General features: G+C 72.1%; 103 protein-coding genes, 1 tRNA gene and 1 pseudogene. 43 read left to right on the top strand and 62 right to left on the bottom strand.

Annotation, left to right across the window (positions count from 1 at the left end):
• Window positions 1-173 precede the first annotated feature (173 nt).
• From AC1DP1_RS16740 to AC1DP1_RS16700, 9 genes are all read right to left on the bottom strand, one after another.
• Window positions 174-1064 carry a PAS domain-containing protein gene (locus tag AC1DP1_RS16740; RefSeq protein WP_477507778.1) on the bottom strand — a complete coding sequence of 297 codons (891 nt, stop codon included), beginning with the start codon at window positions 1062-1064 and terminating at the stop codon, window positions 174-176.
• A gap of 208 nt (window positions 1065-1272) precedes the next feature.
• Window positions 1273-2691: an HNH endonuclease signature motif containing protein gene (locus AC1DP1_RS16735; RefSeq protein ID WP_477507777.1), complete on the bottom strand. Its 1419-nt coding sequence runs from the start codon at window positions 2689-2691 to the stop codon at window positions 1273-1275.
• A 161-nt stretch (window positions 2692-2852) separates the two neighbouring features.
• Window positions 2853-4010, bottom strand: a complete 1158-nt coding sequence (locus tag AC1DP1_RS16730; protein WP_477507776.1) for a MalY/PatB family protein — start codon at window positions 4008-4010, stop codon at window positions 2853-2855.
• A 74-nt stretch (window positions 4011-4084) separates the two neighbouring features.
• Window positions 4085-6076, bottom strand: coding sequence for a threonine--tRNA ligase (thrS, locus tag AC1DP1_RS16725; RefSeq protein WP_477507775.1), 1992 nt, complete (start codon window positions 6074-6076; stop codon window positions 4085-4087).
• 123 nt (window positions 6077-6199) lie between these two features.
• Window positions 6200-8401 carry a catalase gene (locus tag AC1DP1_RS16720; RefSeq protein ID WP_477507774.1) on the bottom strand — a complete coding sequence of 734 codons (2202 nt, stop codon included), beginning with the start codon at window positions 8399-8401 and terminating at the stop codon, window positions 6200-6202.
• A gap of 84 nt (window positions 8402-8485) precedes the next feature.
• Window positions 8486-9439 (bottom strand): SDR family NAD(P)-dependent oxidoreductase, encoded by a 954-nt coding sequence (locus AC1DP1_RS16715; protein WP_477507773.1) that lies wholly within the window; start codon window positions 9437-9439, stop codon window positions 8486-8488.
• A 27-nt stretch (window positions 9440-9466) separates the two neighbouring features.
• On the bottom strand, window positions 9467-10078 hold the full coding sequence (locus AC1DP1_RS16710) for an HAD-IA family hydrolase (RefSeq protein ID WP_477507772.1): 612 nt from the start codon (window positions 10076-10078) through the stop codon (window positions 9467-9469).
• Between the two features lie 35 nt (window positions 10079-10113).
• The gene (locus tag AC1DP1_RS16705) at window positions 10114-11922 is read right to left on the bottom strand and encodes an ABC transporter ATP-binding protein (RefSeq protein ID WP_477507771.1); all 1809 of its coding nucleotides are present in this window, start codon (window positions 11920-11922) and stop codon (window positions 10114-10116) included.
• Between the two features lie 34 nt (window positions 11923-11956).
• Window positions 11957-12832, bottom strand: coding sequence for a DICT sensory domain-containing protein (locus tag AC1DP1_RS16700; RefSeq protein WP_477507770.1), 876 nt, complete (start codon window positions 12830-12832; stop codon window positions 11957-11959).
• Window positions 12833-12904: 72 nt separating this feature from the next.
• Here AC1DP1_RS16700 and AC1DP1_RS16695 point away from each other — a divergent pair, with 72 nt between their 5' ends.
• From AC1DP1_RS16695 to AC1DP1_RS16605, 19 genes are all read left to right on the top strand, one after another.
• Window positions 12905-13948 (top strand): polyprenyl synthetase family protein, encoded by a 1044-nt coding sequence (locus AC1DP1_RS16695; RefSeq protein ID WP_477507769.1) that lies wholly within the window; start codon window positions 12905-12907, stop codon window positions 13946-13948.
• Entirely contained in the window at window positions 13945-14829 is an 885-nt protein-coding gene (locus AC1DP1_RS16690; RefSeq protein WP_477507768.1) for a phytoene/squalene synthase family protein, read from the top strand. Before AC1DP1_RS16695 ends, AC1DP1_RS16690 begins: the two co-directional genes overlap by 4 nt.
• A complete protein-coding gene (gene crtI / locus AC1DP1_RS16685) occupies window positions 14826-16448 on the top strand; it encodes a phytoene desaturase family protein (protein ID WP_477507767.1) in 1623 nt (540 codons plus the stop codon). The genes AC1DP1_RS16690 and crtI overlap by 4 nt, the downstream gene beginning before the upstream one ends.
• Before the next feature lie 7 nt (window positions 16449-16455).
• Window positions 16456-16809 (top strand): lycopene cyclase domain-containing protein, encoded by a 354-nt coding sequence (locus AC1DP1_RS16680; RefSeq protein WP_477507766.1) that lies wholly within the window; start codon window positions 16456-16458, stop codon window positions 16807-16809.
• A 7-nt stretch (window positions 16810-16816) separates the two neighbouring features.
• Window positions 16817-17176 (top strand): lycopene cyclase domain-containing protein, encoded by a 360-nt coding sequence (locus AC1DP1_RS16675; protein WP_477507765.1) that lies wholly within the window; start codon window positions 16817-16819, stop codon window positions 17174-17176.
• Window positions 17173-18576, top strand: a complete 1404-nt coding sequence (locus AC1DP1_RS16670; protein WP_477507764.1) for a cytochrome P450 — start codon at window positions 17173-17175, stop codon at window positions 18574-18576. The genes AC1DP1_RS16675 and AC1DP1_RS16670 overlap by 4 nt, the downstream gene beginning before the upstream one ends.
• A complete protein-coding gene (locus AC1DP1_RS16665) occupies window positions 18573-19766 on the top strand; it encodes a glycosyltransferase family 2 protein (RefSeq protein WP_477507763.1) in 1194 nt (397 codons plus the stop codon). Before AC1DP1_RS16670 ends, AC1DP1_RS16665 begins: the two co-directional genes overlap by 4 nt.
• Window positions 19766-20266, top strand: coding sequence for a glycosyl-4,4'-diaponeurosporenoate acyltransferase CrtO family protein (locus AC1DP1_RS16660; RefSeq protein ID WP_477507762.1), 501 nt, complete (start codon window positions 19766-19768; stop codon window positions 20264-20266). Before AC1DP1_RS16665 ends, AC1DP1_RS16660 begins: the two co-directional genes overlap by 1 nt.
• Window positions 20263-21132 carry a phosphatase PAP2 family protein gene (locus AC1DP1_RS16655; protein WP_477507761.1) on the top strand — a complete coding sequence of 290 codons (870 nt, stop codon included), beginning with the start codon at window positions 20263-20265 and terminating at the stop codon, window positions 21130-21132. The genes AC1DP1_RS16660 and AC1DP1_RS16655 overlap by 4 nt, the downstream gene beginning before the upstream one ends.
• Window positions 21129-21971, top strand: coding sequence for a UbiA family prenyltransferase (locus AC1DP1_RS16650; RefSeq protein ID WP_477507760.1), 843 nt, complete (start codon window positions 21129-21131; stop codon window positions 21969-21971). Before AC1DP1_RS16655 ends, AC1DP1_RS16650 begins: the two co-directional genes overlap by 4 nt.
• Entirely contained in the window at window positions 21968-23221 is a 1254-nt protein-coding gene (locus tag AC1DP1_RS16645) for an NAD(P)/FAD-dependent oxidoreductase (protein ID WP_477507759.1), read from the top strand. The genes AC1DP1_RS16650 and AC1DP1_RS16645 overlap by 4 nt, the downstream gene beginning before the upstream one ends.
• A 1-nt stretch (window position 23222) precedes the next feature.
• Window positions 23223-24287 (top strand): type III polyketide synthase, encoded by a 1065-nt coding sequence (locus AC1DP1_RS16640; protein ID WP_477507758.1) that lies wholly within the window; start codon window positions 23223-23225, stop codon window positions 24285-24287.
• On the top strand, window positions 24284-24847 hold the full coding sequence (locus AC1DP1_RS16635) for an isoprenylcysteine carboxyl methyltransferase family protein (RefSeq protein WP_457185610.1): 564 nt from the start codon (window positions 24284-24286) through the stop codon (window positions 24845-24847). Before AC1DP1_RS16640 ends, AC1DP1_RS16635 begins: the two co-directional genes overlap by 4 nt.
• Window positions 24840-25880, top strand: coding sequence for an NAD(P)/FAD-dependent oxidoreductase (locus AC1DP1_RS16630; protein WP_477507757.1), 1041 nt, complete (start codon window positions 24840-24842; stop codon window positions 25878-25880). Before AC1DP1_RS16635 ends, AC1DP1_RS16630 begins: the two co-directional genes overlap by 8 nt.
• The gene (gene idi / locus AC1DP1_RS16625) at window positions 25877-26509 is read left to right on the top strand and encodes an isopentenyl-diphosphate Delta-isomerase (protein WP_477507756.1); all 633 of its coding nucleotides are present in this window, start codon (window positions 25877-25879) and stop codon (window positions 26507-26509) included. Before AC1DP1_RS16630 ends, idi begins: the two co-directional genes overlap by 4 nt.
• A gap of 103 nt (window positions 26510-26612) precedes the next feature.
• Window positions 26613-28712 carry a SpoIIE family protein phosphatase gene (locus tag AC1DP1_RS16620; RefSeq protein WP_477507755.1) on the top strand — a complete coding sequence of 700 codons (2100 nt, stop codon included), beginning with the start codon at window positions 26613-26615 and terminating at the stop codon, window positions 28710-28712.
• A gap of 84 nt (window positions 28713-28796) precedes the next feature.
• Window positions 28797-29366, top strand: a complete 570-nt coding sequence (locus AC1DP1_RS16615; RefSeq protein WP_477507754.1) for an ion channel — start codon at window positions 28797-28799, stop codon at window positions 29364-29366.
• 123 nt (window positions 29367-29489) lie between these two features.
• A complete protein-coding gene (locus AC1DP1_RS16610; RefSeq protein WP_457185601.1) occupies window positions 29490-30995 on the top strand; it encodes an MFS transporter in 1506 nt (501 codons plus the stop codon).
• Window positions 30992-32110, top strand: coding sequence for an aminopeptidase P family protein (locus AC1DP1_RS16605; RefSeq protein ID WP_477507753.1), 1119 nt, complete (start codon window positions 30992-30994; stop codon window positions 32108-32110). The genes AC1DP1_RS16610 and AC1DP1_RS16605 overlap by 4 nt, the downstream gene beginning before the upstream one ends.
• A gap of 27 nt (window positions 32111-32137) precedes the next feature.
• On the opposite strand, the gene AC1DP1_RS16600 is transcribed toward AC1DP1_RS16605, so the two are convergent.
• Window positions 32138-32641: a hypothetical protein gene (locus AC1DP1_RS16600; RefSeq protein ID WP_477507752.1), complete on the bottom strand. Its 504-nt coding sequence runs from the start codon at window positions 32639-32641 to the stop codon at window positions 32138-32140.
• Between the two features lie 212 nt (window positions 32642-32853).
• Here AC1DP1_RS16600 and AC1DP1_RS16595 point away from each other — a divergent pair, with 212 nt between their 5' ends.
• From AC1DP1_RS16595 to AC1DP1_RS16585, 3 genes are all read left to right on the top strand, one after another.
• Window positions 32854-33684 carry a class II glutamine amidotransferase gene (locus AC1DP1_RS16595; protein ID WP_477507751.1) on the top strand — a complete coding sequence of 277 codons (831 nt, stop codon included), beginning with the start codon at window positions 32854-32856 and terminating at the stop codon, window positions 33682-33684.
• 10 nt (window positions 33685-33694) lie between these two features.
• Window positions 33695-34222, top strand: coding sequence for a DUF1269 domain-containing protein (locus AC1DP1_RS16590; protein ID WP_457185593.1), 528 nt, complete (start codon window positions 33695-33697; stop codon window positions 34220-34222).
• Between the two features lie 93 nt (window positions 34223-34315).
• Entirely contained in the window at window positions 34316-34750 is a 435-nt protein-coding gene (locus AC1DP1_RS16585) for a DUF7144 family membrane protein (RefSeq protein WP_477507750.1), read from the top strand.
• A 48-nt stretch (window positions 34751-34798) separates the two neighbouring features.
• Here AC1DP1_RS16585 and AC1DP1_RS16580 read toward each other — a convergent pair whose 3' ends face one another.
• The 7 genes from AC1DP1_RS16580 to AC1DP1_RS16550 form a co-directional block, all read right to left on the bottom strand.
• Window positions 34799-35161, bottom strand: a complete 363-nt coding sequence (locus AC1DP1_RS16580) for a hypothetical protein (RefSeq protein WP_477507749.1) — start codon at window positions 35159-35161, stop codon at window positions 34799-34801.
• Window positions 35162-35292: 131 nt separating this feature from the next.
• On the bottom strand, window positions 35293-35583 hold the full coding sequence (locus tag AC1DP1_RS16575; protein ID WP_477507748.1) for an SHOCT domain-containing protein: 291 nt from the start codon (window positions 35581-35583) through the stop codon (window positions 35293-35295).
• A 25-nt stretch (window positions 35584-35608) separates the two neighbouring features.
• Window positions 35609-36085 (bottom strand): DUF6325 family protein, encoded by a 477-nt coding sequence (locus AC1DP1_RS16570; RefSeq protein ID WP_477507747.1) that lies wholly within the window; start codon window positions 36083-36085, stop codon window positions 35609-35611.
• A gap of 129 nt (window positions 36086-36214) precedes the next feature.
• Entirely contained in the window at window positions 36215-36982 is a 768-nt protein-coding gene (locus AC1DP1_RS16565; RefSeq protein ID WP_477507746.1) for an MBL fold metallo-hydrolase, read from the bottom strand.
• 54 nt (window positions 36983-37036) lie between these two features.
• Window positions 37037-37483 carry a hypothetical protein gene (locus AC1DP1_RS16560; protein ID WP_477507745.1) on the bottom strand — a complete coding sequence of 149 codons (447 nt, stop codon included), beginning with the start codon at window positions 37481-37483 and terminating at the stop codon, window positions 37037-37039.
• A 12-nt stretch (window positions 37484-37495) separates the two neighbouring features.
• Window positions 37496-38947 carry a cardiolipin synthase gene (gene cls, locus AC1DP1_RS16555; RefSeq protein WP_477507744.1) on the bottom strand — a complete coding sequence of 484 codons (1452 nt, stop codon included), beginning with the start codon at window positions 38945-38947 and terminating at the stop codon, window positions 37496-37498.
• A 140-nt stretch (window positions 38948-39087) separates the two neighbouring features.
• Window positions 39088-40335 carry a cation:proton antiporter gene (locus tag AC1DP1_RS16550; RefSeq protein ID WP_477507743.1) on the bottom strand — a complete coding sequence of 416 codons (1248 nt, stop codon included), beginning with the start codon at window positions 40333-40335 and terminating at the stop codon, window positions 39088-39090.
• Window positions 40336-40556: 221 nt separating this feature from the next.
• Between AC1DP1_RS16550 and AC1DP1_RS16545 the strand changes: the two genes are divergently transcribed.
• The 4 genes from AC1DP1_RS16545 to AC1DP1_RS16530 all read left to right on the top strand — a co-directional run bounded on the left by AC1DP1_RS16545 (window position 40557) and on the right by AC1DP1_RS16530 (window position 46141).
• Window positions 40557-41861, top strand: a complete 1305-nt coding sequence (locus tag AC1DP1_RS16545) for a phage holin family protein (protein WP_477507742.1) — start codon at window positions 40557-40559, stop codon at window positions 41859-41861.
• A 141-nt stretch (window positions 41862-42002) separates the two neighbouring features.
• Entirely contained in the window at window positions 42003-42212 is a 210-nt protein-coding gene (locus AC1DP1_RS16540; RefSeq protein ID WP_300045228.1) for a hypothetical protein, read from the top strand.
• 141 nt (window positions 42213-42353) lie between these two features.
• Window positions 42354-44615 (top strand): helix-turn-helix transcriptional regulator, encoded by a 2262-nt coding sequence (locus tag AC1DP1_RS16535; RefSeq protein ID WP_477507741.1) that lies wholly within the window; start codon window positions 42354-42356, stop codon window positions 44613-44615.
• Window positions 44616-44857: 242 nt separating this feature from the next.
• Window positions 44858-46141, top strand: coding sequence for a helix-turn-helix domain-containing protein (locus AC1DP1_RS16530; RefSeq protein WP_477507740.1), 1284 nt, complete (start codon window positions 44858-44860; stop codon window positions 46139-46141).
• Here the strand turns inward: AC1DP1_RS16530 and AC1DP1_RS16525 are convergent.
• On the bottom strand, window positions 46138-46635 hold the full coding sequence (locus tag AC1DP1_RS16525; protein WP_477507739.1) for a hypothetical protein: 498 nt from the start codon (window positions 46633-46635) through the stop codon (window positions 46138-46140). The two genes, AC1DP1_RS16530 and AC1DP1_RS16525, sit on opposite strands and share 4 nt — an antisense overlap.
• Window positions 46636-46826: 191 nt before the next feature.
• Between AC1DP1_RS16525 and AC1DP1_RS16520 the strand changes: the two genes are divergently transcribed.
• From AC1DP1_RS16520 to AC1DP1_RS16495, 6 genes are all read left to right on the top strand, one after another.
• Window positions 46827-47192, top strand: a complete 366-nt coding sequence (locus AC1DP1_RS16520) for a DUF7144 family membrane protein (RefSeq protein ID WP_477507738.1) — start codon at window positions 46827-46829, stop codon at window positions 47190-47192.
• A gap of 76 nt (window positions 47193-47268) precedes the next feature.
• Entirely contained in the window at window positions 47269-47649 is a 381-nt protein-coding gene (locus AC1DP1_RS16515; protein WP_457185563.1) for an SHOCT domain-containing protein, read from the top strand.
• Between the two features lie 85 nt (window positions 47650-47734).
• Entirely contained in the window at window positions 47735-48235 is a 501-nt protein-coding gene (locus AC1DP1_RS16510; protein WP_477507737.1) for an LURP-one-related/scramblase family protein, read from the top strand.
• Between the two features lie 148 nt (window positions 48236-48383).
• Window positions 48384-49820 (top strand): glutamate/gamma-aminobutyrate antiporter GadC, encoded by a 1437-nt coding sequence (gene gadC, locus AC1DP1_RS16505; RefSeq protein ID WP_477507736.1) that lies wholly within the window; start codon window positions 48384-48386, stop codon window positions 49818-49820.
• Window positions 49817-50263, top strand: coding sequence for a hypothetical protein (locus tag AC1DP1_RS16500; RefSeq protein WP_477507735.1), 447 nt, complete (start codon window positions 49817-49819; stop codon window positions 50261-50263). The genes gadC and AC1DP1_RS16500 overlap by 4 nt, the downstream gene beginning before the upstream one ends.
• On the top strand, window positions 50260-51612 hold the full coding sequence (locus AC1DP1_RS16495; protein WP_477507734.1) for a M20/M25/M40 family metallo-hydrolase: 1353 nt from the start codon (window positions 50260-50262) through the stop codon (window positions 51610-51612). The genes AC1DP1_RS16500 and AC1DP1_RS16495 overlap by 4 nt, the downstream gene beginning before the upstream one ends.
• Before the next feature lie 29 nt (window positions 51613-51641).
• Here the strand turns inward: AC1DP1_RS16495 and AC1DP1_RS16490 are convergent, their stop codons facing one another.
• The gene (locus AC1DP1_RS16490) at window positions 51642-52466 is read right to left on the bottom strand and encodes an alpha/beta fold hydrolase (protein WP_477507733.1); all 825 of its coding nucleotides are present in this window, start codon (window positions 52464-52466) and stop codon (window positions 51642-51644) included.
• Window positions 52467-52495: 29 nt separating this feature from the next.
• Here AC1DP1_RS16490 and AC1DP1_RS16485 point away from each other — a divergent pair, with 29 nt between their 5' ends.
• Complete coding sequence (locus AC1DP1_RS16485) at window positions 52496-53836, top strand: LssY C-terminal domain-containing protein (RefSeq protein ID WP_477507732.1); 1341 nt, start codon at window positions 52496-52498, stop codon at window positions 53834-53836.
• A 183-nt stretch (window positions 53837-54019) separates the two neighbouring features.
• On the opposite strand, the gene AC1DP1_RS16480 is transcribed toward AC1DP1_RS16485, so the two are convergent.
• Both AC1DP1_RS16480 and AC1DP1_RS16475 read right to left on the bottom strand, forming a co-directional pair.
• Window positions 54020-54094, bottom strand: a tRNA-Val gene (locus AC1DP1_RS16480).
• Between the two features lie 49 nt (window positions 54095-54143).
• Window positions 54144-54647 (bottom strand): PGPGW domain-containing protein, encoded by a 504-nt coding sequence (locus AC1DP1_RS16475; RefSeq protein WP_457185549.1) that lies wholly within the window; start codon window positions 54645-54647, stop codon window positions 54144-54146.
• Window positions 54648-54856: 209 nt separating this feature from the next.
• Between AC1DP1_RS16475 and AC1DP1_RS16470 the strand changes: the two genes are divergently transcribed.
• On the top strand, window positions 54857-55291 hold the full coding sequence (locus AC1DP1_RS16470; RefSeq protein WP_477507731.1) for an SsgA family sporulation/cell division regulator: 435 nt from the start codon (window positions 54857-54859) through the stop codon (window positions 55289-55291).
• A 21-nt stretch (window positions 55292-55312) separates the two neighbouring features.
• Here AC1DP1_RS16470 and AC1DP1_RS16465 read toward each other — a convergent pair whose 3' ends face one another.
• The 8 genes from AC1DP1_RS16465 to priA all read right to left on the bottom strand — a co-directional run bounded on the left by AC1DP1_RS16465 (window position 55313) and on the right by priA (window position 63733).
• On the bottom strand, window positions 55313-57121 hold the full coding sequence (locus AC1DP1_RS16465) for an ABC transporter ATP-binding protein (RefSeq protein WP_477507730.1): 1809 nt from the start codon (window positions 57119-57121) through the stop codon (window positions 55313-55315).
• Between the two features lie 70 nt (window positions 57122-57191).
• Window positions 57192-59030: an ABC transporter ATP-binding protein gene (locus tag AC1DP1_RS16460; RefSeq protein ID WP_477507729.1), complete on the bottom strand. Its 1839-nt coding sequence runs from the start codon at window positions 59028-59030 to the stop codon at window positions 57192-57194.
• A 119-nt stretch (window positions 59031-59149) separates the two neighbouring features.
• On the bottom strand, window positions 59150-59887 hold the full coding sequence (locus AC1DP1_RS16455; protein ID WP_477507728.1) for an amino acid ABC transporter ATP-binding protein: 738 nt from the start codon (window positions 59885-59887) through the stop codon (window positions 59150-59152).
• A gap of 64 nt (window positions 59888-59951) precedes the next feature.
• Entirely contained in the window at window positions 59952-60815 is an 864-nt protein-coding gene (locus AC1DP1_RS16450; RefSeq protein WP_477507727.1) for an amino acid ABC transporter permease, read from the bottom strand.
• 10 nt (window positions 60816-60825) lie between these two features.
• Entirely contained in the window at window positions 60826-61743 is a 918-nt protein-coding gene (locus tag AC1DP1_RS16445; RefSeq protein WP_477507726.1) for an ABC transporter substrate-binding protein, read from the bottom strand.
• Between the two features lie 27 nt (window positions 61744-61770).
• Window positions 61771-62532: an imidazole glycerol phosphate synthase subunit HisF gene (gene hisF, locus AC1DP1_RS16440; RefSeq protein ID WP_191196935.1), complete on the bottom strand. Its 762-nt coding sequence runs from the start codon at window positions 62530-62532 to the stop codon at window positions 61771-61773.
• The gene (locus tag AC1DP1_RS16435; RefSeq protein ID WP_477507781.1) at window positions 62529-62981 is read right to left on the bottom strand and encodes an NUDIX domain-containing protein; all 453 of its coding nucleotides are present in this window, start codon (window positions 62979-62981) and stop codon (window positions 62529-62531) included. Before AC1DP1_RS16435 ends, hisF begins: the two co-directional genes overlap by 4 nt.
• A gap of 2 nt (window positions 62982-62983) precedes the next feature.
• Window positions 62984-63733: a bifunctional 1-(5-phosphoribosyl)-5-((5-phosphoribosylamino)methylideneamino)imidazole-4-carboxamide isomerase/phosphoribosylanthranilate isomerase PriA gene (gene priA / locus AC1DP1_RS16430; RefSeq protein WP_457185534.1), complete on the bottom strand. Its 750-nt coding sequence runs from the start codon at window positions 63731-63733 to the stop codon at window positions 62984-62986.
• Between the two features lie 97 nt (window positions 63734-63830).
• Here priA and AC1DP1_RS16425 point away from each other — a divergent pair, with 97 nt between their 5' ends.
• Entirely contained in the window at window positions 63831-64319 is a 489-nt protein-coding gene (locus AC1DP1_RS16425; protein WP_477507725.1) for a hypothetical protein, read from the top strand.
• Here the strand turns inward: AC1DP1_RS16425 and AC1DP1_RS16420 are convergent.
• Window positions 64316-66031: an alkaline phosphatase family protein gene (locus AC1DP1_RS16420; protein WP_477507724.1), complete on the bottom strand. Its 1716-nt coding sequence runs from the start codon at window positions 66029-66031 to the stop codon at window positions 64316-64318. The two genes, AC1DP1_RS16425 and AC1DP1_RS16420, sit on opposite strands and share 4 nt — an antisense overlap.
• Before the next feature lie 120 nt (window positions 66032-66151).
• A complete protein-coding gene (locus AC1DP1_RS16415) occupies window positions 66152-66784 on the bottom strand; it encodes a hemerythrin domain-containing protein (protein WP_457185528.1) in 633 nt (210 codons plus the stop codon).
• Between the two features lie 157 nt (window positions 66785-66941).
• Between AC1DP1_RS16415 and AC1DP1_RS16410 the strand changes: the two genes are divergently transcribed.
• Window positions 66942-67598 carry a hypothetical protein gene (locus AC1DP1_RS16410; RefSeq protein ID WP_477507723.1) on the top strand — a complete coding sequence of 219 codons (657 nt, stop codon included), beginning with the start codon at window positions 66942-66944 and terminating at the stop codon, window positions 67596-67598.
• A gap of 16 nt (window positions 67599-67614) precedes the next feature.
• Here the strand turns inward: AC1DP1_RS16410 and hisH are convergent, their stop codons facing one another.
• Genes hisH through hisD form a run of 4 tightly spaced genes read right to left on the bottom strand, consistent with a single transcriptional unit; the run spans window position 67615 to window position 71304 of the window.
• Entirely contained in the window at window positions 67615-68262 is a 648-nt protein-coding gene (hisH, locus tag AC1DP1_RS16405; RefSeq protein ID WP_477507722.1) for an imidazole glycerol phosphate synthase subunit HisH, read from the bottom strand.
• Entirely contained in the window at window positions 68259-68867 is a 609-nt protein-coding gene (gene hisB / locus AC1DP1_RS16400; RefSeq protein ID WP_300045284.1) for an imidazoleglycerol-phosphate dehydratase HisB, read from the bottom strand. The genes hisH and hisB overlap by 4 nt, the downstream gene beginning before the upstream one ends.
• Entirely contained in the window at window positions 68864-69982 is a 1119-nt protein-coding gene (locus AC1DP1_RS16395) for a histidinol-phosphate transaminase (protein ID WP_477507780.1), read from the bottom strand. The genes hisB and AC1DP1_RS16395 overlap by 4 nt, the downstream gene beginning before the upstream one ends.
• A gap of 5 nt (window positions 69983-69987) precedes the next feature.
• Complete coding sequence (gene hisD / locus AC1DP1_RS16390) at window positions 69988-71304, bottom strand: histidinol dehydrogenase (RefSeq protein WP_477507779.1); 1317 nt, start codon at window positions 71302-71304, stop codon at window positions 69988-69990.
• A gap of 83 nt (window positions 71305-71387) precedes the next feature.
• Between hisD and AC1DP1_RS16385 the strand changes: the two genes are divergently transcribed.
• Together AC1DP1_RS16385 and ybaK are read left to right on the top strand one after the other, a co-directional pair.
• Window positions 71388-72053, top strand: coding sequence for an LON peptidase substrate-binding domain-containing protein (locus tag AC1DP1_RS16385; RefSeq protein WP_477507721.1), 666 nt, complete (start codon window positions 71388-71390; stop codon window positions 72051-72053).
• Between the two features lie 16 nt (window positions 72054-72069).
• Window positions 72070-72561 (top strand): Cys-tRNA(Pro) deacylase, encoded by a 492-nt coding sequence (gene ybaK / locus AC1DP1_RS16380; RefSeq protein WP_477507720.1) that lies wholly within the window; start codon window positions 72070-72072, stop codon window positions 72559-72561.
• Window positions 72562-72567: 6 nt separating this feature from the next.
• Here the strand turns inward: ybaK and AC1DP1_RS16375 are convergent, their stop codons facing one another.
• The 4 genes from AC1DP1_RS16375 to AC1DP1_RS16360 form a co-directional block, all read right to left on the bottom strand.
• Window positions 72568-74211 (bottom strand): DUF3352 domain-containing protein, encoded by a 1644-nt coding sequence (locus AC1DP1_RS16375; RefSeq protein ID WP_477507719.1) that lies wholly within the window; start codon window positions 74209-74211, stop codon window positions 72568-72570.
• A gap of 68 nt (window positions 74212-74279) precedes the next feature.
• The gene (locus AC1DP1_RS16370; protein ID WP_477507718.1) at window positions 74280-74867 is read right to left on the bottom strand and encodes a hypothetical protein; all 588 of its coding nucleotides are present in this window, start codon (window positions 74865-74867) and stop codon (window positions 74280-74282) included.
• Window positions 74864-78427, bottom strand: coding sequence for a DNA polymerase III subunit alpha (gene dnaE, locus AC1DP1_RS16365; protein WP_477507717.1), 3564 nt, complete (start codon window positions 78425-78427; stop codon window positions 74864-74866). The genes AC1DP1_RS16370 and dnaE overlap by 4 nt, the downstream gene beginning before the upstream one ends.
• 170 nt (window positions 78428-78597) lie before the next feature.
• Complete coding sequence (locus tag AC1DP1_RS16360) at window positions 78598-79638, bottom strand: DUF2332 domain-containing protein (RefSeq protein WP_477507716.1); 1041 nt, start codon at window positions 79636-79638, stop codon at window positions 78598-78600.
• A 75-nt stretch (window positions 79639-79713) separates the two neighbouring features.
• On the opposite strand from AC1DP1_RS16360, the gene AC1DP1_RS16355 reads away from it, so the two are divergent.
• Window positions 79714-80853 carry a ThuA domain-containing protein gene (locus AC1DP1_RS16355; RefSeq protein WP_477507715.1) on the top strand — a complete coding sequence of 380 codons (1140 nt, stop codon included), beginning with the start codon at window positions 79714-79716 and terminating at the stop codon, window positions 80851-80853.
• A gap of 110 nt (window positions 80854-80963) precedes the next feature.
• Here AC1DP1_RS16355 and AC1DP1_RS16350 read toward each other — a convergent pair whose 3' ends face one another.
• From AC1DP1_RS16350 to mraZ, 23 genes are all read right to left on the bottom strand, one after another.
• Window positions 80964-81662, bottom strand: a complete 699-nt coding sequence (locus tag AC1DP1_RS16350) for a GNAT family N-acetyltransferase (protein ID WP_477507714.1) — start codon at window positions 81660-81662, stop codon at window positions 80964-80966.
• A complete protein-coding gene (locus AC1DP1_RS16345) occupies window positions 81652-82590 on the bottom strand; it encodes an RluA family pseudouridine synthase (protein ID WP_300045306.1) in 939 nt (312 codons plus the stop codon). The genes AC1DP1_RS16350 and AC1DP1_RS16345 overlap by 11 nt, the downstream gene beginning before the upstream one ends.
• Window positions 82587-83090 carry a signal peptidase II gene (gene lspA, locus AC1DP1_RS16340; protein WP_477507713.1) on the bottom strand — a complete coding sequence of 168 codons (504 nt, stop codon included), beginning with the start codon at window positions 83088-83090 and terminating at the stop codon, window positions 82587-82589. Before lspA ends, AC1DP1_RS16345 begins: the two co-directional genes overlap by 4 nt.
• A gap of 41 nt (window positions 83091-83131) precedes the next feature.
• Window positions 83132-84169 (bottom strand): TraR/DksA family transcriptional regulator, encoded by a 1038-nt coding sequence (locus AC1DP1_RS16335; RefSeq protein ID WP_477507712.1) that lies wholly within the window; start codon window positions 84167-84169, stop codon window positions 83132-83134.
• Between the two features lie 154 nt (window positions 84170-84323).
• A complete protein-coding gene (locus AC1DP1_RS16330; RefSeq protein ID WP_477507711.1) occupies window positions 84324-85082 on the bottom strand; it encodes a DivIVA domain-containing protein in 759 nt (252 codons plus the stop codon).
• A 105-nt stretch (window positions 85083-85187) separates the two neighbouring features.
• Window positions 85188-85481 carry a YggT family protein gene (locus AC1DP1_RS16325; RefSeq protein WP_191196913.1) on the bottom strand — a complete coding sequence of 98 codons (294 nt, stop codon included), beginning with the start codon at window positions 85479-85481 and terminating at the stop codon, window positions 85188-85190.
• Window positions 85482-85495: 14 nt separating this feature from the next.
• Window positions 85496-85981, bottom strand: a complete 486-nt coding sequence (locus AC1DP1_RS16320; RefSeq protein WP_477507710.1) for a cell division protein SepF — start codon at window positions 85979-85981, stop codon at window positions 85496-85498.
• Between the two features lie 61 nt (window positions 85982-86042).
• Entirely contained in the window at window positions 86043-86744 is a 702-nt protein-coding gene (locus AC1DP1_RS16315; RefSeq protein WP_477507709.1) for a YggS family pyridoxal phosphate-dependent enzyme, read from the bottom strand.
• Window positions 86741-87406, bottom strand: coding sequence for a purine nucleoside phosphorylase YfiH/LACC1 family protein (locus AC1DP1_RS16310; protein ID WP_477507708.1), 666 nt, complete (start codon window positions 87404-87406; stop codon window positions 86741-86743). Before AC1DP1_RS16310 ends, AC1DP1_RS16315 begins: the two co-directional genes overlap by 4 nt.
• Window positions 87407-87462: 56 nt before the next feature.
• Window positions 87463-88716: a cell division protein FtsZ gene (gene ftsZ / locus AC1DP1_RS16305; RefSeq protein ID WP_477507707.1), complete on the bottom strand. Its 1254-nt coding sequence runs from the start codon at window positions 88714-88716 to the stop codon at window positions 87463-87465.
• Window positions 88717-88950: 234 nt separating this feature from the next.
• Window positions 88951-89799 (bottom strand): cell division protein FtsQ/DivIB, encoded by an 849-nt coding sequence (locus AC1DP1_RS16300; RefSeq protein WP_477507706.1) that lies wholly within the window; start codon window positions 89797-89799, stop codon window positions 88951-88953.
• Window positions 89800-91212: a UDP-N-acetylmuramate--L-alanine ligase gene (gene murC, locus AC1DP1_RS16295; protein ID WP_477507705.1), complete on the bottom strand. Its 1413-nt coding sequence runs from the start codon at window positions 91210-91212 to the stop codon at window positions 89800-89802.
• Window positions 91209-92288, bottom strand: a complete 1080-nt coding sequence (murG, locus tag AC1DP1_RS16290) for an undecaprenyldiphospho-muramoylpentapeptide beta-N-acetylglucosaminyltransferase (RefSeq protein WP_477507704.1) — start codon at window positions 92286-92288, stop codon at window positions 91209-91211. The genes murC and murG overlap by 4 nt, the downstream gene beginning before the upstream one ends.
• Before the next feature lie 11 nt (window positions 92289-92299).
• A complete protein-coding gene (gene ftsW / locus AC1DP1_RS16285) occupies window positions 92300-93592 on the bottom strand; it encodes a putative lipid II flippase FtsW (protein WP_477507703.1) in 1293 nt (430 codons plus the stop codon).
• Between the two features lie 32 nt (window positions 93593-93624).
• A complete protein-coding gene (murD, locus tag AC1DP1_RS16280) occupies window positions 93625-95136 on the bottom strand; it encodes a UDP-N-acetylmuramoyl-L-alanine--D-glutamate ligase (protein WP_477507702.1) in 1512 nt (503 codons plus the stop codon).
• Entirely contained in the window at window positions 95129-96241 is a 1113-nt protein-coding gene (mraY, locus tag AC1DP1_RS16275) for a phospho-N-acetylmuramoyl-pentapeptide-transferase (RefSeq protein WP_477507701.1), read from the bottom strand. The genes murD and mraY overlap by 8 nt, the downstream gene beginning before the upstream one ends.
• Window positions 96238-97641 carry a UDP-N-acetylmuramoyl-tripeptide--D-alanyl-D-alanine ligase gene (locus AC1DP1_RS16270; RefSeq protein WP_477507700.1) on the bottom strand — a complete coding sequence of 468 codons (1404 nt, stop codon included), beginning with the start codon at window positions 97639-97641 and terminating at the stop codon, window positions 96238-96240. Before AC1DP1_RS16270 ends, mraY begins: the two co-directional genes overlap by 4 nt.
• Window positions 97638-99191, bottom strand: coding sequence for a UDP-N-acetylmuramoyl-L-alanyl-D-glutamate--2,6-diaminopimelate ligase (locus tag AC1DP1_RS16265; protein ID WP_477507699.1), 1554 nt, complete (start codon window positions 99189-99191; stop codon window positions 97638-97640). The genes AC1DP1_RS16270 and AC1DP1_RS16265 overlap by 4 nt, the downstream gene beginning before the upstream one ends.
• 17 nt (window positions 99192-99208) lie before the next feature.
• Entirely contained in the window at window positions 99209-100981 is a 1773-nt protein-coding gene (locus tag AC1DP1_RS16260; RefSeq protein WP_477507698.1) for a peptidoglycan D,D-transpeptidase FtsI family protein, read from the bottom strand.
• A gap of 90 nt (window positions 100982-101071) precedes the next feature.
• Window positions 101072-101632 (bottom strand): cell division protein FtsL, encoded by a 561-nt coding sequence (gene ftsL / locus AC1DP1_RS16255; protein WP_477507697.1) that lies wholly within the window; start codon window positions 101630-101632, stop codon window positions 101072-101074.
• A complete protein-coding gene (rsmH, locus tag AC1DP1_RS16250; protein WP_477507696.1) occupies window positions 101629-102606 on the bottom strand; it encodes a 16S rRNA (cytosine(1402)-N(4))-methyltransferase RsmH in 978 nt (325 codons plus the stop codon). Before rsmH ends, ftsL begins: the two co-directional genes overlap by 4 nt.
• A gap of 4 nt (window positions 102607-102610) precedes the next feature.
• A complete protein-coding gene (locus AC1DP1_RS16245) occupies window positions 102611-102772 on the bottom strand; it encodes a hypothetical protein (protein ID WP_268112445.1) in 162 nt (53 codons plus the stop codon).
• 248 nt (window positions 102773-103020) lie between these two features.
• A complete protein-coding gene (gene mraZ, locus AC1DP1_RS16240; protein ID WP_457185622.1) occupies window positions 103021-103449 on the bottom strand; it encodes a division/cell wall cluster transcriptional repressor MraZ in 429 nt (142 codons plus the stop codon).
• A gap of 386 nt (window positions 103450-103835) precedes the next feature.
• On the opposite strand from mraZ, the gene AC1DP1_RS16235 reads away from it, so the two are divergent.
• The 4 genes and pseudogenes from AC1DP1_RS16235 to AC1DP1_RS16220 all read left to right on the top strand — a co-directional run.
• Window positions 103836-104843 (top strand): AAA family ATPase, encoded by a 1008-nt coding sequence (locus AC1DP1_RS16235; protein ID WP_477507695.1) that lies wholly within the window; start codon window positions 103836-103838, stop codon window positions 104841-104843.
• Window positions 104836-106107, top strand: a complete 1272-nt coding sequence (locus AC1DP1_RS16230; protein WP_477507694.1) for a DUF58 domain-containing protein — start codon at window positions 104836-104838, stop codon at window positions 106105-106107. Before AC1DP1_RS16235 ends, AC1DP1_RS16230 begins: the two co-directional genes overlap by 8 nt.
• The gene (locus AC1DP1_RS16225) at window positions 106104-108470 is read left to right on the top strand and encodes a transglutaminase TgpA family protein (protein ID WP_477507693.1); all 2367 of its coding nucleotides are present in this window, start codon (window positions 106104-106106) and stop codon (window positions 108468-108470) included. Before AC1DP1_RS16230 ends, AC1DP1_RS16225 begins: the two co-directional genes overlap by 4 nt.
• 228 nt (window positions 108471-108698) lie before the next feature.
• A pseudogene (locus tag AC1DP1_RS16220) lies at window positions 108699-108915 on the top strand (IS30 family transposase); the annotation flags it as partial.

Genomic DNA, 108915 nt, shown 5'->3' with positions numbered 1-108915 from the left:
GTTGGAAGGTGCGCGCCAGAGAGGTCGCTCCGGCGAGGGCAGTTCCGGTTGACGCGCTGGGCAGGCAAGCCGGCAACGTCATGGTGTGCGGCTGCTGAGACGACCAGAACCCATGACGTTCCGGCCCGACGTCATGGGGGCCGGTCGCGGAGGTGACCACCGAGCACCGGCCACTACGACTTGACGACCTCGCGAAGAGTTTGGATGGCTCGCCCCACGACGTCGCGAGCGGCATCGATCGGCGCCGCGCCCGAGGGTGCTGCGTGCGCGCGCRCACGGTCGATCGCGAGCGCGGCCGCGAACAGGTCCTGGAGCACCTCGGAGTGGACCGCCTCGAGGATGCGCTCGCGTTCCTCGAGGCGGGCAAGGCGCTCGCTGCGCCGGATGTTGCAGACCTGGCCATGTGACCCGGGCTGGCTGTAGAGGTCGGTGACCGCCACCTCCACCCAGGACCAGGCGCCGTGGACGCGGACCCGGAGCTCACCGACCCGCTCCGCCAGGGACGGGTCGGCGGCCAGCAGCTTCTCGAAAGCACGGTGGTCCTCGGGGTGGATGCGGTCTGTGATGGGTGTGCCCACGACCTCGTCAACCGGCCAGCCGAAGAGGTTCGCGACCGCTGGGCTGGCGTAGCTGACGACATGGTGCTCGTCGACCAGGACTGCGGCGTCGCTGGAGCGTTCCATCAGGTGCCGGACGGCCTCGCCGAGGTTGAGGGAGGCACCGACGATGCCGATCAGCTCTCCGTCGCGGTACACGCCGCTGTCGGTGACCAGCGCGTGCAGCACCTCGCCGCCGCGGCGCCGAACCGGAAAGCCGCCCGACCATGGACGACCTTCCCGCAGAGCAGCCATGATCTCCGCCGCCGCCGCCTGGGAGACCTCCGGCACCGTCACGTCCGAGATGTCACGGCCCACGGCCTCCTCGGCGGGCCAGCCGTACAGCTGCTCGGCGGCACCGTTCCAGAACAGCACCGTGCCCTGCGTGTCCGTGGCGATCACGGCGTGCCCGAGGGCGTGCAGCAGCTCGTCGGCAGAGGGACGTGCAGGGAGTGCCTCGGTGCCCATGGATCCAGCCTGCGCCGCATGTCTCGCGTGGTCACGGGGCGAAAGACCCGGGACCGGACGTCCTGCCCTGCAGCCTCCGCTCCGGTGACGTCAGCACCAGACCCGACGCGCTCCTGGTCGGGCATCGGGTGCCCGGCGAGGTCGTGGACGACGGATCCGGACATGCCTGTGCCCCCGCTACCGGAGGGTGGCGGGGTGTGGGGCGAGGTCATCGTCGGCGTGGTCGCGGAATGCCGGGCGCATCGGGTGGCTGGGCTTGGTCGATCGCGGTGGTGCCGGTGCGGTCGCGGCGGTAGTGGTGGCCGTGCGGTGAGGTCCACTCGAACACCCCGGCCGCCGTCATCTGGTAGCGCCAGGCGGTGTGGGTCTTGAGGCGGTGGTGGAACCGGCACAGGGCCGCGAGGTTGGCGGTCTGCGTGGGACCGGGTTGTGGTCGGGCCTCCGCCTCGGCGTCCGGGTCATGAGGGACGACGTGGTCGATGTCGCAGCCGCGGGCCGGTCGGGTGCACCAGGGGAACACGCACGTCTTGTCGCGGAGGATCACCTGCTCCCGGATCCGGTCGGGCACCTCGTACGCGGGTGTCGACAACTGGGCGTTGAGGTCGATGACCGGCTTGACGGTGACCTTCGTGCGGGAGTCGGCGCACCAGTCCCTGACCTGGTCGAGGAGCACCAAACGCTGGCCCTCCTCCATCCGCCCGGTCGGACCGAACACCGTGGCCAGGTCGTCGAGGGTGGCGTCGAAGTGCGCGTGCAGGACGACCTCACGTGCTGCCGGCAGGCGCTGGCGTTCGGCTCCCGCTCCGGCGAGGTCGAGCGCCGTCTGAGTGCGGGCGAGGTCACCGAGGGCAGCGGAGCGGCGGGCGTCCAGCGAGGCATCAGAGCCGAGGGCCTTCAGCGACGCGGCGCCGTGGGCCAGGGCCCGATCGAGGTCGAGGGCGTCGGCGATGTCGAGCTCGGCCTCGAGCCGCATCGTGCCGGCGAAGTGCACGTCGTCGTCGTGGATCGTGACGTGGCGCGGGTCGACGTGGAGGTAGCCGTCCTCCGGATCCGCAGCCGGGTCGACCTCGGCGAGGTCGTAGCGCCTGATCGCCTCGGCGACGAGCCGGTCCAGCTGCGCCGCACCCAAACGACCAGCCACCGCAGCAACCTGGGCATCCACGAACGCCGCAGCCTCCCGGGTCAGCGAAGGAGCGGCGTGGATGGTGGTCTCCGCAACCGAACGCGCCCGCCATGCCGGGACCCGGCCGGTATGGACCTGCGCCCACAACCGCGGCAGCCGGTGGCGCAGCTCGAGCGCGTGACCGACGAGCTTCTTCGCCGCGGTCGTCGAGACACCGAGGACGGCGCCGAGCTCGGCGAGGCAGAACTCCGCCACCAGCGGCGCACCCTCACCGGCGATCGGCTCCTCGTGCTCGCAACCCGGGACGGTGAAGGGGACGGTGAAGGTCGCGGCCGAGTGGATCGACTCCGGCGGGTGCAGGTCGGCCCACCGAGCAGACACGACCAGAAGATCGGCTGCTGCGCGGTCCTCGGCTGCCTTCCGGTCCCGCGCGAGCGCGAGCAGGTCGCGGGCGGTGAGGTCCTCGACCTCACCTGCTCCGGACCCCGCCAGCATCTCGATCATGTGTTCGATTCTACCGGCGGCCACCGACAGTAGCCATAGCTGTGGACGATTGCTGGCCACCCTTTCCCGACCGGTTTCGCGACGGGACTTCGTCCCTCCTCAACCAGCGCGGGCGGCCCTCCTCGACCACCCGGGGCGAGGGTCTCACCCAGCGCAGAGTGCTACGTCCAGGCCTTCGCGAGCCGCTCGACGATCTCGACGAGCCGGTCGGGTGAGGTGGCGATGTTGAGCCGTACCTGGCCGGTGGTGCCGGGGGCGTAGGACTCCCCCGGGCTGACCTTGACGCGCCCGCGCTCGAGGGCGACGGCCGCGGCGTCGTCGTGGCCGTAGGCGGAGGCGTCGAGCCAGGCCAGGTAGGTCGCCTCGAGCGGGCGCATCCGCACCTCGGGGAGGTGGGCGGCGAGGAGCTCGCCGAGCAGCGCGCGCTGCTGGTCGAGCCGCTCGACGAGGGAGGCGAGCCACGGGTCGCCTTGGTCGTACGCCGCCCGCGCCGCGACGGCACCGACCGGCGAGTGCGAGTCGTTGCGCGACATCGGCTGGTCGGCGAGCAGCCGGCGGTCGGCTGCCGAGGGGACGACGACCTGCGCGCACCGCAGGCCCGCGGTGTTGAACGCCTTGGACGCGGCGACGACCGCGACCGCGTGGTCGTGGGTGCCGTCGATCGAGAGGTAGGAGACGTGCTCGGCGCCCGGCAGGACGAGCGGCGCGTGGATCTCGTCGCTCACGACGCGCGCGCCGTGGCGTACGACGACGTCGCGGATCCCCTCGAGCTCGGCGCGGGTGAACACGCGGCCCCACGGGTTGTGCGGCTGGGTGAGGATCAGCGTCTGCGCCCCGTCGGCGAAGAGGCGGTCGAGCCGGTCGAGGTCGACCTCGGCCCGGGCGGCGGAGGCTGTCACGTCGAGGCGCACCTCCTCGCGACCGGTGATCGTCGCGAGGCCGAACTGGGCGTTGTAGCCCGGGGTCGGGAAGACCACGCCCCCGGGACCGCTGAACACGTCGATCGCGAGCCGCACCCCGGCCGTCACGTCGACCACCGGGTGCACCGCCTCGGGGACCGGCGCCCAGCCGAAGTGCCGCGCCGACCAGGCGGCGTAGGACTGCGCCAGCTCCGGGTCCCAGCCGAAGAGCGGGTAGCCGGTGATCCCGTCGGCGAGCATCCGCTGGACCGCCTCGAGCACCACCGGGTCGACCGCGTAGTCCATCTCCGCGACCCAGGCCGGGATCACGTCGTCCGGGACGCCCCACTTCAGCGGCAGCTTGAGCCGCGCCTCCTCGTCGGTCAGGTCGACGACGGGTCGGCGGTCGGGATCGGTCACGACTTCTCCTCGCTGCGGTTCCACGTGGCGGCGAAGCGCAGGTCGAGGACGTCCCCCGCCCGATCCACGCGACGTCAGACCTGCTCGCGCGAGGCGACCGCGGCGGCCACCCGCTCGATCGCCTCGGCCAGCGGCACCCCGTTGTCCTGGCGACCGTCTCGGTAGCGGAACGACACGGCCCCCGCCTCCACGTCGGCATCGCCGGCGATCATCATGAAGGGCACCTTGGCGAGCTGCGCGTTGCGGATCTTCTTCTGCATCCGGTCGTCGGACTCGTCGACCTCGACCCGCAGCCCCTGCGCCTTCATCTGCTTCGCGATGTCGAAGAGGTAGTCGTTGTGGCGCTCGGCGATCGGGATGCCCTGGACCTGCACGGGGGCGAGCCAGGGCGGGAAGGCGCCGGCGTAGTGCTCCACGAGCACGCCGATGAACCGCTCGATCGAGCCGAACTTGGCGGAGTGGATCATCACGGGCTGCTGGCGGGTGCCGTCGGCTGCGACGTACTCCAGGTTGAAGCGGTCGACCGCCGGCTGGTTGAAGTCGTACTGGATGGTCGACATCTGCCAGGTGCGACCGATCGCGTCCTTGGCCTGCACCGAGATCTTCGGCCCGTAGAACGCCGCGCCGCCCGGGTCGGGCACGAGGTCGACGCCGAACTTGCGCGCCGCGGTCTCGAGCACCGAGGTCGCGGTCTCCCACTGGTCGTTGGACCCGATGAACTTGTCGGGCTTGGAGTCGTCACGGGTGGACAGCTCGAAGTAGTAGTCGTCGAGGCCGAAGTCGCGCAGCAGCCCGGTGACGAAGGTGAGCAGGTGCTCGACCTCGGCGGGGGCCTGCTCCGGGGTGACGTAGGAGTGCGAGTCGTCCTGGGTCATCGCGCGCACGCGGGTCAGGCCGTGCACGACGCCGGACTTCTCGTAGCGGTAGACCGACCCGAACTCGAAGAACCGCAGCGGGAGCTCGCGGTAGGAGCGCTGCCGCGAGCGGTAGATGAGGTTGTGCATCGGGCAGTTCATCGCCTTGAGGCGGTACTCGGCGTGCTCCATCTCCATCGGCGGGAACATGGTGTCCGCGTAGTAGGGCAGGTGCCCGGAGGTGTGGAACAGCCCGTCCTTGCTGATGTGGGGGGTGCCGACGTAGTCGAAGCCCTCCTCGAGGTGCCGACGGCGGACGTAGTCCTCCATCTCCCGCTTGATCACGCCGCCCTTGGGGTGGAAGACCGCCATGCCGGACCCGATCTCGTCGGGGAACGAGTAGAGGTCGAGCTCGCGACCGAGCTTGCGGTGGTCGCGCCGCTCGGCCTCCTCGATGCGGTGGAGGTGCTCCTCGAGCGCCTCCTTGGTCTCCCAGGCGGTGCCGTAGATGCGCTGGAGCTGCTTGTTCTTCTCGTCACCGCGCCAGTACGCCGCCGCGCTGCGCATCAGCTTGAAGGCGGGGATCCTTTTGGTGGTCGGCAGGTGCGGCCCGCGGCACAGGTCGGACCACTTCGCCTCGCCGTTGCGACCGATGTTGTCGTAGATCGTCAGCTCGCCGGCCCCGACCTCGACGGAGGCGCCCTCGGTGTCCGAGGCGCCGGCGCCGCCCTTGAGGCCGATCAGCTCGATCTTGTAGGGCTCGTCCTGGAGCTCCGTCAGCGCGTCGGCGTCGGTGGTGACCCGCCGCTCGAAGCGCTGGTTCTCCTTGATGATCTTGCGCATCGCTGACTCGATCTTGACCAGGTCCTCGGGCACGAACGGGGTCTCGACGTCGAAGTCGTAGTAGAAGCCGTTCTCCACCGGCGGCCCGATGCCGAGCCTCGCCTCCGGCCAGATCTGCTGCACCGCCTGAGCCATCACGTGCGCGGTGGAGTGGCGCAGGATGTCCCGGCCGTCGGGGCTGTCGATCGCCACGCCCTCGACCTCGTCGCCGTCGGCCAGCTCGTAGGCGAGGTCCTTGAGCTGACCCGCCACGCGAGCGGCGACGACGTCGGCGTCGTCACGGAACAGCTCCCAGGCCTTGGTGCCCGTCGTGACCGTGGTCTCCGCACGCTGATCGGCGTGGATGCGGACGACCTGGATGTCGGACACGAGTGCTCCTGATGACGTGGGTGGAGGTGGGACGGGATGTCGGTGCGAGCCTATCGGCCGGTCTGCGGCCGGCTCACCCCGGTTTCCCGTCCCACCCCTTGCCCGGCCAGGCCGGGCGGTCGGTCACATGCTGGTCGCGAAACGCTCCCACGACCGGTGCGCCGACAGCAGGGCCAGGAGGTCGTCACGGACCTCGGCCGGATCGTCGGCCGTGAGGACTCCGACCCCGGAGAGGCCGAGCTCGTCGACCACCGCGCGTCCGTCGCCGACGGCCACCACGGCCTTGCAGTGACGGAAGCACTCCTGCAGGAGCAGACCGACGCGCGGATCGGTCACGACCGTCGAGTCGTCACCGGCCTTGCTGTCTCGGGAGGAGAGCGCGTCGGGTGCGGGCGGTGCGGCGCCCGCCACGACGACGGCGTCGAACTCGATGGAGCGGACGGTCGCGAACGTGCGCTGGGCCATGAGGCCCTCCCCCAGCTCGCCGCCTCGCGGGGCGATGAGGAGCGGCAGGACACCGGCTCCCAGCAGCTCCTCGCGCAGCGCGGCGACCCCGGCCAGATCGGCATCCGGGTCCACGACGATCCCGACGAGGCGGCCGTCGGCCGGCCAGGTGTCACCGAGCTGGGACAGCACCGGGCTGGGCTCCGGCTCGTCGTACTGCACGGTGCGCTCCGGCGCGGGAAGGCCGAGGCCCTGCGCGACACGGGCACACAGCTCCGGGTCGATGTTGGCCAGGGCGATGAGCTGCCGCTCCTTGACGGCCTGCTCGTAGCACTTGCCCAGCTCGAACGAGTAGGCGTTGACGATGTGCTCCTGCTCGACCGGGCTCATGCTCCGCCAGAACAGGCGCGCCTGGCTGAAGTGGTCGTCGTACGACGCGGGGTTCTCCCGGACCTTGGTGGCCTCCGGCACCGTGACCGGGACGTCGACGAACGCCCCCTCGTCGGCACCCGCGAAGAACGGGCAGCCGGCGTCGAGCGAGTTCGGCTTGTAGGGCGCGACCCCGCCGTGCACCGCCTGCTGGTGGAAGCCGTCGCGGTGGTTGTCGTTCACCGGTGCGTGCGGGCGGTTGATCGGGATCTGGTTGAAGTTCGGCCCGGCCAGACGGGTGAGCTGGGTGTCGAGGTAGGAGAAGTTGCGGGCCATCAGCAGCGGGTCGTCGGTGCCGTCGATGCCCGGGACGAGGTGGCCGGTGTGGAAGGCGACCTGCTCGGTCTCGGCGAAGAAGTTCGTCGGGTTCCCGTCGAGCGTCAGCGTTCCGACGACCTGCACCGGCGCCAGCTCCTCCGGCACCAGCTTGGTCGAGTCGAGGAGGTCGATCCCCTCGAACATCTGGTCCGGGGTGTCCGGGAAGGTCTGGATGCCGAGGTCCCATGCGGGGAAGGCACCCGACTCGATGGCGTCGTAGAGGTCGCGGCGGTGGAAGTCCGGGTCGACCCCGCCGGCCAGCTGGGCCTCCTCCCACGTGAGGGAGTGCACGCCGAGCCGCGGCTTCCAGTGGAACTTGACGAGGGTCGTCCCACCGTCCGCGTCGACCAGCCGGAAGGTGTGGACGCCGAACCCCTCCATCATCCGATAGCTGCGCGGGATGCCGCGGTCCGACATGTTCCAGATGGCGTGGTGCTGCGCCTCGGTGTGCAGCGACACGAAGTCCCAGAAGGTGTCGTGGGCGCTCTGCGCCTGTGGGATCTCCCGGTCCGGGTGCGGCTTGCCGGCGTGGATGACGTCAGGGAACTTGATGCCGTCCTGGATGAAGAAGACCGGGATGTTGTTGCCGACGAGGTCCCAGTTGCCCTCGCTCGTGTAGAACTTCGTCGCAAAGCCGCGGGTGTCGCGCACCGTGTCGGCCGACCCGCGGGACCCGAGCACGGTCGAGAAGCGCACGAACGTGCGGGTCTCCTCACCCTTGCCGAAGACGGCTGCACGGCTGATCCCGGAGGCCGCGCCGTTCGAGACGAAGACGCCGTGGGCGCCGGCACCGCGTGCGTGGACGACTCGCTCCGGGATGCGCTCGTGGTCGAAGTGCATGATCTTCTCGCGGAGGTGGTGGTCCGAGAGGAGGGTCGGGCCACGCGGCCCCGCCTTGAGGGAGTGGTCGCTGTCGCCCATCCGCACGCCGGTCGCCGTGGTGAGGTACGCACCCTGCTGGGCGCTCGCGGTCGATGGATCCGCACTCGGGGCACCCGTCGGCGAGACGGGCGTGGGCTGCTGCTGGTCGGGCTTCGGCGGCGGGACGTCGCGCGGCTCGGTGGGCTCCTCGAGCGACGGCGGCTCGCTGCCCGGCGTGCCGGGTACGGGCTTGTCGGGCTTGCTGGGGGTCATGCGGTCTCCCTGGGAATTGATGGGCAGTTGTGTCCGGTCCCCCGTGGTGGCGTCGCCCATGCGCCCGGTGGGGCCCGATCGCGGTCAGCCGCCCTGCACCCGCCGGCGGGCGAGCTCGACGACGTTGGCACCGATGGCGAGCAGGGCGTTGCCGTGCCCACCCCGCAGGCCGTTGAGCTCGTCGCGTGACTCCAGCACGTTGCCCGGGCTGGGTCCGACCTCCACCGTCTGGTCCTGGGCGGCGACAGCGAAGAGCGGACCGACGAGGCGGTCGTAGGCCCACGGGAAGGCGGTGAAGCCGAACCGGATCACCTCGTTGGCGAGGCCGACCTGCCCGCCGCTGCGGCGCCCGTCGGCCACCGCGAGGGCGCGGTCGGCGATGCGCTCGGGGCTGGTGACCGGGAACGGTGGGCGCCCGGCCGCGTCGCCGTACGTCGCTGCCTGCCGGTAGATGGGCGTGTCGACGCCGCCGGGAGCGACGTACTCGATCCGGATGCCGGGGCGGTCGCGGTTGTCGACCTGCAGCTGCCGCACCAGGGCGCGGACGCCCCACTTGCTGATGACGTACGCCGCCATGTCGGGGACAGCGACGTGCCCGATCACCGAGCCGACGACCACGATGCTGCCGGACCCCTGCGTGCGCATGACGGGCACGACGTGGCGCGCGAGGTTGACCGACCCGAGCAGGTTGGTCGCGACGACCTGGTCGAACACCTCGGTGGGCACGTCCTCGACGCGGCCGTAGGCGACCACGCCGGCGCTGCCGACGACGGTGTCGATCCAGCCGTGCCGTGCCATGACGGTGGAGACGGCGGCCCCGACCTCGTCGTCGTTGCTGATGTCGGCTGCCACCACCGTGGTCGAGGCGGCACCCAGGCCGTCGCAGTCAGCGGCCACCCGCGCGAGGGCGTCGCGGCCGCGGGCGAGGAGGACGAGGTGGTCACCGCGTTGCGCGACGCGGTGGGCAGCGGCCTCGCCGATGCCGCTGGAGGCACCGGTGACGAGGACGACGCGGGGCAGTCGATCGTGGGTCGGCATGCCCGCCGGTACCCCGAGCGGCCGGCGTCAGACGTCCGCGGCCTCGATGACGCGCTCCATCTCGGCGATCGACGACGAGGTGTCGCGGTGGAGGACGGCGTGCCAGCCCAGGGCTCGCGCGGCGACGACGTTGGCCTCGACGTCGTCGAGGAAGAGGACCTCCCCGGCCTCGATGTCGAGCCGCCGCGTCACGATCTCGTACGCCGCCGGGTCGGGCTTGGCGAGCCCCACCTCGTGGCTGTAGACGATGTCGTCGGTGACGTCCTCGAAGCCGTGGAACCGCTCGCGCTCCCGCGCGCCGGGACCGGAGTTCGACAGGATCGCGGTGAGCCGCGCGGGACGCTGGCCGGCGAACCAGTCGAACAGCTCGCGGTCCAGCGTGCCGACGTACCAGCGCCAGAAGTCGTCCAGGAGCGCGTCGACCTGCCGGTCGTCCAGGGCGAGCGCGCGCTGCCACTCCGCACGGACCTGCTGCTCGGTCACCTCGCCGACCACTGCGTCGCCCGGCAGCCCGGCGAGACCGCCGGCGATCGAGCCCGGCGCGAGGCCGAGGCGGCGCTCGGCGGGTGCGGGGAAGGCGTCGTCGTCGACGACCTCCAGCACTCCCCCGATGTCGAGGACCACCGCGCGGATCGCCATGCGCCCACCCTAGGGACGCGTGAGACCCGGTCGCCTCACCCGGCGACCGGGTCCTGCTCCTGTGCCTGGCCGGTCTGGACCCTCCAGAGGGCGGCGTAGGACCCGCCCCGGTCGATCAGCTCGTCGTGCGTCCCGGACTCGACGACCCGGCCCGCGTCGAGGACCCAGATGCGGTGGGCGTGCCGCACGGTCGACAGGCGGTGGGCCACGACGATCGCCGTCCGCTGGGCGGTGGCCCGGCGCAGCGAGCGCTGGATCGCAGCCTCGGTCTCGTTGTCGACGGCGCTGGTCGCCTCGTCGAGGACCAGCACCGCAGGGTCGCGCAGGAGCGCGCGGGCCAGGGCCAGCCGCTGCCGCTGGCCACCGGACAGGGTCACGCCCCGCTCGCCCACCCAGGTGTCCAGGCCGTCGGGCATCGCCTCGATGAAGTCGAGCGCGGCGGCCGCCTCGGCGGCGTCCCGCACCTGCTCGCGGGTGGCGTCGGGGCGGCCGTAGGCGATGTTGTCGGCCACGGAGCCGGCGAACATGAAGACGTCCTGGGCGACGTAGCCGAGCGAGCCGCGCAGCGAGTCCCAGTCGAGGCCGCGCACGTCCTGCCCGTCGAAGAGGACCGATCCCTCGCGGGGGTCGTCGAAGCGCAGCACCAGCCGCAGCAGCGACGACTTCCCCGAGCCGGTGGAGCCCACGATCGCGTGGGTCTCGCCCGCGGGGACGAGCAGGTCGATGCCGTGCAGGACGTCGGGCCCGTCGGCGTACCCGGCACGTACGCCGCGCAGCTCGACGYGGCCGGCGACCGGGCGCTCGAGGGCCGTGGCGCCGGCCGGCACCGTGACCGGCACCTGGAGCAGGGCCAGGATGCGGGCGGCCGACGCGCGGCCGCGCTGATAGAGGTCGAGGACCTCGGCGACCTCGGTCAGCGGCCAGAGCAGGCGCTGCGTCATGAAGACCAGCACGGAGTAGAGGCCGACCTCGAGGTCGCCGCGCAGCGTCGCCCAGCCACCGAGCAGCAGCGTGCAGGTGAAGCCGGCCAGGATCGCCATCCGGACCAGCGGCACGAACGCGGCGGAGGACCGGATCGCGTCGGTGTTGGCCCGGCGGTAGGCCAGGGAGACGGCCGCCACGCGGTCGCGCTCGCGGTCCTCGGCGGTGAACGCCTTGATGGTCGCGATGCCCGAGATGTTGGAGGAGAGCGTGCTGGACAGGTCGGCGACGGCGGCGCGGACCCGGTCGTAGAGCGGCTCGAGGCGACGCTGGAAGACGAGCGACCCGATGACGATCAGCGGGATCGGCAGGAAGGCGAAGACCAGGAGCTGGCCCGACGCGGCCGCGAAGACGGCCCCCACGAGCAGCACGTTGAGCGCGGTCTGCAGGATCGCCGGCGCGCCGACGTCGAGGAAGCGCTCGAGCTGGTTGACGTCGTCGTTGAGGGTGGCGAGGGTCGAGCCGGCCGGGCGGCTCTCGTGCCACCCGAGGTCGAGGTGCTGGACGTGGTCGTACGCCTCCACGCGCAGGTCGTGCTCGACGCCCTGGGCGAGGCCGCGCCACAGGACGCTGGCGACGTACTCGCTCACCGACTCGACGAGCCACACCATGGCGTTGATCACGGCCAGCCAGCCGAGCTGGGCGAAGCGCGACTCGACGCCGAGCACCTCGCCGACGAAGGACGCGTCGCCGCGCACGACGACGTCGACGGCCGCACCGATGAGGAGCTCGGGGACGACGTCGGCCACCTTGTTGACCGTCGAGGCCGCGACGGCGCCGACGAACCTGGTGCGGTAGGCCCCGTATCGGCGCCAGAGGTCTCTCAGCGGCTGGACGGCATCGGGGCTGACGGGCTCGGGCACCCGCACAGGTTAGGTGAGCCTAACTACTGGCTGCTCAGCGGCCCGCGTCGATGTAGGCGACCATCCGGTCGAAGAGCAGCGTGGCGCGGTAGAGGTCCTCCGACGCACCCGGCGGGTCCGGCTGGGCAGGGAGGTCGGCGTCGCGCCAGCCCGGCCTCAGGTCGTCGGCCAGCGCACCGGTGATCCGGCTGGCGTCGCGGACGACCTGCGGGTCGACCGACCAGACGGCCTCGAAGGTGCGCTCGCGCGGCCCCTCGGCGCCCTGGCCGGGGAGCTCGACCGCCACCAGGCACGCCGGCAGGTCGGCTGCGTCGCACACGACCAGCCACTCGCGGTTGAGCGGCGACTCGGGCGGTACGGCGACCTCCACCGGCACCCCGCGCGTCGGAGGGGAGGCGTCCGCCCCATGGGGGAAGTCGGCGAGGACGACAGCGGACCGAGCCGTGCGGGCGAGCTCGCGCCACCGGTCGTACGACGCGCGCAGGAACCGCTCGCGCTGGAACCCCCCGAAGAGGACCGGGTCGGCGGCGCGCGCCGCGCACTCGTCCTCGATCGCGTGGCTCATCGACACCAGCGTGCGTCGCGACAGCACCTGCGGCCGGAGGAGCGGGTACTGGCGCCGCAGGTCGGCGAAGACGGACCCCGTCCGGACCTGCGGGACCTCCGCGCGGTGGACCGCGGCGGCCAGCGAGAGACCTCCGCGGCGGCGCGCCAGCACGTCCAGGACGGCCTCGACGTCGGCCTCGCCGTAGCGGCGGTGACCCCCCGGCTGACGGCTCGGCTCCGGAAACCCGTAGCGCCTCTCCCAGCTGCGGAGCGTCGAAATGGGTACCCCGGTCCTGTGGGCCAGATCGCCGATGGTGAGAGATGCGCGACCATGGTTGTCCAAACCTTGTCCACTCCTTCGCATCGTGCCTAGATTTAGTTGGAAGTGTTGCATAGGTTTGGCAACCAAGGAACGATCGAACTGCGGGAGGCACAGATGATCGGCACCGAGACGGATGCGGCCCTGGCACGGGTCCTCGACGGTGGGCGCCGGCGCGCTGCCGCGATCGATGCCCACCACGCGCTGCTCTGGGAGGCGCTCTGCGGCGCCACCGAGGGCGGCAAACGGTTCCGACCGGCACTGGTGGTCGCCACCCACGACGCGCTGGGCGGCGGCGCGTCCGACGCAGCGGCCGAGGTGGGTGCGGCGGTCGAGCTGCTCCACACCGCGTTCGTGATCCACGACGACGTCATCGACGACGACCACGTGCGTCGCGGCCGGCCCAACGTCAGCGGGACGTTCCGCGCCCTCGCCGGCATCGACGGGGCCGACCCCGAAGTGGCCGCCGGCTACGGGCTCACCGCCGCGATCCTGGCCGGCGACCTGGCCCTCGCGGCCGCGGTCCGCACCGTCGCGCTGAGCGGTGCCCCGGCGCCGGTCGTCGAGCGGTTGCTCGACCTCTTCGACACGGCGCTGCACCGGACGGCCTCCGGCGAGCTCGCCGACGTCCGCCACTCGCTCGACCTCGCCCCCGCCACCCTCGTCCAGAGCCTGGAGATGGAGGCGCAGAAGACCAGCGCCTACTCCTTCGCCCTCCCCCTGCAGGCGGGTGCGGTGCTGGCCGGTGCCGACGAGGAGACGACCAGCCGGCTCGGTGAGGCCGGCCGGGCGATGGGGATCGCCTTCCAGCTCGCCGACGACCTCATCGGCGTCTTCGGCGACCCGGCCCGCTCCGGCAAGAGTGCCACCTGCGACCTGCGCACCCGCAAGCAGACGCCGCTCCTGGTCCACGCCCGGACGACGTCGGCGTGGGCGCAGATCAGCGGCTACGTCGGCCGCGAGCTCAGCGACGCCGAGCTCGACGAGGCCCGGGCGCTCCTCGTGGCCTCCGGCTCGCGACGCTTCGTGGAGGACCTCGCCGAGCAGCACCTCGGCCAGGCGCGCACCGTGCTCGACGGCCTGGGCGTCCCGGCCGACCTGATCGACGACGTGGCCGTCCGACCAGCCGTGCTGGCCGACGGGAGCGAGGTCGCGGCATGACGCTCTTCGTGGGCCGCAGCGCCCCCCGCAGCCTCTACGACTCCGTGTCCGAGGCGAGCTCGGCCGTGGTCATCCGGGAGTACTCCAGCTCGTTCGGCCTGGCCTCGCGCCTGCTGGGCGAGCCCGTGCGCACCCAGGTCCGCAACATCTACGCGCTCGTGCGCGTCGCCGACGAGATCGTCGACAACCCCGACCCGACCCTCGACCGGTCCGCGCGCGCCACCATGCTCGACTGGCTCGAGGGCGACGTCGCGCACGCGATGCGCACCGGCTACAGCGGCAACCTGGTGGTGCACGCCTTCGCGCGCACCGCCATCGCCGTCGGGATCGAGCCCGAGATCGTCTCGCCGTTCTTCACCTCGATGCGCACCGACCTCGACACCCGCTCCCACACCCAGGAGAGCTTCGAGCGCTACGTCTACGGCTCGGCCGAGGTCGTCGGGCTGATGTGCCTGCGCGCCTTCCTGGCCGCGCCCGACGCGCCGCCCGACCGGGACGCGCACCACGAGCGGCTCGCCCCGGGCGCACGCAGCCTGGGAGCGGCCTTCCAGAAGCTCAACTTCGTGCGCGACCTGTCCGACGACCACCACCTGCTGCGCCGCGACTACTTCCCCGGACTGGACGTCGAACGCTTCTGCGAGGCCGACCGCGACCGCATCCTCGACGACGTCGACGAGGACCTGCGGGCGGCCGCGGCAGTCGTGCCCTACCTGCCCCCGAGCAGCCGCCGCGCGGTCCGGGCGGCCCACGCGACCTTCGCCGAGCTGGCCCAGCGGCTGCGCGCCGCGTCGGCGGAGGAGATCCGCCACACCCGCGTCCGCGTGCCGACGCCGGTCAAGCTGCGCCTCGCCGCGAGCTCGCTGCGCGGAGGACGCTCGTGACGCTGCGCCTGCCCGAACGCCTCAGCCGGTTCACCCCGACGCCCCGCCGCGCCGGTGACGGGTCGCCGCGGCGCGTGGTCGTCGTCGGTGGCGGCATCGCCGGCCTGGCCACCGCGGCGCTCCTCGCCTCGCGTGGCCACTCGGTCGACCTGCTGGAGAAGAACGACGACCTCGGCGGTCGCGTCGGCAGCGTCGAGCGCGACGGCTACCGCTTCGACACCGGCGCCTCGTGGTACCTCATGCCCGAGGTCTTCGAGCACTTCTTCTCCCTGCTCGGCACCACCGCCGAGGCCGAGCTCGACCTGACCGTGCTCGACCCGAGCTACCGCGTCTTCTTCGAGGGCCACGCCGAGCCGGTCGACCTGCGACCCGACCGCGCCCACAACCGGGCGCTGTTCGAGCGCCTCGAGCCGGGGGCGGGCGACCGCTTCGACGCCTACCTCCGCTCCGCGGAGGACACCTACGACATGGCCCTGCGCCGCTTCCTCTACACGAGCTTCGACTCACCGACGGCCTTCGTGCACCCCGACGTCGTACGCCGCACGCCTGCGCTCGGCCGACTGCTCACGCGGTCGCTGGAAAGCCACGTCGCCGGCTCGTTCACCGACAACCGGTTGCGCCAGGTGCTCGGCTACCCCGCCGTCTTCCTGGGCTCCTCCCCCAGCCGCACGCCGAGCATGTACCACCTGATGAGCCGGCTCGACCTCGGCGACCGCGTGCTCTACCCCCAGGGCGGGTTCAGCCAGCTGATCCGCGTCATCGCCGACCTCGCCGAGAAGCACGGCGCGCGCCTGCACACCGGCGCGGCCGTCACCCGGATCCTCACCTCCGACACGACAGGTGGACGACCCGTCGTCACCGGAGTCGAGCACGAGACGGCGGACGGCCCGCGCACCGTCGACGCCGACGTCGTCGTCGGGGCGGCCGACCTGCACCACCTCGAGACGGCACTGCTGCCCACCGGGCTCCAGACACACCCCGAGCCGGCATGGCGCGACCGCTCCCCCGGCCCCGGTGCGGTGCTCGCGATGCTGGGCGTCGAGGGCCGGCTTCCGCAGCTGCCGCACCACTCACTGTTCTTCACCCGCGACTGGGGGCAGAACTTCGGGGACATCTTCGGCAAGGATGCACGGGTGCCCGACCCCGCCTCGATCTACGTCTGCAAGCCCTCCGAGACCGACCCCACCGTCGCCCCGGAGGGCTGCGAGAACCTGTTCGTGCTCGTCCCCGTGCCCGCCGACACGACCATCGGCGGCGGCGGCGACGACGGCGCCGGGTCCGAGACCGTCGAGCGCACGGCCGACGCGGCCATCGACCAGATCGCGTCGTGGGCGGGCGTGCCCGACCTGCGCGAGCGGATCCGGGTGCGCCACACGGTCGGCCCGGAGGACTTCGCCACCCGCTACCACTCGTGGCGTGGCGGGGCCCTCGGACTGGAGCACACCCTGCGCCAGAGCGCCTTCCTGCGCCCGGGCAACGCGTCCGCCAAGGTCGACGGCCTGCTCTATGCCGGCGCGAGCACCGTGCCCGGCGTCGGCCTGCCGATGTGCCTGATCAGCGCCGAGCTCGTGCTGAAGCGCCTCAGCGGCGACCGCTCCAGCCTGCCGGTGCAGGCATGAGCGCCCCATGAGCCTTCCCCACTGGGCCTACGTCGCCATGCTGGCGTTCTGCCTCGCCGGGACGCTGCCGCTGGTGCCCGCCTTCCGGCTGCAGGTGCTCAAGCAGCCCGGACGCCTGCTCCTCACCATCGGCCTCGCCGGGACGCCGTTCCTGCTGTGGGACCTCTGGGCGACGCACGTCGGGCACTGGTGGTTCGACGCGGACCAGACGCTGCCGTGGCGCATCGCGAGCCTGCCGCTCGAGGAGATCGGCTTCTTCGTGGTGATCCCGGTCGTGTCGGTGCTGACGCTCGAGGGCGTCCGCGCGGCCCGGCGCGGCGTACGACCCGGGGCTCCGCGGTCCCGCGAGGACGCGAGGTGAGCCGCACGTGACCTACACCGCCATCGCCCTCCTGTGCGTGCCGGTCGCCGTCGTGCTGGACCGCTGGGTCCTCCGCACACGACTGACCTCGACCCGCGACTGGTGGTCCGCCTACGCGATCATCGTGTTCTTCCAGCTCCTCACCAACGGCTGGCTGACGGGCCGCGGCATCGTGCGCTACTCCGATGACGCCATCATCGGCAGTGGGCAGGTCACGATCCTCGGCGACGGCCGCCTGTTCTACGCACCGGTCGAGGACCTGATGTTCGGCTTCGGGCTCGTGCTGTGGAGCTGCACCGTGTGGACGTGGCTGGGTCGCCGGCGCGACCGGTCCGACGACCGGTCCAGCGAGCAGGCGCTCGGATGAGCGTCGCGACGCGCCTGCAGGCGATGCAGCCGACCGACGTCGGCGTGCCGGGACCGACGTCGTGGGACATGGCCCGGGCCTTCCGCTCGATCCGCGCCGACCCCCTGACGTTCCTCGGCGAGGTGTCGGAGCACTACGGCGACACCGTCTCCTTCCCGGTGCCCGGGGCGCCGGCGCTGCTGCTCAACGACCCGGCCGACGTCAAGCACGTGCTCCAGACCTCGGCGCGCAGCTGGGGCAAGGACACCGTCCAGTACGCCGCCCTGGCGCGCGTCACCGGTCCCGGCCTGCTCGCGTCTGCCGAGCCGAGCTGGATCGAGCACCGACGGCTCGCCGCCCCTGCCTTCCACCACCAGCGGCTGGAGGCGGTGGGCGACGAGGTAGCGGCGACCGCCCGCACCGCCATCGGTGCGCGTCTGGGCGGACCGCACGCCGACGCGGTGGCGGACGGAGCGGTCGTCGACGTCGCCGCCCTGACCCACACCATCGGACTCGACGCGGTCGGCCGCGCGCTCTTCAGCACCGACCTGTCCGACCACGCCCACGACCTGCTGGCGGCCACGAGCGAGGCCGCCGAACTGGTGGTGCGGCTCGGCCGCTCGATCCTCCCCCGCGCCGAGTGGACCCCGACCCGGACCAACCTCCGGCTGCGCGCCGCGCGCCGCCGCCTCGACGCCGGCGCCGCCGCGATCATCGCCGAGCGGCGGGCCCGCAACTCCCGCGCCGGCGGGACGCCCCACCACGGCGACGACCTCCTCGGGCTGCTGCTCGACAGCGGCCTGGACGACGGCGAGATCCGCGACGAGCTCGTCACCATGGTGATCGCCGGCCACGAGACCGTGGCGGCCGCGCTCGCCTGGACCCTCATGCTGCTCGCGGAGCACCCGGAGGCGCAGGAGCGCGTGCGCTCCGAGCTCGACGCCCATCCCGGTCCGGTCCCGCTCGTGGGGCACCGCGAGCGCCTGCCGTGGACGCGCGCGGTCGTCGACGAGGCGCTGCGCCTCTACCCCCCGGCCTGGGCCATCTCTCGCCGCTCGCACCGCGACGACGAGGTCGGCGGACGGCAGGTCCCGGCCGGCACGCTCGCCATCATCAGCCCCTGGCTGGTCCACCGGCGGCCCGACCTCTGGCCCGAGCCCGAGGCCTTCCGTCCCGAGCGCTTCCTCGACGGCACCGCCCGCACCGGCTACCTGCCGTTCGGGCAGGGGCCGCGGTTGTGCATCGGGCGGGAGTTCGCGCTCGGCGAGATGGTCGTCGTCCTCGCGGAGCTGCTGCGTGAGCACCGCATCGACGTGCCCGGCGGTCCGGGCGGCTGGACGCGCCCGATCGCGGAGGCCCAGGTCGCCGTCCACCCCCGCGGCGGCATGCCGCTCGTCGTACGACGGACGGGCACGCCGTGACGGCTGCCCTCGTCGTCGACCTCGCGCTCGCGCTGCTGCTCGTCGGAGCGGCGGTGTGGGCGCAGCGGCTGCTGGCCGACCTCCGCACCCTCCCGCCGGCCGACTCCCCGACTGGCGGCACGGTCCCGGTGTCGGTGTCGGTATCGGTGGTGGTCCCGGCGCGTGACGAGGAGCGGACCCTGCCGGCGCTCCTGAGGTCGGTGGCCGAGCAGCTCCCGGAGGTCCACGAGGTCGTCGTGGTGGACGACGCGTCGCGCGACGCGACCTCCGCCGTGGCACGCGCGGGCGGCGCCCGCGTCGTGCCGGCCGGCACCCCACCCCCCGGGTGGACCGGCAAGGCCTGGGCCTGCCACACCGGCGCCGCGGCGACGACGGGCGACCTGCTGCTCTTCCTCGACGCCGACACCGTCCTCCGACCGGGTGCGCTCGCGGGTCTGCTCGCCGCGCACACCCGGCACGGCGGGCTCGTGTCCGTGCAGCCGCACCACGACGTCGTACGCCCGTATGAGCAGCTGTCGGCCTACTTCAACGTGGTCGCGCTGATGGCGAGCGGGGCCTTCACCGGTCGCGGCCGGGTCCACCCGAGCCGGGCGCCGATGGCGTTCGGGCCGTGCCTGCTGACCTCGCGCGAGGACTACGGGCGCGCGGGCGGGCACGAGGCGGTCCGCGCCGACATCCTCGACGACGCCGCGCTCGCCGCCGCCTACCACCGGGCGGGACTGCCGGTCTGGTGCGCGGTCGGGGGCGACGCGGTGCGGATGCGCAGCTATCCGGGCGGCCCCGGCCAGCTCGTGGCCGGGTGGACCAAGAACATCGCCTCGGGTGCGGCCGACGCTGCGCCGTCGGCGACCGCCGCCACGGTGGCGTGGATCAGCGCCCACCACGCCGTCGCCGTCGGGGCCGTCCTCTCCCTCCTCGTCGCGCTGTCCGGACGCGGCGGGTCGCTGGTGGCCGGCAGCCCCCTGCTGTGGGCGGTGGCGTACGTCGCCCTGGCCCTGCAGCTGCGCTGGGTGCTGCGTCGCGCCGGCTCGTTCCGGTGGTGGGCGTGGACACTGTTCCCCGTGCCCCTGTTGGCCTTCGACCTCGTCTTCGCCCGTTCGCTCGCCCTCACCGTCGTGCGCCGCTCGGTGCCGTGGCGCGGCCGCGACGTCTCCCTCGCCGGCGGCCGTTCCGGGGAGGAGGTGGCCTGATGCTCCGACTCGTCATGCCGCAGACCGTCACGATCGTGGTCGACGTCGTCGCGTGGGGCGTCTTCCACGCCGCCACGGGCTACGCCGCCCACCGGCTGGGCGACGAGCGGCTGTCGCGCGACGGCTGGGGGCTGCGGGAGCGGACCTTCGAGGACCGCGGCCGCTGGTACCGCCGACGGCTGCGCATCCACCGCTGGAAGGACCGGCTGCCCGAGGCGGGCGCCGTCTTCGAGGGCGGCGTCAGCAAGCGAGAGCTGCCCGCGCGCGACGCCGAGGGCCTCGAGCTCTTCGTTCTCGAGACCCGCCGAGCCGAGCTGGGGCACTGGTGGGCGCTGTGGTGCAGCCCGCTCTTCGTCCTCTGGAACCCGCCCCTGGCCGCGGTCCTGCTCGGCGCCTACGGCGTCCTGGTGAACCTGCCGTTCATCGCCATCCAGCGCTACAACCGCTTCCGGACCCAGGCGCTGCTCGAGCGCGTCTCACGCCGATGGAGCACGACATGACCAGCCCCGCGACCTCACGGTCCCGCGACGACGCCGCGCAGGCGGCGCGGGAGGGCGAGGCCGCGACCGCCGAGGACTCCCGCCACGGCCCGATCGCCCAGCTGCTGATCGCGTGGTCGCCGCTCAGCGCGATCCTGGTGGCCTACTGGCTGGCGCAGTGGATCACCGCCCCGCTCGGGATCGGCGACGGCGCCGACACCAACCGGCTCGGCGCGAGCCTGCACGTGCTCGGCCCCGCCCGCGCCGACGAGACGCTGTTCGGGGCGGTGCCCAGCGTCTGGCTGCAGGCCCGCCTCGTCGACGGCTCCCCCCACTGGTACGACGTCGTGGCGGCGCTCGTCTACGTCACCCACTTCGTCACCATCCCGCTCATCACCGCGGTCGTGTGGTTCCGGCTGCGCGACCGGTTCGGGCAGTGGCTGACCGCCGTGCTCGCGATGTCGCTGGTCGGCATCGCCGGCTACCTCGCCTACCCGGCGGCGCCACCTTGGCTCGCGGCCCAGCGCGATGACATCGGCACGCTCGACCGCATCTCCCACCTCGGCTGGGAGGGCCTCGGGCTCGACGCGGTCGGCCGGCTGGTGCAGGTGGGCCAGTCGGGCAGCAACCCGGTGGCCGCGATGCCCTCGCTGCACGCCGGAGCCGCGCTCCTGGCAGCGCTGTTCCTGTGGCCGTCGGTCTCGCGGGTCTCGCGCGTCCTGCTGGCGGCGTACGCCCTGGCAATGGCGCTGACCCTCGTCTACACCGGCGAGCACTACGTGGTCGACGTCCTCGCGGGCTGGCTCGTCGCGATCGTCGGTGTCGGGATCTCGCTCGTGGTCGCACGACTCGTCCGGGGGCCAGAGGCATCGGGAGGACAGACATGAGCACCAGGCCCGTGACCGGCGGCGTGGGCACCGGCGGCTCGGCCGCCCCCTCGGGTGTGAGGGTGCTCGTCGGTGCCGCGCACGCGGGGCCCGCCCTGGCGGTCACCGTCCTGGCCGGGCTGCTGTGCGTCGCGCAGGGTCTGGACCCCACGACGACGACCGTGCTGGTCGCGGCCGTCCTCGCCGGCCAGCTCTCGATCGGGTGGAGCAACGACCTCGTCGACCGCTCCCGCGACCGCGCGGCGGGGCGGGGTGACAAGCCGCTCGCCACAGGAGACGGCTCGGTCGCCCTCGTCCGGGCCGCGTGCGGGGTGGCCGTCGTGGCCTGCCTGGTCCTGTCGTTCGCGCTGGGACCCACTGCCGGGCTCGTGCACGTGGTCTGCGTCGCCTCCGCGTGGGCCTACAACCTCGGGCTCAAGGCCACGGTGTGGTCGTGGGTGCCCTACGCCGTGTCGTTCGGGGGGCTCACCGCGGTGGTCACCCTCGCCGACGGCGAGGCACCGCCCTGGTGGTGGCCGGTGGGTGCCGCGCTCCTCGGGGTGGGCGCCCACCTCCTCAACGTGCTGCCCGACCTCGCGGACGACGCCGCCACGGGCGTGCGCGGGCTCCCCCACCGGCTCGGCCCGCGGCGCATCGCCCCCGTCGCCGCCGTCGTCCTCGTCACGGCCTCCGCCGTGGCCCTCCTCGGGGCCGCGCCGCCGCTCGCCGCCACCGTCGCGGTGGCGGTCGTCGTGCTGGCCCTGGCCGTCGTGGTCGTCTCGGGCACCGGACGGCTCCCCTTCGTCGCAGCGGTCGGCATCGCCTTGGTCGACGCCCTGCTCCTGGTGGTGGCGCGATGAGCCGCGGGACCGCCACCGAGCACTGGGACCTCGTCGTCGTCGGCGCCGGCCCCGCCGGCTCCGCGACCGCGCTGGGGGCCCTGGCCGAGGACCCCGGCCTGCGGGTCCTGCTCCTCGACCGCAGCGAGTTCCCGCGCGACAAGTCGTGCGGCGACGGCATCGCCCCCCACGTGCTCGACGCCCTCGCGCCGGTCGGCGCGGCCGACGTGGTCGACGGCTGGGCGCCGCTGCGCGACCTCGAGCTGGCCCACGGCGACGTGTCCGTCTCGGGCCCGATGCGTCGCGAGGTGCACGTCGTGCCGCGCCGGGTGCTCGACGCCCGGCTCGTCGAGCGGGCGGTGTCCGCCGGGGCCGTCCTGCGCACGCACCGCGCCACCTCGCTGACGCGCACCGGCACGCCCGTGGTGTCGGGAGAGGTGTCCGCCGACGTCGTCGTGGGCGCCGACGGTGCGCACTCGTTCGTCCGGACGGCGCTGCTGGGCAAGCGTCGCGAGCCGCGCGCCATCGCGATCCGCGGCTACGCGCCGACCACGCCCGAGATGGCCGGACGGCAGGTCATCCGCTACGGCGACCGCCGCCAGCCGTCCTACGCCTGGGCCTTCGACCGCGGCGACGGGCTGGCCAACGTCGGCTACGGCGAGCTGCTGCCCGGTGAGCGTCACGGCGGGGCGCCGAGCCGTCGACTGCTCCTCGAGCAGCTCGAGCTCCTCGTGCCCGGCGCCGCCAGCACCGGCGACGACTGGCGCGGCCACCACCTGCCGCTGAGCAGCTGGCGGTGGGACCAGCCCGACGGCCCGGTCCTGCTCGTCGGCGACGCCGCCGGGCTGGTCAACCCGATGACCGGCGAGGGGATCTACTACGCGGTCGCCACCGGCATCGCGGCCGGTCGCACCGCGGCGAGGGCGGTGCGTGCCGGCCGGCCCGCGGGGGCCGGCGCCGAGCACCGCCGCGTCGTACGCGCCCTGCTGGGCTCCCACCTGCGGCACACCTGGGCGGCGTCGCGGCTGGCGCAGTCGCCCCGCATCGTCGACGCCGGGATCCACGCCGCCGGCCGTGACCGCCACGCCTTCGACGCGCTCGTCGAGCTCGGCCTCGGCGACGGCCGTATCGACGCCCGGCTGGCGGGCGGGCTGCTGCGCAGCCTGGCCCGACCAGGCCGACCAGGCCGACCAGGCCGACCAGACCGACCAGACCGACCAGACCGGCCCGCACCTGACCTGCCAACGACTCCCACACCCCGAGGTGGCTGACATGAGGATCCTCTCCGTACGAGGCGCACTGCCGCCCCACTCGCACCCGCAGGCCGAGATCACCGAGGCTTTCGGACAGTTCATCTCCGAGCGCAGCCTCGACCGGTCGCTGCTGCGCCGCTTCCACGCCAACGCCGGGGTCGAGCGACGGCACACGGTCCTCCCCCTCGACGAGTACGCCGGGCTCGGCGACTTCGGGCACGCCAACGACCTCTTCATCGAGCACGCCGTCGAGCTGGGCTCCCGCGCACTCGTCGACGCGCTCAAGGCCGCCGACCTCACCCCGTCCGACGTCGACCTCGTGGTCACCGCGACGGTGACCGGGCTCGCGGTGCCCTCGCTCGACGCCCGCATCGCCGCCCAGGTCGGGCTGCGGGAGGACGTGCGCCGGATGCCGCTGGTCGGGCTCGGCTGCGTGGCCGGGGCCGCCGGCATCGCCCGCGTCCACGACTACCTCCTGGGCCACCCCGACCACACGGCGGTGCTGATCGCCGTGGAACTGTGCTCGCTGACCGTGCAGCGCGACGACGCCTCGGTGCCCAACCTCGTGGCGAGCGGCCTCTTCGGTGACGGGGCGGCGGCCGTCGTCGCGGTCGGGGCGTCCGGCCGGTCCGGTCGGCCGGGACCGGTCGAGGTCCTCGACTCGCGCAGCCGGCTCTACCCCGACAGCGAGCGCACCATGGGCTTCGACGTCACGGGCAACGGCCTGCGCATCGTGCTCGACGCGGAGGTGCCCACCCTCGTGGGCCGCTTCGTGCGCGGCGACGTCGACGCCTTCCTCGCCGACCACGGGCTCACCCGCGCCGACATCGGCTGGTGGGTCTGCCACCCCGGCGGCCCCAAGGTGATCGAGGCGCTCGAGGAGGCGCTCGAGGTGCCCCGTGACGCCGTCCGGCTGACCTGGGAGTCGCTGGCCCGGGTGGGAAACCTGTCGTCGGTGTCCGTGCTCCAGGTCCTGGAGGACACCCTGCGCGAACGCCCACCCGCCCCCGGCAGTCACGGCGTCCTGATGGCGATGGGACCGGGCTTCTGCTCCGAGCTCGTCCTGCTGAGGGCCGTGTCGTGACCGGGCTCGTCGCGTTCACCGTCCTGGTGGCGCTCGTCGGACTGGAGCGGGTCGCCGAGCTCGTCGTGTCGACCCGCAACGCCCGGTGGAGCCGCGAGCGCGGCGGCGTCGAGCACGGCCTCGGGCACTTCCCGTTCATGGTCGTGCTGCACACCGCGCTGCTGGTCGGCGCGCTGGCGGAGGCGTGGATCCGGCAGCCGCAGGTGCCGTCCCTGCTGGCGTGGTCGATGCTCGCGCTCGTCATCGCGTCCCAGGCCCTGCGCTGGTGGTGCATCGCCACCCTCGGGCCGCGCTGGAACACCCGCGTGATCGTCGTGCCGGGGATGGCGCCGGTGACGTCGGGGCCCTACCGGTTCCTCCGCCACCCCAACTACGTCGCCGTCGTGGTGGAGGGGATCGCGCTGCCGATGGTGCACGCCGCCTGGATCACCGCGCTCGTCTTCACCGTCCTCAACGCCGCGTTGCTCGTCGTACGCATCCGGGTGGAGGACGCGGCGCTCGCCACCCTGCCGCGTGCCGACGCGCCCACCGAGCCCCGGACGGAGGCCGCCGGTGCATGACCTCGTGGTGGCCGGCGGCGGTCCGGTCGGCCTCGCCGCGGCGCTGCACGCCCACCGCGCCGGGCTCTCCGTCGTCGTGCGCGAGCCCCGCACCGGCCCGATCGACAAGGCGTGCGGTGAGGGTCTGATGCCCGGTGCCGTCGCCGAGCTGGATGCCCTCGACGTCCACCCGCACGGTCGCGAGCTGACCGGGATCCGCTACCTCGACGGCTCGACCGACGGTCCCGGGGCGACGGCGAGGTTCGCCCGCGGGCCCGGACGCGGCGTGCGCCGCACCGTGCTCCACGACGCGCTGGCCGAGCGGGTCTCCGCCGCCGGCATCGCCATCGACCCCCGCCCCGTGGCCCGTGTCGACGATGCCGGCGACCACTTGCTCGTGGACGGAGAGCCGGCCCGGCACCTCGTCGCCGCCGACGGCCTGCACTCGCCGGTGCGCCGCCTCGTCGGGCTCGACGTGCCCGTCGCCGGCAGGCGCCGCTTCGGGCTGCGCTGCCACGTGCAGCAGGCGCCGTGGTCGTCGTACGTCGAGGTGCACTGGTCGCCGCGCGCTGAGGCCTACGTGACCCCGGTCGACGACGACCTCGTCGGGGTGGCCGTCCTCGGCGCGGCCGGGTCGCGCTTCGAGGAGCTGATCGACGACTTCCCGCTGCTCCAGCAGCGGCTCACCGGTCCGCGCACGCGGGTGATGGGCGCGGGACCGTTGCGCCAGCGCGCACGCTCGCGGTCGGCGGGGCGGGTCCTCCTCGTCGGCGACGCCGCGGGCTACGTCGACGCCCTCACCGGCGAGGGCCTCGCCCTCGGCCTGGCCCAGGCGCGCGTCGCCGTCGCGTGCATCGCCGACGGTCGCACCGAGCGCTACGACCGGCTGGCCGGCCGGCTGGGGCTGCGCCACGAGCTCCTCACGCACGCCCTCCTGCGGGCCACCGCCCACTCCGCCGTCCGCCGGCACCTCGTCCCGGCAGCGTCGCGGCTGCCGTGGCTCTTCGACACCGCCGTCAACCAGCTCGCCCGACCCGTGGGGAGGCCCGCATGACCACGCCCGACACGAAGACCGACGCCACCAGCACGACCGACACCGTCACGCCCGAGCTGGTGGTGCTGCTCGACGAGGACGGGCAGGCCGTCGGCACCGCCGACAAGGCCGGCGTCCACCACGCCGACACCCCGCTGCACCTGGCCTTCTCGTGCTACCTCTTCGACGACGCGGGCAACGTGCTGGTGACCCAGCGGGCGCTGCACAAGCGCACGTTCCCCGGCGTGTGGACCAACAGCTGCTGTGGCCACCCGGCGCCCGGCGAGCCGCTCGACGACGCCGTACGCCGCCGCGTCGAGCAGGAGCTCGGCACCACCGTCACCGACCTGCGGCTGGTGCTGCCCCGCTTCCGCTACCGCGCCGAGCAGGACGGCGTCGTGGAGAACGAGATGTGCCCGGTGTTCGTCGGGTCCGCCTCCGGGACGGTCTCAACCGACCCCGACGAGGTCGCCGACGCCCGGTGGGAGCCGTGGGCGGCGTTCCGCGCCGCCGTCCTCGACGGCAGCCGCACGGTGTCGGTGTGGTGCCGCGAGCAGGTCGCCCAGCTGCCCGCCGACCCGTTGTCGGCGGCGGCCGCGGACGTCGAGGACCTCCCGCCCGCCGCGCAGGTCGTCCGCAGGCGGCCCTGAGGTTCCTCGTTCGGCGGCGCCGCGCCCGCGCGTGTGACACCCTGAGCGGTGCCTCGATGACCGTGGGCCGCCGACCTGGCATGAGCTGGCATGAGAAGGACCTGTGACCGACGACGACGCCCCGCCGCCGACCTCTCGGTCCGTCCTCGACGCGGAGAGCGACCGCCTCGCGTGGCGCCTCGCCGTCGACGCCGCCGGCGTCGGTGCCTTCGTCTGGGACCTGGTGACGGGCGACCTCCGCTTCGACGAGCGGCTCCACGAGCTCTTCGGCCTCGACGAGGAGAGCTTCGGCGGGACCATCGAGGCCTTCAGCCGCTCCGTGCACCCCGACGACATCGGACGCGTCTCCGACGCCCTCCAGAGCGCCATCGCCACCTGCGGTGACTACGCCGCGGAGTACCGCGTGGTGCTGCCCGACGGGACCCTGCGCTGGATCGAGGCGCGCGGCCACGCCTTCGCCGACCGGCCCGACGGTCCGCCCGTCCGCCTGGTCGGGGCGGCGTACGACACCACCCAGGTGCGCGAGGGCGAGGCCCGCATGGGTCGCGTGCTCGAGTCGATGTCGTCGGCGTTCTTCCAGCTCGACCGCGAGTGGCGCTTCGCCTACGTGAACTCCGAGGCCGAGCGGCTGCTCGGCGCGACGCGGGTCCACCTGATCGGCGCCAGCATCTGGGACGCGTTCCCCGCCGCTGTGGGCAGCGCCTTCGAGGAGAACTACCGGGGTGCCGTCACGTCGGGCGAACCGGTGACCTTCGAGGCCTGGTACCCACCGCCGCTGAACGCCTGGTACGAGGTGCGCGCCTGGCCCTCCCCCGAGGGCCTGGCCGTCTACTTCGTCGACATCACCGCCCGCCGCGACGCCCAGGAGGCGCTGGACCGCTCCGCGCACCGCCTCGCACTGCTGGCGTCGGTGTCGGAGGCCCTCACCTCGACGCTCGATCCCACCGAGGGCGTCAGCCGGCTGGCCACCCAGCTGGTGCCCGAGCTCGCCGACTGGTGCCTGGTGACCCTCGTCGAGGACCCGAACGCCCCCGACTGGCGACGCGGGCTGCGCGACGTCGGCTGGTCGCACCGCGACCCCGCCATGGAGGACGTCCTGCGCGAGTACGCCGCCCGACGGCTGCGCGCGATGACCGACAGCTCCTACCTCGCCCAGGCGATCCGGGAGATGCAGCCGGTGCTGATGGAGTCCTCCGCGTCCGAGGCAGTGGCGGCGGTGCTGGAGCCCGGCACGGCGCGCGACCTGCTGCGCCGCCTGGCACCCTTCTCTGCGACGGTCGTCCCGCTGCGGGCCCGCGGCCGCACGGTCGGGGTGGTCAGCGCCTTCCGCGGCATCCACCGCACCCCGTTCACCGCCGACGACGTGTCCCTCCTCGAGGACATCGGCGCACGCGCTGCGCTCGCGCTCGACAACGCCCGCCTCTACGAGTCGCAGCGCGACGTCTCCGAGGCCCTGCAGCGCAGCATGCTCACCGCACCGCCGCAGCGCCGCGGCCTCCAGGTCGCGACCCGCTACACCCCCGCCGGCGAGGCGGCCCGCATCGGCGGTGACTGGTACGACGCCTTCCTGCAGGGCAACGCCGCGGGCCCGACACCGGACATCGTGGTCGTCGTCGGCGACGTCGTCGGGCACGACGTGGAGGCGGCGGCCGCCATGGGGCAGGTGCGCGGCCTGCTGCGCGGCATCGCCGTGCACAGCGGCGACGCGCCCGCCGCGATCCTGTCCGGCCTCGACACGGTCATGCAGTCGCTGCAGCTCGAGACCACCGCCACCGCGGTCGTGGCCCGCTTCGAGCAGGTGGGCCCGGCCAGCAACGGCTCGGCCCAGGTCCTGCTGCGCTGGTCACATGCCGGGCACCCGCCGGCTCTGCTCGTCGACCACGACGGGACCGTCACCCGGCTCGCCGACGCCGACGCCAACGACCTGCTGCTCGGCTTCGACCCCGCAGCCGCCCGCCATGAAGGCGTGGTCGCGCTCCAGGCCGGGGCGACCCTCGTGCTCTACACCGACGGGCTCGTCGAGCGCCGTGACCGCGACATCGAGGAAGGCATCGAGGCACTGGAGCGGCTGCTCGCCGAGATGGCTCCCGGGACGACCGACCTCGACCTCCTCTGCGACCGGCTGCTGGGTGCCATGGCGAGCGAGGAGCAGGAGGACGACGTCGCCCTGCTCGTCGTCCGGTGGACTCCCGACGCGGCCTGAGCCACGTTCCTCCCGGGCGGCGCGCCCCCGATCACCCACGTGGGGGGAGGCGGGTCGGGCGATGTATGCCGGAAGGTGCGCAGCATGAGCCAGCCCTGGGTCGCGGCTCCCCGACGAGAGGTCTGGGCGCACGGACTCTTCATGGTGGGCAGGGTCGTGCTGACGGTGTCGCTGCTCTGCGCGACGTACTTCCTGGTCCCGACGAGGCACCCGGGCAGCGGCTTCGGAGTGGGGTGGCTGGTCCTGCAGCTCTTGGTCTTCGCCGCGATCGTCGGCGCCCAGGTGCCGGCCATCATCCGGTCGAGGTACCCCGTGTTGCGGGCGATCGAGGCCCTGGCCTTGCTGGTCACCGTCTACCTGCTGATCTTCGCCCGGATCTACGTGGCGAACTCCCAGAACGACCCGGCGGGCTTCTCCAGCCCCCTCGGCCACGTCAACGCGCTGTACTTCACCGTGACCGTCTTCGCGACCGTCGGGTTCGGTGACATCGTGGCGCTGACCGAGAGCATGAAGCTGCTGGTGACCGCGCAGATGCTGCTCAACCTGGTGGTGCTCGGGCTGGGGATCAGGCTGCTCACCTCGGCGGCGCGGCGTGGCATCGCCCGTCGCGGGGGCCAGACGGACGTCGGGGAACCGGACCGGTCCGGTTTCTGAGGCGGCGCGTCCGGCCCGCTCCGTCCTGCCCATCGCCCACCGCGGGTGAGGGCAGTGCGTCGGGGCCGCCCGTACCGTCGGCCCGGAACGGTGTGGGCCCGGTCCGTGACGGGAAGGATCTCGATGAGCGACGTGGCCACAGGCAGGACCAGCAGGACGAAGGCGGCGGGCGGGGTCCTCGCGGCCACCTGCATCTCCACCCTGGTGGTGAACGCGAACACCTCGGCGGTGAGCATCCTGCTCCCGGCGATCTCCGAGGACACCGGCATGAGTCTCGACACGCTGCAGTGGGCCGTGACCGGATACTCGCTCGTCGGTGCTGCCGTGATCATCACGTCCGGCTCGCTGGGTGACGTGCTCGGGCGCAAGAAGGTCTTCCAGCTCGGCCTGGCGCTCTTCGTGATCTCGTGCGTGCTGATCGCGCTGGCCGAGTCCGGCGGCATGGTGATCGCCGGACGGCTGATCCAGGGTGCGGCCGGCGCCACGATCCTGGCCTGCGGCCTGAGCCTCCTGACGGTCGCGACGTCAGGAGACCAACGGCTGAAGTTCGTGTCGCTGTGGGGCGCCGCCGCCGCGGTCGGCGCAGCCGCCGGGCCGCTGCTCGGCGGCGTCCTCGTGGAGATCACCGGCTGGCAGGGTCTCTTCTGGATCGACGCGGGGGTGGCCGTCGGCTGCATGGCGCTGACCTACGCGACGGTCCAGGAGTCACGCGACGAGGCGCGGCCACGCTCCATCGACTACCTCGGCACCGTGCTGATCGCGCTCACGCTCGCACCGCTGATCTACGGCTTCACCAAGAGCGGCGACTGGGGGTGGATCTCCGCCGCGACGCTGGGTTGCTTCGCCGCCTCGGTCGTCGCCGGCTTCCTCTTCGTCAAGACCGAGCAGCGGGTCTCGGTGCCGCTGCTCGACCTCGCGCTGCTGCGCAACCGGATCCTGGTCGGCTCGACCCTGGCGATCCTCATCGGCGCCGGCACGATCAACGGGCTGATGTACCTGCTGAGCCTCTACTTCCAGAACCCCGCGGCGCTCGGCTTCAGTCCGCTCGAAGCGGGCGTGGCGACACTGCCGGCCACGGTCGGCCTGGTCGTGGTCGCCCCGCTCGTGCCGAGGCTGGCCAACCGGCTCGGCGGCCGCCAGGTGATCGGCGTCGGCTTCATCGCGATGGCCGCCGGGTTCGCGGTGATCGGGCTGGTCGACTCGGCATGGGCGTACACCGCGTTCCTGCTGCCGATCCTGGCGATCGCCGTCGGCATGGGCCTCAGCAACGGTCCCGCGTCGTCGGCCGCGACCGCGTCCGTCCCGCAGGAGCAGGTCGGCGGGGCCTCCGGGGTCTCGAACATGGCGCGGTACGTCGGCGCGGCGGTCGCGACCGCCTTGTGCGCCACGATCTACGCCAGCGTCCAGAGCAACCAGCTCGACGACGGCGCCAGCGCCGGCGACGCCCTGGCCTCGGGCCTGGCCGCCGCCTCGTGGTTGCTGGCCGCGATCAGCGCCCTCGGCATCCTCCTCGCCCTGGTCGCGATCCGTCGGCACAAGGCGGCCGAGGGCACCGCTGGGGACGCCGCCGCCTCGGCCGCGGCGCACCTGTACACGATCCCGACCACTGCCTCGGGCAGCGGGTCATGAGCGCGGTCCCCTTCACACGGGACGACTACGCCGCGCGGATGGCGAGGGTCGTGGCCGACGGCGAGGCCGCCGGCGTCGACGGCGTGCTGGTGACGCCCGGCCCGGACCTGGTGTGGCTGACCGGCTACCAGCCGACCGCGATCACCGAACGGTTGACGGTGCTCGTGCTCACCACCGACCGCGAGCCGACCCTGCTGGTGCCGACCCTGGAGCGGCCGGACACCGAGCGCGCCGCCGGCACCGCCGCCACCACCCTCGTCGACTGGCTCGACGGCGCCGACCCGTACGCCGCGGCGAGCGCGCTGCTGCGTCCCGACGGTCGCTACGCGATCTCCGACGGCGCGTGGGCCATGCACCTGCTGGCTCTCCAGACCGTGCTGCCGCACACGGCGTACGACTCGATGACGACGCGGCTGCCGATGCTGCGCGCGGTGAAGGACGCCAACGAGCTCGCCCGGCTCGAGGCGGCGGGCGCGGCCGCGGACGCGACGTACGAGCAGATCCTGGGCGTGCGGTTCTCGGGGCGGAAGGAGACCGACGTGGCCGCCGACCTCGCCGGGCTGCTGCGCGAGCACGGTCACGAGCAGGTCGACTTCACGGTCGTCGGGTCGGGACCCAACGGCGCCAACCCGCACCACGAGGCCGGCGACCGGACCATCGAGGTCGGCGACTGCGTGGTGCTCGACTTCGGTGGGCTCATGTTCGGCTACGGGTCGGACACCAGCCGCACCGTCTGCGTCGGCGAGCCGTCCGACGACATCCGCGAGGTGCACGAGGTGGTGCGACTCGCGCAGCAGGCCGGCGTCGACGCCGTACGCCCCGGCGTCGCGTGCCAGGAGGTCGACCGGGCGGCGCGCGCCGTGATCACGGACGCCGGCTACGGCGAGCAGTTCATCCACCGCACGGGCCACGGCATCGGCACCACGACGCACGAGCCGCCGTACATGATCGAGGGCGAGGAGCAACCGCTGGTCCCGGGCATGTGCTTCTCGGTGGAGCCCGGCGTCTACCTCGCCGGCCGGTTCGGCGTTCGCATCGAGGACATCGTCACCGTCACCGACACCGCCGGGCGGCGGCTCAACAACACGGACCACGCGCTGCAGCTCGTCGAGTGACGGGCCCTCCCGTCGCCGCACCGGCGCTCAGTGCAGGAACACCTTGCCCAGCACGGCGAGGACGCCCAGCGAGGCTGCCCCCGCCGACTCGAGCACGAGCCGCCAGCCCCGGATGTCTGCCCGGTGGGCGCCGAGGTAGCCGATCACGGCGAGGAACGCCACCGAGAACCACAGCGCCCAGTAGGCCGCAACGCTGGCGGACAGCCCCAGCAGGTCGAGCAGGAGGTAGACGACGACGGCGGGCACGGCACCGACGAGGATGAACACCTCCTTGGCCGCCGCGTGGGGGGTACGGCGGTAGAGGGGCCGGCGGTCACCCTCGAACAGCATCTCCTGCGTCTCGGTGTACACGTGGGCCAGCCAGTAGACGACCGAGACGGCACCGACGCTGAGTGCGACCCGCTGGACGTGCGAGACGTTCGCGCTCACCGCGGCCAGGGAAGAGGCCGTGATCACGGCCCCGTAGAGGATGGCGCCGGGGTCACGGCGTGCCAGCGTGTCCGCGGCCCTGCGGCGGTGACTGTCGCTCACGCGTCGATCCTCACTCACGCGTCGACCTCTCTCGCACGACTGGGTTGGGCGTCCGCAGGTGCCCGGCCAGACGCTACGGCCCGTGCCCCGGGCCAGACCTCACCTATCACGGGTGAGCCGCCCACGCCGCCCCGCGCGTGGAATGGACGGGCCGACCCGTTGACGAAAGGAACACCGCCATGTGTCGATGGCTCGCCTACTCGGGTTCGCCAGTGCTCCTCTCAGACCTGCTCTTCGCACCGGAGAACTCGCTCGTGGTGCAGAGCATGCACTCGCGGCTCGGGGTCGAGGCCGTGAACGGCGACGGCTTCGGGGTGGGCTGGTACGGCACCAAGGAGGAGCCGGGGATCTACCACAGCACCGAGCCCGCCTGGAGCGACCGCAACCTGCGCGAGATCTCGGGCCACGCGTCCGCGGGTCGGGTGTTCGCGCACATCCGGGCGACGACCGGCACGCCCGTCCAGCAGACCAACTGCCACCCCTTCCGGCACGGGCGCTGGCTCTGGATGCACAACGGGGCGATCTCGGACTTCGCCTCGGTCAAGCGCGACCTGACGCTGGAGGTGGAGCCGTCGCTGTTCCCCCACATCGAGGGCTCGACGGACTCGGAGCTCTTCTTCTTCCTCGCCCTCACCTTCGGGCTCGAGCAGGACCCGCCCGCCGCGGTGGCCCGGGCGGTCGGGTTCATCGAGGAGACGGGACGACGGCACGGCGTCGAGCACCCGATCCAGATGACGGTCGCCACCACCGACGGCGCGACCACCTGGGCCTTCCGCTACTCCAGCGAGGGCAGGTCCCGGTCGCTGTTCCACAACACCGACGTCAGCGCCCTCCGGCTCCAGCACCCCGACAACCTCACCCTCCAGCACGTGTCCGACGACGCGCGCCTCGTGGTGTCCGAGCCGCTGGGGAGCCTGAAGGGCGCGTGGCGGGAGGTGCCGGAGGCGACCTGCCTCGTCATCCAGGACGGACGGGAGCAGCTGCACCCGTTCACGCCGACCGCCGCCACGTCATCGGCGGGCTCCGCCACCGCGGCCGTGTGAGGCGACCACGATGACGGCCCTCACGGTCTGGCGCTACGACACCCCCTTCGGGGCCGAGGCCGCGGCAGTGCGCCTGAAGCGCCTCGAGGAGCTCAAGGTCCTCACCGTCCACGACGCCATCACGATCGCGTGGATGCCGCAGGCACGGGAGCCGGTGATCGGGCACCTGAAGCACCCGACGGCCGCGAGCGCCGGCAAGGGGTCGGTGCTGGGCGGCCTGGTGGGCATGCTCGTGCTGGCGCCGGTGGCCGGAGCCGCGCTGGGAGCCGGGGTCGCATCCGTGTCGGCGCGACTGCGCAAGTCCGGCATCGACGAGGAGTTCGTCCGGGAGCTCGGCGAGCAGCTGACCCCGGGCTCGTCGGCGCTCCTCGTGCTGTCGAGCGACGGGGACCTCGACGAGGTCCGACCCGCGATGGAGCGCGAGCTCGAGCGGGGGGACGTCGTGCTGCTGCACGCCGAGCTCTCCGCGGACGCCCCGGCGGCCATGGTCGAGGCGATGGACGAGCTCCGGCGCGACGGTGGCACGTCGGGGTCCTGACCCGGCGCACGAGCGTCACCCGTGCCGGGTGAGTCCGCCGCACCGATGTGGTGCGAGCCTGTGCCCGACAGCATCGGGACGAGGAGGAGCACCATGACGAGTGACACCACCCGGTCGCACCGCCAGGAGGCGGACGATGCACCATCCTCGCCCCTGTGGACCGGCATGCTGGGCTTCGCGTCCATCATGCTGCTGCTGCTGGGCGGCTTCCACGTCCTGGGCGGGTTCATCGCCCTCCTGGAGAACCGGGTGTACGACGTCGACGCCTCCGAGCTGCTCCTGTTCCGCAGCTATGCCGGGTGGGGCGTCGCCCACATGGCGATCGGCACCGCGGCGTTCCTCACCGGGATCGCCCTGTTCTACCGCCGGCCCTGGAGCCGGATCGCGACCATCGTGATCGCGTCCGTCAGCGCCGTGACGAACCTGGCGTTCCTCTCGGCTGCCCCCGTCTGGTACGGGCTCCAGATCCTCATCGACGTCCTCGTCATCTACGCCGTCACGGTCCACTTCGAGGACGAGCGCGACTAGCGCTCCGGGCCCTGCGACTGATCGTCCGGGCCAGGCGGCCGGGGACGGTCAGCGGGGGTCGAGGTTCCTGAAGTAGTGGTCGTGCTCGGCGCGCACGGAGTCGTCCGGGGTGTCGTCCTCGTAGTCCGGGGCGGCCGCGAGCTGGGCCCGGGTGAGGGCGACCCGGACGCTGCGACCGTCGTGGTGCACCGACGTCACCGCGCCGGCAGGCACGAGGCGCGGCCCGGCGATCGGAGGACCGGCGTCGACGACCAGGTAGGCCGCGGGCGACGAGCTGGAAGCACGGGCGACGACACCGAGGTGGCCGTCGGGGGCCTCGACCTCGTAGCCGACGAGGTCGCGGTCGAGGGTCCACGTGGACTCGCGGTAGTCCCAGACGGAGTCTCGGTAGTCCCACAACCCGCCAGTCATCGTGTCACCTCGCTCAGGAGCCGCGGGCCGGCCCCGCGTACATCTCCAACGTCCGGAGGCTCGCACCGTTACGCCCGGGGGTGCTGAGATCCGGCACCCACCGGGCTGCGGTTCACACGGCGGACGTGGCGTCAGCCGGCGAGGATGCGGGCCTTCTGCTGCTCGAACTCGGGCTCGCTCAACACGCCGGCAGCCTTCAGCTCACCGAGCTCCTTGAGCTGAGCGAGCTTGTCGTCCATGCCCGTCTGGGGAGGGGGCGGTGGCGGCGCGTACTGCTGCTGCGGCGGCGGCTCCTGGGCGTACTGCTGCTGCTCCTGGGACGCCCACCTGCCCGCCTGCCGGCGCGAGACCCGGTTGGACACGGCCGTAGCGGTACCGGCGATGGCGGCGGTGCGTGCGACACCGCGGATGAGACCTGGCATGACGTGTGTTCCTGTTCTCTCGAGGTCAGACCGAGGAGGCGGCGGCGTCGGCCGCGTCGACAGCGGCCAGCATGGCCTGGACGGGGATGCGGCCGCTGGCGACCAGCTGCCCGCCGCCCTGGCGAACCGCCCGGGCGAAGGGCGCGGCCCAGACGTTCTCGTAGACGAGGATGCCCGCAGAGCTGCCCGCTTCGAGCGCGGTGCCCGCCTCGTCCAGGTCGTCCTCGTCGAGCAGTCCCGACGAGGCCCCTTCGAAGACCGTCAGGTCCAGCTCGCCGTCGCCGTCGACGTCGCTGATGTCGATCGCGTGGATGGACCCGTCCGGGTCCTTGGTGACAAAGGCAAGGTCCAGGATGCGGATGAGGCCGCGCTCGACGAGGTCGAGCAGGATCGGGAAGCCCTCCCCCGTCATCCTGCTGCCCGGGAACTCGACCACGATGTAGTCGATCGGACCCATCAGATCGAGGTCGTCGCCGGTCTCCTGGTCGAGGTCGTTGGACATGCTCTCCTCCTGCGGCTCGTGGGGACGCGACCCGGTGTGGTCACCCGGCCAGTCGTCCTCTCGGAGCCTAGGGAGCGCGCGTGCCGCGCCGCTTCACCCGCAGCGGATGAGCCCCGGGGCCCGGTCCCGTCAGGGCAGGGTGGCCGACGATCCGACGTCCAGCACGAGCGGCCGGCACGACGGCGCCTCGTGGGCCAGGGCCTCCTCGAACCGCGGGCCGGCGAGGTCCATCCAGCCGCGCGGGAACCGTCCGGCGACCGGGACGTGCAGGGTCTGCCAGTGCACCGGCACCGCAGCGCGCGCAGCCACGAGCCGGCACGCCGTCGCGGCCTGCTTCGGCCCCATGTGCCCCGGGGACAGGCGCGGCCCCCACCCGCCGACCGGGACGACGGCCACGTCGACCGCGGAGCCGGCCAGCTCCGGGTGGCCCTCCATCCCCGGGTAGAGGTCGGTGTCACCCGCGAGCCAGACGACGCCCGACGGGCCACGGACGAGGTGCCCGTTCGCCGCGTTGGGTCGGTGCGGCATCGGCCGGGAGTGGTGCACGGCGGGGACGAGCCGTACCGCCACGTCGCCGGCGGCGCCGACGGGCACCCACTCCCCCTCGCCCAGCCCACGCCCGACCAGGCCCTTCTTCGCCACCCAGACGGCGTTCTCCGGTGCCGTGAGCACCGGCACCCCGCCGAGCATCCTCAAGGACCCGACCTCGGCGTGGTCGTGGTGGAGGTGGGAGAGCAGGACGGCGTCCGCGCCGGACCAGGCCTCGCCCTCCGGAGTGGCGCCGCGGCGCCGCAGGATGCCGTTGTGCCGCCGCAGCAGGGGGTCGGACACGATCCGGACACCGTCCATGTCGACCACCACGGTGGCGTGCCCGAGCCAGGTGACGGTGATGGTCACGTCGGCCTCGAGGGAGGCGCGAGGCCGGTCACGGCAAGAGCCCAGGACGCGGCGTCACCAGGGCGACCCCCCCGTGCGCTTGCGTGCCGCACGTGCCAGGACGAGCGACAGCCGCATCGCCGTCCGCGCGTCCCGCAGCGAGCGACGTACGGCGGGGGACGTGAGGGTCAGCGCCAGCACGATGGACAGCCCGGCGGGGGCCCAGGCGGCTACGAGGCCCGCCGCGCCGACGGTCGCGAGGGTCGTCAGCGCGGACACGTCCACCACGACCCGCACCCGCGCGAGGTCGACCTTGCCGAGGCACGCGACGAAGAGCAGCACGGAGATCGCCACGCCGGCGAGCACGACCGCGCTCGGGACGACCCATCCCCACTGCACGACCGCCAGCAGCAGACCGACCGAGCTGCACCAGTGCAGGCACCGCCACCACGCCCTGTCCCGGCCCCGGTCGATGACGCCTTGCCGGTCCTCGAGCCACAGCTCGTGCGTCGTCCGGGCCATCGTCCTCTCCTCTCACTGCAGCGCGGCCGTGAGCCGCATCGTGTTGTCGAGGTACCGCTGCCAGGCCGAGCGCTGCTGCCACTCCTCGAGGGTCAGCTCGCGCGACAGCGTGCGGTAGTCGTCCTCGACCTTGCGGAACCGAGCGACGATGTCCGCGCCGGTGAGCATCATCGACACCTCGTGGTTGAGCGCGAACGAGCGCAGGTCCATGTTGCTGGAGCCGATGACCGCGACGTCGTCGTCGATGGAGAAGTGCTTGGAGTGGAGCACGGCCGGGGCGGGGTAGAGGTGGATGCGCACACCCGCCTCGAGCAGCGCCTGGTAGTAGGAGCACTGGGCGTGGTACACCATGAACTGGTCGCCCTCCTCGCTCACGAAGAGCTCCACCTCCACGCCTCGGCGAGCCGCCGTCGTCACGGCGTACAGCAGCGGCTCGTCCGGGACGAAGTAGGGACTCGTCAACGAGACGCGCGACTGCGCGGAGTAGATCAGGGCCGTGAAGAGCCGCAGGTTGTTCTCCGTGACGTAGCCCGGACCGCTGGGCAGCACCTGTGCCGTCACCCCGCCCGCGTGGGTCTGCGGCTTCGACGCCGAGACCTGCTCGGCCAGGCGCTCGTGGGTCTCGGTGAACCAGTCCTTGGCGAACACCGCGCGCAGGGCACTGACCGTCGGCCCGTCGATGCGGGCGACGAGCTCGACCCACTCGCGTCCCGCGGCGTGGTTCTTCGGTTTGTTGTAGCCCGGCTCGATGAGGTTCTGCGACCCCATGAAGGCCACTGTGCCGTCGACCACCAGGATCTTGCGGTGGTTGCGCAGGTCGGGGCGCCGGAACTCGCCCTTGAGCAGGCGCAGCGGGAGCATCGGACGCCACTCGATGTCCGAGGCGTCCAGGCGCTTCGCGAACTCGGCGTAGCCCGGGATGCCCCTGGACCCCAGGTGGTCGACGAGCAGTCGCACCTGGACGCCGCGGGCGGTGGCCGCGACCAGCGCCTCGAAGAAGGGTCCGGTCACGTCGTCCCAGGCCGTGATGTAGAACTCGACCTCCACCGTCGACCGGGCCGCGGCGACCTCGGCCGTCATCGCCGCGATGGAGTCGTGGTAGCCGGGGATCAGGTCGATCTTGTTGCCGCCTTGGAGGGGCAGCGCGCCGAGGTTGTAGTTGAGGGTGGCCATCGACGGGAGGTACGCCGGCTCGGAGACCGTCGTCGAGGGCAGGACCTCCGTCGCGGCACGGATGGCCGCGTCGGCCTCGCGCTGCCGCGCCAGCCTGCCCCTTCCCAGGTTCGTGCGACCCAGCACCAGGAAGACGACGAAGCCCGCCAGGGGCACGATCAGGATCAGGATCAGCCACGCCATGGCCGACGAGGGCTTCCTGTTGCTCGGCAGCACCCCGAGAGCCAGGAACTTGATCACGTAGTCGAGGACCACGAGTCCGGCTCCCAGGACCACCATGACGTCGGCCATCACCGCGCTCGCCCGTTCCGGTGGTGTCGGATCATCTGCACCCACCTCGCCATCGGGCCCGTCGGAACGACCGACGCGCGGTGTGGCACACCGTCCGCACGGCCTCCGGTCGAGTCTCGGACTCGACGGGCCCGGGCGTATCACCCCCCGCGAGTGAGCCGCTGCCGTCGCGCGTACCAGCGCCCGAGCGGGGCAGCGGACACGCCGTGGAGCACCACGCTGAGGAGGACGGTGAGCGTGACGACGGCGCAGGCCTCGACTGCGACCGGCGATGCGGTCCCGAGCTCCTCGACGGCGAGCAGGGCGAACACCACCGACGCGAGCCCCCGGGGCCCGAACCATCCCACGAACAGGACGGTCGACCTGTCGGTCGCGCTGCCCAGGAGGGCCAGTGCCACCGGCACCATCCGGAACACCGTGAGGCTGAGGACGGCGTAGAGGACGGTCGGCGCGGAGAGGTGATCCAGCGCCAGGGGGAGCATGGCCGCGCCGAAGAGGAACCAGACCGCGAGTGCCAGCAGCCGACCGACGAGCTCGGGCAGCTCCACGAGGTCCTCGCCCTCGGGGTCACCCGCGCGCGCTGCGTGGGTGCCAGGCCGCCAGGCCGCGAACGCGATCCCCGCGACGAACGCCGCGATGAAACCGTTGCCGTCCAGTGCGATGGCGCAGGAGAAGCTCGCGAGGGCCGCGGCCATCGTCGCCACGCGGCCCCCTCCCCCGGCGATCCATCCGCGTCGGGAGCACGCCGTGATCAGCCCGACGCCGAGCACCCCGACCACGGCGCCGACGAGGACCCCCAGCGCCAGCTCCGCCACTGCCCGGGCCTCGGGACTCGCGTCATGGCCGCCGATCCCGAGCCCGGCGGCGGCCACGGTCAGGGTGAACGCGACGACCGGGGTGGCGATGCCGTCGTTGAGGCCGCTCTCCACGTTGATGACGCGCCGGATCCGTTGCGGGACCCGACGGTCGTTGATCACCGGAGCGCTGAGCGCCGCGTCCGTCGGCGCGAGGGCAGCCCCGACGAAGCCGGCCAGTGCCCACGTGAGGTCGTCGAGGAGCACCGCCGCACCCACGGCCCCCAGCACGATCGAGAGCGGGAGCCCGATCCCGAGCAGCCGGGCCGGGAAGGCGAGGTCCTGCCGCAGCCGCGCGACGTTGACCTGCGCCGCGTCGGAGAACAGGAGCAGGGCGAGCGTCGTCTCCACCAGGAGGTGCATCCGGGGGACCTCGACGTCGACGGCGAGCACGCCCCACCCCGGGTTGGCGAGGACGTACCCGCAGGCCAGGAACACCAGCGCCGTCGGGACGTTGACGCGCTCCAGGAGGTGCGAGACCACCGCCCACGCGAGCACGAGGAGCATCAGGACGGCGAAGCCGACTTCCTCCATGTCCGTCCTCCATGCCGTCCTCCGCGGCGGGTCGTACCCCTTGCACCTTGGTTCTCCAGACGCCCGTTGACCTCACCCATGCCGGATGACGACAGCCGCATCGACGCGACCGAGCATGACGTGGTCAGGACCCGCGCGGACGCGGGTCGAGGAGGCGACGAGGGCGGGCAGGTGATCGCTCGTGCCGGCACGGAAGGTCGCAGTCCTCCAGGAGTGAGCTGATGCGCCTGCTCCCGGAGGAGCGCTCGGACGAGGTCAGCGCCCTGTCGCGCCGGGTCGCCGCGTCGTTCCTCGGCCAGTCCGTGCGGCGCTTCGCCCTCATGGAGGGCTTCGACCGCTGCATCGTGCTCTCGTCCCAGGCCCTGACCGCGCTGATCCCGCTCTTCATCGTCGTGGCCAGTGCCGCTCCGGCCGGGCAGGAGGACGTGATCGCTCGGTCGATCATCCGGAGGTTCAACCTGTCGGGCGCCTCGGCCGACGCCGTGGAGCAGCTGTTCCTCACCCCCGCCGGGGCGTCCAGCAGCGTGTCGGTGTTCAGCGCGCTGCTGTTGATCTACTCAGCGATGGCGTTCAGTCGCCGGCTCCAGTCGATGTACCGCGCCGCGTGGGGACGGACCAAGGCCGGCCTGCGCAGCACGATGTACGCGGGACTCGGGCTGGTCGCCTTCACCGTGATGATCGGCCTGTCCTACCTGGTCCGTGAGCTGGCCAGTCGGTTCCCGCTCGAGTGGCTCTGGACGATACCGCTCCAGGCCGGTGTCGGCCTCGTGCTGTGGACGTGCATCCCCTACCTCCTGCTCGAGCGGCAGGTGCACTGGCGTCGCCTGCTCGCCACAGGGGGCGCCTCCGCGGTCTGCATGACGATCCTCGCCATCGGCACGCCCATCTACATGCCGGGGATGATGGATCGTGCGACCGCCGACTTCGGCCTGTTCGGGGTCACGATCACGCTGCTCGGGTGGCTGCTGGCGGCAGCCGGCATCGTCATCGGCTGCGCCGTCATGGGAGCCCAGTTCGACTCCTCCGACGCGCGATGGCTCGTCCGGCTGAAGAACCGGTTCGCTCTCACCGACCCGGCGACGGCTGGCGAGTTCGTGGAGGCGGAGCAGCACGCCGACAGGGTCGTGGACGGCGGCCTCACCAGCGGCGACCTGCTGACCATCGTCCACGTGCTCGTGAACTGGTCGATCATGGCCGCGGCGGTGTGGGTCGCGACGGCACTCGTCCCGGGCATCACGGTCAACGGCGGGCTCGGGACCTATCTCGCCGTGTCCGTGCTCTTCGGACTGGTCAACGCGATGGTGGGGCCGGTGCTGCAGTGGCTGGCCGGCTCCCAGTCGTGGCTCCGGATGGGCGCCTCCGCACTCCTCGTCAACGGCGCCCTCTTCGCCGTCACGGCGGGCCTGAGCCCGAACCTGGACGTCGCGGGCGCGGGCAGCGCCCTGCTGGGTGCTGTGGTGGTCGCGGTGACGGGGACCCTGCTGGAGCTCGTGATCAGGCCGTCCGCGCCGAGCGGCAGCCCGTGATCGAGGCGCTCGCGCCGGTGGTCCGGGGTGCACCGCGGGCGGGCGTCACCCGCAAAGGGTGACGCGATCCGGCACCCCCGTGGCGCACGGTTAGACCCCCCGGCAACCCCCGGCAACCCCCGTCGACGAATCGAGGACCTCATGTCGAGATCGGCCTACGAGATCCGCGCCGTGGGCGACGTGCCCTCCGAGCTGCTGGACGACTTCGAGGGCGCGACCGTCTCGATCGACCCCGGCGGGTTCACGATCCACGTCGTGCTCGGCGACGACGCCGAGCTCCACGGGCTGCTGGCGGCGCTCAGTCGCGAGGGCTTCGCGCTCGTCGACGTGCGCCGCGAGCCGGACGTCTAGCCCCTGGCACGGCCCTTGGGGGGGCCCGGGACGGTCCCGGGACGGTCCCGGGTGCAGACGCCGCCCCGCCGAGGGCCGTATGGTCAAGATCGGGTCAAGAGCAGCTCGGGGGAGACGGGCAGCGGGAGGGGAGGCTGACCGATGAGCGCTTTCGGGCCGGAGCCGCCTGTTCGTGGTGCCGTCCTCGTCCCGCCCATGGACCACCTGTCGGACGTGAAGCTCCACCCGCCGTCCCGACGCGCGAGCTGGGTCGACCGACCGCGCCTGATGGAGGCCATGGCCCGGGCGGTCCGCCGTCCGGTCACCCTCGTGGCTGCTCCGGCCGGCTATGGCAAGACCACCATGGTGGCGCAAGCGCTGCAGGACGAGGAGTGTCCCGACGCCGCGTGGATCTCCCTCGACGCCGGCGACAACGACCCGGTGCGGCTGTGGAGCCACGTGGCCGCGGCCATCGAACGGGCGGGGTGCGTGCTGCCCCTCGTCGAACCCTCGCGGGTGTTCGGCCGGCGCCTGCAGGCGCCGCCGACCCTGCTGGCGACGATCATGGCAGCGCTGGCGGCCATGCCGGACGACCTGGTGCTCGTCCTCGACGACTTCCACTTCGTCCAGCTGACCGCACGCCACGAGGAGGTCGAGCTCCTCGTGCAGAGCCTGCCGGAGAAGGCCCACGTCGTGATCATCACCCGGTCCGACCCCGGACTCCGGCTGGGGCGGCTGCGCGTGTCCCACGACCTGGCCGAGCTCCGGGCCGAGGACCTGGCCTTCACGCCGGAGGAGGCGGGCCAGATGGTCACCCGCACGGGCGTCGCCCTCTCGGACGACACCCTCGCCGAGCTGGTCGAACGGACCGAGGGCTGGCCCGCGGCCCTCTACCTCGCCGCGCTCTCCCTCGCCGACCGACCGGACCCCGACGACTTCGTGCACCGCTTCAGCGGGAGCAACCGGTTCATCGGGGACTACCTCACCGAGGAGGTCCTCAGCCGGCATCCGGAGAGGCTGCGGGACTTCATCCTCGACGTCTCGGTGCTGGACCGGTTCTCGGCTGCTCTCTGCGACCACCTGCTGGGACGCAGTGACAGCGCGACGATCCTCAACGACCTCGAACGCGCCAACCTGTTCCTGGTGCCGCTCGACGGTGATAGGACGTGGTTCCGTTTCCACCAGCTCTTCGCCGCCGTCGCCCGCAGCGAGCTGGAGCTGTCGCGCCCCCAGCGCATCGAGGAGCTCCACGCCCGGGCCGCCGAGTGGTACTCCGCCCACGGTCTCGTCCCGGAAGCGATCTCGCACTGGCTCGCGGCCGGAAGGACACCGGACGCATCCGAGCTCGTCCAGGCCAACTGGCTGCGGTTCGTGGACGCCGGTCAGGCCGCCACCGTCGAGGGGTGGCTCCACGTCCTGGGTCCCGGCGACGGCGCTCCCCCGGCCCACGTGACGGCCGCCTGGATGGCCGGCCTGGCCGGTGACGAGCAGGCGATGGGGAGCCACCTCCGCGCGCTCGAGGGCCTGGACGACTACGGTCCGCTGCCGGACGGCTCCCGGTCGGTCGAGTCCGCCACGTCCCAGATGCGCGCCATCTTCGGCTTCGGCGGCCCCGTCGACATGATGGCCGCGGCGCGACGCGCCGCCGAGCTCGAGACGGACGGCCGGTCTGCCCAGTTCGGCATCGCCCAGGCAGCGCTCGGTCATGCCCACTACCTCCAGGGCGAGCTCGACCAGGCCATCCCCCACCTGCGAGCGGCCACCCGGACCGACGGCGCGCCCGGGATGATCCGCATCCTGGCCCTGACCCTCGAGTGCTTCGTGGAGAGCGAGCGGGGCAACGCCACGCATGCACGCGAGTGCGCGGAGCTGGCCATGGACGTGCTCGACGGCCGAGGACTGGGAGCGGCACCGCAGGCCGCGTGGGCCTACGTCGCCCTGGCGCAGGCGCAGGCCGACGCGGGCAAGTCCGACGACGCCATGCGCACCCTGGAGCTCGGCCTCTCGACGCGCCGGCTCGACAACGCGCAGGCGGAGTGGGGACCCATCCACCACCTCCTGGTGAGCGCGAGGATCGCAGCCCGCCTGGGCCACGCCGCTCTCGCCAGGGACCTGCTGGCGGAGCTCACCCAGCGCATGAGCCGCTTCACCGACGGGATGACGGCGATGCGCGCGCGGGTGGACGCAGTCAGGAAGCTCCTCAACGACCTCGACGCCCTCGAGGTGCTCGGCGAGCCCCTCACCGAGCGCGAGATCGACGTCCTCCGCATGATGCAGGGCTCACTGAGCCTGCACGAGATCTCGGTCGAGCTGTACCTGTCGCCCAACACCGTCAAGTCACATGCCAGGGCGGCCTATCTCAAGCTCGGCGCCCACTCGCGAGCCGATGCGGTGCGGATCGCGCGCGGGCAGTCCCTCATCTAGTCCACCCGGCCTCACCCGGGTGAGATCACGCTGCGGGTGTTCCCGCCTCACCCCGATGTGTGGCTAATTGAGCGGTGCCCGCTCGTCGCCGACCTGGGAGCCACGACATGTCACTGCACCCCCCTGCCCGGCAAGCCCCCTCACGCCAGACCCACCCGCCCGCCTGTGTCGCCAGCCCCAGCCTGCCACGGCCCCGCGCCACCGGTCATGAGCTGGCCCCGCCCACCTGGGGATGGGCACTGGTGGAGATCCGGGCCGACGGCTCCTGGGGAGAGCCACGCGTGATCCCGGCGCCCGGGGCCGTCGAGCAGCCGCTCGCGGACGTGCGGCCGACCGACCAGGCAATGGTCCCCTCCAGCATCACCGAGCTCAGCGAGCTGCTCAAGACCCACCTCGCGGCCGCGCGGGTCGAGGACGCGGGCCGCGGCGAGGTCGCCGCGGTGCTCTCCCGGGGAGCGGACGCCGCGACCCCGGAGACGCGCAGCCGGTTCCTGGGCCCCCTGGCCCACGTCGAGGCGCTCCAGGGCGACCTGCGGCGGGCCGAGCGCCACGTCGAGCAGGCGCAGTCCGGCCCCGTCGACCCCCACGGCGCCCCCGGTCGTGCCCACGCCCTCCTCGCCCAGGCCTGGATCGCCCTCGAGCGCGCCGACTTCCCCGGTGCCCGGCGCCACCTCGACACGTTGGACGACGTCGTGCGTGGGCACGACACCTGGCTGGCGACGAGCCACGTGCTGCTCGACGCGAAGCTGTCGATCGCGGTGGGGGAACCCGAGGCCGCGACGCGGCTCCTCGCGGCCCGGGAACGAGCGGTCCCGGCTGCTGGCTCGAACTGGCTCTCCGAGCTGGTGACGGTCGTGCGGGCCGAGGCGCTGATCGCGTCGGGCGAGCCACACCGGGCGATGGCGTTGCTCACCCCCGTGCCCCAGCACGCCGTGGTCGAGGCCATGGTCATGGCGGCGCTCGCACGGCGGATGATCGGTGACGTACGCGGCGCGCTGGCCGTCCTCAGCCGTGCGGTCACCGACCTCGACCACGCTCCGCTGGGCCTGCAGATCGAGGCGTGGCTGCTCGAGGCACGGATGGCCGAGGAGCAGCGGCGACCCGAGCGGGCACGACTCCTGACCGACCGCGCCCTCCGCTCGGCCACGGGCGAGGGGATGCGCCGCGCGTTGATGCGGGACGGGGCATGGCTGCGCAGGACCGTGGAGCGTGACCCCGCCCTGCTGCGGAAGCACCGCGAGTTCCTTGCCACCTGCCCGGGGGACGACAGCGGGACCGGGCGTCCGACGCCCGTCGCACCGACCCTCGGCGTGGACGCCGACCAGCTCCGTTCCTCGCTGCTCACCGAACGCGAGAGCCAGGTCCTCGAGCTGCTGGCGCAGATGAACTCGACGGAGGAGATCGCCGCAGCCCTCTTCGTGTCCACCAACACCGTCAAGACCCACCTCAAGGGCATCTTCGGCAAGCTCGGGGTCAACCGTCGGGTGGACGCCGTGCGCCACGGCCGGACCCTCGGCCTCTGCTAGCCCGAGCCCACCAGGGCGGGAGTGCCCACGCGGTGCACCCGTGCCAGGCCTGCCCCGCAGTCGGTGCAGGCCTGGAGGAACCGGTGGAGCTCACCCGCGACCAGAGTGAGCCGCACGAGCGTCTGCTTCTGCACGGGGTAGTGCGTGCACTTCAGGTATCGCAGGGAGGTCCCTCCCAGCTCGCCGACGACCCGGACCTCGTACAGACCCGCGCCGGCGAGGCTCGTGCTGGTGGCGCGGTGCTGGTCCCGGGCCGCACCGGGATCGTCGTCCTCGACGCTCATCACCCGGTGCACGTCCGTCAGGGTCAGGCCGAGGCTGCCGATCTCGACGAGCAGCGCGCTGAGCTCCTCGGGTCCCTCGACCCGGCGCCGGAGGGCGGTCTGGGCCTGGGTGCTGCGCACCGTCATGCCGGGGTAGAGGGCGCGGAGCGCGTCGTCGGGACGCCGCGTCAGCTGGACGTCGTACTCGAACTCTTGCTCCTCGTCGACCATCACGCCACGGTGCTCCGTCGGCGGGGTCCTCGCGTCACCCTCGGGGGGTGAGGCCGTCCCAGTGCGCTGTCTTCATGCTGAGGGAACGAGCACGACGAGAGGGAGGCAGGCCGATGGCGACACCGAGCCCGGTGGCATCGCAGGACCGCCACGAGAACCGTTCCACGGGCGGTGCATGGTCGGGCTGGATCATGTTCGCCAGCACCATGATGTTCATCCTCGGGTGCTTCCACGCGATCGCCGGCTTCGTCGGCATCTTCGACGAGGACTACTACCAGGTCGGCGAGAACGGCCTCGTCGTGAGCGTCGACTACACGACGTGGGGGTGGATCCACCTGATCCTGGGCATCCTCGTGGCCTGCGCGGGCGGGGCGCTCCTCCGGGGTGCGATGTGGGCCCGGATCGTGGCCATCGTGCTCGCGGTGGCGAGCTCCATCGCCAACCTCGTCTTCATGCCGGCCTATCCCCTCTGGTCGCTCATCATGATCACCGTCAACTTCGTGGTGATCTATGCCGTCACGGCTCACGGTGACCGTCGATCCCTCGACGGCTACTGAGCGGCAGGCGTCGCGTGACTCGGCGCCCGTCCCTGTCCCGTCCCGTCCCGTCACACCAGCGTAGGAGTACGTAGACATGTCAGATGACTTCGGTTTTTGGGACGTGATGGTCTCGATCTTCTGGTTCACGATCCTGCTGGCCTGGATCTCGCTCCTCATCCACATCCTGGCCGACATCTTCCGGGACGACAGCATGAGCGGTGGCAAGAAGGCCCTCTGGACGATCTTCATCGTCCTCGTCCCCTGGCTGGGAGCCCTCGTCTACATCATCTCGAACGGCGACTCCATGAACCGGCGCAACCGTGAGGCGGCGATGGCGCGCATGGCGGTCTACGACTCGCAGCGACCGCCCTCGACCCAGGTGTCGGAGGAGCTCCGGGGCCTCGCCGAGCTGCGCGACAGCGGCGTCCTGTCCCCCGCCGAGTACGAGCAGGCCAAGGCCAAGGTCCTGGCCTGACCGGACCGGACCGGACCGGACCGGACCGCGAAGGTCACGGCTGCCCCGCCGCGGCATGCTCGAGCGGCCCGACACAGGAGGAACGATGGGATTTCGCGACCGGGGCCTCGACGGCCCCACGTTCCGGATGCGCGAGAAGCTGGTCGCGATCGGGGACGACTTCTGGATCGAGGACGACAGCGGTCGCCGGCTCTTCAAGGTCAACGGCAAGGCTGCCCGGCTGCGGGACACCTTCATCCTGGAGGACGCGAGCGGCAACGAGCTGTGCAAGATCCAGGAGAAGAAGCTCTCCGTGCGCGACAAGATGACCATCGAGCACGGCGCCATGACCGCGACGGTGCACAAGCGACTCCTCGGCATCCGCGACCACTACATCATCGAGGTGGACGACGGCGAGGACCTCAAGGCGCACGGCAACATCGTCGATCACGAGTACGAGATCGAACGAGACGGTGACACGGTGGCCAAGGTCTCGAAGAAGTGGTTCCGCGTCCGTGACACGTACGGCGTCCAGCTGGCCGAGGGCCAGGACGTGGCCCTCGTCCTCGCCATCACGGTGTGCGTCGATGCGATGGCTCGGGGCTGACCGCGCGCTCCGGAGGGGTCACCCGCCGCGGATGATCCGCGGCTCGCAGCGGCCTCACTAGCGTCGAGACACCGGGCACTGGCTCGCTCGCTGAAGGGGTGATGGGGATGACGCGTGGTGCGAAGCTCGACACGAGGCGGCGGTCGACGTGACGGCGGGGGACGTGGCGGCGCGTGCCAAGGTGCCGACGACCACCTACATCTCGTGGGTGGCCCTCGCCATGATGACCACCAGCTCGGTCGCCAGCCTGCGCGCGGCGCCGACCATGGCCGTCTACGGCCTCGCCTGCGTGTTCCTGTACCTCCTCCCCGCCGTCGTCTTCCTGCTGCCGACGTCACTGGTGTCGGCCGAGCTGGCGTCCGGCTGGGAGGGCGGCATCTACAAGTGGGTGTCGGAGGGCATCTCGAAGYCGATGGGCTTCCTGGCCGTGTGGTGCCAGTTCGCGATGACGATCTTCTACTATCCGAGCCTGCTCGGGTTCGTGGCCAGCACGCTCGCGTACGTCTTCAATCCTGAGCTGGCCAGCAGTGGCGTGTGGACAGCAGCCGTCATCATCGTCGTCTACTGGTCCGGCGTGTGGATCTCCTCGCGCGGCACCAAGGGCGTGGCCGGCCTGGCCAGCGGTGGCCTCATCATCGGGACCCTGATCCCCGGCGTCGTGCTGGTCCTGCTCGGCATGGTCTTCCTCGGACAGGGCAACGAGTCCGCGGCGCCGATGACCGCCGACAACATCTTCCCCGTGTGGGCAGGTCTCTCGAGCCTCGTGCTCATCGTCAACAACTTCCTCTCCTACTCCGGCATGGAGATGAACGCGGTCCACGTGGGGTCGTTGAAGAACCCGGGCAAGGAGTTCCCGAAGTCGATGTTCCTGGCCATGGGCCTGGTGCTCACGATCTTCATCCTGCCCGCGCTGGCGATCAGCTGGATCGTTCCTGCCGAGGAGCTGTCCCTGACCGCTGGCGTCATGCAGGCCTTCGACGCGGTCTTCGCGAACTTCGGCTGGCAGTGGCTGACCCCGATCGTCGGCATCATGCTGGTGGCCGCCTCGCTGGGCGGCATGCTGACCTGGCTCGCGGGCCCCTCGAAGGGCCTGCTGCTGATCTCCCGCCAGGAGGGCTACCTGCCGCCGTACCTGCAGAAGCTCAACAAGAACGGCGTGCAGCAGAACATCCTGGTCGTCCAGGGTCTCGTCACCACGGTGATCGGCCTCGCCTACGCCCTGATCCCCGACGTCTCCAGCGCCTACTGGGTCTTCTCGGTGATCACCACGCAGGTCTACCTCATCATGTACCTGCTGATGTTCGTCGCGGCGATCCAGCTCCGACGGAAGGAACCCGACCACCCGCGCGGCTACCGCGCGCCCATGCTGATCGGGATGTGCGGGATCGGCTTCGCCGCCTCCCTGGCCGCCCTGCTCGTCGGCTTCGTCCCGCCGTCGCAGTTCGCGGACGGCAACGCCGGACTGTACTTCGCGATCGTGGGCGGCGGCGCGCTCGGGCTCGGGCTCCTGGTGCCGTTCATCTTCTACAAGATGCGCAAGCCCAGCTGGAAGCAGCCCGAACCGGAGGAGGTGATCGCGTCATGAGCACTCCTGCCGAGACCCAGAGCCCGCGCGAGCGCAGCTGGATCTTCATCGCCGTCCTGGTCCTCCTCGCGGTGATCACCCTCGCCGGCGTCCTCGCCTTCAGCCGCGGGGTCAATGACGCGCAGGCCCAGAACAAGGCCAACGAGCTCATCAACGCGCTCACGGAGGTCGGAGCCCGCACTCCCGACGTGGACCAGGTCGCACGTGTCCTGGGCGACGACGGCGGCGCCACCTGCGAGAACCCGAACGAGGCACTGAGCCGGGCCGTCCTGCTGTCGCAGCTCACCAACGGGGCGACCGGTCCCGGGCAGAGGCCGGTGATCGCGGACAGTCGGGTCGTGCAGGGCCAGCTGCTCATCATCCAGATCTACTGCCCCGACGAGCTGGACGACTTCAAGGACTTCGTCGGTGACCTCAAGACCGACGACGTGGCGGGCTCGTGACCACGGACCTGCGCGCCCGTGTCGCCGAGCTGATGCCGCAGGCGAAGGAGGAGCTGGCCGAGCTGGTCGCCGTCCGGTCGGTCGCCGACCCACGCCAGTTCCCACCGGAGGAGTGCGACCGGGCGGCCACCTGGGTCCTCGATCACTTCGCGGCCCTCGGCTTCACCGACGCGCGGCTGGAAAGGACAGCGGACGGCAGCAACGCAGTGGTCGGCTCCCGACCGTGCGCGCGCGCCGACGCACCCACGGTCCTGCTGTACGCCCACTACGACGTGCAGCCGCCCCTCGACGACACCGCTTGGGAGACGCCGCCCTTCGAGCTCACCGAGAGGGGCGGGCGGTGGTACGGGCGCGGGACAGCGGACTGCAAGGGCAACATCCTCATGCACCTCCTGGCACTACGTGCCCTGGGTGAGGACGTACCGGTGAACCTCAAGCTGGTGGTGGAGGGCTCCGAGGAGCAGGGCACCGGCGGGCTCGAGGCCTTCGTCGTCGAGAACCCCGACCTGCTCCGCGCGGACACGATCCTCGTCTGCGACACCGGCAACGCAGCCGTGGGCAAGCCGGCGGCGACCGTCAGCCTGCGCGGGATGGTCAACGTGGTCGTCACGGTGGAGGCACTCGCCTCCGAGGTGCACTCCGGGATGTTCGGCGGCGCGGCCCCGGACGCCCTGGCGGCGCTGGTCGCCATGCTGGCCACCCTGCGGGACGCGGACGGCAACACCACGATCGAGGGCCTGGACAACACCAGTCGGTGGGAGGGCGAGCCCTACCCGCCGGAACAGTTCCGGGGTGACGCCGGGCTGCTGGAGGGCGTGCGGCTCCTCGGTGACGGCACGGTGTCGGACATGCTGTGGGCTCGTCCGTGCGTCACCGTGCTCGGCATCGACTGCCCGCCCGTGGTGGGCTCGGCGGCCGCGATCGTGCCGAGGACGGCGGCGCGGCTGAACCTCCGCATCCCGCCCGGGCTGTCGCCGGACGTGGCTGAGAAGGCGCTCACGGCGCACCTCCACCACGCCGCACCGTGGGGGGTCCACGTCACCGTCGAGGTCGAGGCGACCGGCTCGCCGTTCCGGGCCACGATCGACGGACCGGCGTACCAGGCGATGGGCGCGGCGATGTCGGAGGCCTACGGGACGCCGATGGTCACGCTGGGGCAGGGCGGCTCCATCCCGCTGTGCAACGTCTTCACCGACACCTACCCGGACGCCGAGATCATCCTCATGGGCGTGGAGGAGCCGCAGGCGTTGATCCACGCCCCCAACGAGAGCGTCGACCCGACGGARATCTCCGCCATGGCGCTGACCGAGGCGCTGTTCCTGCAGCGCTACGCCGCCGCCTCGAGCTGACGGGCACGTGCTTGCTTCCCTCGGCCGGGCTACGTGGCCGCAACCACCCGCACGCCGGGCGGGAGGCGCGAGCCGTCGCCGACCGCGTCGTCGAGCCACAACCCGATCACGCCAGCCAGCTCCGTGGGGTGACTGAAGTTCACCGCGTGTGCCGCTCGGTCGATGACGGCGATCGTCAGGTGCTCCGGAGCGAGCCGGGCCACCTCGCGGATGCGGTCGGGAGACGGCAGGAGGGGATCGCGGGTCCCCAGGACGGCAAGGGTCGGGACGGGCGTGTTCAGCAGTCGCTCGAGCGACGGGAAGCGGGTCAGCTCGCCGAAGAGACGCAGTCCGTTGAGGGGCCCGAACCTCACGTAGTCGGGCACGGCGACGGGAAACATCCTCGTGCTCTCACGGAAGACGTCCTTCGCCAGCTGCCCGACGGCGCGGCCCATGGGTTGGTTGTGCACGCCCCCGGCCGGCGAGACCAGCACGAGCCGGTGCACCCGCTCGGGCGCCTTGTGGGCGACCTCCAGGCTGACGGCGCAGCCCATCGAGTTCCCGACCAGGACGGCCTTGTCGATGCCCAGACCGTCGAGGATCGCGATCGTGCTGTCGGCCAGGCCCGGGATGTCGAGGACGCGATCCCGTCGCTCACTGCGCCCGTAGCCGGGCAGGTCCGGGACCACGTTGACCCCACGCGCGGCCAGGGCTCGGGCGGTCGGCATCAGGTAGGCGCCGGAGATCGCGAACCCGTGCAGGTGGACGAGGGCGACCCCGTCCTCGGTGGTGCTGCGCCGGTAGTGGACCGACGTCCCGCCCACCTGGATCTGCTCGTCCACCCAGCCGTCGCCTGGTCCCCGGTGGGCCTTCATGGGCCGAGGCTAAGCGAGGATGGTCACGCATGGGGATAGAACCCGCCGAGGACTGGCGCCGCGGCGATGCCGTGGACACACCGCCCCCGACCTCGCCTCCCACGTTCGAGCTCGCACCGGACGACGTCTCCGGCACACCGCTGTGGCCCGTCCAGCAGATCGTCGACGGCGCGTTCTTCGTGATCGGCACGGTGCTCGTCATGTGGCTGGGGTGGATCGTGGTCACCGTCGGTGTCGACGACGGCTGGTACGTCATCGGCTCGGTGTTCCTGTTCTGGGTGCTGCTGGCCTACGTGGGGCTCCCCCGCCTCCAGGAGGTGCTCTCGAAGGTCTACGTCCCCGACTACTTCATCGGGCGGTCCCTCACCGACATCGGTGTGCTCGGTGACCCGATCAACCTGGCTCTCGACGGCACCGAGGCGGACATCCACGCCGCCATGCTCCGCGCCGGCTGGACCCGTGCCGACGAGCTCACGATCCGCTCCTCCTGGCGGATCGTGGTCTCGTCGGTGCTGCGCCGCCCGTATCCGGAAGCCCCCGTCTCGTCGCTGTTCCTCTTCGGGCAACGGCAGGCGTTCGCCTACCAGCAGGAGGTCGACGGCAATCCGTCACAACGCCACCACGTGCGTTTCTGGCCGGTCCCCGACGGCTGGAAGCTGCCCGGTGGGTTCGAGGTGCAGTGGCTGGCCGCAGCGACGTACGACAGGGCGGTCGGCATCTCCCTCTTCACCCTCCAGGTGACGCACCGGGTGGACGCCGACATCGACATCGAGCGCGACTACGTCATCGACACGGTCCGCTACGCGGCCCCGGACGTCTCCCTGCGCGTCATCAAGGACTACTCCAGCGCCTTCACCACCCGCAACGGTGGAGGCGACGTCGTACGCACCGACGGCAGCCTGCCGATCCTGGACCTGACCACCCTCCAGGCGCCGGTGCCGGACCGGCTGGAGCCGGCAGACGACGCGTTGTCGCGCGCGGTGTCCCACCGCGTACCGCCACCGACCCTCCTGGCCGCGGCCGCGTTGAGCGTGGGCAAGTCCGCGGTGACCCTGACGGCCGTGTTCGCCGCCGTCGTCCGTGGCGACAGCGCCCCAGCCGCCGCCTCGACCTTCGAGATCGCCGTGATGGGGATCAGCGCGCTGTGCCTCGTCGGGCTGTGGGCGTTCATGCTCGCTCACCATGCCTGGGCCCGGTTCGCCCTCATGGTCGTGTGCACCGTGGAGGCCGTCACCCAGCTGGTCGACCTCGGCGCGGCCGACGAGGTCCACTTCTCCGTCCTGATGAGCACCGCGATCACGGTCCTGATCCTCATCGCCGTGAGCTCGGACGGAGCCCGCCGCTGGGTGAGGCTCGATCGGCGGCCCTGAGCCGACCGAAGGCGGTTCGGTCGTGGTGCGTCACCTCGGGTGACCGTCCGTCGTTGTACCGACCATGAGACGTCCGTCGGTGGGCCGTGCCGCTGGTGTCCCATGGAGCCACGGCGGCCGCGCGACCGAATGCCGACAGCCCCCGCACCTGCTCTTCTCGCAGGTCAGGGGCTGTTGCGGACTTGGTGGGCGATACTGGGTTCGAACCAGTGACCTCTTCGGTGTGAACGAAGCGCGCTACCACTGCGCCAATCGCCCAAGCTCGGCAGAACCGTATCCCATCGTGCGGCCCGGGCCGGAATCCGGGTCAGCTGTCGGCGCCGACGGTGCGGTCCTCAGCCTTGCGACCGCGGGCCTTGATGTCGCTGCGCAGCTCGTCGGCCTTCTCGGGGTGGCCGTGGAAGCGCCGGTAGCTGTAGATGATCAGGCCGACCGCGATGAGGGCGGACGCCACCTGGGTGACGCCGGTCCAGACCCCACCGGGCAGCCACCACGTGTCGGCCAGCGGCCACCAGTCCGGGGACGGCGGCTTCATGATCCAGAGCACACCGCACGCCGCCAGGACGATCGCCCCGAGGCAGGAGGCGACGATGCGGGGCCAGGTCTCGACGCTCTCCGCGGCGCCGAGCATCGCCCGCAGCCGGACCGGCTCGACCCGCCGCTCCGCCCAGTCGTACTGCTGGGAGAGGAGTGCGAGGCCGGCGAAGATGCCGAGCAGTCCCGGGCCCGGCAGGAAGATCGCCGCCACACCCAGCACCAGCAGGGTCCACCCCAGGACCTCGAGCACGATGCGCTTGGCTGCCCCCGTCATGGGAAGAACCTACCCGGGGGGACCAGAGGTTTCGCAGCAGCCGAAAGGCCGGGTTACCGTCAAGTTCGCCATGAGCCAACATCAAGATCCGGTCTGGACCAGCCCGGGTCATCTTTTGCCGTTTTGCATCACGAGGGTCGGGGCATGCCGTCTCATGAGCACGCAACCTCGGAGAAACCCTCACTTCGGGCGATCACAAGGAGCTCTCGATGAACCTGTCCGGTAGCGGGCACACCCTGTCCGACGTCGCGTTGGACATCACCGTCGAGTGCATGGACGACCGCGGCATCCGCCACGAGATCGACACCGTGCTCAGCTACGCCGCCTCCGACCCGTTCGCGGTCGCGATGACGTTCGTCACCTCTGACGGCAACCTCGTGTGGACCTTCGGTCGCGACCTGCTGATCCGTGGTACGGAGGCTCCGGCCGGCGACGGCGACGTGCACGTCTCACCCGCGATCGGCCTCAGCGGCCGCGCCATGGTCTCCATCGAGCTCAGCTCCCCCGACGGCCACCTGGTGCTGCTGGCTCGCGCCGCGGACGTCGTCGACTTCATCGCGCGCACCGTCGCGGTGGTCTCCCCCGGCACCGAGTCCGACGTCTTCGACGCGGACATGCTCATCAGCCAGCTGCTCGCTTCCTGAGCCAGCCTCGGCCTCGCGGGGCTACACCCGCGAGTGCTGCGCGACCCAGCTCGCGTGGAGGCCTGCGTAGACGCTGCCGGCCTGCGCGACGAGCTCACGGTGCGGCCCACGCTGCACCACGCGGCCCTTGTCGACCACGATCACCTCGTCGGCGCTCTCGGCCGTGGACAGCCGGTGCGCGATGGTGACCGACGTCCGTGACTGCATCAGCCGCTCGAGGGCGCGGCCGATCTGCATCTCCAGCGCCGGGTCGACGGCGCTGGTGGCCTCGTCGAGGACCAGGAGGTCGGGGTCGGCGAGGTGCGCGCGCAGGAGCGCGACGAGCTGCCGCTCGCCGGCCGACAGCGACTCGCCGCGCTGGCCCACCTGGGTGTGGAGCCCGCGCGGGAGGCCGCGCAGCCAGTCGTCGATGCCGAGCTCGACCGCCGAGGCGCGGATGTCGTCCTCGGTCGCGTCGAGCCTGCCGTAGCGCACGTTGGCCGCGATCGAGTCGTCGAAGAGGAAGCCCTCCTGCGGCACGAGCACGACGCTGCGCCGCAGGGACCGCGCCTCGATGCGGCGTACGTCGACACCGTCGAGCAGCACGGCGCCGTCGGTCGGGTCCATCAGGCGGGTGAGCAGCTTGGCGAAGGTGGACTTGCCCGAGCCGGTCTCCCCCACGATCGCCACCCGGGTGCCCGCGTCGATGGCCAGGTCGACCTCGCGGAGGACCGGCGGCCCGCCGGGGTAGGCGAAGCTGACGTCGGCGAAGCGGACGTCGATCGGACCCCGCGGGAGGACCTCGCCGTCGGCCCCCGGGTCGATGAGGTCGGCAGGCGTCTCGAGGATGCCGAGGACGCGGCGCCAGCTGGCGATGGCGTTCTGCGCGTCGGTGAGGATCTGGGTGCCCATCTGCACCGGCCCGACGAACAGGGTGACCAGGAACGCGAAGGCGAGGACCCGGCCGGGCGTCATGTCACCGGTGAAGCCGAGGAGCACGCCGATCACGATCACGCCGGCGTTGGCCAGGCCGGCCGAGAGGCCGCCGAGGGAGAACGACGTGACGGTGTAGGTCTGCGCGTGGGTGTAGGCGTCCTGCCAGTCCTGGATGGCGGTGTCGATGCGCGCCTGGGTGCGGTCCTCGACGCCGTAGGAGCGGACCACGGCGGCACCGACCACCGGCTCGGAGATGGCGCCGAGCAGCACGCCGACCTGGTGGCGTACGACGGTGTAGGCGGCCGACAGCTTCTTCTGGAACCAGCGGATCGAGAGGAACAGCGGCGCGAACGACAGCCAGACCACCAGCGCGAGCTGCCAGCTGTAGACGACCATCAGCACGGTCGCGACCAGCATCTGCCCGATGCTGACGACGAAGATCAGGCCGCCGAAGACGAGGAACTGGCTGACCTGGTCGACGTCGCTGGTCACGCGGGAGACCAGTGCGCCGCGGCGCTCGGTGTTCTGGGTGAGCAGCGGGAGGTCGTGCACGTGGCGGAACGCCTTCGTGCGCAGCGTCGCGAGCCCGCGCTCGGAGGTGGTGAAGAGCCGGCTGGTCATCAGGTAGGACGCCCAGCTCGTCACGGCGATCGCGAAGGCGGCGAGCACCCCCATCCAGACGACGTAGTCGAGGCGGGGACCGCCGGGGCCGTTGAGCCCGCGGTCGAGCGTCTGCTGGACCGTGATCGGTACGACGATCTGGCCGCACGAGGCGATCACGGCGAAGAACAGCGTGAGCCCGAGGCCCTCGCGCAGCTCGGGTGAGTACTTCATGCCGAGGCGGAGGGTCGCCATGGCGCCGATGTCCTCGCCGGTGTCCATCCGGGTCCCGGAGGTGGGTGCGACAGCGCTCATTCCGGGGTCCCCACGGCGTTGTCGGACGAAGGAGCGAGGCGGAGGAGGGCGAGAAGGTCGTGGGGTGGGTTCATGATCGGCTCCCTCCGTCGGTGGCGGATCCCGCGTCGGCATCGAGCGCGGCGTCGGTCTCGTAGGCGTTGACCAGCTGGGAGTAGGCCGGGCTGGTGGCGAGCAGCTCGGCGTGGGTGCCCCGGCCGACGATCCGGCCGTCCTCGAGGTGCAGGACCTCGTCGGCCAGCGAGATCGTCGCCTTGCGGTAGGCCACCACGACGAGCGAGGCGGCCGAGTCTCCCCCGTCCTCGTCCCGGTCGTCGCGCAGCGAGGCGAGGATGCGCGCCTCGACCTCCGGGTCGACCGCGGAGGTGGCGTCGTCGAGGATCAGCAGCCGCGGACGGCGTACGAGGGCACGAGCGAGCGAGAGCCGCTGGCGCTGGCCACCGGAGAGCGAGGTGCCGCGCTCGCCCAGCTTGGTGTCGATGCCGTCGGGCAGGGCGGCGACGAAGCCGTCGGCCTGGGCGGTGCGCAGCGCGGCCCACACGTCGGCGTCGGGGACGTCGGCGCCGAGCGTGACGTTGCCCCGGACGGTGTCGTCGAACATGAAGGCCGTCTGGGGCACGAGCGCCACGTCGCGGGGCAGCGCGCCCTTGCGGAGGCCCTTGAGGTCGTGACCGTCGATGCGGATCCGGCCCGCGTCGGGGTCGACCAACCGGGTCATCAGGCTGGTCAGCGTGCTCTTGCCGGAGGCAGTCGCGCCGACCAGCGCGACGGTGCGCCCGGGGCGTACGTCGAAGTCGACGCCGCGCAGCAGCGGCGCGTCGGCGTCGTAGGAGTAGTGGAGGTCCTGGACCTCGAGGAGGGCGCCCGACGTGAGCACCGGCAGCTCGTCGTCGCCGTAGGACATGTTGCCGGTCGCGTCGAGGACCGCCTTGGCACGGCGGTAGCCCACGACCGAGCGCGGGAACTCGCCGAGCAGCCACCCGATCGCCCGGATCGGGAAGGAGACGATGGTCAGCAGGTAGGCGACGGTCACCACGTCGCCGGCCTCGGTCGCGCCACTGGCGACGCGGGCGACGCCGACCGCCAGGACGACGAGGACGCCGAGGCTGGGCAGGCTGGCCAGGGTCGGGTCGAACACCGCCCGGATCCGGCCGGCGCGCACGTTGACGTCGCGCAGCTCGTGGGCCTTGGCGCGGAACCGGTCGGTCTCCTCGACCTCGCGCCCCAGCGTCTTGACCACCATCGCGCCGTCGAAGGACTCGTGGGCGATCTCGCTCACCTCGGCCCGGAGGCCCTGGGCGCGGGTCATCAGCGGCGAGGAGTAGTGCTGGTAGAGCAGGTTGGCCGCGACGACGGCGGGGAAGACGAGCAGGCCCACGACGGCCAGCACGACGTCGGCGATGAACATCTGCACGACCGCGATGACCATCATCACGACGGTGCCGAGCGCCATCGGCAGGGGCATGATCGGTGACCACGCCGCCTCGACGTCGGAGTAGGCGTTGGAGAGCAGCTGGCCGGTCGGGTGGCGCTGGTGCCACTCCATCGGCAGGGACAGGTACTGACGAGTCACGCCGCGGCGCGTGTGGGACTGCATCCGGTAGTACATGATGCCGCCGCCGAGGCGCCGGGCGACGATGCCGACAGCGCGCAGGATCGCGACGCCCATGAAGAGGGCGACCACCATGACCAGCATGTCGGTGCCGATCTCGCCGGTGTCGAACGCCGGGATCAGGACGTGCTGGGTGGCCCAGCCGAGCACCCACGCGTCGGCCACGGTGAGCACACCGAAGAGCACGGCACCCAGCGTCGCGACCGTGAAGACGATCGGCTCGCGCTTGATGCCGACCCACAGGACCCGGAAGCCGTCGAGAGTGGTGGTGCCCCGCAGCTCCGCGTCGTCGCCCACAGGTGTCGCCCGCCTCCTCGTCGTCCGGTGTCTCCGCTGGTCAGTTGCCGAGCGCAACCAACCAACCGGGCAAGGCTATTCCTCGGCACCGACACTCCGCGAATCGAAAAGCGTCTCGATCAGGAGGCGCGGATCCGCGAGAGGAAGGCGCGCGTGCGGTCCTCCTGCGGGTCGCCGATCACCTGCTCGGGCCTCCCCCGCTCGTGGATGCGCCCGTCGTGCAGGAAGCAGACCTCGTCGGCCACGTCGCGGGCGAAGCCCATCTCGTGGGTGTTGAGCAGCATGGTCACGCCCTCGGCCTTGAGCTCGGTCAGCAGGTCGAGCACCTCACCGACGAGCTCCGGGTCGAGCGCGCTCGTCACCTCGTCAAGCAGCATCAGCCGCGGGTTGGCCACCAGCGCCCGCGCGATCGCCACCCGCTGCTGCTGCCCGCCGGACAGGTCGTCGGGGCGCGCCTCTGCCTTGGCGGCGAGGCCTACCCGCTCCAGCATCGCCATCCCGCGGGACCGCGCCTCCTCGGCGCCGACCCCGTGCACGAGGCGCAGGGCCAGGGTGACGTTGCCCATCACGTCGAGGTGCGGGAAGAGGTTGTAGGCCTGGAAGACCATCCCCATGCGCGAGCGCACCTCGTCGCCGTCCACGCGCGGGTCGGTGATGTCGCGGCCCTCGAAGGAGATCACCCCGTCGTCGACGACCTCGAGGAGGTTCACGCACCGCAGCAGCGTCGACTTGCCGGATCCCGACGCGCCGATCAGCACGACGCACTCGCCGGGCTCGATGGTCAGGTCGACCTCGCGGAGCACGACGTGGTCGCCGAAGGACTTGCGGACGCCGTCGAGGCGCAGCAGCTCGGTCATCACGGGGTCCCCGCGGCGTTGTTCGGAGGAGCGAAGCGGAGGAGAAGAACGTCGTGGGGTGTTCTCACAGGTGGCCTCCTGCGCCGTGGTAGCCCTTCTTGCGGGCGTAGCGGTCGGTGAGCCTCGCCATCGGGATGGTGAGGCAACAGAACAGCACGCCGGCGACGACGTAGGGCGTGTAGTTGAAGTCGATGGCCGTCTCGATCTGGGCCGCGCGGATCGCATCCACCACGCCGAGCACGGCGATCAGGCCGGAGTCCTTCTGGAGCGAGACCAGGTCGTTCATCAGCGGCGGGATGACCCGGCGCCAGGCCTGGGGCAGCACGACGCGGCGCAGCGTCTGCCCGTAGGTCAGGCCGAGGGACCGCCCGGCGAGGCGCTGGCTCGGGTGGACCGACTCGATGCCGGCCCGGAACACCTCGGCGACGTAGGCCGAGTAGGACAGCACCAGGGCCGTACATCCCCAGAAGAGGGCCGAGGTGGGCAGCCCGGACAGGCTGAGCGCGGGGCCGCCGAAGCCGAGCAGGAAGATCACCAGCAGCAGCGGCAGGCCGCGGAAGACGTCGACGTACGCCGTCCCGACCAGGCGCAGCGGGAAGGCGACGGGACCGCGGATGGTGCGCATCACCGCGATCGTCAGGCTCAACGCGACGATGAGGACGGCGCAGAGCGCCATCACCCGGATGTTGAGCCAGAGGCCCTCGAGCACTGCCGGGAACGACGAGACGGCCTTGTCCCAGTCGAAGTAGGTCTCCTGGACGCGCTCCCAGCCCGGCGAGCTGACCACCAGGCCGCCGGCGACCCCGAGCAGCAGCACCGTGCTGCCCGACGCGATGACAGCGCTGCGGATCGTGCGCCGGCGCCGCCACTCGTCGCGCTCGCGCTGGACCTCGGAGGGCTCCCAGGCGGTGTCCACCTGGTCAGTCATGGGGTCGCCTTCAGGACAGCTCGGGAGCGCCCTGCTGGGCCAGCCACTCCTGGCCGATCTGGTCGAGGACGCCGTCCTCGCGCAGCGTGTCGACGGCCGACGAGACGCAGTCGGTCAGCGGGCTGTCCTTGGCCAGGACCGCGCCGAACTGCTCCGGCTCGCCGTCCGGGAGCGGGAGCTGGCCGACGATGACGCCGTCGTCGAGCTGCACGGCGGTCATGAAGTAGGCGGTGGGGAGATCGACGACGATGCCGTCGATCTGGCCGTTCTTGAGCGCCTGGACCGCCTGGTCGTTGGTGTCGAAGACGGCGGGGTCCTGCGAGGGCTGGATCTGGTCGGTGATCGCGGTGTAGCTGGTCGTGCCGACCTGGGCGCCGAGCTTGGCGTCGGCGAGGTCGGCGAGGCTGGTGATGCCGTCGATAGCGCTGCCCTTGTTGGTGATGACCGTCTGCACGACGTCGTAGTAGCCGGAGGAGAAGTCGACGGCCTTGCGGCGGGCCTCGGTGATGGACACCTGGTTGACGTCGAGGTCGAAGTCCTTGGGGCCGGGCTGGACCACCTTGTTGAACGGGACCTTCACCCAGGCGACCTGGTCCTGGGTGTAGCCGAGCTGTTCGGCGATGGCGTAGGCCACCGCGGACTCGTAGCCCTCACCGTTGGTCGGGTCGTTGTCGACGAACCACGGCTCGTAGGCGGGGGTGTCGGTGGCGATGGTCAGGGTGCCGTCGGCGACGGTCTCCATCGCGTCGGGCGTGCACTCGTCGGCGGCAGCCGTCTCGGACGCCGAGCTCTCCGAGCTGTCCGAGCCGGCGTCGCTGCCGCTGTCGGCCTCGTCGGTCGGGGCGCACGCGGAGAGCGCGATCGCAGCGGACGCGAGCGTGACGACGGCGAGGTGGCGCCTGGCTGCGCGCCGGGAGGTCTTCAGCATGGCCGAATCCTACGACTGCGCCCGCCGTCAGCGGACCGGATGGCCCGCTGTGGACAGACCGGTCTTGACCTCTGCGATGGTCAGCGTCCCGAAGTGGAAGACCGTGGCTGCCAGCACCGCGTCGGCGCCGGCCTCGACGGCGGGCGGGAAGTGCTCGACCGCACCCGCTCCCCCGCTGGCGATGACCGGGATGCCCACCTCGCGTCGTACGGCGCGGATGAGCTCGAGGTCGAAGCCGTCGGTCGTGCCGTCGGCGTCCATCGCGTTGAGCAGGATCTCGCCCGCACCGAGCTCGGCGGCACGCACGGCCCACTCGATCGCGTCGAGCCCGGCACTCTTCCGACCGCCGTGCGTGGTGACCTCGAACCCGCTCTGCGTGCCCGCTGCGCGTCGCGCGTCCACGCTCAGCACGAGCACCTGGTTGCCGAAACGGTCGGCGATCTCCGCGACCAGCTCGGGCCGGTGGATCGCGGCGGTGTTGACCGCCACCTTGTCGGCACCTGCGCGCAGGAGCCGGTCGACGTCCTGGACGCTGCCGACGCCGCCGCCCACGGTGAGCGGGATGAAGACCTCCTCGGCGCAGCGGCTGACCACCTCCATCGTGGTGGCACGGCCCTGGTGGGAGGCGGAGATGTCGAGGAAGGTCAGCTCGTCGGCGCCCTCGGCGTCGTACAGCCTGGCGAGCTCGACGGGGTCGCCGGCGTCACGCAGCTCGGTGAAGTTGACGCCCTTCACCACCCGCCCGCCGTCGACGTCGAGGCACGGGATGACGCGGATCGCGAGGCTCATGCCTGCTCCTTGCGCGCGCGGGCTGACAGGGCGACGTCGACGATTCCCACGCGGGACTGGGCGTCCAGCTCGGCGAGCGGCACCCAGGCTGCGTGGTCGGTCGACCCGTCGACCTCGGTCGTGCCGAGCTCGCCGCCGGTGATCGTCGCCTCGAAGACGAACCGCTGCGAGCGGAACAACCCGTCGAAGGTGCGGCCCTCTCCGGTGAAGAAGTCCTCGGCGAGGAGCGCACCGGGCTCGACGTGGTGACCGGTCTCCTCGAAGACCTCCCGCACCAGCCCGTCACGGATCGACTCGTCGAACTCGATCCCGCCGCCGGGAAGGGACCAGGCCGGGTCGCTGTGCCCCTCGCCGTTCCACCACGCGAGCAGCACGCACTCCTGGCCGTCGACCTCGTCGACGAGGAGCACGTAGGCAGCCAGCCGCGTGTGGTAGTCGGTGAACTCCATGCTCACGGCACCGGCTTCGTCAGCGCCAGGGCGTCCTCGAGGCTGAAGCGGCCCTCGTAGAGCGCGGTGCCGGCGATGGCGCCCTCCACGCCCTCCTCGACGAGGGTCATGAGCGCGCGGATGTCGTCGAGGGTGGTGACGCCGCCGCTGGCCACGACGGGCTTGTCGGTGGCGGCGCAGACGTCGCGGAGGAGCTGGAGGTTGGGCCCCTGCAACATGCCGTCCTTGTTGACGTCGGTGACGACGTAGCGGGCGCACCCCTCGGAGTCGAGGCGGGCGAGGGTCTCGTAGAGGTCGCCGCCGTCGCGGGTCCAGCCGCGCGCGGCCAGCGTCGTGCCGCGCACGTCGAGCCCGACCGCGACCCGGTCGCCGTACGTCGCGATGGCTCGGGCGCACCACTCGGGCTGCTCGAGCGCGGCGGTGCCGATGTTGACCCGCCGGCACCCGGCTGCCATCGCTGCCTCCAGCGACTCGTCGTCGCGGATGCCGCCGCTCATCTCGACCTGGATGTCGAGGGTGCCGACGATCCGGGCCTGGAGCTCCCGGTTGTGCCCGTGGCCGAAGGCGGCGTCGAGGTCGACGAGGTGGATCCACTCAGCCCCGGCGTCCTGCCAGCGCAGCGCCGCCTCGATGGGGTCACCGAACCGCTTCTCGGACCCGTCCACCCCCTGCACCAGCTGGACGGCCTGGCCGCCCTTGATGTCCACGGCAGGAAGGAGCTCGAGGTAGGGCTGCTCGGGGGTGCTGGGCATGGGTCGATCCTAGGAGCGACCGCTCCCCGTCCCCACCGGGTGGGGGCCCGGCGAGACGCGGAGCCACCGCGGACTGGACCAGAGCTAGCGTGGGGCCGTGATCGGCGACCGGTGGGGCGTCAGCGACGCCGAGGTGCGCCGTGCCTACGGGTGCGACGCCTTCGTCACCGCGCCGACGCTGCAGGCGTGGCGCGGCGTCACCGTCCATGCCGAGGCCGCCACCGTGTGGGCCTGCATCCGGCAGGTGCGCCTGGCGCCCTACTCCTACGACCTCGTCGACAACCTCGGGCGGCGCTCACCGCGCGACCTCCGCGACCTGCCTGAACCGCGGGTCGGCGACCCGTTCACCCGCGCCCTCGGCCGTGACCAGGGGCGGGTGGTGGCGGTCGAACCTGGCCACGAGCTGACGGCGACGATCATGGGCGCCCACATGTCGTACGCCGTCCTGCCGCGGGAGAGCGACGTACGCCTCGTGCTCAAGGTGGTGGCTCGCACCAGCAGGTGGCTGGCGCCGGCTCTCTCGGTCGGCGACCTGGTGATGGCGCGCAAGCAGCTGCTCACCCTGAAGGAGCTGGCCGAGGTCTAGTGTCGGCCGCGCTTCAGGGTCGGCAGCTCGTAGGCGATGCCGTCCGTCGGGCGGGTCGGCGCGATCCCCAGGGCCCGCAGGATCGTCGGCATGATGTCGACCGACCTCACCTCGGCACGCAGGTCCTTGTGCGACGTGTTGGCGCCGGCGAAGACGATCGGGACCTGCTGCGACGTGCGCTGGATGCCGCCGTGGTCGCCGAGGACGGAGTACGTCGTGTTGTCGGGCAGCGTCGCGATCAGGTCGGGACCGTAGTCGGCGGCCTGGGTGTCGACGAGCTCCTGCGCCTTCGTGGCGAACCACCGCTTCTCGGCGCCGTGCATCCGGTCCCAGCGCACCGGGGTCACCCGGTCGAAGTGGTCGCCGTCGCGGCGCCAGACCGCGGTCACGTCGGCCAGGCCCTCCATGATGGCCGCCGCCTCGGCGACCTTCTCCGGGGACTGGTCCTTCAGCCACACGTTGAGCGAGGAGTCGCTGTAGGAGAAGCCGACGTTGGTCTTCCCGGTGCCGTCGTCGGTGCCGTCGATGAGCGGTTGCAGCGCCTCCTGCGGGCTCAGGTACGGCACGTCGTTGGCCGGCGAGCCGTAGTACCAGTTGAAGTAGCCGTAGTCGTTCACCGGCTCGAAGTCGCCGTGGAAGTGGCCCTCGTCAGCCGCGACGGAGCCGTGGTCGGCGGTGAGGACGACGAGCGTGTCGTCGAGCTGGCCACTGTCCTCGAGCGCCTGCATGATCCGGCCGACCTGGGCGTCCGCGGTCTCGGTGGCGTACTCCATGTGCGTCATCGGGTCGTAACCCGGCGTCGCGCCCTCCGGGTCGTTGACGCCTCCCCACATGTGCGCGGCCTTGTCGACGCCGGGGAGGCTGACGAAGATGCCGCTCCAGCCGTCGCCCTCCTGCCCCATGATCTCGAGGACGGCATCGGTGGCCCAGATGTCCCCGCCCTGGTGTGCCGGGTCGTGGCCGACCACGTAGCGGTTGTCGGTTGCGGGGTAGAGCTGCGCCGGGTACTGGAGGGTGTCGTACCCCGTGTCGCGGGCCACCACCCACCGTGAGCCGCAGTCCGCCGAGAAGTACGCCGGCACGTTCCAGCCCGTCGGCGCGCGGTGGCGGGTGGTCACCGGAGGGTTGCTCCCCGGGACGGGGCACGTCTTGCTGCCGAACGTGATCGTCGAGGTGTTCGCCGACCCGGGACCGCTGAGGCCCCATGCGGCGTACCCCTTGGGGCTGACGGTGAACACCTTGCCGGTGTCGTCCAGGTAGTCGGACAGGTGCGGGTAGCCGGCCGCCTGCTGGAGCGGTGCCATCTGGTCGCGCCCGAAGTTGCTGGTGATGTAGAGGCCGCCGGGGGCGCCGAGCAGGCCGGCCACGTCGCGGTAGCCCTCGTTGGTCCAGCCCATGTGCTTGGGCGAGGCACCCGTCGTGACCACGTTGTGGGTGACGACCGTGACCGACCCCGTGTGGCCGAGGTAGCCCTTGGGCGTGTCGACACCGTCCTTCATCAGCGCCTGCACGTTGCCCATGCCGTACGTGTCGACGATCTCCTTGCTGAGCGCGTCGACGACGATGACGACGACCTTCGTCGGCCGGTCGGGCGGCCTCGTCCCGTGCCCCCCACGACCCCCGGCCTGGGCACCCGACTGGGTCCCGACGACGGTGAGCGCGACCGCCGAGGCGGCAACGACGGCGAGCAGGCGGGCACGGTGCTGAGCCATGACGACTCCCTCCCGGCGCGGCGGCGCTGCCGCGGTCCGTGAGCCGAACGTAGACCCGGCCCGAACCCCCGGCAATCCCCCGGGATGGGTAGGTCCGCGCCTCCGCCGAGCCCCGGCGGATCAGCGCCAGACGGGCGCGACCTCGCGTCGGTAGCGACGCGCGACGAGCAGGGTGAGGATCGTGATGACAGGCCCCGGGATGTTCGCACGCAGCGCCGACCGCTCCCGCTCCCCCGCGCCGTCCTGCATCCAGGCCAGGGAGTTCGCCGCGTCGACGGGGCTGGCCGGGCGCAGCTTCTTGGCCAGTGCCTTGAACTCCTCGTCGTCGTGCAACGCGCCCATCGGGCCCTCCACGTCGCGTTCCTCGTGGTCGAGGTGGCCGTTGATCACCTCGCGGGCTCGCGCGACCTCGTCGGCCGCGGCCGCGGCGTTGATCGCCGACGGTGCGCCGACGACGGCGTCGAGGCTGGTCGAGACCGACGTCAGCGCCTGCTTCATCGCCACGTGCTCGGACTCCATCTGCTCGAGGAGCGTGCGGTCGACGCCGCGCGACTGGAGGAACGGCCACACGTGCTCGTCCTCGGCCTCGTGGTGGTGGGTGAGCTCCCGGACCAGGTTGCGCCAGGCCGTCCGGATCTCGCGGGCTCGCGCCGTGTCGCCGTCGGGCAGCGTGCGCAGTGCCTGCTCGGTCCGGGTCACGTCGCGGCGCACGGCCGCGTGGATGATCTGGTTCATGCTCATGGTCCCCGTCATGTCCGCGACGCTAACGAGGCGACGCGGCCCACTGCGACCCGATTTCGGGGTAAGTCGCGGGCCGCGCGTGGCTGGGCTGCAGTCGACGGCCGGACGGTCCAGAATACGGTCGACCACATGTCGACCCGTCAGGGTCGCCTGACGACGGGGACCCACCATGCGATCGCTCCAGCGCGCACTCACCTCGGCGACGCTCGCCGCTGCCCTCCTGGGCCTGTCGACGACAGCCGCGCACGCCGACCGGTGGTGGGGCCGCGACGCCGCGCGCGACGTCACCCAGTTCACCTTCACGCCTGAGCCTCCCCCGTGCGGGACCTGGGAGGTGACGACCCAGGCCCAGGACACCGCCACCGACCTCGTCGGCCTGTCGGTGGTGCACGGACGCGACGACGTCGTCCTGCGGGCGCACTACCGCGACCTCACCGGGTTCGCAGACCGCTTCGTCAGCTTCACCCTCGCGACGGACGGTCGCGACTTCGAGGTTGCCCTCCACGAGCGTGGCCGCAGTCCGGTCGCGGAGCTCTGGAGCGCCCCGACCGAGCCCGAGGAGGTGGACGCGTGCGGTAGCTACTCGGTGATCCAGGCGGGCCGCGGGTGCGACGTCGAGTCGCAGGTGCTGCTGGAACGTGACGTCATCGCCGTGACGGTCCCTCGCGACTGCATCGGCGATCCGCGCTGGATTCGGGCGGGAGTCGTCGACCAGCGCTCAGTCGGCGCCCGGTTCCGCGGCGACGCGTGGGGACTGACCGGAGGGGGAACCGAGACCGATCTCGCCGACGCGCCTCTCTCACCGCGGGTGCGGCGCAGCCGCTGACCCGTCTCGGGTCGGCCTAGACCGACACCCGKAGCGACGCCACCCAGTTGGCGAGCAGCGCGGCACCGGCGTCCCCGGACTTCTCCGGATGGAACTGCGTCGCGGTGAGCGGGCCGTTCTCGACGGCGGCCACGAAGCGGTCTCCCCCGTGCTCGGCCCAGGTCACCAGCGGGGCCGCCGTGCGGTCGTTCGTGACGAGGTCCCAGGAGCGCGCCGCGTAGGAGTGCACGAAGTAGAACCGCTCGTCCTCGACGCCGGCGAACAGCCGCGTGCCCTCGGGGGCCTCGACCGTGTTCCAGCCCATGTGCGGCACCACGTCGGCCTCGATCCGGGTCACGAGACCGGGCCACTCCTCGCAGCCCTCGGTCTCGACGCCGTGCTCGACACCGCCCGCGAACAGGATCTGCATGCCGACACAGATGCCGAGAACCGGGCGCCCGCCCGCCAGCCGCCGGCCGATGATCCGCTCGCCCTTGATCTCGCGCAGGCCGGCCATGCACGCGGCGTAGGCACCGACGCCGGGTACCACGAGGCCGTCAGCGGCGAGCGCGGTGTCGAAGTCACCGGTGAGGGTGACCGTGGCGCCGGCGCGCTCGACGGCGCGCACGACCGAGCGGAGGTTGCCCGACCCGTAGTCGAGGACGACGACGTCGGGAGCCGTCACAGGCTGCCCTTCGTGGACGGCACGCCGGTCTCGCGGGGGTCGATCGCCACGGCGTCGCGGAATGCGCGGGCGAAGGCCTTGAACTGCGCCTCGACCACGTGGTGCGGGTCGCGGCCGCCGAGCACCCGCACGTGCAGCGCGAGGTGGGCGTGGAAGGAGATCGTCTCGAAGACGTGGCGGGTCAGGGAGCCCATGTAGGTGGCGCCGGTGCCGCCGATGGCGACGTACTCCTGGCCCTCCGGCTCACCGGTGTGCACGCAGTAGGGACGGCCCGAGACGTCCACGACGGCCTGGACGAGCGCTTCGTCGAGCGGCACGGTGGCGTCGCCGAAACGCCGGATGCCGGCCTTGTCGCCGAGGGCCTCGCGGAGCGCCTGGCCGAGCACGATCGCGGTGTCCTCGACCGAGTGGTGGGCGTCGATGTGGGTGTCGCCGCTGGTCTGGACGACGAGGTCGACCAGGGAGTGGCGAGCGAAGGCGTCGAGCATGTGGTCGTAGAACCCCACGCCGGTCGACACGTCGGAGCGGCCGGTGCCGTCGAGGTCGACCTCGACGAGGACGCCGGACTCCTTGGTGGTGCGCTCGATCTTCGCGGTGCGGCTCATGCCGGCTCCTTCGTTGTCTCGATTGTGTCCAGCAGGGCCTTCTTGAAGGCTGCCATCTCGTCGGCCGTGCCGATCGACACGCGCAGCCAGCCGTCGGGGCCGGTCTCGCGGATCAGCACGCCCCGGTCGACCAGACCCTGCCAGACGGCGTGCCGGTCGGCGAACCTGCCGAACAGCGCGAAGTTGGCGTCGGAGTCGGCCACCTCGAGCCCCTGCTCGCGCAGCCAGGCCACGGTCGCGTCGCGCTCGGCGCGGAGGTCGTCGACCTTGCCGAGCAGCTCGGGGGCGTGGCGCAGCGCCGCCAGCGCGGTCGCCTGGGTGACGGCCGAGAGGTGGTAGGGCAGCCGTACGACCCGGATCGCGTCGCAGATCGAGGGATCTGCGGCGAGGTAGCCCAGCCGGGCGCCGGCCAGGGCGAACGCCTTGCTCATGGTGCGCGTGACGACGAGGTTGCGGTGCCGCGGCAGCAGCTCGAGCGCGCTCGGGGTGCCGGCGCGGCGGAACTCGCCGTAGGCCTCGTCGACGACCACGATGCCGCCGGGCTCGTAGGACGCGGCCGCCTCGCACAGCATCGTCACCGCCTCGGGCGGCAGCGCCGTCCCGGTCGGGTTGTTGGGGCTGGGCAGGAGCACGACCGACGGGCGACGCTCCTCCACCAGCCGACGCGCGGCGTCGAGGTCGAGCGAGAAGTCCTCGGCCCGGTGGCCGGCCATCCACTCGGTCATCGTGTCGCGGGCGTACTCGGGATACATCGAGTACGTCGGCGCGAACGACAGCGCGACGCGCCCCGGACCACCGAAGGCCTGCAGCAGCTGCAGCATCACCTCGTTGGACCCGTTGGCCGCCCACACCATCTCGGGGGTGATGCCCGAACCGCCGGACGTGTCGAGGTACGCCGCCAGGGCGGAGCGGAGCTCGACGAACTCGCGGTCGGGGTAGCGGTTGAGCGACACCGCTGCCGCACCGACGGCACGGGCGATGTCGGCCGCGACCTCGGGCGAGGGACCGTAGGGGTTCTCGTTGACGTTGAGCTGCACGGGCGCCTGCTCCAGCGACAGCTGGGGCGCACCGTAGGGCTCGATCCCCCGCAGCTCCTCGCGCAGCGGTGGGAACAGCCCGCTCACCGCTGCGACCGGTCGCTGTCGAACCGGACGCTGACCGCCTGGCCGTGGCCCGGCAGGTCCTCCGCCCCGGCCAGCGTCACGACGTGGTCGGCGACCTCGGCGAGCGCCTCGCGCGAGTAGTCGATGACGTGCACCGACTTCGTGAAGGCCCGCACGGAGAGACCGCTGGAGTGGCAGGCGCAGCCGGCCGTCGGCAGCACGTGGTTGGAGCCTGCGCAGTAGTCGCCCAGCGACACCGGCGACCACGGGCCGACGAAGATCGCGCCGGCGTTGCGCACGCGCGCCGCGTGGGCGGTGGCGTCGCGGGTGACCACCTCGAGGTGCTCGGCGGCGTAGGCGTCGACGACGTCGACGCCCTGGTCCATGTCGTCGACCAGCACGATGCCGGACTGCCGCCCGCCCAGCGCGGTGCGGATGCGATCGGTGTGACGGGTGGCGAAGACCTGCTTGTCGAGCTCGGCCTCGACCGCGTCGGCGAGCTCGAGCGAGTCGGTGACCAGCACGGACGCCGCCATCGGGTCGTGCTCGGCCTGGCTGACCATGTCGGCCGCGACGAACGCGGCGTCCGCGCTGTCGTCGGCCAGGATGGCGATCTCGGTCGGCCCGGCCTCGGAGTCGATGCCGACGACGCCCCGCAGCAGCCGCTTGGCGGCTGCGACGTAGATGTTGCCGGGACCGGTGACGAGGTCGACGCGCTCGCAGGGGCCGGCGCCGTAGGCGAACATGGCGATCGCCTGCGCGCCACCGACTGCGTAGACCTCCTCGACGCCGAGGAGCTCACAGGCAGCGAGGATCGTCGGCTCCGGAAGGCCGTCGCGGTTCTTCTGCGGCGGGCTCGCGAGCGCGATCGAGCGCACCCCGGCGACCTGCGCGGGAACGACGTTCATCACGACGCTGCTCACCAGCGGGGCGAGACCACCGGGGACGTAGAGGCCGACGCGGTCGATCGGCACCTTGCGGTGCGTGACGGTCGCCCCGGGGGCGACCTCGCTGGTGACGTCGCGCTCGAGCTCGGCCGCACAGGTGGCGCGGAGCCGACGGATCGACTCCTCGAGACCGGCCCGCACCGCTGGGTCCAGACCCTCGAGCGCGGTCGTCAGGGCCGCGCGCGGCACGGCGATGTCGTCGCCCTCCACGCCGTCGAAGCGGGCGGAGAACTCCGTGATCGCCTCCACGCCGCGCGCCCGGACCGCGTCCAGGATCGGCTGCACCTGATGCGTGGCGGCCTCGACGTCGAACTCGGCGCGGGGCACGCTCGCGCGGTAGTCGACGGACGCCGCGTCGGCGCCCCTCAGGTCGATGCGCCGGATCAGGGACATGCGCCGATTCTAGGTTCCCCCGCGGGTCGAGCCGAAGTCGCGGGCGTCGGGTGGACACCGGCCGTTAGTGTCGTGGTGTGAGCGACCCACTGCCGATGTTCCCGCTGAGCACCGTGGTGTTCCCGGGCATGAGCGTGCCGCTCCACGTCTTCGAGGACCGCTACCGGATGCTGGTGCGCCACCTCCTCGAGGAGGAGGACCCCGCCCGACGGGTCTTCGGCACGGTCGCGATCCGCGAGGGCTACGAGGTCGGCGACCACGGCGCCCAGTCGGTCTACCGCGTCGGCTGCGTCCTGCAGCTGACCGAGGTCGACCGGCGTGACGACGGGACCTTCGACATCGTCGCCGTCGCCCGCGAGCGCCTGGTCCTCGAGGAGATGCAGCGGGGCAGCGACTACCCGCACGGCCTGGCCGTCGTGCTCCCCGAGCCGGAGGTCGACGTACCGGCCGAGGTGCTCGAGCGGGCCCGCGCCACCTTCACCGCGTTCCGCGTGGCGATGACCGAGCTGCAGGGCGACCCCTACAGCGGGACGCTGCCCCGCGACCCCGACTACCTCGCGTGGACGCTGTCCGCCCTCGCCCCGCTGCCCATGGCGGAGCGGCAGTCGCTGCTGGAGGCGGAGAACGCCACCGAGCGGCTCACGCTGGTGACCCGGATGCTGACCGAGGAGCTCCGGGCGATCAACGTCATCCCGTCGTTGCCGGCCACCCAGGTGGCCCGCACCGCCTGGTCCCCCAACTGACCCGCGGGGCCCGCAGATGGCGAAGAAGGCGCGCGGCGCCGGGGGTACGCCGGCCACGGTCGCGCTGTCGGCCGCGGGCATCGCGTTCGAGGCCCGGGCCTACGAGCACGATCCGCGGGCGGCCTCGTACGGGCTCGAGGCGGCCGAGGCGCTCGACGCCGACCCCGCCCGGGTCTTCAAGACGCTGCTGGCGTCGCTGGACGGCTCGCTCGTCGTCGGGATCGTCCCAGTCACGGGCCAGCTCGACCTCAAGGCGCTGGCGCGCGCCCTCGGGGGCAGCAAGGCGGTGATGGCGGAGGTCGCGGCCGCCGAGCGCGCCACCGGCTACGTCGCCGGCGGCATCTCGCCGGTCGGGCAGAAGCGACGGCACCCCACGGTGCTCGACGCCTCGGCGCTCGAGCACGACACGATCCTGGTCTCGGGTGGCCGGCGCGGCTTCGACCTCGAGCTCGCGCCGGCGGACCTGGTGGCGATCACCGGAGCGGTGACCGCCACCATCGGCCGCTGAGGCCTGTCAGTCGGTCGTGACCTTCAGGAGCCCGTGGACCACGTCGTCGTCGACCCAGCCGCTGACCCCGAACGCCGACAGCGGCTCGAGGTTCTTGCTGACCTCGGGCGAGTCGCCGGTCAGGCGGACCAGCCAGTCGTCGTCGGCGTTGAAGTTGACGAAGAGCAGCGACTGGGCCTCGTCGGACTCCACGACCTCCGAGTAGGCGGCGCTGTCGCCGAGGCTGCCGCCACCCTCGAGCTCGCCGCGGTAGCCGTCCTGCAGCGCCAGGACGGCGTAGCCGTCGCCCTCGGTCACCTGCATGAACTCGGCCAGCTCGGGCCCCGCCTGCGCGGCGATCTTGTCGAGCACGGCCTGGATCTCGTCGGCGTCGCCGTCGATCCGGATGCCCACCGGGACCTCACCCGGGCCGCCGTTGGCCACGGCGTCGGGGTCGAGCCCACTGCCCAGCGAGACGGTGACGCCCTCGCCGAGGAGGGTCTCGACGTCCTCCGGGAAGGCCAGGCCTGTCTCGGACTCGAACTGCGCGAGCTGCTCGTCGATCGTCGCGCTCTCGTCGGGCAGGTTGCTCTTGACGTAGTCGAGCATCGCGCCGGCCCAGCCCTCCTCGAGGGACATGCCGAAGGCCGCGACGGTGTCGTCCGGCAGGCCGGCGACCATGTCGGCGCCGTTCTGGCTGTCGATGAACTTGGTCATGTCGGGCTGGTAGTTGGACATGGCGTACTCGACCTCGACCGCGCCGTCGTCGAACCGGACGGTCGCTGCCATGCCGTCGAAGTCGTCGATCATCTGCTGGAGCTCCTCGGGGACCTCCTCGGAGTCCGACGTCGTGCCGTCCTCGCCCATCGCCGCACCGGGCATGCCCATCATCCCCATGCCGCCCATGCCGCCGAGCTCGTCGAGGTACTTGGTGACGCCCTTGCCGACGTACATCGACATGAAGCCGTCGTCGCCTGCCTCGCCGGTCCACTCCTCGAAGGAGACGTCACCCGCGAGCGTCGAGCCGTCGGCCGCGTCGACGACCTTCTGGGCGATCTCCGGGGTCTCCGCCACGACGATCCAGTCGCCGTCGACCACCCAGCCACCGACGTCGCCACCAGCGGCCTCGCCGCCCCCGCACGCGTCGACCAGCGCGGACAGCCCGTCCTCGGCCTTGCCGGAGTCGGTGGTCTGCACGACCCCGACCGGGGTCGGCTCGTCCTCGCCCAGGTCGACCACGGCCATCGCCGCGCGCGAGCCCAGCCACGGCTTGACGTCGGCGTCGTAGTCGAGGCCTTCGCACTCGCCGGAGGAGGTGACCTCCTCGAAGAACCGCTCGCGCAGGTCGTCGTCGGTCTGCAGGTCTACCTCGTCGGTGAACCCGGGGAACTTGCGCAACGTCTTGATGGCCTCGATCTTCTGGCCGCCGCTCGGGTCGAGGTCGACGCTGAAGTAGGCGACCGTCGAGGCGGGCAGCGCCTCCGCCGGCTGCGCGCCCGTGGCGAAGAAGCTGGTGGCCGCCCAGGCGCCACCCGCGACGACCGCACCGCCGGCGACGATCGCGCCCACCGCGATCATCCGCTTCTTGTTGTCGTTGTCGGCCGTCTGCGCCGGCCCCGATCCGTCGAGGTACTCAGGCCCGTCGGCCGGGCCGCCCGGTGTCATGCTCATCTCGCTCTGCTCCCCCGTTGCACGGGTCCCGACGGCGTCGGGACTGCCCACTTGCGGGCGGCGCAAGCCTACCCACGCGAGCGCCTGGCGAACCCCATGTTCCCCAAGAGATAGGACCCGACCAGCCCGGCCATCGCGCCGGCGGGCAGGACGACGAGCGCGGTCGAGTGCCACCGCACCCGCCCGTCGTCGGGGGCGGTCAGGCCGAGGTCACCGGGCAGCGGGGTGTAGTCGGGCCGGCCGGCGGCCAGCGCCTGCGGGTCGGGCGGTCCGAGCGCGGTGCCGACGCCGTACATCACGGCCGCGGCGATGCTCGCCGAGACGAGCACCGCGACCACCGTGACGGTCTCGTGGCCGCGCCACAGCCCGGCCAGCACGGCCAGCACGAGGCCGAGCGGGAAGGCGATGAGGACGAAGAGGGCGATGCCCTCGAAGGAGAAGTCCGGTCCGGCCGGCTCGAGGTACCAGCGGCCCTGGTAGGCCAGCCCGGTCGGGGCGTCCCACAGCCGCTCCCAGAGCACCCCGCCGACCGCACCGCCCACGACGAAGAGCACGAGCACCGACAGCACCCGTCGGATCACCCTGCCGGTCGACACGTTCGAGCCGTCCGGGCCGGTCGAGTGGTCGGGGCCGGCGGGCGCGGTCACGTCGCTCATCCCGTCAGGCAGCCGGGACCCAGCAGCTGCTTGAGGTCGGCGAAGAGGGCGGGGCTCGGGCTGACCCGCAGGTTGTCGTCGAGGCGCAGCACCTTGGTCGAGCTCCGGGTGAGCAGGCGCAGCTGCACCTCGGTCATGCCCGGGTGGGTGCCGAGGACGTCGCGCAGCTGGGCGACGACCGGCGGGGTGCACCGGGTCGACGGCAGGCTGATCACGACCGGTCCCGCCGGCCCCTGCGTGAGGTCGGGTGCCGTGACCTCCTGGGCGCGGAGCTCGGGTTGGTCCTTGTCACGCGAGAGCTGGCCCTTGATCCGGACGATGTTGTCCTCGACGAGCAGCGTCGAGGCGAGGGTGTAGGAGCTCGGGAAGAGGAGGACGTCGATCGCCCCGTCGAGGTCCTCGAGCGTGATCGTCGCCCACGGGTCGCCCCGCTTGGTGATCTTGCGCTGCACCGAGGTGATGAGGCCGCTGACGGTGAGCGTGGCGTTGTGGGCGCGCTCCTCGTCGAGCATCAGCTGACCGATGGTGCAGTCGGTGCCTTGCGAGAGGACGTGCTCGAGGCCGAGCAGCGGGTGGTCGGAGACGTAGAGCCCGAGCATCTCCCGCTCGTGGCCGAGCAGGGTCATCTTGTCCCAGTCCTCGACGTCCGGGATCACGACGGTCGCACCGGCAGCGCCCACGTCGTCCGGCATCAGCATGTCGATGAGCGAGTCCTGCCCGCTCTCGTCGTCCTTCTTGGCCTGGACGTACTTCTCGACGGCGTCCTCGTGGATGATCGAGAGCGCCCGACGCTTGTGCTTCATGTCGTCGTAGGCACCGGCCTTGACCAGCGAGTCCACGACCCGCTTGTTGCAGACCAGCGCCGGGACCTTGTCCATGAAGTCGTTGAAGTCGGTGTAGCGGCCCTTCTCCTCGCGCGCCGTGACGATCCGGTCGACGACGTTGCTGCCGACGTTGCGCACGGCGGTGAGGCCGAAGCGGATGTCGTGGCCCACCGGAGTGAAGTTGGCGTGCGACTCGTTGACGTCGGGCGGGAGGACCTGGATCTTCATGCGACGGCACTCGTTGAGGTAGATCGCCATCTTGTCCTTGTCGTCCTTGACGGACGTGAGGAGCGCGGCCATGTATTCGGCCGGGTAGTTGGCCTTGAGGTAGGCGGTCCAGTAGGTGATGACGCCGTAGGCGGCGGAGTGCGACTTGTTGAAGGCGTAGTCGGAGAACGGGAGCAGGATCTCCCAGAGCTTGTCGATCGCGACCTGGGGGAAGCTGCGCTCGAGCATGCCGGCCTGGAAGCCGGCGTACTGCTTGTCGAGCTCCTCCTTCTTCTTCTTGCCCATCGCGCGGCGGAGGTTGTCGGCGGCGCCCAGGGTGAAGCCGGCGAGCACCTGGGCGATCGCCATCACCTGCTCCTGGTAGACGATCAGGCCGTAGGTCTCCCCCAGCACCGGCTCGAGCGCCTCGGCGAGCGCGGGGTGGATCGGCTCGATCGCCTCGCGGCCGTTCTTGCGGCGGGCGTACTTGTTGTGGGAGTCGGCGCCCATCGGACCGGGGCGGTAGAGCGCGCTGACGGCGGTGATGTCGGCGAAGACGTCGGGCTGCAGGGAGCGCAGCAGCGCGCGCATGCCCGAGCCGTCGAGCTGGAAGACGCCGAGCGTGTCGCCGCGGCCCATCAGCTCGTAGGTCGGCCGGTCGTCGAAGGGCAGCTCCTCCAGCACGACCGTCTCGTCACGGTTGACCTGGATGTTGGCCAGCGCGTCCTCGAGGATCCGGAGGTTGGACAGGCCGAGGAAGTCCATCTTGACGAGTCCGAGCGACTCGCACATCGGGTAGTCGAACTGGGTGATGACGGCGCCGTCCTGCGGCCGCGCCATGATGGGTACGACGTCGATGATGGGCTCGCTCGACATGATCACGCCGGCGGCGTGCACGCCCCAGTTGCGGATCTGGCCCTCGAGGCCGAGCGCCGTGTGGAAGATCGTGCGCACGTCGGGGTCGGAGTCGTGCAGCGCGCGGAACTCGCCGCCCTCGTTGTAGCGCTTGTGCTGCGGGTCGAAGATGTCCTTGAGCGCGACGCCCTTGCCCATCACGTCAGCGGGCAGCGCCTTGGTGATGCGGTCGGAGATCGCGAAGCCGTGGTCGAGGACGCGCGCCGCGTCCTTGATGGCGGCCTTGGCCTTGAGCCGGCCGAAGGTCGCGATCTGCGCGACCCGCTCGGTGCCGTACTTCTCGGTGACGTACTTGATCACCTCGCCGCGGCGGGCGTCGTCGAAGTCGATGTCGAAGTCGGGCATCGAGGGGCGCTCGGGGTTGAGGAACCGCTCGAAGAACAGGCCGTGCTCGAGGGGGCACAGGTCGGTGATGCTCAACGCGTAGGCGGCGATGGAGCCCGCACCGGAGCCACGGCCCGGGCCGACGCGGATGCCGTTGGTCTTGGACCACTGGATGAAGTCGGCGACCACGAGGTAGTAGCCGCAGTAGCCCTTCTGCGAGATGACGCCCAGCTCCATCTCGACGCGGTCCTTGACCTCCTGGGTCAGCCGCTCGCCGGGGTAGCGGGCCTCGATGCCGCGCCACACCTCCTTGCGGAACCAGCTCTCCTCGGTCTCGCTCTCCGGGACGTCGGCGCGGGCCATGTAGCCGCCGGTGGACTCGACGAACTCGACGTTGCACCGCTCGGCGATCTCGAGGGTGTTGTCACACCCGTCGGGGATCTCGGCCCACATCTCGCGCATCTCGGCCGCGGACTTGATGTAGTAGCCGCCGCCGTCGAACTTGAGCCGGTTGGTGTCGGCCAGCCGCTTGCCGGAGGCGACGCAGATGAGGGCGTCCTGGCCGTCGGCGTCCTCGGGGTTGGTGTAGTGGGTGTCGTTGGTGACGATGGTCGGCAGGCCGAGCGTCGCCGCGATCTTGCGCAGGTCCTCGCGGGTGGCCCGCTCGGCGGCGATGCCGTGGTCCATCAGCTCGAGGTAGAAGTTGTCCTTGCCGAAGATGTCCTGGAACTCTCCGGCAGCGCGCAGCGCCTCGTCGTACTGACCGAGCGTCAGCCGGGTCTGGATCTCACCGGACAGGCACCCCGTGCTGGCGATGATGCCCTTGGAGTAGCGCTGGAGCAGCTCGCGGTCCATCCGGGGCTTGTAGTAGTAGCCCTCGAGGCTGGCGAGGCTGGCCAACCGGAAGAGGTTGTGCATGCCCTCGGTCGTCTCGGCCCACATGGTCATGTGGGTGTAGGCGCCGCCGCCGGCGACGTCCTTGCCGCCCTCCTCGGCCAGGTCACCTTGTCCCCAGCGGACCCGGCGGCGCTCGCCGCGCATGGTGCCGGGGGTGAGGTAGGCCTCCATGCCGATGATCGGCTTGACGCCGTGCTGCTTGGCCCGGCGGTAGAAGTCGTAGGCACCGTGGAGATTGCCGTGGTCGGTCATCGCGATCGCCGGCATGCCGAGCTCGCTGGTGCGGGCGAACAGGCCGTCGAGCAACGATGCCCCGTCGAGCATCGAGTACTCGGTGTGCACGTGCAGGTGCACGAAGTTGCCCGCGGAACTGGTGGAGGAGCCGGACGACATGGAGGAGACTTCCGCGCCTTTCAGGGGTCGCTGACGGTGTCACGGTTGGGGCAGGTGCTGGCTGCGCAGCGGGCATCCAGAGGGAGGGGGAAGAGCCGTCAGCCTACGTCAGTGTGCCCGGCCCCACCGACAGGACACCCGACCCGATCCGCGCCGCGGCGGCGCCACGCTCACCGCCAGTCGATCGCGTGGCCGTGGCCGTGGCTGTACGCCACCGGGGTGCCGTCGAGCGCGGTCACGAACCGCCCGGAGGGCACCTCCAGCCCGCCGGTGACGCGGGGCAGGACCCGCCTCCCCTCGTTGCTGATCCACCGGCAGCGGCCCTCGGCCACGAGGCCCGACATCAGGTCGTGGAACCGCTCGCGGTCCGGCTCCTCGAGGTAGGCGATCACCGCCGAGTGGAGGACGACCGGGGTGCCGTGGGGCGCCGCCTCGTCGACGAGGTCGGCGACGTGGTCGAGGAGGTCGCCCTGCCGGATGGCGGGCGGCTCCCGGCGGGCGACGCCGACGGCGGCACGCAACCGCTCGCGACGCTCGTCCTGCTCGGGCCAGACCAGGTTCTCCAGCCACGCCATCGCGTCGGGGTCCGAGACGTCGAGAGGGTTGAGGTCGACGCCACCCCGCCAGGCGACGTGCGGGTGGCCGGCGGGGACGGGCAGGTCGCCGGTGGCCCGCGCGCCCAGCAGCGGGCCACCGCTCCCCCGCAGCCCGCCCAGGGGTGACCACTCGTAGTCGTAGCGGTCGGGGAAGAGGCAGAGACCGGCGCTGGCCCCGACCTCGATCAGGGACACCGGTCCCTCGATGAGCCCGAGGACCGGGACGAGCGTCGCGAGCCGGCCGACCTCGTTGGTCTGGGTGGCCCGCGCCATGACGGTGGCGCGCACGGCCGGCTCCTGCTCGATCAGCACGGCGCGCAGGGCGGCGTACGACGCCGGGGCGGCGGCACCGTGCCACCGGGCAGCCGCGAAGACCAGGTTGGGCTGGCGCTTGACGGGCGGCAGCGTGCCGAGCCAGGCCACGAGCTCCTCGTCCTCCGCGACGCCGAGCGCCCACTCCTCGAAGCACGGCGAGTCACCGGCCGCGTAGGTCGCGAAGTCGCGGTACTCGGCCACCACGTCGTCGTAGAGCAGCACCCCGCCATCATGCTCGGCCGCCCGGCCCTCCGGTTGCCCAGTCTGGACGGGGGCGTTGACCTGAGTGACGTAGGTCACATACGGTTCCACCTAGTCCTATTTGTTTGGGTTCCATACAAACAAACTCCCCCCCATCACCCGAAGGACGAGTCCATGAGGAAACCGCTCAGCCTGCTCACCACCGGCCTCGCCGCCGGCGCCCTGCTCCTGACCGGGGCTGGCTACGCCTCCGCCGGAGCCGATTCGGACGCGGCCGCCGCCACCAGCGCCGCCGCGACTGCCGAGCCCTACAAGGTGCTGGTCGTCGGCAAGACGCTCGGCTTCCGCCACTCCCACATCGACGACACGACCAACGCGGTCATCAAGCTGGGCCAGGAGCACGGCTTCACCGTCGACGTCTGGGACCCGCCGATCGGTCGCTCCCCCGGCCAGCCCGCCCTGTCCATGGCGACGACGCCCTTCACCAGCACCGAGGCGCTGTCGCAATACGCGACGATCATGTTCGCCTCGCCGGTCGACGGCACCAACAGCCAGAACCCGGCCAGCCCCCGCACCCTCGACGACGCCGAGCTCGCGGCGTTCAAGGGCTACATCCACCAGGGCGGCGGCTTCGTGGGACTCCACGCCGCCACGGACGAGATGCATGCCGTTCCGTGGTTCAGCGAGCTCACCGGCGGATCGGCCCGCTTCCGCAACCACCCGGCGCAGCAGCAGGCCACGATGGTCGTGGAGAGCCCGAACCACCCGTCGACGACCATGCTGCCGAAGGAGTGGTCGCGCTTCGACGAGTGGTACAACTTCACGTCCAACCCGCGCGAGGACGTGCACGTCCTGATCACCCTCGACGAGTCGACCTACAACCCGGGCAACGGTGCCATGGGCGCCGACCACCCGATCGCGTGGTGCCACAACTTCGAGGGCGGTCGCTCGTGGTACGAGGGCGCCGGCCACGTGGACTCCTCCTACACCGACCCGCTGTTCCTCGACCACCTGCTCGGCGGCATCGAGTGGACCGCGGGCGTCGTCGAGGGTGGCGGCAACTGCGTCACCTTCCCCGAGGTCGAGAAGATCACCGCCGACCTCGGTGAGGGCGGCAACCGCAACGCCAAGCTCAGCCGCGACGTGACCGCCTACCTGGCCTCCGCGGAGGCGGCGGCCGAGGCCGGCGACCACGCCGGGGCCGCGCACCTCCTGAAGCAGGCCAAGGGCAAGGCGCACGGCCTGCAGGACGACACCATCGTCGCCAAGCTCGCCGACCTGCAGGAGTGGCAGGGGGGCCTGGTCGGCTGGTGACCACCGCCCGACCACGCACCACCTCACGCACCACCTGACGCACGACTGGTCGACGACCGGTCACGCCCGACCCCGGGCGTGGCCGGTCGTCGTGCGTGCAGGGCGTCGGCTCAGCGGGAGGCGTCGAGCGACTCGGTGATGATGACGTCGACGATGCGGGCCACCCGCTCGGCACCCAGCTCGGGCGCCACACCGGCCACCCGTTCGGCGATCTCCGCCTCGCGCACGGGGTCACGCTCGGTCGACGGCTTCACCGCCTGCACTGCCCGGGTCAGCGCCGTACGACGCGCGAGCACGTCGCCGAGCACCAGGTCCGTCTCGTCGATCAGCCCGCGCAGGAAGGCCAGCGGATCGGCGCCGGGCCACGCCACGCGGACGTCCGGCGCACCCTCCTCGTTGGCCGAGCCGTCGGTGCGCTCGAGCTCGAGGCAGCCGTGCCGGGCGTAGAACGCGCGGGCCGGCGCGTTGGACTCGAAGACCCACAGGCAGAAGCCGCCCGGGCGCGTCGACGCGACGAGCTCGAAGAGCGCGGTCCCGACGCCGCGGCCCTGGTGGTCGGGGTGGACGTAGAGGTCGTCGAGCCAGGTAGACGTCCAGCGCGCGTAGCCGACCGGCTCGCCGCCGCGCTCGGCCACCCAGACGTCGTACGTCGACAGGTCCCAGCCGGCGACCCACGCCCGCGCCTCGTGGGCGGGGTGCGCCGGCGGAGGGAAGGACTCGCCGGCCCCGCGACGGGCGGCGAGGTGGAGCTCGGCGACGGCCGGGAGGTCGTCGGTCGTGGCGGGACGGAGGGTGAGCTCAGTCTTCATCGCGGATGACGTCGAGCGCGTGCGCGAGGTCGTCGGGGTGCGTGGACTCGTAGGTGACGTAGTCACCGCTCTCGGGGTGCTCGAAGCCCAGGCGCATGGCGTGCAGCCACTGCCGCTCGAGACCGAGCCGCTTGGCCAGGGTGGGGTCGGCCCCGTAGGTCAGGTCGCCCACGCACGGGTGCTTGAGCGCGCTCATGTGCACGCGGATCTGGTGGGTGCGCCCGGTCTCGAGGTGGACCTCCAGCAGGCTGGCGAACCGGTGCGCCTCGAGCGTCTCGTAGTGGGTCACGCTGTGACGACCGTCGGCCATCACGGCGAACTTGTAGTCGTGGTGGGGGTGGCGGCCGATCGGTGCGTCGACGGTGCCCGCGAGCGGATCGGGGTGGCCCTGGACGAGCGCGTGGTAGGTCTTGTCGACCGTGCGGTGCCGGAAGGCGTTCTTGAGCACCGAGTAGGCGTGCTCGGACTTGCAGATGACCATCACGCCGCTGGTGCCGACGTCGAGGCGCTGCACGATCCCCTGCCGCTCGCTCGCGCCGCTGGTGGAGATGCGGAAGCCTGCGCCGGCCAGGTGACCGACCACGGTGGGACCGGTCCAGCCCGGCGACGGGTGCACGGCCACGCCGACCGGCTTGTCGATCACCACGATGGCGTCGTCGTCATGGATGATCCGGATGCCCTCCACGATCTCGGGCTTCACCTCGAGCGGGTCACGCTCGGCCGGGATCGTCACGTCGAGCATCGCACCGGCGTCGACCCGGTCGCTCTTGCCGACGGCCGCCCCGTCGACGTGCACCAGGCCCTGGGCGATCAGGTCGGCGGCCTTGGTCCGGGACAGGCCGAACATCCGCGCCATCGCGGCGTCGACTCGCTCGCCGGCCAGGCCGTCGGGGACGAGGACCGTGCGCTGCTCGGCGTGGGTGGTCACGCCGCCTCGTGCCCGGAGCCGCGCTCGGAGTCGCGGGTGCCGTCGAGGGCGACCCCGCGGAACGTCTGGAGGATGATCAGGCCCGCAGCGATGTTGATGCAGACGTCGGCGATGTTGAAGACCGGCCAGTTGGGCAGCATCAGGAAGTCGACGACGTGGCCGTGGAACGCCTCCGGCTCGCGCACGATGCGGTCGGTGAGGTTGCCGGCCACGCCGCCCAGCAGCAGGCCGAGGGCCAACGCCCAGCCGATGCTGCGGATCCGGCGGCTCAGCCAGAGCACGACCACGACCGCGACCATCGCCAGGCAGGTGAAGACGATGGTGAACTCGGTGCCGGTGCTGAACGCCGCCCCCGGGTTGAACGTCAGGTGCAAGGTCAGCCAGTCACCGAGGACCGGGATGTCGCCGTCGGCCAGCTCGGACAGGGCCCACTGCTTGCTGGCGAGGTCGAGACCGTAGGCCAGGAGGGCGACGGCCGCGAACACGAGCCGCGCATCCACGCGGGGTCGGGACGGGACCGGATCGGCCTGGTCGCTGTGGTTCAGCGACGCTCCTCGCGCTGCTTGCATGACATGCACAGTGTGGCATGCGGCACCGCCATCAACCGATTCTTGCCCACGGGGTTGCCGCAGGAGTCACAGACGCCGTAGGAGCCGTCGTCGATGTGGGCCAGGGCCCGCTCGATCTGCGCCAACGTCTCCCGCTCGCGCGCCAGGACAGTCAGCTCGTGGTCGCGCTCGAAGCTGGTCGCCCCGACGTCGGCCTGGTCGTGCCCGGCCCCGTCACCGGCGTCGCGCATGAGGCCCGCCAGCTCCTGCTCGGACTCACCCACGATCGCGGTGAGCCGGTCGCGGTGCTCCTTGAGCTCCTTCACGACCTCGTTGAGCTCGGTCCTGGTCCACGGGTCCTCGCCCTCGAGCACCACGAGGGTGGCCGGGGTGGCCTTGCGTACCTTCTTCGCCGGCGCGGCCTTCTTGGCAGGCGTCGGAGCGGCCTTCGTCACGGGTGCAGCCTTCTTCGTGGGGGTCGAGGTGGTCGATGCAGACTTGGTGGCCGGGGCCTTCTTCGATGCAGCCTTGGTGGCCGGGGCCTTCTTCACAGCAGCCTTGGTGGCGGGCGCCTTCTTCGCAGCGGCCTTCGTGGCCGCGGCCTTCTTGGCCGGGGTCGCCGCGGTAGCCGTCTCCTTGGTGGTTGTCTTCTTCGCGGGTGCCTTCTTCGCCGGCGCCTTCGTGGCAGCCGCCTTGGTGGCGGGTGCCTTCTTCGCCGGCGCCTTCGTGGCAGCCGCCTTCGTGGCAGCCGCCTTCGCGGCGGGAGCCTTCTTCGCAGGGGCCTTCTTGGCAGCCGTCTTGGTGGCGGGCGCCTTCTTCGCGGGGGCCTTCTTCGCGGACGTCGCCGCGGCAGCCGTCTTCGTCGCGGCTTTCTTGGCCGTGCTCTTCTTCGCCGTGCTCGTCGCTGATGCGCTCTTCTTCGCCGACGCCTTCGTGGCCGTGGCCCCGTCCGCGGCCCGCGTGCGACCGATCACCCGCTTGGCAGCGGCGGCCGCGGTGCCGGCCAAGGACTTGCGCGTGGTGCCAGCCATCTCCGAGGGCCTCCAGCATCCGTCAGGTGTGGCGGGAACCACACGGTGGCAGGGAGGCTAGCCGCTGCACCCTGACGAACCAACCTCGGCTCGCCGAAATGCGAGAACGACCACCCCGAGGGGCGGTCGTTCTCGTCACGCGTGGAGCAGGTGATCAGTTCTCGTCGTCACCCAGCACCGAGCGAAGGCGCTTCGGCGCGTTGCCGCTGTCGACGGGAGCCTGCGTCTCGCTGCCGGTGGAGAGAGCCTCCAGCTGCTGCGTGAAGTAGGTCTTCAGGCGGGAGCGGTACTCGCGCTCGAACTGGCGGAGGGTCTCGACGTCGCTGTTGAGCTTGTCGCGCTCCTTCTCCAGGTCGCCGAACATCTGCTGGCGGCGCTCGGCGGTCTCGGAGTCGAGCATCTGCGAACGCTGGCGGGCGTCGGCCTCCATGCGGTCGGCCTTGGTCTTGGACTCGGACTCGACACGCTCGGCCTTGGTGCGCGCGGCACCGACGATGCGGTCGGCCTCGTTCTTGGCGTCCTCGACGAGCTCGTCGGCGTTGCGCGTCGCGATCTCGAGGAGACGGGCGGCGGCATTGGACGCCTCCGGCACGGTCGAGACGCGCATCGTCTGCATCGGCGCGGCGGCGACGGGGGCCGGCTCGGCCCGCTGGGGCTCCGGCTCCGGCTCGGGCTCGGGCTCCGGCTCAGGAGCGGCGGGGGCGAACGACGCAGGCGCGGGGGCGGACGTCGACGCACCACCGGACTGCGCGGCCGACAGCTTGGCCCGCAGGTCCTCGTTCTCCTTGGTGAGCCGGGCGAGCTCGGCCTCGACCTCGTCGAGGAACTGGTCCACCTCGCCCATGTCGTAGCCCTCACGGAGGCGGACAGGCGTAAAGCGCTTGTTGCTCACGTCCTCAGGCGTCAGCGGCATGACCTCACCCAAACTTTCACGATCGAATATCACGGTGGCTCTGCTGTCAGGAGACAATAGCGCCCGGGATGCCACCGGGCACAGTGACCCGTGTGGCGGATGGTTCTAGAGGCCGAAGATGGTGGCGACCACGTTGAGCAGCAGCCATGCTCCCACCATCACCAGCAGGAAGCTCAGGTCGAGGGCGACCTGGCCGATCCGCAGTGGCGGCACGACGCGACGCAGCGCCACGATCGGCGGGTCGGTGGCCGAGTAGACGCCCTCCAGGGCGACGAGCAACGGACCTCTGGGCTCCCAGCGGCGCGCGAACACCTGGACCCAGTCGACGACGAAACGCACCCACAGCAGCGCGATGAAGAGCAGCAGGATGACGTAGAGGACCTGACCGAAGGCTTGCACGGGACGATTATGGGTCAGCTCTGGTTGAAGAACCCGTCCTCGGCCATCCGCTCCTTGTCCTCGGCCGAGATCGCCACGTTGGGCGGGGAGAGGAGGAAGACCTTGTTGGTCACCCGCTCGATGGAGCCCCGGGTGGCGAAGATCAGGCCGGCGGCGAAGTCGACCAGACGCTTGGCGTCGTTGTCGTCCATCTCGCTGAGGTTCATGATCACGGGCGTGCCGTCGCGGTAGTTCTCACCGACGAGTCGCGCCTCGTTGTAGTTGCGGGGGTGCAGGGTGGTGATGCGGCTCAACTCAGCCACGACTCCCGTCTGGACCGAGGCCGGACGACGGCGCTCGGCAAGGTCGGACACAGGGGCAGGGCGACGCTCACGCTGGACCGGACGCTGCTCGACAGCCTCCTGGGCCGAGGTCTCGGCGTCGCCGTCGTAGTCGTCGTAGTGGCCGGTGTCCTCGAGCAGGCCGAGGTACTCGCCGATCTTGCGCATCGCGCCGCTCATGAGACTGTTCCTCCGCTAGACCTGGCACCCGGGACCGAGTGCCTGTTGACTGTTCTGGACATTACTGGACCGTGGGCCTCTCACCGAGGACCGCGGAGCCGACACGCACGTGTGTCGCACCGTGCCGGACGGCCGCCTCGAGGTCGCCGCTCATCCCTGCGGACAGCGTGGTGGCCTCCGGGTGGTCGCGGACGAACGAGGCGCGGACGTCCGCGAGCCGGGCGAAGGCGACGTCGGGCTCCTCCCCGAGCGGCGCGACGGCCATCAGGCCGCGCAGTCGGAGCATGCCGGCCTCCTCCACACGACCCGCCAGATCGGCGAGGTCGTCGGTGTCCGCACCCGACCGGTTGCCGGCCCCCGGTGGATCGAGGCTGACCTGGAGCAGGACGTCGACCTCGTGGCCGCGGGAGTGGGCGCCCCGCGAGAGCGGTGCGACCAGCTTGGCGCGGTCGACCGACTCGACGACGTCGGCGTAGGCCGCGACGGCCGCGGCCTTGTTGGACTGCAGCCCGCCGATGAAGTGCCACCGCAGGCCGAGGTCGGCGCACTTGGCGGCCTTGACCTCCGCCTCCTGGTGGCGGTTCTCCCCCACGTCGGTGACACCGAGGTCGGCGAGAAGGCGGACGTCGGAGGCCGGGAAGAACTTGGTGACGACGACGAGGGACACGTCGTCCTCGGGCCGCCCCGCCTCGGCGCACGCCGCGGCGATGCGACGGCGTACGACGTCGAGGTTGGCGGCGAGCACGTCCGCGCGCGCGGTCATCGGTGGCTCCAGATGACGCCGGCGAACCTGGTCGCCGCATCGCCGTCGCGACGGTAGGACGGCCAGGACGCGTCCTCGCGCGTGCAGGCGTCGACGGTGCGTACGTCGTCGATGCCGGCCGCGGCGAGCTGGGCGCGGACGCCCGCACCCAGGTCGAGACCCGGCGTGCCCCACGAGGTGGTTGAGCGCGCCTCGGGGACGACCGACGCGACCTGCTCCTGAAGGTCGGCGGGCACCTCGTAGCAGGCGCCGCACACGTGGGGCCCGATCCAGGCGACCGTCGGGTCGCCGCCCCGCTCGTGGAGGGCCGCGACGGCTGCCGGGACGACTCCCCCGGCGAGCCCGGGCCTGCCGCTGTGCACGGCCGCGATCCACCCGGTGGCCGGGTCGGCCAGCAGGACGGGGACGCAGTCGGCGGCCCGGGCGAGGAGGGCGACGCCGGGCCGCGAGGTGACGAGGGCGTCGCACGACGGCGCGCTCGCCGCGCCCTCGACCGGCTCGACGGACCCGACGGACTCGACGGCGGCGCCGTGCACCTGGTGCATCAGCACCGGCGCCGCCCCGGTCTCCCGGGCGACCTGCGTCAGCGCGTCGGCGCGCACCGCATCGTCCGCGGCGTCGCCGAGGCTCAGGGAGACGTCGGTGAAGGCGACCTCGATCACGAGGTCGCCTTCGATCCGATCACGGTGGTGAAGCAGCGGCACGGTCCTGCGTCACCTCACTTCAGGAAGTCGGGCACGTCGAGGTCGTCGTCCTCGAACTGCACCTGACGAGCTGGCCGCGAGGGGGCGGGCTGCTGGGTCGACTGCTGGGACTGCTGGGACGGCTGGGACGGCGCCTGGGTCGACTGCTGCGGCTGCTGGGACGGCGCGAACGTCGTCGTGGCCGGACGGTCGGACGTCGAGTCGCTGCGCGACTGCGCAGGTGCCCTGGTCGCGAGCTGCTGGGCCGCGGCGCGGGTCTCGTCCTGGCTCTGGGCCGGCTGGCCCTGGCGCAGCACGTTGCCGTCGGAGCGACGCTTGGGCATGCCGCCGTCGAAGCCGGCGGCGATCACCGTCACCCGCACCTCGTCGCCCAGCGCGTCGTCGATGGTCGCGCCGAAGATGATGTTGGCCTCGGCGTGGGCGGCCTGGGACACGAGCGCGGCAGCCTCGTTGATCTCGAAGAGGCCGAGGTCGGAACCACCGGCGATCGAGAGCAGCACGCCGTGCGCGCCCTCGATGCTCGCCTCGAGCAGCGGGCTCGAGACCGCCATCTCCGCGGCGGCGACCGCACGGTCCTCGCCGCGGGCCGAGCCGATGCCCATGAGGGCCGAGCCGGCGTTGGCCATGACCGACTTCACGTCGGCGAAGTCGAGGTTGATCAGGCCCGGGGTCGTGATCAGGTCGGTGATGCCCGAGACACCCTGGAGCAGCACCTGGTCGGCCTGCTTGAAGGCGTCGAGGATCGACACGCTGCGGTCGGTGATCGACAGCAGCCGGTCGTTGGGGATCACGATGAGGGTGTCGACCTCCTCGCGGAGCTGGCTGATGCCCTCCTCGGCGGAGTTGGCGCGACGGCGGCCCTCGAAGGCGAACGGTCGCGTCACGACGCCGATGGTCAGGGCGCCCAGCGAGCGGGCGATGCGGGCCACGACGGGCGCGCCACCAGTGCCGGTGCCGCCTCCCTCGCCGGCGGTCACGAAGACCATGTCGGCGCCCTTGATGACCTCCTCGATCTCGTCCGCGTGGTCCTCGGCGGCCTTCGCCCCGACATCGGGGTTGGCGCCGGCACCGAGGCCGCGGGTGAGCTCGCGACCGATGTCGAGCTTGACGTCGGCGTCGCTCATGAGGAGTGCCTGGGCGTCGGTGTTGATCGCGATGAACTCGACGCCCTTGAGGCCGACCTCGATCATCCGGTTGACGGCGTTGACGCCGCCACCACCGATGCCCACGACCTTGATGATCGCCAGGTAGTTCTGCGCTGCTGCCACGGCTCCGGGGCCTTCCTTGTGTGGGTCTGTGAAGTCTGGGGATGGACGGTGGTCGACACCCTCTGCGGCCCGCCGGAACCCTAACCGTGAGCCTGAGGGTTATAGTTATGTCAACCCCGCCTTTCGCCAGACACTAGGCACCGACGGCCGCGATTCCCGGACGGACACGCCCACGTGTCGCGTGTCGGCAAAGAATTTCTGCTCGTGCGACCCCCGGAGGTCCCGGGGTCCACGTCAGGGCGTGGTGCGGTAGGTCGGGTTCCCCGGGACGCTGACGTCGTAGTACGGCGCCTTCTGGGCGGCGAGCAGCTTGTCGACCACCTGCGCCTTGAGCTCCGACTCCTCCGCACTCCCCCACAGCACCTCGCGCTGGTCGCGCATGACGAGGGTGATCTGGTCGACGGTGGCGACCTCGACGTGGTCCACGCGGGTGACCAGGTCGTCGGGCAGCGCCGACACGACGGTGGCGGCCTCGCGCAGCGCGTCGGTCCCGGCGTTGGCCCCCGGGCGGACGCGCGGCATCCCCTTGGGGACGGCCTTGTAGTCGCGGAACACCACGCCGTCGGCGTCGAGGCCACGGAGCCTGCCGGCCAGCTCGACCGCGGCGACGGCGGTGCGCTCGACGACCGCGATGCGGACGACGTCGGGCCAGGTGCGGGTGACGTCGACCGACTCCACCTCGGCGAGGGATCCGACGCGGGCGTCCGCGCGGCCGAGGTCCACGAGGGCGAGCTGGTCGCCCACCGGCACATCGGCCACCTCACGGACCCGGGCGTCGCTCAGGAGGCTGTTGCCGACCACCTCGACGCGCTTGACCTGCAGGGTGGTGGAGAAGAACACCAGGTAGATCGACGTGCCGAGCAGCGCGACGACCAGCAGGAGGGCCAGGACGTAGCGCAGCGACAGCCAGCGCCGAGCCCACTGCCGACGGGCGAAGCGGCGACGCGTACGGCGGGTCGCCGCGGCCTCCTTGCGCGGCTTGACGTCCCCGCCCGACGGGCCCTGCTCGCCGTCACGGCCGATGCTGGTGCTCGTGACGCCTGCCGCCCCGCGACCGCCCTGCTCCGGGGCCTCGCGGTCCACTCAGTCACCCCCGAGGAGGTCGAGCACCCGCGGCCCGACGCCGGTGATGTCGCCGGCCCCGAGCGTGATCACCAGGTCGCCGGGACGGGCGCGTTCGGCCAGCGCCTGCGCGGCGGCGCCCAGCCCGTCGACGTAGGTCACGTGCTGGACCGGGAGCGGGACTGCGTCGGCGACGAGCAGGCCCGTCACCTCGGGGTCCGGGTCCTCGCGGGCGACGTAGACGTCGAGCACGATGACCTCGTCGGCGGCACCGAGCTCGCGGCCCATCGCCTCGCCGAAGATGCGGGTGCGCGACACGAGGTGCGGCTGGAAGGCGGCGACGACGCGCCCGTCGCCGGCGAGCGCGCGGGCGGCCTCGAGGTCGCCCCGGATCTCGACGGGGTGGTGGGCGTAGGAGTCGTAGACGCGCACGCCGTCGACCTCGCCCTTGAGCTCCATCCGGCGCCCCGTGCCGGTGAAGCCGCCGAGGCCCTCGGCGAGCGCGTCGTAGGGCAGGCCGAGGCGCAGCCCCATCGCGAGCGCGGCGACCGCGTCGAGGACGTAGTGGCGACCGGGGATGCGCAGGCGCAGCTCACCGAGGTCGTCGCCGCCGCGGGTCACCCGGCACGACGAGGTGGAGCCGTCGAGCGTGAGGTCGTGGATGCGCACGTCGGCTCCGGCCGACTCCCCCACCGTCACGACGTCGAGGCCCCGATCGCGCGCCAGCCCGGCGAGTCGTGCGGCGCCGGGGTCGTCGACGACGCAGACCACGAAGCCGTCGCGGTCGATCGTGTCGACGAAGTCCTCGAAGGCCTGGTGGTAGGCCTCCTCGGTGCCCCAGTTGTCGAGGTGGTCGGCCTCGACGTTGGTGACGATCGCCGCGTGGGGCCGGTAGTGCAGGAAGGCGCCGTCGCTCTCGTCGGCCTCGGCGACGAACAGGTCGTCGGCACCGGCGTCGGCGTTGCGACCGGTGGCGGCCAGCACGCCCCCGACGGCGTACGACGGATCGACGCCCGCCGCGAGCAGCGCCGAGGTGAGCAGCCCCGTGGTCGTCGTCTTCCCGTGGGTGCCGGCCACGGCGAGGACGCGGGAGCCGGTCATGACCGCCGCGAGCCCGGCGGAACGGGGCAGGATCCGCAGGCCCCGCCGTCGCGCCTCGAGGACCTCGGGGTTGTCCTCGCGCGCCGCGGTCGTCACGACGAGCGTGTCGGCGTCACCGAGGTGGGCGGCGTCGTAGCCGAGGTGGCAGGTCACCCCGAGCTCGCGCAGCGCCGGGAGGAAGGGGGTGTCGTGGTCGTCGCTGCCGGTGACCGTGAGACCGCGCTGGGCCATGATCCGGGCGATCGCGGAGATGCCGGCGCCGCCGATGCCGACGCAGTGGACGCGTCCGAGCTCGGCGGCGGGCAGCACCTCGTCCGGGACCGGGATCCTCATGCGCGCGAGCCCCCTGCGTCGAGCACCATGCGGGCGAGCTTCTCGTCGGCGTCGAGCGGGATCACTCCGGTGGCCGCGGCGCCCATGGCCGCGAGCCGTTCGGCGTCGTTGAGCAACCCGGGGACGCTGGCCGAGACCCACTCGGGGGTCAGCGCGGCGTCGGCGACCAGCAGGCCGCCGCCGGCGTCGACGACCGGGCGCGCGTTGAGCGCCTGCTCGCCGTTGCCGATCGGCAGCGGGACGTAGATCGCCGGCAGGCCCACGCCCGAGACCTCGGTGACGGTGTTGCTGCCCGAGCGGCACAGCACCGCGTCGGCAGCGGCGTAGGCGAGGTCCATCCGGTCGACGTAGTTGAGCACGACGTAGGGCACGTCCCCCGACGCGACGGTGAGCTCGTGCTTGGGGCCGACCACGTGCAGCACCTGCACGCCTGCCCTGGCCAGGGCGGGCGCCGCCCCGGACACGGCCGCGTTGATGCGGGCGGCTCCCTGCGAGCCGCCGGTGACCAGGAGCGTCGGCAGGTCGTCGCGGAGGCCGAACGCGGCCAGGGCTTCGGCGCGCAGCGCGCCGCGGTCCATGGTCGAGATCAGCCGGCGGATCGGCAGGCCGGTGCACACCGCGCCGCGCAGGTCGGTGGCGGGGAAGCTCGTGGCGACGTGGGTCGTCATGCGGGCGCCCAGCTTGTTGGCGATGCCGGGGATCGCGTTGCCCTCGTGGACCACGATCGGAACGCCGCGCTTGCGGGCGGCGAGGTAGGCGGGGACGGAGACGTAGCCGCCGAAGCCGACGACGACGTCGGGACGCACCCGGTCCACCACCTCGAGCGCGGCCGCGCGGGCGGCGCGCAACCGGGTCGGCGTACGCAGCAGGTCGGGACCCGGACGACGCGGGAGCGGGACGCGCGGCACGATCTCGAGCGGCAGCCCGGCCTCGGGGACCAGGCGTGACTCGAGCCCCTCGCGGGTGCCGAGGCAGGTGACCTCGGTCGCCGGGTCGAGCCGGCGCAGGGCGTCGGCGGTGGCGAGCAGGGGCGAGGTGTGGCCGGCGGAGCCGCCGCCGGCGAGAAGTACGCGCATCGAGGGCAAATCTAGCGAGCGGGACCCGCGGAGAGTCCGGCGGAGCGGTTGCGGCGGCGTGCGGCGAGCGCGGCAGCGGCCTGTGGCTCGCGGCGCGCGAAGCCGATCACGAGCCCGAGGGCCACGAGCGAGGGCAGCAGGGCCGACCCGCCGTAGGACACGATCGGGAGCGGGATGCCGATGACCGGCAGGACGGCGAGCACCATGCCGACGTTGATCATCATCTGGCCGAGCAGCCAGACCACGATGCCGAACGTCGCGTAGCGGACGAACGGGTCCTCGGTGCTGAGCGCGACCCGGATCGCGGCGTAGGCGATCGTGAAGAACAGGCCGACCACGAGCAGCGTGCCGACCAGGCCGAGCTCCTCGCCGAGCACGGCGAAGATGTAGTCGGTGTGGGCCTCCGGGAGGTCGCCCCACTTCTGGGTCGAGGCCCCGATGCCCTGGCCGAACCAGCCGCCGCTCGAGAGCGCGTAGAGGCCGTGGGCGGGCTGCCAGCCCGTGTCGGTGTAGTCCTTGAACGGGTCGGTGAAGTGGGTGATGCGCTGGAGCCGCTCGGGGTCCATCGCGGCCAGGGCGGCGGCCGCGGCCCCGAGCACGGAGATGCTGAGGGCGAAGAGACGCATCGGCGCACCGACGACCCAGAGCATCCCCAGCATGATCACGCCGAGCACCATCGCGGTGCCGAGGTCACGGCCGACGAGCACGAGAGCGATGACCGCGAGCAGGCCCGGCACGACGGGCACCAGCAGGTGGTGCAGCTCCCCGAGGCGGCGCTCCTTGTGGGCGTAGATGTTGGCCGCCCAGAGCACGATGGCGAGCTTGGCGACCTCGGCAGGCTGCATGGTGAACGGACCGACGGCGAGCCAGTTCTTGTTGCCGTTGATCAGCACGCCGAAGCGGGCCACCAGCGCGAGCAGGACCAGCGCGAAGACGAAGCCCGGATAGGCCAGCCGACGCACGTGCTTGATCGGCATCCTGGACGCCACCCACGCGGCCGGCAGGCCGATAGCCACCCAGAGCAGCTGCCGCTTCACGACCGCGTAGGAGTCGTCGTAGGTGAGGTAGGACCGGACGCTGGACGCGCTGAGCACCATGATCAGGCCGATGGTGAGCAGCAGCGCGGACGCGCCGAGGAGCAGGTAGTAGGACGCGAGCGGCTTGTCGGCCGCCTCGCGCAGCCCGCGCCACGCGCCGGAGACGGTGTCGCGCACCGCGTGCCAGGCCGCGACGACGCCGGAGCCCAGGGGCGCGCGGCCGCCGGAGGAGTCGCCCGGGACGTCCTCGGGGTTCGCGGTGGTCACTGCTCGCGCTCCCCTCTGGTGGCGGCTGGTGGCTAGTCGGTGCGGTCGATCCTGCGGTGCACGGCGGCCGCGAACGCGTCCCCGCGGGCGCCGTAGTTGGCGAACATGTCCATGGAGGCGCACCCCGGCGCGAGCAACACCGTGTCACCGGACCTGGCGAGCCCGGCAGCCGCGTCGACCACGCGCTCCATCGGATCCCCAGTCTCGTCCGCGCCCACATCGATGACCGGCACATCGGGCGCGTGTCGCGAAAGTGCGTCGGCCACCACCTGGCGGTCCCGGCCGAGCAGGACGACACCACGCAGCCGGCCGCCCACCGCGGCCACCAGGTCGTCGAACCGAGCGCCCTTGGCGAGGCCGCCCGCGATCCACACGACGTCCTCGTAGGCGGAGAGGGACGACTGGGCGGCGTGCGGGTTGGTGGCCTTGGAGTCGTCGATCCAGGTCACGCCGTCGGCCTCCGCGACGTGGGCGATCCGGTGGCCGTCGGGGCGGAACGCGCGCAGCCCGTCGCGCACCGCCTGCTGGCTGACGCCGTGGGCTCGCGCGAGCGCGGCGGCGGCCAGGGCGTTGGCGACGAAGTGCGGGGCGGGCGAGGCGAGGTCGCCCAGCGTGCAGAGCTCGGCGGCGCTGGTCGCGCGCTCCTCGATGAACGCCCGGTCGACGAGGAGGTCCTCCACGACACCGAGGTTGCCGGCGGACGGCATGCCGAGGGTGAAGCCCACGGCACGCGCGCCCTCGCCGACGTCGGCCTCGCGGACCATGTCCTCGGTGGCAGGGTCGGCGAGGTTGTAGACGCAGGCCCGCTGCACACCGGCGTAGACGCGCGCCTTGTCGGCGGCGTAGACCTCCATGCCCGTCCGGGCGCCCGGGTCGGTGCCCACGCCCGGCTCGTCGTCGTACCAGTCGAGGTGGTCCTCGGCGATGTTGAGCACGACGGCCGACTCCGCGGCCATCGAGCGGGTGTAGTGGAGCTGGAAGCTGGAGAGCTCGACGGCGAGGACGTCATAGGGCTCGGGGTCCATCACGGCCTCGACGATCGGCAGGCCGACGTTGCCCACCGCGACGGCCCGGAGCCCGGCGGCGGTGAGGATGGACTGGAGCATCTGCACCGTCGTGGTCTTGCCGTTGGTGCCGGTGACGGCCAGCCACGGTGCGGCGGCGTCGGGGTCGCGCAGGCGCCACGCCAGCTCGACCTCGCCCCACACGGGGATCCCGCGCTCGGTGGCCTGGGCGAGCAGCGGCGCGGTCGGCTTCCAGCCCGGTGAGGTGACCACCAGGTCGACGTCGTCGGGCAGCACGTCGGTCGCGCCCGGCTCGAGCCGGACGGTCGCGCCGAGTGTCTCCAGCAGCTCGGCCTTCTCGGCCTTCTCGTCGCTGGTCGACTCGTCGAGAGCCGTCACCTGCGCGCCGAGGAACAGGAGGTTGTCGGCGGCGGCGAAGCCGGAGACGCCGAACCCGGCGACCACGACGCGTGCGCCGGACCAGTCGCTGGCGCGGCCGAGGTCGTCGACGCGCACCCCGCCGGGAGCCTGCTCACCCAACGCCGGCGACCCACTCGGCGTAGAAGATGCCGAGACCGGTGGCCACGGCGAGCCCGGTGACGATCCAGAAGCGGATGACGATGGTCACCTGCTCCCAGCCGAGCATCTCGAAGTGGTGGTGCAGGGGCGTCATCCGGAAGACCCGGTGGCCGGCCTGGACCTTGAAGATGCTCCGGAACAGCCCGCTCGCCCGGCTGACCTTGAAGACCGACACCTGGATCATCACCGACAGCGTGATGACGACGAACAGCCCGCCGATGACCAGCAGCAGCAGCTCGGTGCGGGTCATGATCGCGAAGCCGGCCATCGCGCCGCCCAGCGACAGCGAGCCGGTGTCACCCAGGATGATCTGCGCCGGCGAGGCGTTCCACCAGAGGAACCCGAAGCAGGCGCCGGTGAGGGCGGCGGCGACGACGGCGAGGTCCAACGGGTCACGCACCTCGTAGCACTTGGCGCCCGCCTCCAGCGCACAGGACTGGCTGTTCTGCCAGATGTTGACCAGCGTGTAGGCCGCGAAGATGAGGATGCACGAGCCGGTCGCGAGGCCGTCGAGGCCGTCGGCGAGGTTCACCGCGTTGCTGAAGCCCGTGACGATGAACCAGATGAGCAGCAGCGCCAGGACCGCGGGGAGCGCGAACCGCTCGTAGTCGCGGATGAAGGAGATGTGGTTCGACGCAGGACGCCAGCCGCGCTCGTCCTCGAGCACCGGCGAGAGGGCGAGCACTCCGAACACGAGGGCGACGACCGTCTGGCCGATCATCTTCGCGCGGCTGCGCAGGCCGGTGCTGTGCTGTCGGCTGACCTTGAGGAAGTCGTCGAGGAAACCGACGACGCCGAGCCCCACCAGCAGGAAGATCAGCAGCAGCGCCGAGGCGGTGGGCGCCTGACCGGTGATCAGCTTGGCCGCGAAGTAGCCGACGACGGTGGCGAGCACGACGACCGCGCCGCCCATGGTCGGCGTACCGCGCTTGACGTGGTGGGTGGTCGGGCCGTCGTCGCGGATCGGCTGCCCGAATCCCTGCCGCGTGAAGAACCGGATCGCGTAGCGCGTGCCGAGCAGGGAGATCAGCAGGGAGAGTCCTCCTCCGAACAGGATGGCTCTCATGTGGTGGTTCCTTCCTTGCCGCTCCCGGTCAGGAGGTCGTCGGCGATCAGTTCCAGCGCCGCCCCCCGCGATGCCTTCACCAGGACGACATCAGCAGCCGAGACATTGTGCCGCAGCCAGTCGACCGCTTCGTCACGCCCCGCCGTGGTGATGGTCACTCCCCCGCCTCCGGCGGCGTCGAAACCCCGTGAGATCCCCGCTGCGTCGTCGCCGACGGAGAGCAGCACGTCGACCCCGGCCCGGGCGGCGTAGTCCCCCACCTCCCGGTGGGCCGCGGCGGCTCCGTCGCCGAGCTCGAGCATCTGGCCCAGCACGGCGACCGTACGCCGACCGGTGCGGTCTCCGATGCCGGCCAGGGTCTCGAGCGCCGCCCGCATCGACTCGGGGTTGGCGTTGTAGGCGTCGTTGATGACGACGAGCCCGTCGGGCCGCTCGGCCAGCTCCATCCGCCAGCGGCTGGCCGGGACGGCGTCGGCGAGCGAGTCGGCGACGGTGTCGAGGTCGAGGCCCGCGGCGAGGGCCATCGAGGCGGCCGCCGCGGCGTTGCGCCACTGGTAGGCGCCGACCTGGGCGAGGTGGACGGTGGCGCCGGAGCCGCGGTGGGCCATCTCGAACGACTGTCGGCCGAGCTCATCGGTGGTGACCTCGCTGACGGCGACGTCGGGGGCCGGGCCATCCGCGGGGCCCCCGAACGTGACGACCTGCGCCGCGGTGCGCCCGGCCATCGCGGCCACGAGGTCGTCGTCGGCGTTGAGCACGGCGGTGCCGTCGGCGGGCAGCGCCTCGACGATCTCGCCCTTGGCCTGCGCGATCGCCTCGCGGCTGCCGAACTCCCCGATGTGGGCGGTGCCGACGTTGAGCACGGCGGCCACCTGGGGCGGCGCGATGGCGCACAGCTCGGCGACGTGCCCGACGCCGCGGGCGCCCATCTCGACCACGAGGTAGCGGGTGTCGGGGGTCGCCCGGAGCACGGTCAGCGGCACGCCCAGCTCGTTGTTGAAGTTGCCGCGGGTCGCGACGGTGGGCCCGGCCTCGGACAGCAGGTGGGCGAGGTAGTCCTTGGTGCCGGTCTTGCCCTGGGAGCCGGTCATCGCGAGGACGACGACCTCGGGCAGCTGGTCCACGACGTGGCGCGCGAGCAGCCCGAGCGCCGCGGTCACGTCGTCCACCACAACGGTGGGCAGCTCGGTGGGCCGGCTGCCGAGCACCGCCACGGCACCGGCGTCACCGGCGGCCCCGGCCAGGTCGTGGCCGTCGACCCGCTCGCCGGCCACGGCCACGAAGAGACCGCCGTCCTCCGGGGTGCGGGTGTCGACGAACGCGCCGCCGACGACGACCGCCTCGCCGTGGGCGGTGCCGCCGACCACGTCGGCGATCTGGTCCAGGGTCATCTCGATCATGCGTCGCTCCCGGGCACGTCGGCGCCGTCGCGGCCGGCCGCGAGCGCCCGGACCTCCTCGGCAGCGACCACGCGGTCGTCGAACGGGTGCACCACGTCGCCGACCTCCTGGCCGGTCTCGTGGCCCTTGCCGGCGATCAGCAGCACGTCGCCGGGACGCGCACGGCGTACGGCCTCACGGATCGCGAGCCGACGGTCGCCCACCTCGACGACCTCGGCGGGGCCGCGGGCGCCGGCCAGGACGGCGGCGCGGATCGACGGGGGGTCCTCCGTGCGGGGGTTGTCGTCGGTGACCACCACCACGTCGGCGAGCCGCGCGGCGATCTCCCCCATCACCGGACGCTTCACGGTGTCGCGGTCACCGCCGGCGCCCACCACGACGACGACCTGGCCGTCGGTCAGCGGTCGCAGGGTGGCGAGGACCGCCTCGAGGGCGTCGGGCTTGTGGGCGTAGTCGACGACCACGGTGAAGTCCTGGCCGGCGGAGACCTGCTCGAGCCGCCCCGGGACCCCGCCGACGCGGGCGATGCCGTCGGCCACCCGTCGCGGGTCGAGCCCGGCGAGCGCCGCCGAGGCGATGGCGGCCAGCGCGTTGGAGACGTTGAACTCGCCCGGCACGTGGATCTCGGTGCGGAGCTCGACGTCGGGGCCGAGGACCGTGAAGCTCGCGCCCCCGGCCGTGAGGTCGACGTCGACCGCCCGCCAGTCGGCGTCGGCACCGCGGGAGGAGTACGTGGACATCGGGATGCCGGCGACGTCGAGGAGGCGACGGCCGAACTCGTCGTCGACGTTGGTCAGCCCGACCCGGGCCCGCTCGGGGGTGAAGAGACCGGCCTTGGCGGCGAAGTAGTCGTCGAGGTCGGCGTGGAAGTCGAGGTGGTCGCGACCGAGGTTGAGGAAGGTCGCGACGTCGAAGACGACGCCGTCGACCCGACCGAGCACGAGAGCGTGGCTGGAGACCTCCATGGCGCAGGTGTCGACGCCGCGCTCGCGCATGACCGCGAAGAGGCCGTGCAGGTCCGGCGCCTCCGGCGTCGTGAGCTGGGTCTTGACGTCCTCCCCCGCGATCCGGGTGCCGACGGTGCCGATGGCCGCCGAGGTCACGCCGGCCTCGGTGAGCCCCTGCTCGAGCACGCGGGTGGTGGTGGTCTTGCCCTGGGTGCCGGTCACTCCGATGACGCGCAGACCGGCGGCGGGGTCGCCGTAGATCCGCGCGGCGAGGCGCCCGAGCACGCGCCGCGGCTCGGTCACCACGAGGGCGGGCGTGCCCGGCGGGAGCCGGTCCAGGCCCGCGGAGTCGGTCAGCACCACGACGGCGCCGGCCGCGACGGCCTGCGCGGCGAAGTCCGCACCGTGGGCGCGCGCGCCCGGGAGCGCTGCGTACAGGTCGCCGGGTCGCACCCGTGCGGTGCTCAGCGAGATGCCGGAGACGGCGACGGCCAGGTCACCGTGCACGGCGACGTCTGTCGTGGCCGAGAGCCAGTCGGCGAGCTCGGTCGCAGGGGTCGACGGGGACTGCTGCGGACGCGTCGCACTCTCGGGCTCGTGCACCGGCCGAGGGTATCGAGTCACCACTCGACGGGCAGGCGCGACGGCGTGCCGTTGGTCGGCTCGACGCCGTAGCGGCCCAGGACGTAGCCCATGATCCGGGAGAACACCGGGCCCGCGATCGAGCCGCCGCCCCCGTCGACCTTGGGTGCGTGGACCACGACGTAGACCGTGAAGCGGGCGTCGTCGGCCGGCGCGAAGCCGCCGAAGGACACCGAGGTGCTGCCGTCGTAGCCGGTGCCGTCGCTGGCGACCCGCTGGGCGGTGCCGGTCTTGCCKGCCACGAGGTAGCCGGGCACCTGCGCCGCGGGCGCGACACCGTCCTCGGGGTCGACGACCTTCTCCATCATGCGGGCGGTCGCGCGCGCGGCCTGCTTGCTGACGACCCGGGTGCGGGTGGCCTCGTCGGTGCCGACGGTGACTCCGTCGTCGGTGACCGCGGAGCCGGCGATCAGGCTCGGGGAGACCCGCACGCCGCCGTTGGCGACCGTGTTGACGGCCGCAGCCATCTGGGCGACGTTGACCGAGAGTGACTGGCCGAAGGCGACGCGGTCCTTGGTCTGCGAGGTCATCGCCTCGCCCGGCGTGAGGATGCCGGGGGTCTCGCCGCGCACACCGACGTTGGTCCGCTGGCCGAGACCGAACTTCTGCAGGTAGGCCACCAGCTCGACCGGGGAGAACGCGTCGGCGGCGAGCACGGTGCCGATGTTGGAGGACTTCGCGATGATCCCCGCGAGCGTGAGCCGGATGTTGCCGTGGTCGAACCAGTCACCGATCACCCGGTCCTGCCGGGCGAGGCTGGGCGGCACCTTGAAGCGCTGGCGCGGGAACGCCTTGCCGGCGTCGATGAGCGAGGAAGCAGTGAGCACCTTCTCCACCGAGCCGGGCTCGTAGGTGTCGCTCAGGGCGCGGGACCCGAGGTCGTCCTCGTCGGCCTCGGTCGGCGCGTTGGCGTCGAAGGTCGGCACGTCGGCGAGCGCGAGGATCTCGCCGGTGCGGGTGTCCATGACGACCGCGGCCCCGCTCTCCGCGCGGTACTGGCGCACCGACTGCGCGAGCACCTTCTGGGTGAACCACTGGAGGTCGCGGTCGATGGTGGTGCGCAGCGGCGCACCGTTGTGCGCGGCCTTGAGCGTGCTCTCGCGCAGCGGGATCCGCACGCCCTTGCCGGAGTTGGACTGCCACGTCGCCTCGCCGTCGACGCCGGCCAGCTGCTTGTCGAAGGTGCGCTCGAAGCCGCCGAGGGGCTCGTCGGTGCCCATGTAGCCGAGCAGGTTGGCGGCCACGTCGCCGGAGGGGTAGGAGCGGATCGGGTCGTCCTGGAGGCTGATGCCGGTGAACCCGGCGGCGTCGAGCTCGGCGAGCGTGTCGCCGGCGAGGGTGCTCGGCACCCGGCGGGCGACGTACTCGTAGCGGCTGCCCTCCTTGCGCCCGCGCAGGGCCGTGAGGGTCCGGAAGTAGTCGACGGAGAGCCGGTCCGAGAGCAGGCGCGCGAGCTCGGGTGCCCGGTCGGCGGTGAGGTCGGGGTCGGCGATGACCATCTTGCCCTTGACCGAGTCGGCCAGGGGTACGCCGTTGCGGTCGAGGATGTCGCCCCGCTCCGCCACCAGTGGCAGCCGCACCGCACCCTCGGCGGCCGCGCGGACGGCGTACGAGCGCGGGTCGACGCCCTGGAGCTGGACGAGCCTCGCACCGAAGAAGGAGAGGACGATCGCGATGAGGACGAACCCGATGCGCAGTCGCAGCATCGGCGCGCCGCGCGAGGCGCCGCGCCTGGTGCGGGTGCTCGGCACTGGTCTCCTCATTTCCCGTCGGCTCCCTGCCGGATCCGACCTGCTCGACAATCTAGGTGTGCGGTGCCGTCGAACGGCGTGACCGCGCCGTCAGCGGTTGCGGTTCTTGCGGGGCTTGGCGTTCGCCACCCCGGGGTCCGTCGTGGCCTGCTCCTCGACAGTGGGAGCGGCGGGGACCTCGACGTACGTCGGCTCGGGCGCGAGGATCGCCGGCTTGATCGGCGCCGGCGGCTGCAGCTGGATGGCATTCTCCCGGGTGGCCGGCGTCCGGACGCCGGTGGTCTTGCCCGTCTCGAGGTCGAGGAACACCGGGGCCGACGGGATCACCATGCCCATCGTCTGCGCCTGGGTCGCGACGCGCTGCGGGTTGCGGAGCTCGTCGAGCTCCATCCGCAGCGTCTGCTCGCGCGCGGCGAGGGTGTCGGCCTCCGACTCGAGGGCGGACGCCGTGAACGACGCCTGCTGCATGGAGGTGTTGAAGAGGAGCAGTCCCACGATGCCGCCGACCAGGACCAGGCTCACCAGCGTCATGAACGGCACCCGCGGCGCGCGGGACCGCACGCGCGGCACCACGGTGAGACGGGCCTTGTCGACCGCCTCCTGGGCGATCCGCGTGACGCGGGTCCTGGGCTGCAGGGCGGAACTGCTCATCGGGCGACTCCTGGGGAAGAGGGAGAGGACGGGAGGACGCGCTCGACGGCGCGCAGGCGGACGGATGCTGCTCGGGGGTTCTCGGCGATCTCGTGCTCGTCGGCCTGCTCGGCGCCGCGGGTGACGAGCCGCAGGGCAGGCTCGGCACCCTCGGGGACGAACGGCAGGTCCGGCGGCACGTCCAGCCGGGTGGCGTCGGCGAAGGCCCGCTTGACCAGGCGGTCCTCGAGCGAGTGGTAGGCCTCGACGACCACGCGACCACCGACGCCGATGACCTCGATGGAGGCGGGGATCGCGCGGCGCAGGACGGCGAGCTCGTCGTTGACGGCCATCCGCAGCGCCTGGAAGGTGCGCTTGGCGGGGTGGCCACCGGTACGCCGCGCCGGGGCGGGGATCGATGCGTAGAGCAGCTCGACGAGGTCGGCGCTGGTGGTGAACGGCGTCGTCTCGCGTCGGCGGACCACCTCGCGGGCGATCCTGCTGGCGAACTTCTCCTCGCCGTACTCCCGCAGGATGCGAGTCAGCTCCTGGGCCGTGGCGGTGTTGAGCAGCTCGGCCGCGGTCCGTCCGGTCGTCGGGTCCATCCGCATGTCGAGCGGTGCGTCCTCGGAGTAGGCGAAGCCGCGCTCGCGGACGTCGAGCTGCATGGAGGAGACGCCGAGGTCGAAGAAGACGGCATCGACGTGGTCGAGGCCGAGCGAGCCGACCACCTCGGGAAGCTCGTCGTACACCGCGTGCACGGCGGTGAAGCGGTCACCGTGCGCCGCGAGCCGCTCGCTCGACATCTGCAGGGCGACCGGGTCGCGGTCGATGCCGATGACCCGGGCGTTCGGGAGGCGCTCGAGGACGGCCTCGCTGTGGCCACCGAGGCCGAGCGTGCAGTCGACGTAGACCGAGCCGGGGGCCTCGAGCGCAGGCGCCAGCAGGGCGACGACCCGGTCGAGGAGCACCGGGGCGTGGCGGGGAGTCGTCATCTGCTCAGCCCTGGGAGCCCAGGTGGGTCAGCAGGAGCAGGGCCAGCGCCAGGCCGCAGGCCGTGGCGGCCGAGAACGCGATCAGGGCAGCCGCCTCGCGCGCCTGGTCGCGCACCCGCAGCGGCGGTGCCGCTGCCGTGCGTCCCACGGGCTGGGTGGTGCTCATGGTCTCGACCCCACTGGTGTGCTGCGGATGTGCTGGCTGGTGCTGCTGGTTGGCGGTGCGGCTGACACTCCCCGTCGTGTGGCACGGGGCGAGCCGCCGCACCAGGTCCCTGCCCGCTCCTCTGCCCCTCTCGGGGTGGGTGCCCTCTGGTGCCGGGGAAGTGCCCCAGATGGCCACGCGAGGAGCGGGCTCGAGACCTGGTGATACGGGTCGCGATGTCAGCTGTGGAGTTGTCGGGCGGTGCTGGCTCAGATGCCGGGGAAGACCTCGTCGCTGAGCTCGGAGAACTTCTGCTCCTGCTCCTCGGAGTAGGTCGCCCACGAGGTCGGGTCCCAGATCTCGATCCGGTTCATCGACCCGATGACGACGCACTCCTTGCGGAGCGAGGCGTACTCCCGCAGCGGTGCCGGGATGTTGATGCGTCCCTGCTTGTCCGGCACCTCCTGGCTGGCGGCGGCGAACAGCATGCGGACGTAGTCACGGGTGTTCTTCTGCGTGACCGGCGCCTCGCGGAGCCGGTCGGTGAGCTTCTCGAAGTCGGCCAGGGACCAGACGGTGAGGCAGCGCTCCTGACCTCTGGTCACCACGAGTCCCTCCGTCAGCTCGTCCCTGAACTTCGCCGGGAGGAAGAGCCGGCCCTTCTCGTCGAGCTTGGGCGTGTAGGTGCCGAAGAACATCCGGTACCTCCCCTGCTCGGCGGGCAGATCGACCCTGTCCCCCACTTCGCACCACAGTACTCCACTTCGCTCCACCGTCAACCAGATCACGCGTGTTTCACGCACGAATTTCGGGCTTTCGTGGCGTTGCCGGCGCGGCCGGCCCGAACCGCTCCAGCGCTCGATCAGGCGTGGAGGAGCGCCGATCCACGCTCAGGAGGGGTCGCCGGCAGGCCAGGTGGAGCGCCGGTGGGGAGATCGGGCCGCCAGCGGTGGGGCGAAGTGGGGGAACCGGGGTAGCCCGGGTGGGTGACGCCCGCGACGAGGAGCCGCGTGGGTGGGGCCGGACGGGTATGTTGCGCGCACCACATACCGTGGGGACGAGCACGTACGAGGGGACGGACAACGTGACGACTGGGTTTTCCGAGCAGGCGCCCGACCTGGACACCGTTCGGCGGGTCACCGGCGCCGTGCGCCAGAACATCGAGCGCGTGATCGCGGGCAAGCCCGACGTCGTCAACGCCGCCCTGGTCGTCCTCCTCGCCGAGGGTCATCTCCTCATCGAGGACGTGCCCGGCGTCGGCAAGACCCAGCTCAGCAAGGCGCTGGCCCGCAGCATCGACTGCTCGGTGGCGCGCATCCAGTTCACCCCGGACCTGCTGCCCTCCGACGTCACCGGCGTCTCGATCTTCAACCAGGACACCCGCCAGTTCGAGTTCCGGCCCGGCGGTGTGTTCGCCAACATCGTGGTCGGCGACGAGATCAACCGGGCCTCCCCCAAGACCCAGTCAGCCCTGCTCGAGGCCATGGAGGAGCGCCAGGTCACCGTCGACAACGCGACCTACATGCTCGAGAAGCCGTTCATGGTGATCGCAACGCAGAACCCCATCGAGATGGAGGGCACCTACGCCCTGCCGGAGGCGCAGCGCGACCGCTTCATGGCGCGCGTCTCGGTCGGCTACCCCGTGGAGGCTGCGGAGATCGCCATGCTCGAGGGGCACACCGCCCACAACCCGCTCGACGACCTCGAGCCTGTCACCGACGCCGGGGAGATCCGCAAGGTGATCGAGATCGTCGGCCGGGTGCACGTGTCCACCGCGGTGCACCGCTACGCCGTGGCCCTCACCACCGCGACCCGCGCCAGCAACGACCTGCACCTCGGCGCGTCACCGCGAGCGACGCTCCACCTGGTGCGGGCGGCCAAGGCAGTCGCCGCCACGCAGGGACGCGACTACGTCCTGCCCGACGACATCCACGGCATCACGTCCCCCGTCCTCGCCCACCGACTGCTCCCCAACGTCGAGGCGACGATGAGCGGACGCACCACCGCCGCGATCCTGTCCGCGATCGTGGAGTCCGTGCCCGTCCCCTCGGCGTCCGACTCGACCTCGGTCCCACGCGGCAGCCGTGCGTGAGGCACTCGCGGCTCTGACCGTCCGCGGACGGGCGTTCCTCGCGGCCGGCATCACCACCGTCGTGGCCGCGATCGTGGTCGGGCACTCCTCGGTCGTACGCATCGGCGTGCTGGTCGCGGTGCTGCCGCTGCTCACCGCCTGGTGGGTCGGGCGGTCTCGCTACCGCCTCTCGCTGGTCCGCACGGTCACGCCCCAGCTCGTCGTCGCCGGGCAGTCCGCGACCGTCGAGCTCACCGTCTCCAACGAGTCGCGCACGCCCACGGGCGTGCTGCTGCTGGAGGAGCGACTGCCCTACGTCCTCGGCACCCGCCCGCGCTTCGTCCTCGAGGGTCTCGGGCACGGCTGGCGCCGGCACGCGACGTACCAGGTGCGCTCGGAGCTGCGCGGACAGTTCGAGATCGGTCCGATGTCGGTGCGGGTGACCGACCCGTTCGGCTTCGTCGAGCTCGGCCGGACGTTCCACGCCACGGCGCGGCTCACCGTCACACCGCGCACGACGCCCCTGCCCAGCATCCCGCTCGGTGGCGCCTGGACCGGGTCGGGCGACAACCGTCCCCGGGCCTTCGCCACTGGCAGCGCGGAGGACGTCACGGTCCGGGAGTACCGGCGCGGCGATGACCTGCGGCGCGTCCACTGGCGCAGCTCGGCCCGCGTGGGTGAGCTGATGGTCCGCCGCGAGGAGCAGCCGTGGCAGTCGCGCGCGACCGTGTTCCTCGACAACCGCGGCATCGCCCATCGCGGACAGGGAGCGGCCAGCTCGCTCGAGGGCGCCGTGTCCGCGGCCGCGTCGATCGCGATCCACCTCGCCCACCACGGCTACACCGTCCGCCTGGTCACCGCGTCGGGCGACAGCCGCGAGACCGAGTGGCACTCCCACAGCGCGGAGGCCAGCACCATCCCGCTCCTCGAGGCGCTCGCCGTCGTGCAGCTCGACCACTCCCCCGCGCCCGACACCCAGTGGCTGGCCGAGCCCGGGCACGGCGGTCTCACCATCGGGGTCTTCGGCGGACTGGGCGACCCTGACCTGCCGTTCCTCCGCCGCCTGCAGCACCACGCCTCGTCGAGCCTGGCGATCGCGCTCGACGTGGACGCGTGGGCTCCGCACCTGCCCGTCCAGCCCGGCCCCGCCGCGGCCGCCCACCTCACCTCGACCGGGTGGCGCTCGATCAGCCTCGGCCCGCGTGACCGCCTCGACACCGCTTGGCAGGAGCTCGGCCTGATGCAGAGCCGGGCCACGGCATCACCGGCAGGAGCCGGTCGATGAGGGCCTCGTGGAGCACGCTCCCCCACCAGCTGCGCATCGCCGGCATCGCGCTCCTGGCCTCCTGGACGACCGTGCTCTCGTGGCGCGTCCTGACCGATGACTTCGGCGAGGTCGCGATCCCACTGCTCCTCATCGGGGTCGTCCTGGCCGGTTCGGGCGCCCTGGCTCGCTGGAGCCGGCTCCCGGGACTCGCGATCGTCGCCGGCCAGCTCGTGCTCGGCGGCCTCCTCGTGCTCGGCACCACCACCGGGTCGCCCATCCCGACCCCGAGCAACGTCGACACCTTCATGGCCGCGCTGTCAGACGCGCTCGAGACGTCGCGCAGCTACGCCGCGCCCGTGCAGTCCGGCGTCCCGCCGGTGCACCCGTTGCTCCTCATCGGCGGCACGCTCGTCGTGCTGCTCGTCGACCTGATCGCCTGCACCATGCGGCGGGCCCCGGTGGCCGGCCTCGTGCTGCTCGCCGCCTACACCCTGCCGGTCGCGGTCACCGGAGACGCGGTGTCGTGGTGGCTCTTCGCCGTGATCGCCGGCCTGTTCCTCACCCTGGTCTTCATCCAGCACAGCGACCACGTCACCAGCTGGGGCCGCGCACCCGAGGGCGAGAAGGGCTCCTTCTCGGTCCGCACCGGCGCGATCGGCAACACGGCGCTGGCGCTCGGCGCGACCGCCATCGCGCTCGCGGTCGTCGTGCCCGTCGCCGTGCCCACGATGAGCATGAGCGTCTTCGAGGGCAACGGACCCGGCACGCGCGAGGTCGAGGTGCAGGACCCGATGGTCGACCTGCGCCGTGACCTGCGCCGCGGCGAGGACATCCCGCTGCTGTGGGTCACCACGCTCGGACCGAGGCCGACCTACCTCCGCATCTCGGTCCTCTCCCGGTTCAGCGGCTCGCAGTGGACGCCCGGGGATCGCGAGATCCCCGAGTCGCAGGCCGCGACCGGCGCGCTGCCCTCGCTCGACGGCGTAGCCCTCGACGTGCAGCGCCGCGAGTTCAAGTACGACGTACGCGTCGGGCCGGACTTCGCGTCGACGTGGCTGCCCACCGCGGCGCAGACGACGCGGATCGCGGCCGGCAACGACTGGCGCTACGACCTCAACACCCGCGACGTCATCGCCGCGCGCGAGGGCATCACGACGGCCGACAGCACCTACGACTACACGGGTGTCCAGCTCGAGTACGACGCCGACCGGATGAACTCCGCGGTGTCCGGTGCCGGCTCGGTGGCCGGGATCTTCACCGAGGTGCCGAGCACGCTCAACAACGAGATCCGCCGGCTGGCGGCGAGCATCACTGCGGACGCACCCACCCGTTTCCAGAAGGCGCAGGTGCTGCAGCAGTGGTTCCGCGAGGACGGCGGCTTCCGCTACGACCTCAGCGAGGTCCCGTCAGCGGGCGACGGCAGCGCGGACCTCCTCGCGTTCCTCAACGACCGGGTCGGCTACTGCGAGCAGTTCGCGGCGTCGATGGCGATCATGGCGCGCATCATCGGCATCCCGAGCCGGGTGGCGGTCGGCTTCCTCGAGCCCGAGCGCGCCACCAACGGCTCGTGGGAGTTCTCCTCGCGCGACCTGCACGCCTGGCCCGAGCTCTACTTCCCGGGATCGGGCTGGGTGCGCTTCGAGCCCACCCCCCAGGCCCGCACCAGCCAGCCGCCGGACTACACCGAGGCGCAGTTCGCCGAGGTCACCGAGACGCCCACGCCGAGCGCCGCCCGCCCCAGCGAGGACCTGCCCGAGCGCGGCGCGGATGCCGCCGCCGACGCGGCCTCCGACGACAGCAGCGCCTCGTCGACCCCCTGGGTCCCGATCGTCGCCGGCCTTCTCGGCCTGGCGGTGGTGGGTCTCCTGCTGCTCACGCCCCGGCTGGTCCGTACGGCGCGGCGGCGCCGCCGCCTCGACGGGGACGTCGAGGACCTCTGGCTCGAGCTCCGAGACGTCGCCACCGACCTGGGCCACGCCTGGCCGGTGGGCCGGTCGCCCCGACGCGCCGGCGAGTGGCTCGGCCACCTGCTGGCGACGCCCGTCCACGACGGCTCGCGACCCGACCGCCCGCGGCGCGGTCGCGACCAGGCCCCCGAGGCGGCTCAGGCCCTCGACCGGCTCGTCTCGGCTCTCGAGCGCAGCCGCTACGCCCGCGACCCCGAGACCTTCACCGCCGACCACCTCGCCGGCGACCTCGTCCTCGTCGAGGAGTCCCTCGCCGCCGGGGTGACGTCGCGTGAGGCGCGCCGCGCGGAGTGGTGGCCGACCTCCGTCGTGGGACGCCGCAGGTCGTGGCGCCCGCGCACCCGCGCAGGCCGGGCCTCGACCACGACCCCGGACCACGAGTCGACCCGGACGGTCGACGAGCTGGTCGGCTGAGCGGACCAGCGGCCTGCGGTCGCACGCGGCGAGTCCTCGGCGACACGCCCGTCGGCGGTGCGCCACCCACATTCGGCTCGCCCGGAACGTGGCTCAGCCACCGCTCGTACGGCGAGCCCCGAACGACACGCCCGTGGGCGGTGCGCCACCCACATTCGGCTCGCTTGGGTTCAAGGTCTGGATGCAACACCTCGTGATGAAGGGGTGTCTGTGATGGCGGCTCGGCGGGTGTTTCCGCAGCAGGTTCGTCGTGAGTTCTGGTGTCTTGTACGCGAGGGGCTGACGGTCGCGGAGGCGGCGCAGAGGGTTGGCGCGTCGCGGTTCGCGGGGATGGATTGGTACCGCGAGCGTGGTGGGGTGATGCCCCCGTGTGATCCGCCGGCGATACTCAGGCCGCGTTTGAGTTTCGAACAGCGTGAAGAGATCGCGGCGCTCCATGCCGCCG

It is taken from the genome of Nocardioides sp. P4_G10, from assembly GCF_056401175.1.
This window is presented reverse-complemented; position numbering and strand designations above follow the sequence as displayed.

Coding starts and splice junctions, on each gene's coding strand:
- AC1DP1_RS16735 (WP_477507777.1), bottom strand. CDS start 2,691: ATGATCGAGATGCTGGCGGGGTCCGGAGCAGGTGAGGTCGAGGACCTC.
- AC1DP1_RS16720 (WP_477507774.1), bottom strand. CDS start 8,401: ATGACCCCCAGCAAGCCCGACAAGCCCGTACCCGGCACGCCGGGCAGC.
- AC1DP1_RS16715 (WP_477507773.1), bottom strand. CDS start 9,439: ATGCCGACCCACGATCGACTGCCCCGCGTCGTCCTCGTCACCGGTGCC.
- AC1DP1_RS16710 (WP_477507772.1), bottom strand. CDS start 10,078: ATGGCGATCCGCGCGGTGGTCCTCGACATCGGGGGAGTGCTGGAGGTC.
- AC1DP1_RS16700 (WP_477507770.1), bottom strand. CDS start 12,832: ATGCGAAGGAGTGGACAAGGTTTGGACAACCATGGTCGCGCATCTCTC.
- AC1DP1_RS16695 (WP_477507769.1), top strand. CDS start 12,905: ATGATCGGCACCGAGACGGATGCGGCCCTGGCACGGGTCCTCGACGGT.
- AC1DP1_RS16690 (WP_477507768.1), top strand. CDS start 13,945: ATGACGCTCTTCGTGGGCCGCAGCGCCCCCCGCAGCCTCTACGACTCC.
- AC1DP1_RS16680 (WP_477507766.1), top strand. CDS start 16,456: ATGAGCCTTCCCCACTGGGCCTACGTCGCCATGCTGGCGTTCTGCCTC.
- AC1DP1_RS16670 (WP_477507764.1), top strand. CDS start 17,173: ATGAGCGTCGCGACGCGCCTGCAGGCGATGCAGCCGACCGACGTCGGC.
- AC1DP1_RS16660 (WP_477507762.1), top strand. CDS start 19,766: ATGCTCCGACTCGTCATGCCGCAGACCGTCACGATCGTGGTCGACGTC.
- AC1DP1_RS16655 (WP_477507761.1), top strand. CDS start 20,263: ATGACCAGCCCCGCGACCTCACGGTCCCGCGACGACGCCGCGCAGGCG.
- AC1DP1_RS16650 (WP_477507760.1), top strand. CDS start 21,129: ATGAGCACCAGGCCCGTGACCGGCGGCGTGGGCACCGGCGGCTCGGCC.
- AC1DP1_RS16645 (WP_477507759.1), top strand. CDS start 21,968: ATGAGCCGCGGGACCGCCACCGAGCACTGGGACCTCGTCGTCGTCGGC.
- AC1DP1_RS16640 (WP_477507758.1), top strand. CDS start 23,223: ATGAGGATCCTCTCCGTACGAGGCGCACTGCCGCCCCACTCGCACCCG.
- idi (WP_477507756.1), top strand. CDS start 25,877: ATGACCACGCCCGACACGAAGACCGACGCCACCAGCACGACCGACACC.
- AC1DP1_RS16615 (WP_477507754.1), top strand. CDS start 28,797: ATGAGCCAGCCCTGGGTCGCGGCTCCCCGACGAGAGGTCTGGGCGCAC.
- AC1DP1_RS16610 (WP_457185601.1), top strand. CDS start 29,490: ATGAGCGACGTGGCCACAGGCAGGACCAGCAGGACGAAGGCGGCGGGC.
- AC1DP1_RS16605 (WP_477507753.1), top strand. CDS start 30,992: ATGAGCGCGGTCCCCTTCACACGGGACGACTACGCCGCGCGGATGGCG.
- AC1DP1_RS16590 (WP_457185593.1), top strand. CDS start 33,695: ATGACGGCCCTCACGGTCTGGCGCTACGACACCCCCTTCGGGGCCGAG.
- AC1DP1_RS16585 (WP_477507750.1), top strand. CDS start 34,316: ATGACGAGTGACACCACCCGGTCGCACCGCCAGGAGGCGGACGATGCA.
- AC1DP1_RS16580 (WP_477507749.1), bottom strand. CDS start 35,161: ATGACTGGCGGGTTGTGGGACTACCGAGACTCCGTCTGGGACTACCGC.
- AC1DP1_RS16575 (WP_477507748.1), bottom strand. CDS start 35,583: ATGCCAGGTCTCATCCGCGGTGTCGCACGCACCGCCGCCATCGCCGGT.
- AC1DP1_RS16570 (WP_477507747.1), bottom strand. CDS start 36,085: ATGTCCAACGACCTCGACCAGGAGACCGGCGACGACCTCGATCTGATG.
- AC1DP1_RS16560 (WP_477507745.1), bottom strand. CDS start 37,483: ATGGCCCGGACGACGCACGAGCTGTGGCTCGAGGACCGGCAAGGCGTC.
- cls (WP_477507744.1), bottom strand. CDS start 38,947: ATGGCCGACGTCATGGTGGTCCTGGGAGCCGGACTCGTGGTCCTCGAC.
- AC1DP1_RS16550 (WP_477507743.1), bottom strand. CDS start 40,335: ATGGAGGAAGTCGGCTTCGCCGTCCTGATGCTCCTCGTGCTCGCGTGG.
- AC1DP1_RS16545 (WP_477507742.1), top strand. CDS start 40,557: ATGCGCCTGCTCCCGGAGGAGCGCTCGGACGAGGTCAGCGCCCTGTCG.
- AC1DP1_RS16540 (WP_300045228.1), top strand. CDS start 42,003: ATGTCGAGATCGGCCTACGAGATCCGCGCCGTGGGCGACGTGCCCTCC.
- AC1DP1_RS16535 (WP_477507741.1), top strand. CDS start 42,354: ATGAGCGCTTTCGGGCCGGAGCCGCCTGTTCGTGGTGCCGTCCTCGTC.
- AC1DP1_RS16525 (WP_477507739.1), bottom strand. CDS start 46,635: ATGGTCGACGAGGAGCAAGAGTTCGAGTACGACGTCCAGCTGACGCGG.
- AC1DP1_RS16520 (WP_477507738.1), top strand. CDS start 46,827: ATGTTCGCCAGCACCATGATGTTCATCCTCGGGTGCTTCCACGCGATC.
- AC1DP1_RS16515 (WP_457185563.1), top strand. CDS start 47,269: ATGTCAGATGACTTCGGTTTTTGGGACGTGATGGTCTCGATCTTCTGG.
- AC1DP1_RS16510 (WP_477507737.1), top strand. CDS start 47,735: ATGGGATTTCGCGACCGGGGCCTCGACGGCCCCACGTTCCGGATGCGC.
- AC1DP1_RS16500 (WP_477507735.1), top strand. CDS start 49,817: ATGAGCACTCCTGCCGAGACCCAGAGCCCGCGCGAGCGCAGCTGGATC.
- AC1DP1_RS16490 (WP_477507733.1), bottom strand. CDS start 52,466: ATGAAGGCCCACCGGGGACCAGGCGACGGCTGGGTGGACGAGCAGATC.
- AC1DP1_RS16485 (WP_477507732.1), top strand. CDS start 52,496: ATGGGGATAGAACCCGCCGAGGACTGGCGCCGCGGCGATGCCGTGGAC.
- AC1DP1_RS16475 (WP_457185549.1), bottom strand. CDS start 54,647: ATGACGGGGGCAGCCAAGCGCATCGTGCTCGAGGTCCTGGGGTGGACC.
- AC1DP1_RS16470 (WP_477507731.1), top strand. CDS start 54,857: ATGAACCTGTCCGGTAGCGGGCACACCCTGTCCGACGTCGCGTTGGAC.
- AC1DP1_RS16465 (WP_477507730.1), bottom strand. CDS start 57,121: ATGAGCGCTGTCGCACCCACCTCCGGGACCCGGATGGACACCGGCGAG.
- AC1DP1_RS16455 (WP_477507728.1), bottom strand. CDS start 59,887: ATGACCGAGCTGCTGCGCCTCGACGGCGTCCGCAAGTCCTTCGGCGAC.
- AC1DP1_RS16450 (WP_477507727.1), bottom strand. CDS start 60,815: ATGACTGACCAGGTGGACACCGCCTGGGAGCCCTCCGAGGTCCAGCGC.
- AC1DP1_RS16445 (WP_477507726.1), bottom strand. CDS start 61,743: ATGCTGAAGACCTCCCGGCGCGCAGCCAGGCGCCACCTCGCCGTCGTC.
- hisF (WP_191196935.1), bottom strand. CDS start 62,532: ATGAGCCTCGCGATCCGCGTCATCCCGTGCCTCGACGTCGACGGCGGG.
- AC1DP1_RS16435 (WP_477507781.1), bottom strand. CDS start 62,981: ATGGAGTTCACCGACTACCACACGCGGCTGGCTGCCTACGTGCTCCTC.
- priA (WP_457185534.1), bottom strand. CDS start 63,733: ATGCCCAGCACCCCCGAGCAGCCCTACCTCGAGCTCCTTCCTGCCGTG.
- AC1DP1_RS16420 (WP_477507724.1), bottom strand. CDS start 66,031: ATGGCTCAGCACCGTGCCCGCCTGCTCGCCGTCGTTGCCGCCTCGGCG.
- AC1DP1_RS16415 (WP_457185528.1), bottom strand. CDS start 66,784: ATGACGGGGACCATGAGCATGAACCAGATCATCCACGCGGCCGTGCGC.
- AC1DP1_RS16410 (WP_477507723.1), top strand. CDS start 66,942: ATGCGATCGCTCCAGCGCGCACTCACCTCGGCGACGCTCGCCGCTGCC.
- hisB (WP_300045284.1), bottom strand. CDS start 68,867: ATGAGCCGCACCGCGAAGATCGAGCGCACCACCAAGGAGTCCGGCGTC.
- ybaK (WP_477507720.1), top strand. CDS start 72,070: ATGGCGAAGAAGGCGCGCGGCGCCGGGGGTACGCCGGCCACGGTCGCG.
- AC1DP1_RS16375 (WP_477507719.1), bottom strand. CDS start 74,211: ATGAGCATGACACCGGGCGGCCCGGCCGACGGGCCTGAGTACCTCGAC.
- AC1DP1_RS16370 (WP_477507718.1), bottom strand. CDS start 74,867: ATGAGCGACGTGACCGCGCCCGCCGGCCCCGACCACTCGACCGGCCCG.
- dnaE (WP_477507717.1), bottom strand. CDS start 78,427: ATGTCGTCCGGCTCCTCCACCAGTTCCGCGGGCAACTTCGTGCACCTG.
- AC1DP1_RS16355 (WP_477507715.1), top strand. CDS start 79,714: ATGAGGAAACCGCTCAGCCTGCTCACCACCGGCCTCGCCGCCGGCGCC.
- AC1DP1_RS16350 (WP_477507714.1), bottom strand. CDS start 81,662: ATGAAGACTGAGCTCACCCTCCGTCCCGCCACGACCGACGACCTCCCG.
- AC1DP1_RS16335 (WP_477507712.1), bottom strand. CDS start 84,169: ATGGCTGGCACCACGCGCAAGTCCTTGGCCGGCACCGCGGCCGCCGCT.
- AC1DP1_RS16330 (WP_477507711.1), bottom strand. CDS start 85,082: ATGCCGCTGACGCCTGAGGACGTGAGCAACAAGCGCTTTACGCCTGTC.
- AC1DP1_RS16320 (WP_477507710.1), bottom strand. CDS start 85,981: ATGAGCGGCGCGATGCGCAAGATCGGCGAGTACCTCGGCCTGCTCGAG.
- AC1DP1_RS16315 (WP_477507709.1), bottom strand. CDS start 86,744: ATGACCGCGCGCGCGGACGTGCTCGCCGCCAACCTCGACGTCGTACGC.
- murC (WP_477507705.1), bottom strand. CDS start 91,212: ATGAGGATCCCGGTCCCGGACGAGGTGCTGCCCGCCGCCGAGCTCGGA.
- murG (WP_477507704.1), bottom strand. CDS start 92,288: ATGCGCGTACTTCTCGCCGGCGGCGGCTCCGCCGGCCACACCTCGCCC.
- mraY (WP_477507701.1), bottom strand. CDS start 96,241: ATGAGAGCCATCCTGTTCGGAGGAGGACTCTCCCTGCTGATCTCCCTG.
- AC1DP1_RS16270 (WP_477507700.1), bottom strand. CDS start 97,641: ATGATCGAGATGACCCTGGACCAGATCGCCGACGTGGTCGGCGGCACC.
- ftsL (WP_477507697.1), bottom strand. CDS start 101,632: ATGAGCAGTTCCGCCCTGCAGCCCAGGACCCGCGTCACGCGGATCGCC.
- rsmH (WP_477507696.1), bottom strand. CDS start 102,606: ATGACGACTCCCCGCCACGCCCCGGTGCTCCTCGACCGGGTCGTCGCC.
- AC1DP1_RS16245 (WP_268112445.1), bottom strand. CDS start 102,772: ATGAGCACCACCCAGCCCGTGGGACGCACGGCAGCGGCACCGCCGCTG.
- mraZ (WP_457185622.1), bottom strand. CDS start 103,449: ATGTTCTTCGGCACCTACACGCCCAAGCTCGACGAGAAGGGCCGGCTC.
- AC1DP1_RS16225 (WP_477507693.1), top strand. CDS start 106,104: ATGAGGGCCTCGTGGAGCACGCTCCCCCACCAGCTGCGCATCGCCGGC.